Here is a 114482-nt window from a genome sequence, read left to right on the forward strand (position 1 = left end):
GCATATCACCCGCACGCAGGTATTTACCGACAGCCTGAACCCGGCGCCGCTGGAAGCGCTGGCCGCGCGGCTGCAGGGCTGTGCGTATCGCGCCGAGGCGCTGCAGCAGGCGTGCGAGGCGTTACGGGTCGATTTCCCCGAGCAGGAACAGGAGCTAGGCGAGCTGTCCGCATGGATAGCGGGTGCGGTACGCTAATGGCGGGAGGCGGCTATCCGGCCGCGGCGTTCGCGCCTTAGCCGGAAACTGCGGCCCTCCCCGCATCGGGGGAGAGCCGTTCAGCTTACTCTTGATCGCCCAGCAGAACGGATTCCAGCGCGATTTTGATCATATCGTTGAAGGTGGTCTGACGCTCGGCAGCGGTGGTCTGCTCGTGCGTACGGATATGGTCAGAGACGGTGCAGATGGTCAGCGCTTTTGCACCGAACTCCGCCGCCACGCCGTAGATACCGGCCGCTTCCATTTCCACGCCCAGAATGCCGTATTTTTCCATCACGTCAAACATCGACGGGTCCGGCGTATAGAACAGGTCGGCGGAGAAGATGTTGCCGACGCGCGCGTCAACGCCCAGCGCTTTTGCGGCATCAACGGCGTTGCGCACCATGCCGAAGTCGGCGATAGCGGCAAAGTCATGGTCTTTAAAACGCAGACGGTTCACTTTGGAATCGGTGCAGGCACCCATACCGATAACCACGTCACGCAGCTTCACGTCAGCGCGCACCGCGCCGCAGGAGCCGACGCGAATGATTTTCTTCACGCCGAAATCGGTGATCAGCTCTTTGGTATAGATGGAGCAGGATGGGATACCCATACCGTGGCCCATAACGGAGATTTTGCGACCTTTGTAGGTCCCGGTGAAGCCCAGCATGCCGCGCACGTTGTTCACTTCACGCACATCTTCAAGGAAAGTTTCCGCAATGTGCTTCGCGCGCAGCGGGTCGCCCGGCATCAGAACAACATCAGCGAAATCACCCATCTCGGCGTTAATATGTGGAGTTGCCATCGTTTTATCCTTTTATATTTGAATGCATGAAGGGCGGGAAATTCCCGCCCAAATCCATCAGAACATGGCTTTGCCGTAGTCCATCGCGGAAGTCCCGAAGTAGCTCGCCAGCGTTTGGCCGATGTCCGCGAAGGTTTCACGGTGGCCAAGCGAACCGGGTTTAACCTTCGGACCGTAGACCAGTACCGGAATATGTTCCCGGGTATGGTCGGTGCCCTGCCAGCTTGGGTCACAGCCGTGATCGGCGGTCAGGATCAGAATGTCATCTTCCCCGACCAGCGCCATCAGCTCAGGCAGGCGGCGGTCGAACAGCTCCAGACCCGCGGCGTAGCCGGCGATATCGCGACGGTGGCCCCATGAAGAGTCGAAATCGACGAAGTTGGTGAAGACGATAGTCTTGTCGCCAGCCTCTTTCATCTCTTTGATGGTCGCGTCAAACAGCGCGTCCAGGCCGGTCGCCTTCACTTTTTTGGTGATCCCGCAGTTCGCGTAGATATCGGCAATTTTACCCACCGACACCACGTGGCCGTCTTTCTCATCCACCAGCTTCTGCAGCACGGTGGCGGCAGGCGGCTCAACGGCGAGGTCATGGCGGTTACCGGTGCGCTGGAAGTTACCCGCCTTGTCGCCGATAAACGGACGCGCAATGACGCGGCCGATGTTGTAGCCGCCTTCGGTCAGCTCTTCGCGCGCGATTTCGCACAGCTCATACAGCTTATCGAGACCGTAGGTCTCTTCGTGACAGGCAATCTGGAACACCGAGTCAGCGGAGGTGTAGAAAATCGGCTTGCCGGTTTTCATATGCTCTTCGCCGAGCTGATCCAGAATGACGGTACCGGAAGAGTGGCAGTTGCCGAGGTAGCCCGGCAGATTTGCGCGCTTAACCAGCTTGTCCAGCAGCTCCTGCGGGAAGCTGTTCTCGTGTTCCGGGAAGTAGCCCCAGTCGAACAGCACCGGCACGCCGGCGATTTCCCAGTGGCCTGACGGCGTGTCTTTACCGGAAGAGAGTTCGTGTGCCCACGCATAGGCCCCGACAACTTCCGCATTTCCATCCATTCCAGCCGCGATGGAACCCGTAGAACCTTCATGCGCTTTTACCAGACCGAGACGGGTCAGGTTTGGCAAATTCAGCGGGCCTTTACGGCCGATGTCGGCTTCCCCTTTGGCACAGGCTTGCGCAATGTGTCCGAGGGTATCTGCGCCAACGTCGCCAAAGCGAGCAGCATCTTCAGTCGCACCGATGCCGAAGGAGTCCAGCACCATAATAAATGCACGTTTCATATTATTCTCCGTACCTTTTGCGCTGCAAAAAAGCGATCAGATCAGTATACAGCTATTCAGTTATGCGACGATAGACCGTCGGCGTTTCTTTCGGTGCGGTATCGTCCAGTTTTATTGCCGCCTTCACGGCTTTGGCGGCCTCCTGCCAGCTGGATTCATCTTTCGCGTGAATCACCGCCAGCGGCCGCTGCCCGTCAACGCTATCGCCCAGGCGGGCCATATCGGTAAAGCCGACGCTATAGTCAATCGGGTCGGATGCCTGACGACGACCGCCGCCCATCGACACCACCGCCATGCCCAGCGCGCGGGTGTCCATTTCAGCGACAAACCCTTCACCGTCGGCATAGACCGCCTTGCTCAGCATCGCGGTCGGCAGATATTTATCATAGTTTTCAACGAAATCGTTCGGACCTTTCTGCGCAGCCACCATTCGGCCAAAGACCTCGGCCGCTTTACCGTTATCCAGCACCGCCTGCAGCTTCGCGCGCGCGTCGGCATCGTTCTGGGCCAGCCTGCCGGAAATCAGCATTTCAACGCACAGCGCCATGGTCACGTCAAACAGACGAGGATTGCGATATTCGCCGGTCAGGAACTGCACCGCTTCGCGGACTTCGACGGCGTTACCGGCGCTGGAGGCCAGCACCTGATTCATATCGGTCAGCAGCGCGGTGGTGCGCACGCCTGCGCCGTTGGAGACGCCAACGATCGCTTCGGCCAGCGCAGCAGAGAGTTCGTAGGTCGGCATAAAGGCGCCGCTGCCCACCTTCACGTCCATCACCAGCGCATCCAGGCCTTCAGCCAGCTTTTTCGCCAGAATAGAGGCGGTGATCAGCGGAATCGAGTCCACCGTCGCGGTAATATCGCGGGTGGCGTAGAAGCGCTTGTCGGCAGGCGCCAGCGAGCTGGTCTGCCCGATGATAGCCACGCCAACATCCTTAATGATGTCGCGGAAACGGCCGTCGTCCGGGAAAATATCAAAACCGGGGATCGCTTCCAGCTTGTCGAGCGTTCCGCCGGTATGTCCCAGTCCACGACCGGAGATCATCGGCACGTAGCCGCCGCAGGCGGCAACCATCGGGCCAAGCATCAGCGACGTGACATCGCCCACGCCGCCGGTGGAGTGCTTATCCACGATCGGCCCGTTAAGATTGAGGCTTTTCCAGTTCAGTACGGTTCCTGAATCCCGCATCGCCATGGTCAGCGAAACGCGTTCTGGCATAGTCATATCGTGGAAAAAAATGGTCATCGCCAGCGCGGCTATCTGCCCTTCGGAGACGGTATTATCGCGTATCCCGTTGATGAAAAATCGAATTTCATCATCGCTCAGCGCGTGACCATCACGTTTTTTACGAATAATTTCTTGTGCGAGAAACAAGGTAACCCCCTGAGGAATAAGGTCAAACACGACGGGCGGCGTTATCTGCGCCCGTGCTAAAATCCTGAAGCCCGGCCGCACGTTGCGCCGCCGGGGATCTCCCGGCCTCGGCGCTAGCGCGCCTCGTCCGGGATACGGTTATGTCACCGTTACGCCTTAGTAGCTGCTGGCGCTCTTACCGTCGCCGTGGCCCAGCGCTTTCAGCAGGCTAGCCAGCAGGCTGGAGGCGCCGAAGCGGTAGTGGCGCGAGTCGGCCCACTCTGCGCCGAACAGCTCATCGGCAATCGCCAGGAACTGCTGCGCGTCTTCCGCGCTGCGTACGCCGCCCGCTGGCTTAAAGCCTACGGTTTCCTGAACGCCCATATCGCGGATAACTTCCAGCATGATGCGCGCGCTTTCCGGCGTGGCGTTTACCGGCACTTTACCGGTAGAGGTCTTGATGAAATCCGCGCCCGCTTTGATGGAAATTTCGGAAGCTTTGCGGATCAGCGCTTCTTCTTTCAGCTCGCCGGTTTCGATGATCACTTTGAGCAGAACGTTAGCCGCCGCGCAGGCCTCTTTACAGGCTTTAACCAGGTCGAATCCAACCTGCTCGTTGCCGGCAATCAGCGCGCGGTACGGGAATACCACGTCAACTTCATCGGCGCCGTAGGCGATCGCGGCACGGGTTTCCGCCAGGGCGATATCGATATCGTCATTACCGTGCGGGAAGTTGGTCACCGTGGCGATATGAATATCCGGCGTGCCCTGCTCATTCAAGGTCTTACGAGCAATCGGGATAAAGCGTGGGTAGATGCAGACTGCCGCTGTGTTACCGACCGGCGTTTTCGCCTGATGACACAGCGCGATCACCTTCTCATTGGTGTCGTCGTCATTCAGGGTGGTCAGGTCCATCAGCTTCAATGCGCGCAGGCTGCTTGCAGATAAATCAGTCATTTCATACTCCGACGGCGTATTGCCGGTTCAATAGTTTGTCACCTTGCGAGTCTGTTACTATTGTAACATCACCTCGCCGCTACACTTCGACATCCATCACAGTTAATGAAAACTAATTACTAACTTGCATAACCATAATGAGATGTAAATCACATAAAAATACCAGTACCCACCATCTCAGCGACAAGTTTTCTTTAAGCATAATCAGAATTCCTCATCGCGCGACAATGTTATTATTATAACATACAAGCAGCCTGAAACTCGACACCAGCGCGCACATATTGTGCTAAAGAAAGAGGATTTACGTGATTATAGATTGAAAAACAACGATTTTAATCAAAACCTGGAAATGATGGAATTCTAACAAACACAGGAACCGTAGCGTGAGTTTTGCCGCAGCGACGGCCGAGAGGGCGGGTTTCGCTTGTTAAGCGATGTGTTATAGCGTGCCGAACAGCGCTTCGGTGTTGCTCAGGAGGGCCTGGGCGATAACATCTGCCGGCTCCTGGCGCAGCTCGCACAGGGTGGTAAAGACCCGAGCCGCCTGCTCCGGGCGGTTTGGCTCTCCCTGAAAGCCGTTTAGCGGCATATCCGGCGCGTCCGTTTCCAGCAGCAGCGCCGACAGCGGCAGACGAGACATGACCTCGCGCGTTTTACTGGCGCGGGGATAGGTAATGGTGCCGCCAACGCCAATTTTGTATCCTGCCTGCACGAAACGCTCCGCCTGCTGCAGGCTGCCGGCAAAGCCATGCACCACCCCGGTACGCGCCAGAGCGTGCTTTTTCAGCAGCATCGCCAGCTTATCGTGGGTGCGTCGCGAATGAAGGATAACCGGCAAATCATAGCGCTTTGCCAGCCTCAGCTGCGCCTCAAGCACCGCCTGCTGGCGATCAAACTGCGGATCCTCGCGATAGAGATCGAGGCCAATTTCCCCAATCGCCACCACCTTTGCGCTGCGCTGCTGCAGGCACGCCTCAAGCCGCTGAAGGCTGCTCTCATCATGACGTTCAATCACTATCGGATGTAGGCCCAGCGCGGCATACAGCGCATCATGCTGCGCAGCCAGGGCCAGCACGCGGGGAAAATTGTCCGCCTCGGTGGCGGGAACAATAATCCGCATCACTCCTTCACGCGCGGCCCGGGCGATGCTGTCCGTTTCATCATCGGCAAACGGCGGGAAATCGAAATGACAGTGGGTATCGATAAATTGTCGCATCACGCCAGATCCTCATTATCGAAGCTGGCATCGTTGGCCTGCGCGGCGTCAATCAGGGTTGCCTGGTGCGCATCGTTGGCCACGGAAGCCGGCGGCACCACCACCGGCGCGGGCACCGCGAGACGCGGCATATGCCGCAGCAGCGGCGGACGGTCCGCCAGCAGCTTGCCCACCGTTGCCAGGAAATAGCGGCCGCACTGACGGCCGGTTTTATAGTCCTCAAGCAGCGCCGGCAGCCGGCTCCCCAGGGCCATACTTTTTAACGGCTTCTGCGGGTAGATTTCGAGGATCCGCAGCTTATCCGGCGGCTTGTCAATAAACTGCTGGGTGGCGCGGTAGGTGGCCTCATGGTGCTGGACCAGATTGACAAACGGCTGCAGGCTGCTTTCGCCGAGCCAGCGCTCCATACGTTTAAACCACTGCGGGGTATAGTACATCTGCGACGGAACCGTGCGGATCACCACAATCGTCTGCGCGCCGCGTTTTGCGGCCTCCTGCACCGGGATAGCGTCGCTGACGCCGCCGTCGAGATAGCTGATACCGTCAAGCATCACGCCGCTGCGATAAAAACCGGGGATCGCGCTGGAGGCGCGGATCTGATCGAGCCACGTGGACTGCGTCGGGGAAAAGTAGTTAGGGGTATAGTCATCACCGCGGCAGGCGCACATCCACAGCTCTTTGCCCTGCGCAAACCGATCTTCGGCGTAGCTCATCGCCAGAGGCATTTTTTGCGCCGTGGTCCCCACCAGCCAGTCGAGGTCGATAAGATTTCCGCCGCGCACGAAGCGCATCGGGTCAAAAAACTCGCGAGCGGTGGTGTAACGCGTGATGACCTTGCGCGCGTAGCCCTGCTGGTTGCACATATAGGCTGACAGATTTTGCGCCCCGGCAGAGGTGCCGAGCATAATGTCAAAAGGGTTGAATCCGGCGCGCATGAACTCATCCAGCACCCCGGCGGTAAAAATCCCCCGTTGCCCTCCCCCCTCACACACCAGGCCAAGCTTGCCCGGGTGAAAAGGTTTAACCGATAATGGCGCAATGTTGCCAAGCGTGACGGGAATTCGATGCCCCACTCTGTCTTCCTGTTTGCTTATTCTATCGACTCAAGGTAACGCAATTTTTAACCCCCTGATACAGCAAAAGCCAGTCATATAGACTGGCTTTATGTAAAACACTATTTCATCAATACGCTTAATGCCACTCTGGCCTTAGCATCTACGGGCGCCGGCGCCCGGTAAACAGGCTGACCAGGAACAGAATAATACCGACGACAAAGACAATTTTTGCCGCCCAGGCTGCCGTACCCGCCAGGCTACCGAATCCTAAAGCGGCGGCAATTAAGGCGATGACCAGAAAAATAATGCCCCATCGAAACATAATGCTCTCCTTACCATAGTGGATAACGGTCGCTTTTCTACGCGCTCAGGTCGCGCAGGCACCAACCCTGTCGTGCTCTGATTAAACGGCAGTCGCCGAAAAATTTATTTAGTGAACGGTGTTATTGGACGCTGAGGTCATTTTTCACGGTTTTTACGCCGGTGACGGCTTTAGCTATCTCAACGGCGCGTTCTGCCTGCTCACGAGACGCCACCGTCCCTGACAGACGCACAGTGCCAGCGCTGGTTTCAACCGTCACCTTCCGCGAAGGGACAATATCGTCGGCCAGCAGCTTCGCTTTGATTTCACTGGTAATCGCCGTATCGCCCGCGTAGCCCTTCAGGCTTGCAGGCTGCTCGTTGGCGACGCTCAGCTTGTCGTTGACCGTCGAGACGCCCTTAACCTCTTTCGCTATTTTGACCGCCTGCTCTTTCTGCTCGGTACTCTCTACCGAGCCGCTCAGGGTGACCGCTTTATTCTCGGTTTTCACCGAGATATCCGTGCTGCGGATGCTTTTATCATCGATCAGCGCCGCCTTAACTCTGGCGGTAATGGTGCTGTCGTCCATAAAGTCGCCGACTTTATTCATCGAGCTATCGACAGCCTGCCCGGCGCTGTTGGCAACGGACTTTGCGCTGTCCGTCGTTGAGTTGTCCGCATATGCCGAGGCGCTGATCATAGCCGAGCCCAAGAAGAGCGCCAGCATCTTGCTGGTATTCTTTCGTCTTGTCATGATGATCTCCTCGTTATTTCTATATCGGTAAAGCTGAATAAGTAGTTTATTAAGCCAGCATTTTGAAAATTGCTTATTAAATATAGTAGAAGGTCGCAAGGAAGGAGGGAAATATGCATAAAAAAATGGGCGAACGGAAAAAATTAAGAACTTTCTTTAGCGGCGGGGACGGCGGGAAAATCGAGCAGAGCGCGGCACAGGCCGCGCTCCAGAAGGGATTAGTGCTCGCGCGTTTTGCGGAACATCACTTCAGGGTAACGCTCCTGAGTCAGGTTAAGGTTCACCATCGTCGGCGCAATATAGGTCAAATTATCGCCGCCATCGAGAGCCAGCTGAATTTCGTTTTTACGTTTAAACTCTTCGAATTTCTTCACGTCGGTCGATTCGACCCAGCGGGCGGTCGCCACGTTGACCGATTCGTAAATCGCTTCCACGTTATATTCGCTCTTCAGGCGCGCAACTACCACGTCAAACTGCAGCACCCCGACGGCCCCGACGATCAGATCGTTATTGGCGATCGGACGGAAGACCTGTACCGCCCCCTCTTCAGAGAGCTGCACCAGCCCTTTGAGCAGCTGTTTCTGCTTCAGCGGATCCTTCAGACGAATACGACGGAACAGCTCCGGCGCGAAGTTCGGAATGCCGGTGAACTTCATCATCTCGCCCTGGGTGAAGGTATCGCCAATCTGAATGGTGCCGTGGTTATGTAAGCCGATAATATCGCCAGGGTAGGCTTCTTCAACGTGCGAGCGATCGCCGGCCATAAAGGTTAGCGCGTCGGAAATCACCACGTCTTTGCCAATACGCACCTGACGCAGCTTCATGCCCTTTTCGTACTGCCCGGAAACCACGCGCATAAAGGCGACGCGGTCGCGGTGTTTCGGGTCCATGTTGGCCTGAATTTTAAACACAAAGCCGGTGAACTTCTCTTCTTCCGCGCGGACTTCGCGCGTATCGGTCTTACGCGGCATCGGCGCGGGCGCCCAATCCACCAGGCCATCCAGCATATGATCGACGCCGAAGTTACCTAAAGCCGTCCCGAAGAAGACCGGGGTGATTTCCCCTGCCAGGAACAGCTCTTTATCAAATTCGTTGGAAGCGCCCTGCACCAGCTCCAGCTCATCGCGCAGCTGCTGCGCGAGGTCTTCACCGACCGCGCTGTCGAGATCCGGGTTATTCAGGCCCTTAATAATGCGGACTTCCTGAATAGTGTGGCCCTTACCGGTCTGATAAAGATACGTTTCATCTTTATAGAGATGGTACACGCCCTTAAACAGCTTCCCGCAGCCAATCGGCCAGGTGATCGGCGCGCAGGCGATGCGCAGCTCGTTTTCAACTTCGTCCAGCAGCTCCATCGGATCGCGGATATCGCGATCGAGCTTGTTCATGAACGTCAGGATCGGCGTGTCGCGCAGACGGGTCACTTCCATCAGCTTACGGGTACGATCTTCGACGCCTTTGGCCGCATCGATAACCATCAGGCAGCAGTCCACCGCCGTCAGCGTACGATAGGTATCTTCAGAGAAGTCTTCGTGGCCCGGGGTATCCAGCAGGTTAACCAGGCTACCGTGATACGGGAACTGCATCACCGACGTGGTAATAGAGATACCACGCTGCTTTTCCATCTCCATCCAGTCCGACTTCGCGTGCTGGTTGGAGCCGCGGCCTTTAACGGTACCGGCGGTTTGAATCGCCTGTCCGAACAGCAGCACCTTTTCGGTGATGGTAGTTTTACCGGCATCCGGGTGAGAAATAATGGCAAAAGTGCGGCGCTTGGCCACCTCCTGCAGATAAGGAGACAACGTCATAATTGAATCTTCTTAGTAAACGCGGCAACCGGCCACGCATGTTAAATACGAAAAATTGCGGCTATTTTACCCATCAACGGGGGGGAGGCAATCAGTGTTTACACAGGAGCTGCTCCAGTTCGCTTAACGAGGTTACCGTCCAGTCCGGGCGGAGATCCTCAGGCAGCTCGCGCTGATGGGCGTTGAGCCAGCAGGTCGCGAGGCCGGCGTTGACGCCGCCGCGAATATCAGACTCTGCGGTATCCCCTACCATCAGCACGCGGGAACGATCCGGGAGGCCCGCCTGCGCCAGGGCGTAGTCAAAGATCCGCGCATCCGGCTTTGCGACGCCGACTTGTTCAGAAATAATCAATAAATCAAAGTGATCGCGCAAACCGGTTCGTTCCAGACGGATCTGCTGCAGCGAGGTGAAGCCGTTGGTAATAATCCCCATTTTCACCTTACCCTGCAGCGCGTTCAGCAGCGATACCGCCCCGGGAAGCGGCGAGCAAATCTCGGCCATGGCGTTCATAAACGCGTCGTTAAGCTCGCCCGGCGGCACGCTCAGGCGACTGGCCCAGCTATCAAAACGCTGGTGCTGCAGCTGAAGCGAAGTGATGGCGCCGTTTTGATAGTCCACCCACAGCGGCTTATTCACGGCCTGATAGTCCTGAAAATCTTCAGCGGTAAACGTCACGCTATAGTCGAGGAACATCCGCTGTAAACCGGTGAAGGAGTCAAACGTAAACAGCGTTTCATCGGCATCAAAGAAAATCCAGTCCCACTTCATCGTATCACCTTGTCTTACATGCTTAGCGGTAGAGCCATAATGAGTGCATCCTCACGGCCGTCGGCGGTGGGGTAGTAGTTGCGGCGGATGGTCGCCTCGTTAAAGCCCAGGCTTTCATACAGCGCAATGGCCGCAGCGTTAGAGGCGCGAACCTCCAGCCACAGCGTGGCGACGCCGCGTTTTTCGACCTCATCAATCACCCGCTCCAGCAGCTCTCGGCCGAGGCCGCGCCGCTGGAAGGCCGGATCGACGGCGATGTTAAACAGGGTCGCCTCGTCCAGCACAATTTGCGTAATGGCAAAGGCCGCCATTTCACCATCGACCGCCAGCTGGAGATTCAGGTAGCGTTCTCCCTGATTGCTGGCGAAGGTTTGCTCGCTCCACGGAAAAGCATGGGCGCGGGATTCTATTTGCCAGGCTCGGGGCAAATCAGCCGTGTTGAGGGTAGAAATCGTGTTCATGTGCGCAGATTTGTTGCCAGAGCGCCATACGGGCAGGCGCGCTGGTCTGGAGTTCATCAAAAGCGGGCGAGGTTACCTGTGCGCCCGCCAGCAGCAACGGTGCGTCCGTGCCTAACCGCCAGCTGTTACAGCGGCCGTTCTGTGGCAGCATGGCCACGCGGTCTGGCGTCAACTGCAGCACCTGATCCGGCGTCAGCGCCAGCGCCCGTAGAACATCACCGATTAGCGGTTCGCTGAGCGACGGCGGATTTTCCGCCACCATCACCAGACGAATATGCCCAGCCAGTGAGATAGCGATTTCGCCCTGCAACGCCCCGGGGCGACGCAGCGACCACTGGGTAATGCCCAGCTGCTGTAATTGCCAGTCTCGTCGGGATGTCATAGCGAAACACTCCTGTTAATCAAGCGCGCAATATAGCAAATCCGTCGTATTTGCGCCAACAAACTCCGCCCCTGTCGGCGGCAGAATACGGCGATGCTCGCAGGGACAGCCAACAAAGAGGCAGCGCTAAGGATAACGTGTATAATCGGCGCCAGTCTTAATGAAGGAGTGTTTCATGTCTGCTTTTACCCCGGCAAGTGAAGTCTTGCTGCGCCACAGTGATGATTTCGAGTCCGCCCGCGTTCTGTTTGCCGGTGACCTGCAGGATGACCTGCCCGCACGTCTGGACACCGCCGCCAGCCGCGTTCACACCCAGCAGTTTCACCACTGGCAGGTGCTGAGCCGCCAGATGGGCGAGAGCGCCAGCTTTGGCCTGGTGGCGCAGGCCAGCGACGTCGCCGATTGCGATACGCTGATTTACTACTGGCCGAAGAACAAGCCGGAAGCCCAGTTCCAGCTGATGAACCTGCTGTCGCTGCTGCCGACCGGTATCGATATTTTCGTGGTCGGTGAAAACCGCAGCGGCGTGCGCAGCGCCGAGCAGATGCTGGCCGACTACGCGCCGCTGACCAAAATTGACAGCGCCCGCCGCTGTGGGCTGTATCACGGTCGTCTGGAAAAACAGCCAACCTTCGATCCTGAGCAGTACTGGGGCGAATATCCGCTCGACAACCTGACGATTAAAACCCTGCCGGGCGTATTCAGCCGCGACGGGCTGGACGTCGGTAGCCAGCTGCTGCTCTCAACGCTGACGCCGCATACCAAGGGCAAAGTGCTCGACGTCGGCTGCGGCGCGGGCGTGCTGGCGACCGTACTGGCAAGCCATTCGCCGAAGGTCCGTTTAACCCTTTGTGACGTCAGCGCGCCAGCGGTAGAAGCCAGCCGCGCCACCCTCGCCGCCAATGGCATTGAAGGTGAAGTCTTCGCCAGCAACGTCTTCTCCGAAGTTAACGGCCGGTTTGACATGATCATTTCCAACCCGCCGTTCCATGACGGCCTGCAGACCAGCCAGGAAGCGGCGCAAACCCTGATTCGCGGGGCGGTACGCCACCTCGGCAGCGGCGGCGAGCTGCGCATTGTCGCTAACGCCTTCCTGCCTTATCCGGACGTGCTTGATGAAATCTTCGGCTTCCACGAAGTTCTCGCGCAGACCGGCCGCTTTAAGGTCTACCGCACCGTGATGACCCGCCAGGCGAAGAAATAACGCCTCGCTACCGTCCGGCGACGTCACCGCGCGTCGCCGGTCTTTTACCGCCTCCCGCCGCGCCTTTTTGCAACAATCAATTCCGCCAGCACAATTAACTATTGACGAATAGCTGAAAACCACTAGAATGCGCCTCCGTGGTAACGATACTTTCATAGTATCGATGGTATGCGAAGGTGGCGGAATTGGTAGACGCGCTAGCTTCAGGTGTTAGTGTCCTTAGGATGTGGGGGTTCGAGTCCCCCCCCTCGCACCATCATCCACGTAGATATCGCTCGCACTGTGCGAAGGTGGCGGAATTGGTAGACGCGCTAGCTTCAGGTGTTAGTGTCCTTAGGATGTGGGGGTTCGAGTCCCCCCCCTCGCACCAACGAGGCGATATCGAAATTAAGAATACTGTGCGAAGGTGGCGGAATTGGTAGACGCGCTAGCTTCAGGTGTTAGTGTCCTTAGGATGTGGGGGTTCGAGTCCCCCCCCTCGCACCAATATTCTTACTCTCCTCCTGAATTACCCCATCAGCCTTAAATTCAACGTCATCAGCATAATCCCGCTGACCAACGCCACGCATGACGGCAGCAACACGAAATGACGCAGCTGTCGGTGCCAGATCATCACGGCAGACATCAGCAGTCCCAGGGTTACCAACCCGCGCCAGGCATCCAGCGACAAATCAGCAAATCCAAGAGCAGCAATGACTGCGCCCGGAAGCAGCACGCCCCACCCGCTGCCTAAAGTCCGCTGCAACATGTTTTCACCTCTCACAACGATAATGATAACCAATATCATATGATAGCTTTTATCATTTGTCATGTTAACCAGAACGGATACTTTATTCTTTACGTTTGCGGTAATGACATACATTCATGAAGGTGATAAATTAAGCGCAAAACGCTTATATATTAAAACATTTGATTATTTCGCAAAAACCTTATATTGCGCATTGCTTTTTATTGTTCATTTTTGGCAGCCATCATTTTGAAATTTAACGACTAATAATGATATCCCCCATATGACTGCACAATCCTGGCGAGCTCATTACGAAAAAAAATATCAGTATTCCTTACGGCTTTTTTTAGTCCTTAATTTGATTTCAGCTTTCTTATCCCTGGCCAGCCCGCTCTTTACCGTCGTGAGCTTTACCCTGCCCTGCACCCTGATTTTCGCCTGCAGCGCCGGTTTATTGTTATGGCACTGGAAATTCGCCCGGCGCAGAATAAATATTTCCTTTATTTCTCTGATATTTGGTCTGCTGTGGGCCTGGCACGTTTGCGAAAAATCATCAATGATGCCGCCGCCGCATTTTAACTTTCTGGTGATCGCTCTGTTAAGCGTCCTGTTTATTGGCGCAATCGCTTTTTCCAATAATATCATTGCGTTTACCCTGCACTCCTTCCCCACTTTTATTGCCTGTCTGATCCTTGCGGAAGGCGAGCAGTGGCTGCGCATGCTCTACTGCTTTATGCTGCCCATTGCCGGCATCACGATGCAAAACCTGATTCAGAAACGCAGCGATACCTTTACCCAGGGGCTAATGGATAAGCTGCTGAAGGAACGTAATACGCTGAATGACCTGAGCATGCTCGACCCGCTTACCGGGCTGTACAATCGCCGCGGTTTGCAAAACCGGCTGGATACCCTCCTGGCCCTGGATGGGAATAGCCATCATGTGCTGCTGCTGGATATCGATCACTTTAAAGCCTACAACGATCACTACGGGCATATGATGGGCGACCAGGCGCTGATTCAGGTCTCCGCCGCGATCCGTAACGCCGTTCGTTCACGGGATATTGTGGCCCGTTTCGGCGGGGAGGAGTTTATGGTGCTGCTGACCAACAGCACGGCGGAAACCGCTCAGCAGGCAGCGGAACGGATCCGCCAGCGAGTCTACGATTTGAAAATCGCCCACATGTTTAATGAAAGCGTCGCCACCAACGTTACCATCAGCATCGGGTTGACGCCGCTCGTCGATGCCGATATCGACGGCGCCCTGAAGCGAGCGGACAGCGCGCTCTACGAAGCCAAAAAATTGGGCCGTAATATTATTCTCGCCAGCTAACCCCACCTCCGCGCCGCCAGGGAAGCGCCGCGCGGACAAAGATCTTGCCATCCTTTACGCAAGCAACTAGTATCAGCAATCATTATCATTTAGATTTGTATCTGGCGATCTGATGGCTTACCGTTCAATTCCATTCAGCAACGACATTATCTGGCAGGCCCCGTTTCAGCCGGCTGAGCATGCGCTGGCGGACGCCATCCGGGAAAAAATCACCGCCTTGCGCCCGCATCTGCTGGATTTTCTCCGTCTGGATGAAGAGGCCCCGTCCTGCGCGCTGACGCTTGCAGAGTGGTCCTCACCGGTTACCCTGAACTCCCTGCTGGCCACCTACTCCGATCATATCTATCGCCATCAGCCAACGCTGCCGCGGGAGCAAAAACCGCTGCTCTCGCTGTGGGCGCAATGGTATATCGGCCTGCTGGTGCCGCCGCTGATGCTGGCCGTGTTAAGCGAAGAGCAAACCATCAGCCTGGCGCCGGAACATTTCCGCGTCGAGTTCCATGAAACCGGCCGGGCGGCCTGCTTTTGGATCGACGTCCACTCCGCAACCACCGGTAGCGGGCAGTCGCCGCAGTCGCGGATGGAAACGCTGGTCAATGACGCCCTGCAGCCGGTGATTCAGGCGCTGGAAGCGACCGGAGATATCAACGCGAAGCTTATCTGGAGCAATACCGGCTATTTGATTAACTGGTATCTGGGTGAGATGAAGACGCTGCTGGGAGAGGAGCGGGTAGCGGCTCTGCGCCAGCACTGCTTCTTTGAAAAGCAGTTTGCCGATGGCCGGGATAACCCGCTATGGCGTACGGTCGTTATCCGTGAAGGCGCGCTGGTACGGCGTACCTGCTGCCAGCGCTACCGCCTGCCGGACGTCCAGCAGTGCGGAGACTGTACGCTAAAATAATCCGCTTTTTCACGCGGGCGGCCTTAGTGCCGCCCGCCTGCTTTTATGCCGTTTGCTGGCTCTCTTCCGCCACGCGCTGGGCCTCTTCCGCCTCCTGCTCTAACAGCTGTTTCTCGTATACCTTAAAGAACGGGAAGTAGATGATGGCTGAAACGCAGGCCAGAAGAATCACCAGGATCGCCGCGCGGAAATCCCAGCCCAGCGCCCATGCTGCGCCAATCGGCGCCGGAGCAGTCCAGGGGACAACCGAAATAACCCGGCCAATCAGATCCAGCTTCATTGCCGCCCAGGCGAGCACGGCGTTCACCATCGGCGACAGCAGGAACGGAATAAAGAATACCGGGTTCATGACGATTGGCGTGCCGAAAATAACCGGTTCGTTAATGTTAAACAGGCTCGGTACCACGCTCAGACGGCCAATAGACCGCAGATGGGCCGAGCGGCTGCGCAGATAGCAGATAACCAGCCCCATGGTGGCGCCAGAGCCGCCTATCACAATGAAGAACGTCCAGAACGCCTCCATAAAGATGTGCGGTAACGGCGCGCCCTGTGCCAGAGCCTGCTGGTTCATACCCAGGTTGGTCAGCCAGAACATCTGCAGCATACCGGAGACAATTGCCGCCCCGTGGATCCCTGCAAACCACAGCAGATGACCGATCAGCACCGCCAGTAAAATTGCCGGCAATGAATCCGCAGCGGAAACCAGCGGTTTAAAGACGGACATAATGGCCTGCGGAATAAGCATGTCAAACTGATGCTGAATAAACAGGCTGAGCGGATAGAGCGTCAGCACCACCACCAGCACCGGGATCAGCAGGTCAAACGAGTTTTTAATCATCGGTGGAACCTGATCCGGCAGGCGGATCCCGATGTTATGCGCCTTCAGAAAGCGCATCATCTCAACGCAATAGATCGCGACCAGGATCGCGGTAAAGATCCCCGTTCCGCCGAGGCTATCCACCGGTAAAGTGCCGCTGGTTTTCGGTGCCGCGACCAGCAGGAATGCCATAATTGACAGCATGCTGCACATAAAGGGATCGAGCTGGTGAGATTTTACGTAATGCTTGCCGAGGTTATAAGAAATCGCCGCGCAGATGTAGATAGACATAATGCCCATCGTCATATCGAACGGCGTCAGAATTCGTCCTTCAAACTCTTTTGCCAAATCCAGCCAGGCGCGCGCGAAGCCCCAGGTGGTATCCGGGGAAAACGGCGGATAGGCAAACACCAGCAGAAATGAGCCGACTATCATAAACGGCATGGCCGAGATGAAGCCGTCACGAATAGCCATCACGTGGCGCTGCGACGAGATTCGCCCGGCGACAGGGCTAATATAATTTTCTACAAAGCGGAATATCAGATTAAACGCAGCATGGTTAGCAGACATAGCAGCCCTCCTGACAGGCTATAGAAACAGGCCCAACAACGATTATCCTGCCGTTGTGATGAAACATGTTCTGTGAGCGAAAAAGCACATTAGCCATTCGCCCAGCTATACTGCTCAAGTCAGTACGATTCATACACGGCTCTTTGTTATAAGTGACGCAGGGAAGTTACCCATTCAGTATTCATCTGAGCGACCATAACCGCAACCGGTTACAGTAACCGGTTGCGGTGATTGTGAAGAAGATCCAGAAATTGGAAAAATTCTCGATTATCAGCCGGCAATATTTACACTCCGCGAGGCTTATGCCAGATTAAAACGGGCATTAATCAGGAGATCCTAATGAGTCTGCAGTCCGTACGGCAGTTTTTTGCCGAACACGCCCCCGATATCGAAATCATCGAGCTCACGCAAAGTACCGCGACCGTGGCCCTCGCCGCCGCCGCGCATCACGTTGAGCCGGGACAAATCGCCAGGACCCTGTCGTTAAAGGTGAAAGACCGGGTGATACTCGTCGTCTCTCGCGGCGACGTGCGTCTGGATAATAAAAAGCTGAAGGATGCGTTTGGGGCGAAGGCCCGCATGCTGAGCAGCGATGAGGTCGTCACGCTAACCGGGCATCCCGTTGGCGGCGTATGCCCTTTCGGCCTGGAAAATCCGCTGACGGTCTATTGCGATATTTCGCTCAAGCAGTATCAGGAAGTCCTGCCCGCGGCCGGCGCCATCCACAGCGCGGTACGCATTTCTCCTGACCGGATGGCCCAGCTCACCGGCGCGACCTGGGTTGACGTTTGCCTGTAAAAACGGGCGGAGGCTTACCCGAGGCACTCCTCCGCAGCGTCCTCGTCGAGGGCCGATAAATGCATCAGGATATCGGCCGCGCTCAGCAGGCCGAGATCTGAACTGACGCCGAGCTTATTCATGGCGTTGAACTTATGGGCGCGGATGGTTTTGATATTACGATCCAGCCGGGCCGCTATTTCTGGTAACGAATAGCCGTAGGTCATATAGCGAAGAATATGCTGTTCCGTTGGGCTCAGAATTTGGCTGCCGAGGCCCGGTCCTGGGCTAATCAGCGCCTCGTCCGCCTGCGGCGTCGGGTTAATCAGCTGAATAAGCTGCTCCTGCAAGCGCAGGCGGCAGATCGATTTATTCAGCACGCCGTGCAGCATGGAGGGCGTCAGCTGGCAGACTAAACGCGCTTCAGCGCTATCATGCGCTAAAACGATGCGCCGTATTTCAGGACTGGAACAGGCGATTTCATGAAGAAAAAGCAGGCTCTCCATGCGGAAGAGGCGATTGCTGAAAAGTGAAAAAATAACGGCGATAGCGTTTGTCGACTGCAGCGTCCGGCGCAGCGATTGGGTATCTTTAAAAAACCGCACAATATAATTACCCGACCCCGCGCCGGTTAATATATGGCGCAGCGCCAGTTCGGTCAGCATGCATTTTTCTACGACAGCAACATATCGAGGTGAGGTGTTTTTTTCCATTGCTTTTGTTCTCCAAAAGCGGCGTAAATATTCAGCTCCTTCATTCCCTGAGCGCTATTAATCCAGGCATACATCTGCGCATTGCTGCGCAAAGAGAGGCGGCGCATAGCGCTATTTTTCTGCGCGCTAATCGTTTTATTACTCTTTTTCAACAGCGCGGCAATTTGGTTAATTCCCCAGCCTTTCGCCAGCAAACGTAAAACCTTACGTTCAGAAAGCGTCAGAAAAATTGCCGTTGGCCGATTTTCTTCACTATTTCCTGACGCGGCGGATAAGAGCGTCTGGCTGATTCTCTCCCGCGTCGTGCCATCCGCGTGAATAACCTCAAGCAGATGTTTTACGGAGTCGTGGCTGGAAACGAGGGTGCTTTGCGCGCAGACTAATATCTCCATGGCCTGGAGATCGCAGGCATGGCCAATCATATAGACCCAATGAATATCGTTATATTGGGTCATCAATGAGTGATACTCCCCGCACACCTCGCGGAGCTGATGGCTTTCACCTGATAAATCAGCGATAACCAGCACTGCCTGCCGTAGCTGAAGCAGAGTCAGCTCCTCCGGAGAGCCGCAAACGCCAAAGGCGTATTCGGGAAGGTGCTCCCCGGCAATTGCCTTCAGCCCACGCTGCATAACCGGTATTTTACTGATAATAATGCCGTATTTACCTTTTCCCGGTAACATAAACCCTCCGCTTCCCATCGAAGACTCGCGCCTTTAACAATAAAGATAAATAATTTGGCGGCCGTTATATTACTGTGCCAGATAGATCTTTATTAGTCTGGCGAGGAATTGAGTCTGACCTTGCCAACCATCAACGCTAACACAGGCAATAACGCTCAATAAGTTAGAAAAATTTAAAATCAAAGTTAGAAAAAATAATTTATTACGGGGGCAGAATAACGCTATTTCATTTGATGCTATTTCTGAAGGCCTTTGGCGACACGCCGCTGTAGCGTCGGAAAAAACGAGAGAAGTAGGTGGAGTCGGAAAATCCTAAGTAATCAGACAGTTGAGCTATCGTCATCCCGGTATACTGCAGATTACGCCGCGCTTCAAGCATCAGCCGATGATGCAAAACCTCCAGCGCGCTGCGGCCATGAAATTCACGGCACAAATAATTAAGGTGCGTCGCCGATATACCCACCCGCCTGGCATACTCTGCCAGCGGGAGATGTTCGCGATAGTGGCTCTCAATCAGACGAGAAAAGTGACGCATGGCGCTGCGTTTCCTCTCCGCTCTGTCTGCCGTTACCGGAGCCGGGAGGCAGCGTCGGTTCAGCCACACCAGCAGCGCGCCGAGCAGCGAATGGAGCATCATTTCACGCGCATCAAGCTCTTCACAGTACTCCTCGCGCAGCGCCGTAAACAGCGCCCGCACGTGGCCTCGGGAGCGCCTGACCGGCACGCACTGCGGCTGGCTAAGCACATCGAGCTGGCGGCCAAATTGGTTTTCAAAACGGCTGAGCAGCGGCAGCGCCAGCGAGAGCACAAATCCCTGGGTGCCCGGTGAAAAGCGAAATCCGTGAACGCACAGCGCCGGTACCACCTGGATGCAGGCTTCCGTCATCACCGTGGTCACGCCCTCAATCTCGATCTCAGCGCTTCCCTTATGGAGATACAGCAGTTGCACCAGCTCGGCGTGCTGATGCATGCGGATGTGCCATTCGTACAGGCTGCTGCGCTGCAAAATAGACTCGCAGTGCAGCAGATCCGGCGTCGGCCAGTCTCGTTCTTCCCCATACAGCTTAAACACGGGAACGCTATTCGCTGCCTGCATCACGACTCCTGCCCTTTTCAACGCTATGCCACGTGCTCCATTGGCAGACCGACATAGTTTTCCGCAATGGTGGTCAGTCCGGCACGTGAGCCAAAATAGTAGCGGCGATCGGCCGCCTGCATTTTTTTATCAAACTCGCTCTGCTGCGGGAAATCATGCAGCAGGCGGGTCATAAACCAGCTGAATCGCTCGCCTTTCCACACGCGATCCAGCGCAAAACGCGAGTAGCTCGCCAGCAGGTCGTCACGACCATGGTGATAGTATTCGCGCAGGATCCGCCACAAATAGTTGACGTCTGAGGCGGCGAGATTCAGCCCTTTCGCCCCGGTTGGCGGCACGATATGCGCCGCATCCCCGACGAGGAAAAGCCTGCCGTACTGCATCGGCTCCACCACGTAGCTGCGCAACGGCGCGATGCTCTTCTCAAGTGAGTGACCAGTCACTAACTTTGTAGAGAGCTCGTCCGGCAGGCGGTTCTTCAGCTCTTCCCAGAAGCGTGCGTCCGACCACTGCTCTACCTTATCGCTGAGCGGTACCTGTAAATAGTAGCGGCTACGAGTTAGTGAGCGCTGACTACATAGTACAAATCCGCGTTCATGATGGGCATAAATCAGCTCGGGGTTCACCGGCGGCGTATCGGCCAGCATCCCCAGCCAGCCAAACGGCCAGACGCTTTCATACTCTTTAAGGAGCTCACGCGGAATGCTTTGCCGCGACACGCCGTGAAAACCATCGCAGCCGGCGATGAAATCACAGCTCAGCCGGTGCGTTTCCCCGCCGCTGACGAAGGTGATGGCCGGCCGATCGCTTTTCGCATCCTGAATCACCACGTCGCTGACGCCATAAACGATCGGCGCCCCGCAGTCGGCACGGGCCGCCATTAAATCCCGGGTCACCTCGGTCTGGCCGTACACCATCACGCTTTTCCCGCCGCTGAGCGCCGTCAGGTCGAGCGGAACGCGCTGCCCCTCAAACAAAAACTCAACCCCGTGATGCACCAGCCCTTCCGCGTCCATCCGCTGCGCCACGCCTGCTTCACGGAGCAGATCGACGGTGCCGCTTTCGAGGATACCTGCCCGGATCCGCCCGAGGACGTATTCAGGCGTCTGCCGTTCGAGGATAACAGTTCGAATCCCCGCATTATGCAACAACTGCCCCAGCAGCAGCCCGGAGGGGCCGGCACCGATTATCGCGACCTGAGTTTTCATAGGGTGTCTCGCTCTCGAATGGTTAATTATTTGTTTGTTTTTTGTTTATTAAAAGTTCTCATGTGCATTTTTGATAAGTCAGGTGGGAAAAAGAAGGCAATAACGGCGGTAAAAACTGCACTTTTCAACAGTTTTAGCAAAGTGTGGTGCAGTTCAAAATTTATCCATACCGCCGGGAGCCGGCTTTTTGCACATTGTTTGATCCCGACCCCCTCAGGCAAAGCGAGAGTTCAGGTTAAAGTAGCGACGGACACTACGGCATCGGGCGTTACTGACGGCAGGTATTTATGCAAGCAGATCGGACAGTTCAGCGCACAATTACGCGATTGTGCATTCAGTGTGGTCTTTTCTTACTGCAACACGGGGCGGAGAGCGCGCTGGTTGAGGAGCTTTCTACTCGCCTGGGGCGGGCGTTAGGCATGGACAGCGTCGAGAGCGCCATTTCCTCGAATGCAATTGTCCTCACCACCATCAAAGACGGCGAATGCCTGACCTCAACGCGCAAGAATGTCGATCGCGGTATTAATATGCACGTAGTGACCGAAGTGCAGCATATTGTGATCCTTGCCGAGCATAAGCTGCTGGATTATAAAGATGTGGAAAAGCGCTTCACCCAGATAAAACCGCTGCGCTACCCGCGCTGGCTGCTGGTGCTGATGGTCGGGCTCTCCTGCGCGTGCTTCTGCAAATTAAACAACGGCGGCTGGGACGGCGCGCTGGTCACCTTCTGCGCCAGCACTATCGCCATGTATATCCGCCAGCTGCTGACTCACCGCTCGATGCATCCGCAGATTAACTTTTGTATTACCGCCTTTGTGGCCACCACTATCTCCGGGCTGATGCTGCGCTTGCCGACCTTTGCCAGCACGTCCACCGTGGCGATGGCCGCCAGCGTGCTGCTGCTGGTGCCTGGCTTTCCGCTGATCAACGCCGTGGCGGATATGTTCAAAGGGCATATCAACACCGGCCTTGCGCGCTGGGCGCTCGCCAGCCTGCTGACCCTTGCCACCTGCATTGGCGTGGTGATGGCGATGACCATGTGGGGGCTGCGCGGATGGGCATAATCACATATCTGTTTGCACTGGCCCAGGACATGGCGCTGGCCGCCATCCCTGCCGTTGGCTTCGCGATGGTCTTTAACGTCCCGCAGCGGGCGCTGCGCTGGTGCGCGCTGCTGGGCGCCATTGGTCACGGTTCACGAATGGTGATGATGACGGCGGGCTTTAACATCGAGTGGGCCACCTTCCTTGCCGCCCTGCTGATTGGCTGTATCGGCATTCAGTGGTCGCGCTGGTACCTGGCCCACCCGAAGATCTTTACCGTTGCCGCGGTGATCCCGATGTTCCCCGGCATATCCGCCTATACGGCGATGATCTCAGCGGTCAAAATCAGTCATTTTGGTTATTCTGAAGAGATGATGATTATGCTGTTAAGCAACTTTTTAAAGGCGTCGTCTATCGTTGGTGCGCTCTCTATCGGCCTTTCTATTCCTGGCCTGTGGCTGTACCGCAAGCGTCCGCGGGTATAGCAAGCGGCGCCGCCGGGATGGCTCAGCCGCTCCATCCCGGCCGGGCGCTGTGCTACTATGTGTGCTATTCCCCCTCTCTATCGTTGTTCAGAGTTGAGATAGTGTTATGTCTTCGCGAATTTTAACTACCGATTTTAGCGGCCTGGATGATTTCATTCAGGATCCTGCGGCCATTCTCGCAAAATCGGCCGGCGGTGCCGTTGCCGTTTTTGCCAACAATACTCCCGCCTTCTACGCGCTGACGCCGGAACGCCTGGCCCAGCTGCTTGAACTGGAGAGTAAGCTGGCACGCCCCGGCAGCGATATCGCGCTTGATACGCAGTTCTTTGACGAGCCGACCGCCGCGCCGGCCGCGATCCCTATGGGGAAATTCGCCATGTACGCCGACTGGCAGCCGGACGCCGATTTTCAGCGCCTCGCGGCGCTGTGGGGTATCGCCCTCAGCCAGCCGGTGACGCCGGAAGAGCTGGCGGCATTCGTTACCTACTGGCAGGCGGAAGGCAAAGTTTTTCATCACGTGCAGTGGCAGCAGAAGCTGGCGCGTAGCGTGCAAATCGGTCGTGCCGGCAACGGCGGCCAGCCGCGTCGTGATGTGAATACGGTCAGCGAGCCGGATAACCATATTCCACGAGGGTTCCGAGGATGAGCATGAAAAACGTTGGCGAACTGATGAAGCGCCTGCAAAAAATGATGCCTGCTCATGTCGAACCGGCGTTTAAAACCGGCGAAGAGCTGCTGGCGTGGCAGAAAGAGCAGGGCAAGCTGCGTTCCGAAGCCCTCGAGCGGGAGAACCGGGCGATGAAAATGCAGCGGACGTTTAACCGCTCCGGCATCCGCCCGCTGCATCAAAACTGTTCGTTTGAGAACTACCGGGTCGAATGCGAAGGCCAGATGAACGCGCTCTCCAGAGCGCGCCAGTACGTTGAAGAGTTCGACGGCAACATCGCCAGCTTTATCTTTTCCGGCAAGCCCGGCACCGGTAAAAACCACCTTGCGGCCGCCATTTGTAACGAGCTGCTGCTGCGCGGCAAATCGGTGCTCATCATTACCGTCGCTGACATCATGTCGGCAATGAAGGACACCTTCGGCAACCGGGAGATCAGCGAGGAGCAGCTGCTGAACGATCTCAGCCGGGTCGATCTGCTGGTGATCGATGAGATCGGCATGCAAACCGAATCGCGCTATGAAAAGGTGATCATCAATCAGATCGTCGATCGCCGCTCCTCATCAAAGCGCCCGACCGGGATGCTAACCAACAGCAACATGGACGAGATGAACAAGCTGCTCGGCGAGCGCGTGATGGACCGCATGCGCCTCGGCAACAGCCTGTGGGTGATTTTCAACTGGGATAGCTATCGTCACCGGGTCACCGGCAAAGAGTATTAAGACATTTCCGATCTCAGGCGGCGTTATACTCAAGAAATTCTTATATAACGACGAAGAGTACCGTTTATGAAATCTGCTAAATCCTTGCTCCGCTGCAGCGTCGCTGCCGCGGCATTTCTTGTCACCGGCGCGCAGGCTGCCTCGTGGCAGGACTCTCTCTCCAGCGCCGCCAGCGAGCTCAGCAGCCAAAGCGGCTCGCAGCAAAGCGGCGCGCTGTCGATGTCCTCGCTGACCAGCCTGCTGAACGGCGGGAGCCAGTCGCTGACCGCCAGCAGCATGAATAATGCCGCCGGCATTATGTCGTACTGTGCGAAGCAGAAGCTCTCCTCGGTGACCAATACCGAAAACGTCAAAAACCAGGTGCTGGATAAGCTCGGCCTCGGCACCCCGGAAAAACAGAAAGAGGACACCGGCTATCTTGAAGGTTTGCAGGGTCTGCTGAACAGCAATAACGGCCAGCAGCTGAACCTGAGCACCCTCGGCAGCAGCCCGCTGGCGGAAAAAGTCAAAACGCAGGCCTGCGATCTGGTTCTCAAACAGGGCGCGAAATTCCTCTCCTGATCTTCTCCCCAGATGCCGCGTTTGGCGCCTTTGCCTGGCCAACGCGGCCGCAGCCCCATTTTTTAACATTGATGGTCTCATTTTCCCCCGTAGGGAAGGATGAGACGTCGCTCAAAAATACCAATTTATAAACCAATTCTGAACCACAGCACAGTTTCATGACTCTACAATTGCAGCAGTATGGCGCTGCCATTACAGTATATCGTGGAAAGTGATCTATTCGGCTAGCGGTCAGCTGGCGCTAATGAGGGTAAGCTGTGTCAGAGTTGTTATCCATCGCCCTGTTTCTCACCTCGGTGGTGATTTATGCCTTGAAGGCCGGTCGCAATACCTGGTGGTTTGCCGCTACGCTAACGGTGCTGGGCCTGTTTGTGGTTCTCAACATCACTCTCTACGCCAGCGATTATTTCACCGGCGACGGCATTAATGACGCGGTGCTTTATACCCTGACCAACAGCCTGACCGGCGCGGGCGTCGGCAAATATATCCTTCCCGGCGCCGGGATTGTCGTGGCGCTGGTGAGCGTTTTCAGCGCCCTGGGCTGGATACTCCGCCGACGCCGTCATCATCCTCACCACTTTGGCTATAGCCTGCTGGCGCTGGTTCTCGCGCTGGCCTCCGTTGACGCCAGTCCGGCGTTCCGCCAGATTAGCGAGCTGGTGAAATCCCAGTCCCGCGACGGCGATCCGGATTTTGTTACCTACTATAAAGAGCCGTCGAAAAGCATCGCCAACCCCCAGCTCAACCTGGTCTATATCTACGGCGAAAGCCTTGAGCGCACCTATTTTGATAACGAGGCGTTTCCCGACCTGACGCCCGAGCTTGGCAAACTGAAAAGCGAAGGCCTCGATTTCAGCAACACCGCCCAGCTGCCTGGCACCGACTACACTATCGCCGGGATGGTCGCCTCGCAGTGCGGCATCCCGCTGTTTGCGCCGTTTGAAGGCAACGCCTCGGCCTCGGTCTCCAGCTTCTTCCCGCAGAATATCTGCCTCGGCGACATTCTGAAAAACTCCGGCTACGAAAACTATTTTGTGCAGGGCGCCAACCTGCGTTTCGCCGGAAAAGACGTGTTCCTCAAGTCCCACGGCTTCGATCATCTGTACGGCGCTGAAGAGCTGAAAACCACGGTTGCCGACCCCGCCTACCGCAACGACTGGGGCTTCTACGACGACACCGTGCTGGATGAAACCTGGAAAAAATTCGAGCAGCTTTCGCAGTCCGGTAAACGCTTCTCGCTCTTTGCGCTAACGGTGGACACCCACCATCCTGACGGTTTTATTTCCCGCACCTGCCAGCGAAAAAGCTATGAAATGGGCGGTAAAAAGAACCTCTCCTTCAGCGCGGTAAGCTGCAGCCAGGAACACATCGCGGCGCTTATCGAGAAGATCAAAGCCTCGCCCTATTTCAAAAACACGGTGATTGTGGTCTCTTCCGATCACCTGGCGATGAAAAACAGCGCCTGGGAATACCTGAACAAGCAGGATCGCAGCAACCTGTTCTTCGTACTGCGCGGCGACCAGCCGCAGCAGGATACGCTGGCGGTGAAGCGTAATACCATGGACAACGGCGCCACGGTGCTGGATATCCTCGGCGGCGATAACTATATCGGCCTTGGGCGCAGCAGCCTCTCCGGGCAGTCGCTTTCTGGCATCTTCCTCAATATGAAAGATAAGGTGCTGGCCTGGAAGCCGGACGTCATCCGCCTGTGGAACTTCCCGAAAGAGATGAAAAACTTCACCGTGGACCCGCAGAAAAGCATGGTTTCCTTCTCCGGCAGCCACTTCCGTCTGCCGCTGCTGCTGCGGGTATCCGATAAACGCGTCGAGCCGCTGCCAGAGAGCGAATACTCCGCGCCGCTGCGCTATCAGCTGGCTGATTTTGCCCCGCGCGATAACTTTGTCTGGATCGACCGCTGCTACAAGATGGGCCAGCTGTGGTCCAGCGAGCTGGCGCTCTCGACCGACTGGTGCGTATCGCAGGGCCAGCTCGGCGGCGAGCAGACCGTACAGCGCGTCGATAAAGCCCAGTGGCAGGGGAAAACGGCGTTTAAAGATACCCTTATCGATATGGAGCGCTACAAAGGCAACGTCGATACGCTGAAAATTGTCGATAACGATATTCGCTATAAGGCCGATAGCTTCGTGTTTAACGTCGCCGGCGCACCGGAAGAGGTGAGGCAGTTTAGCGGCATCTCCCGGCCGGAATCCTGGGGCCGCTGGTCCAACGCGCAGCTCGGCGGCGAAGTCAAAATCGAGTTTAAGAACCCGCTGCCGGAGAAATTCGATCTGGTGATCACCGCCAAAGCCTACGGACCCAACGCCAATAAGCCGATCCCGGTTCGCGTCGGGGATAGCGAACAAACGCTGACGCTGGCTAATGACGTCTCCACCACCACGCTGCATTTCGACAACCCGTCGCGCAGCGATACGCTGATCATCGTCCCGCCGGACCCGCAGTCCACCAACGAAGGCAATATTCTCGGCCACGCGCCGCGCCAGCTGGGCATCGGCATGGTGGATATAAAAATCGTCAAGCGCGAAGGCTAAGCCCGCCCGTCCGGCTCTCTGAGGGCCGGACGGCGCGGTGTAAAACCGCCGCCGACCCCATCTTATTACCGCCCGGCAGAAGCCTCGCCGGGGAACTCCACGCTCATCTCATACTGCTGCAGCGCCATGGTGGCATATCCCGCCGCGCTGAACAGCGGCGTAAACGACTGCGGAACGCTGACCGAGGTGCCAAGGCCGGGGAACTGCCGGGCAAGGGCAATAAGCAGCTCGCGCGCCAGGCCGCGGCCGCGGGCGGCAGGTTCGACCCACAGCAGCTGGAGCTGCGGCTTAGCGGTGAGCGTCGCCAGCACCGCGAATGCCTGCTGATTAAGCGTCAACGCGCGGCACGGCAGCGTATTGAAGGTCATCGGGTCCATCAGCCACGGCAGCCGGCCGTTGATTTCCGCCCCCGCCCTGCGCGTCAGCGCCAGCACATCGTACGGCTGCAGCAGCGGCGCGCCCTCGCCCTCCGGCTGCGCGCTCAGATAGCCGCAAAGCCCGTGACGAACGCGAAAGCCCAGCGATTGATACAGCGCAACCGCGGCGTGATTATTACGGATCACCTCCAGCCACATCCGCCGCACGCCCCGGGCCTGTAACGAGGCCATCAGCGACACCATCAGCGCGCGGCCGGTTCCTTTTCCCCGCCAGGCCGGCCGCACGGCAAAGGCCGCCAGCCTGGCCGCATCGCCACGGCGGGTGATAATGGCGATTGCCGCCGGCGTATCTCCCGCCAGCCAGACGCAGGAATCCAGCAGGCTCAGCCCTTCAGCGCTGAAGCGCTGCACAAACACCTCGACCGACAGCGAAACGGGCACCAGATAATCTTCAAAACAGTCGCTGAGGATCGTCGTCAGCTGTTCGCTGCTAAAGCAGGTGGCGGGAACGGCGGTCAACTCCATACGTTTCTCCCAAAGGTGCTATGCTGAGGCAATGAAAACTAACACTATAACTGCCGAAGTGACATTGCGCCTGACCGGGGAGAGCGATATTCCCCGGCTGCCCGCTATTGAGCGCTCGGCAGCGCAGGCTTTTCGTCAGATCCCCGCTCTCGCCTGGCTGGCAGACAGCGCGGTCATCAGCGCCCGGGAGCATTATCAGTATCTCGAAACGGACCACAGCCTGCTGGCCATCGGCGGCGGCGAGCCCGTTGGCTTTCTGCTGAGCGAGCCGCTCGATGATGCGCTGTTTATCGTGGAGATCGCCGTCCATCAGCAGTGGCAGGGGCGCGGCATTGGCCGGATGATGCTGACGCGGGTCGCCGACACCGCCCGCGCTATGGGCTATCCGGCGCTGACGCTGACCACCTTCCGCGAGGTCCCGTGGAACGCCCCATTCTACACCCGCCTGGGATTCTGCATGCTCGATGAGCAGCACCTGCCGTCCGGGCTGGCGGCCAAAAGGGAGCGGGAAACGGACCACGGCCTGCTGCCGGAGACCCGCTGCACCATGCGCCTGGCGCTGTAGCCCACATTGCCGCTCCGGCGCTGCTTTTTCCACCCTGAATATGGTACAAAGTATCATTACACATTTAGCGACTGATACCCGTATGGCCTACTCGATCGATATCATCTCCTGCATCACCGATCGCTTTCTCGAGCTGACCGTTACCGAAAAGCGGATTGCCCAGTTTATTCTCGACGACGTCGCCGCCGCGGCCGAGCTGCCGATTGCCGAAATTGCCCGCCTGACCAGCACCAGCCAGGCCTCCGTCACCCGCTTTGCGCGGGCGCTGGGGTGCAAGGACGTCCGCGAGCTGAAAATGAAGCTCGCGCAGTCGCTGGCGGTCGGGCAGCGCTTTATTCTGGATGTCCCGGATCTGGAGGGCGTACAGGGGATCTACGAGTCAATTATTGGCGTCCTCGAGACCAACCGCCGGGCGCTGGATATTAACGCGCTGAAGCGCGCCGTCACCTGGCTTAGCGACGCCCGGCAAATACTGGCGCTCGGGATGGGCGGCGGCTCGACCATCTGCGCGCAGGAGATCCAGTATCGCCTGTTCCGCCTTGGCCTGCCGGTCGTCAGCCAGAACGATGGCCTGCTGGTGCGCATGATGAGCTCGGCGGTAACGCCGAAGGACGTGGTTATCGTGCTGTCGCTGGGGGGCTATACCAAAGAGATTATTGAAAGCGCGGCTATCGCCAGGCAGTACGGGGCGAAGGTGATTGCCATCACTCCGGCGGATACGCCGCTGGCGGAGCAGGCCGATCTGCTGCTGCCGCTGCTGGTGCGCGAAAACGACTATATTTTCAAACCCAGCACCTCGCGCTACGCCATGCTGGCGATGGTCGACGTGCTGGCTACCGAGCTGGCGATGGCCAACAAGCCGCAGGCAAAAGACCGCCTGCGGCGCATCAAGCTGGCGCTCGACAGCCACCGCGGCGGCGTCGACCGTCAGCCGCTAGGCGACTAGCTCCCGGCCAGCGGCAATAAAGCGCTGCGCCTGCTCGCGGGTGCGCGCTGCCGGCTGACCGGCGCGGTAGAGATCGCTCCCCAGCCCCGCGCCGGCGCACCCGGCCTGCACCCAGGTCGCGAGGTTATCCGGCGTCACGCCCCCCACCGCCAGCACCGGCACCTCCGGGGGCAGCACCGCCTTCAGCGCCCGAATATAGTCGGGGCCAAACGCGGAGGAGGGAAAGATTTTCAGCCACTGCGCGCCGGCGTCCAGGGCGTTAAACGCCTCCGTCGCGGTAGCGCACCCGGCGCAGACCAGCATCCCCTGCGCCACCGCCCGGCGGATCACCGCCGGCTGCGTATTCGGCGTCACCACCAGCTTCGCCCCCGCTGCGGCAAGAAAGTCCACCTGCTCGACGTTAAGTACCGTCCCCGCGCCAATCACCGCCTGCTCGGCAAAGCGGCCGACCATCTGCGGAATACTCTGCTGCCAGTCCGGTGAATTCAGCGGGATTTCAATATAGCGAAAACCGGCATCCACCAGCGTCTCAACGTGTTCCGCCGCCTCTGCGGGGCCTATACCGCGCAAAATCGCGACCAGCTTAACTGCGTTCATCCATTATCCTCGCCATACCGTTCAAGAATGCCTCATCGCCGCTACAGCTCTGTACCACCCGACCTTGCGCCGACATTGCCCGCTGGTAGCGGGCAGTCAGCGCCGGATCGCCCACCAGGGTGACGGCGGCGCTGCGGTAGCGCTCGCCAAAGGCCGCCACCTCGGCGCCAATCAGCAGCCCGGAGAGATAGTCGCTGACCGAAGCCGGCGCCAGCGCCCCCAGCAGCCGGGCGGCGCGAGCGGTGAACAGCTCGCCCGCCAGCGCCGAGGTCATGCCTTTTTCCAGCCCCTGCTCAAAAGCGGCGTCGTCCAGCCGCTGCTCGGGAAGCTGCCTGCCAATCAGCGACTGGCTCAGCAGCAGATGATGCAGCTCCCCGGTCATAGCGGTGGAGAAATGCTGCACGACTCCGCGATCTACCTGCACCCACTTACTGTGGGTGCCCGGCATAATGTAGCAATCGGCGGGGGCGATTTGCCCGGCGCCCAGCAGCTGGGTCTCTTCACCGCGCATCACGCCGTAGTCCCCGGCCAGCTCGACCTTGAGACCGGGCACAATCCACACCTTTTCGGCGACGCTGAACAGCCGGCGTCCCGGCGCATCGATGGCTGCCGGACAGGCCAGGTACGGGACCGGGCACCAGCCGGCATCGCTGCCGACCATCCCGGCCATTAATACCGGCAGCGTCCGTTCGCCGCGCCAGGGCGCCAGATGCTGGCGGAATATCTCCGCCGGCGCCTCGCCGTTAAGCCGGGAGATCCCCAACGGCAGCTGTTTCGTTGCCACGCATTTCCCGTCGCGTATCAGCCAGCCGCGCAGCTGCGTTGAGCCCCAGTCGACGGCAATATAGTCCTGCATCTGCGTCCCCTTAGCCCTGCGACGTATTGCGTTTGCCGATCGCCAGCGGCGGTGCCGCCGGGGTGCTTTCCCGCTCGCGGGTAATCATCTCCAGCGCCTCTTCACGGCTCATGCTGCTCGCCGGCGTCAGCAGCGTAACGACCACCGAAGCCACCAGGCTGGTGAGCACCGACGGAATACACGGGTTGCCCCAGAACGCCAGCCAGTCGCTGTCCATCAGCACGGCGACCGATGCGCCGGCGCCGCCGGCCAGCGCGGCAACCGCTCCCTGCCAGTTAAAGCGCGTCCAGAAGCGGCCGAGCATGGTGCAGATGAACATCCCGGACATAATCATCGAGATCATTTTGGTGATGTAGCTAATGATGTCGTTGGAGGTCAGGGCGAATACCAGCGCCAGGGCGATAACCAGCACGAGGAACATCCGCGACAGGCGAATCGCCCTCTCCGGTGCGGGCATATGGCCGGTCACCAGGGTGTAAAGGTCGCGCAGCATAATCGAGACGGCGGCGATGGCGTCAGAGCTGCCGGAGGACATGTTGGCCGACATCCCGGCGATCAGAATCGCCATCGCCAGCACCGGCGGCAGGACCTGGGTGGCGAACAGGAAGGCAAAGCCGCTGTTTTCGAGATTGGCGTTCATCGTCCACACCGCCATGCCGATAATCGCCGGCAGGAACGAAAAGCCGAGATAGAGCAGACCGGTGATGGTGAACGACTGGCGCACGGAGGAGACGGTTTTTGCCGAGTAGATACGCTGGCGGTAGGACGGCGTTGCCAGAACCCCCACGCCAATCACCACCGCCAGAGAGAGCGCGGGAAGCACGCCGAGCTTATCGACGGCAAACAGGCTCTGGGCAGCCGGGTCAACCGCCTGCTGAATATGGCTCCAGCCGCCGACGTGATGGACCGCGAGGATCGCCATTAAAATAAAGCCGACGAACAGGACAATCGATTGAATGGTGTCGATCCACACCACCGCCGAGTAGCCGCCGATACCGACGTAAACCACAAAGGCCAGCGCAATAATAATTTTGGCGACGTTGATATCAATTCCGCTGGCCCACGCGAGGTACAGACCACCGCCCAATATATGGGCGCCGAGCCAGCCTATCGAGGCAATAAAAATAAGGATCGCCACCAGGTTTTTAATAATTTTACTGCCGCCGGTGTAATACGACATCTCTTCGCTCATGGTCATAAAGCGAAATTTACGCACCGGGGCGAAGAGCCACGCCACCAGCAAAATACCGACCGCACCGCCGAGGCCGTACAGCATCCCCGCCCAGCCGTTGCTGTAGCCAAAGCCCACGGCGCCTACGCTGGAGCCGGTACCGACCATGGTGCCGACCGTCGACCCCAGCGTCAGGAACATCGGCAGGGAGCGCCCGCCCAGCAGAAAGTCGTCGCCGTTCTTTTGCTTGCGCGAAACGTACCAGCCTAAGGCGATCATCGCGCAGGCATAAACGGAAAACCAAATCAGGAATGACATATTATTCATTGCTCACATCCAGGCGTAATAAATAATATTCGTACCGCTGAATATTATGAGTTAATAGTAACGATGCCGAAAAAAGGCAAAGCAATCCTGGTCGCGCCGGGCGATTTATTCGACCTGGCGCTACTCTCACATTGTTATGGGCTGCTCCCCGGCCAGCGGCGGGGAGCTATTATTTAAACGCGGGCAGCGTTATAGCAGGTCACATCCACTTCAACTTTGCAGTCCACCACCAGATCGGCCACGCAGCAGATCCGCGCCGGCGGGTTATCGCCAAAGAACTCGCGGAACACTTTGTTGAAAGACTGGAAATAGCGCGAGTCGGTGAGGATCACCTTCACGTGCACCACGTCGGCAAGGGTATAGCCCGCTTCGCTCATGATATCGACGCAGTTCTGAATCGCCAGCCGGGACTGATCGACAATGCCGCCCTCCACCACTTCGCCGTTTTTCATCGGCGTCTGGCCGGAAACATACAGCCAGCCGCCCGCTTCCACCGCGCGGGCAAACGGCAGATGCTGCCCGCCGGTGCCGGTTCCACCTTCCACGCCGTAACGTTTAATGCTCATATTCAACTCCTTAGTCCATCCGGCGGCGCAGGAAACGCCCCGCGCGCCCGGTAATTTTTTTATCGCTGCCGTAGCTCATGATGCCGTTGACCATCACCGCTTCAATGCCGTCCGCCGGCTGCTTGGGGTCGGCAAAGCTGGCTACATCGCGCACCGTCTGTGGGTCAAACAATACCAGATCGGCAAAGTAACCGATTTTAACCAGCCCACGTTCCGGCAGCTGGAAGCGCGCTGCCGACAGCCCGGTCATTTTGTGAATGGCGGTGGTCAGCGGGAACAGCTGCTCGTCGCGGCTGTAGTGTCCCAGCACCCGCGGGAAAGCGCCCCACAGCCGCGGATGCGGCATCGGATCGTTCGGCAAGCCGTCGGATCCGATCATGGTAACCGGATAGCGCATCACCCGCCGCACGTCCTGTTCGTCCATGTTGTAGTAGATAGCGCCCGCCGGCATCAGCTGCGCCGCGGCGTCGTGCAGGCTCACCTGCCACTCGTCGGCAATCTGCCGGAGCGTTTTTCCCGCCTGCTCCGGCCGGGACTCGGACCAGGTGATCACGATGTCGAATTCATCGGTCACCTGCTTCATATCCAGCGTCGACGAGCTGGCGGAATAGGGATAGCAGTCGCAGGCGATCTCCTGGTGCTGGCGCATCTCATCGAAGAAGGCCAGCGTCTCGCGCGTGCGCCCCCAGTTCTTCGCTCCGGCGCACTTGTGATGAGACACCACGACCGGAACGTTGCCGTGACGGCCGATGCGAAACGCTTCGTCGAGAGCCTCGAGGATAGGCTCAAACTCAGAGCGCAAATGGGTGGTGTAGATCCCCTTCTCTGCCGCCAGCTCTTCCGCCAGCGCCATCACCTCTTCGGTGGTGGAGTGGAACGCGCTGGCGTAGGCCAGGCCGGTGCTCAGGCCCAGCGCCCCTTCACGTAGCGCGTCGCGCAGCTGGACGCGCATGCCGGCAATCTCCGTCTGCGTCGCCGGGCGGAACAGATCGTCCATATGGTTATTACGCAGCGCGGTATGACCAATCAGCGTGCCGACGTTGAGCGAAGGCCTGGCCACCTCCACCGCGTGGGCATAGGCCTGCACGGTGGGATAGATAAACTGCGCCTGCTCGCCCAGCAGGTTCATCGGGTCAGGCACCGCGCCGCGCATGGTCGCCATTGCCGCGCTGATCCCGCAGTTGCCGACGATCACCGTCGTCACGCCCTGGCTGAGCTTGGGTAGATATTCCGGCATCCGGATGACGTTGATATCGTCATGGGTATGCACATCGATAAAGCCGGGCGCCAGCACGCGCCCCTGGCCTTCGATTTCGCGCTCTGCCGCCACCTGCAGCGCCGGAGCGATAGCCACAATACGATCGCCCTTCACCGCCACGTCGCCGCGATACTGCGGCCCGCCGCTGCCGTCAATGACCGTGACGTTCTTAAAAAGCCAGTCAACCTTCATAGCAATTACTCCCTTTCGACTATGCCGACAAGTTAACCATTTACACGGCGTAAAAACAGTGGAAAACTACGCAAAACCCAGATCATTTTGTGATACTTTTATTCACAACGAATAATTATTAAGTATTAAAGTAATATTTATCAATAAGTTATAACTGATACCCATTCCAAATCCGAACGTAAAACCTGAAAGGATAGTGTTATGAAATACCACCACACAACGCTTGTCCCGCATAAATCAGCGCCGATGACATTGCCGGCAAACCTGCTGGCGGAAGAGGTCTGCCTTCCCGCCGCGCTGCTGAAAAAAAGCGCGCTGGAAAACAATATTGCCTGGATGCAGCGCTACGCCGACGCCCGCGGCGTCTCGCTGGCGCCGCACGGCAAAACGACGATGACGCCGTGGATTTTTCAGGCCCAGCAGCGGGCCGGCGCCTGGGGTATCGGGGTCGGCAGCGCCTGGCAGGCCGCCGCGGCGATGGCCAGCGGCATCCAGCGCGTGTTGATGGTTAATCAGCTGGTCGGCAAGGCCAACATGCAGACCGTTTCGCAGCTGAAAACCCACTACCGCAGCGTCGATTTCATCTGCTGCATCGATAGCCTCGCTAACGCCCGCGCGCTGTCGGCCTTTTTTGCCGAACGCCGGCAAACCCTGGACGTGCTGATTGAGCTTGGGGTGCCCGGCGGGCGCTGCGGCTGTCGCAGCGTAGAGGACGCGCTGGCGCTGGCACAGGCCGCGGCCGATCTGCCGGGCCTGAAGCTGCGCGGGCTGGAGCTGTATGAAGGGGTGCTGCACGGGGACGATCCGCAGCCGCAGGTTGAAGCGCTGCTGCGCCAGGCCGCGGACCTCGCCTGCCGGATGGAGCCGCTGGTTAACGGCGAGTTTATCCTCACCGGCGCGGGCACCGTGTGGTATGACGTGGTGTGCAACATCTGGCTGGCGGCCAAAAAGCCGGCGCGCTGCCGGATTGCGATCCGCCCCGGCTGCTACATCACGCACGACAGGGGGATCTACGATGATGCCCAGCAGGCGCTGATCGCCCGGGATCCGATCGCCTGCGATCTGGCCGGCGATCTGACCTCAGCCCTCGAGCTGATGGCGATGGTGCAGTCGGTTCCGGAAGCGGATCGCGCGGTGGTTAACTTCGGCAAGCGCGACTGCGCTTTCGATGCCGGGCTGCCGCAGCCCATCGCCCACTATCGCGACGGCGAGCCGCTGGCGCTGCGCGCGGAGGAGATCGTCAGCGTCGGGATCATGGATCAGCACTGCATGCTGCGCCTGGCGCCGGGCAGCGACGTGCAGGTTGGCGATATCCTGGTCTTCGGCACCTCGCATCCGTGTCTGACCTTCGACAAATGGAAGACGCTGCTGCTGGTCGACGACGACTACAACCTGCTGGAAGAGCTGGATACGCTGTTCTGATTCAGCCCGAATGACGGCCCGCGCCGTCTCCGGGAAACCGGCCCCCTGCGAGCGCATGGCGCTAAACAGCCTCTCCGCCCGCGCCAGGTGCTCGTCCGCCAGCGGCCCGAGAAAGCGCTGCGGCGAGCGCTGATTTACTCCTCTTGCCGATCGTCGCGCGCGGCGCCGTTACGGTTGCCGAGCGCGATAAACTCCTCCAGCAGCGCGGTCAGCTGCTGCATTTTTTCGCTGGTAAACTCTTCTTCGATCAGCCGATAGGCCTCTTCAACCTGGGCCTGGGCGCTTTGATACAGCCGGGTCCCTTCCGCCGTCAGCGAAACGTACAGCTTGCGCTGGTCGCTGACCGGCTTTAAGCGCAGCACCAGGCCGTCGCGCTCCATGCGGGTCAAAATACCGGTCAGGCTCGGGCGCAGAATGCAGGCGCGGAAGGCGAGGTCGTGGAAATCCATCGACGGGCTTTCGGCAAGGATGCGCACAATACGCCACTGCTGCTCGGTGAGATTATGGCGTTTGACGATCGGCCGGAAATGGCCCATCGCCGCTTCTCGCGCCTGCAACAGCGCAATGGTTAACGAATCATGCATCACATACCCTCTACATCATATTTCAGAATCTATTAACAAGTTAATAATTAGCGCTTATTTGCCGATGGCGCAACCGGTTTCTGCTGCTGAAAAGTACCAGTCCTTTTATGATTTAAAACTAATAGATTGATTATAAACAATTAAATATTACAAGTGTAAATTTATTGTTAATCCGATCACAAAACATTCACTTCTGTTTGCCAAACCCGTTCGCAAGGAATAAAAGGTAATCATTAACATATTAATGAAATCCCTTAAGCTTCAGAAATCAGTACCAGAGGAGTGGTGAATGAAAGGTACCATCTTCGCCGTTGCGCTTAACCACGGCAGCCAGCTCGACGCCTGGCGCGAAGCGTTCCAACAGGCCCCGTACAAAACGCCGCCGAAAACTGCGGTATGGTTTATCAAACCGCGCAACACCGCGATCGGCAGCGGCGACGCAATCCCTCATCCGCAGGGCGAAACCGTGCAGAGCGGCGCCACCGTAGCGCTGATCGTCGGTAAAACCGCCCGTGGCGTCTCCGTCGAAGAGGCTGCCTCCTGCATCGCCGGCTACGCGCTGGCCAACGACGTCAGCCTGCCGGAAGAGAGCTTTTACCGCCCGGCGATCAAGGCGAAATGCCGCGACGGTTTCTGCCCGCTGGGTGACCTCGTCCCGCTACGGAGCGTCGATAACCTGACCATCATCACCGAGATCAACGGTCGCGAAGCGGATAGCTGGAACACCGCCGATCTGCAGCGCGGCGCCGCCGAGCTGCTGAGCGCCCTGAGCGAGTTCGCCACCCTCAGCCCCGGCGACGCCATTCTGATCGGCACTCCGCACGCCCGCGTCACGCTGCGCCCCGGCGATCGCGTACGCATTCTCGCCGAGGGTTTCCCGGCGCTGGAAAACCCGGTCGTCGCAGAAGGAGAGCCGGCATGAAACAGGCACGTATTGAGTGGCAGGGCCAGGTACGCAGCGCGCAGGTCGACGATCGCGAGCAGGTCATTCTCGATGACGGCACCCGGCTGCAGGAGGGCGAATTCCGCTGGCTGCCGCCCGCCGACGGCACCCTGTTCGCCCTGGGTCTGAACTACGCCGACCACGCCAGCGAGCTGGAATTCAAGCCGCCGGAAGAGCCGCTGGTGTTTATCAAAGCGCCGAACACCTTCCTCGGCCACCGCCAGGAGTCGGTGCGTCCGGATAACGTCGAATATATGCACTACGAAGCCGAGCTGGTGGTGGTGATTGGCAAAACCGCGCGCAGGGTCAGCGAGGCCGATGCCCTGGACTACGTCGCCGGCTATACCGTTTGCAACGACTACGCCATTCGCGACTATCTCGAGAACTACTACCGGCCGAATCTGCGGGTCAAAAGCCGCGACACCCTGACCCCCATCGGCCCGTGGATCGTCAGCAAAGAGACGGTTCCGGACCCGCACAACCTGACCCTGAGCACCTGGGTCAACGGCGAACTGCGCCAGCAGGGCACCACTGCCGATCTGATCTTCAGCATCCCGTTCCTGATCGCGTATTTGAGCGAGTTTATGACCCTGCAGCCCGGCGACATGATCGCCACCGGCACGCCTAAGGGGCTGTCTGACGTGGTGCCGGGTGACGAAGTGATCGTCGAAGTCGAGGGCGTGGGCCGCCTGGTCAACCGCATCATCAGCCAGCAGGCGTATGAGGAGAAGCTGTCATGAAAAAAATTAACCACTGGATCAACGGCGAAAGCGTGGCAAGCGCGGAGTACTTCCACACCACCAACCCGGCCACCGGCGAAGTGCTGGCAGAGGTCGCCTCCGGCGGTGAAGCCGAGGTGAATCAGGCGGTCGCGGCAGCCAAAGCGGCGTTCCCGAAATGGGCCAACCTGCCGATGAAGGAGCGCGCGCGCCTGATGCGCCGGCTGGGGGATCTGATCGACCAGAACGTTCCAGAGATCGCAGCGATGGAGACCGCCGATACCGGCCTGCCGATCCACCAGACCAAAAATGTGCTGATCCCACGCGCCTCGCACAACTTCGAGTTCTTCGCCGAAGTGTGCCAGCAGATGAACGGCAAGACCTATCCGGTTGACGACAAGATGCTCAACTACACCCTCGTGCAGCCGGTCGGCGTCTGCGCGCTGGTGTCGCCGTGGAACGTGCCGTTTATGACCGCCACCTGGAAGGTGGCGCCGTGCCTGGCGCTGGGCAACACCGCGGTGCTGAAAATGTCCGAGCTGTCGCCGCTCACCGCCGATCGCCTCGGCGAGCTGGCGCTGGAAGCCGGTATTCCGCCGGGCGTGCTGAACGTGGTGCAGGGCTACGGCGCGAACGCCGGCGACGCGCTGGTGCGTCATCACGACGTGCGCGCGGTCTCGTTTACCGGCGGCACCGCCACCGGGCGCAACATCATGAAAAACGCCGGGCTGAAGAAGTATTCGATGGAGCTGGGCGGCAAATCGCCGGTGCTGATTTTTGAAGATGCCGATATCGAGCGCGCGCTGGATGCCGCCCTGTTCACCATCTTCTCAATCAACGGCGAACGCTGCACCGCCGGCTCGCGCATCTTCATTCAGCAGAGCATTTACCCGGAGTTCGTTAAGCGCTTCGCTGAACGCGCCAACCGCCTGCGCGTCGGCGACCCGACAGACCCCAACACCCAGGTCGGGGCGCTGATAAGCCAGCAGCACTGGGAAAAAGTCTCCGGCTATATCCGCCTCGGCATCGAAGAAGGCGCCACGCTGCTGGCCGGCGGCCCGGATAAGCCCGCCGACCTGCCCGCGCATCTTCGCGGCGGCAACTTCCTGCGCCCGACGGTGCTGGCGGACGTTGATAACCGCATGCGGGTTGCCCAGGAAGAGATTTTTGGCCCGGTGGCCTGCCTGCTGCCGTTTAAAGACGAAGCCGAAGGCCTGCGCCTTGCCAACGATATCGAATACGGCCTGGCCTCCTATATCTGGACCCAGGACATCAGCAAGGTCCTGCGCCTCGCGCGCGGGATTGAAGCCGGCATGGTCTTCGTCAATACCCAGAACGTCCGCGACCTGCGCCAGCCGTTCGGCGGCGTGAAGGCCTCCGGTACCGGCCGCGAAGGCGGTGAGTACAGCTTCGAGGTGTTCGCCGAAATGAAAAACGTCTGTATTTCCATGGGTGACCATCCGATCCCGAAATGGGGCTTATAAGGAGCACAAAATGGGCAAATTAGCGTTAGCCGCCAAGATTACTCACGTACCGTCCATGTATCTCTCCGAGCTGCCGGGGAAAAACCACGGCTGCCGCCAGCCGGCGATCGACGGTCATAAGGAGATCGGTAAACGGTGCCGGGAGATGGGCGTCGATACGATTATCGTCTTTGATACCCACTGGCTGGTGAACAGCGCCTACCACATTAACTGCGCCGACCATTTTAAAGGGGTCTATACCAGCAATGAGCTGCCGCACTTTATTCGCGACATGACCTACGACTACGACGGCAACCCGGAGCTGGGCCACCTGATCGCCGACGAAGCGGTCAAGCTCGGCGTGCGCGCCAAAGCGCACAACATCCCGAGCCTCAAGCTGGAGTACGGCACCCTGGTGCCGATGCGCTATATGAACAGCGATAAGCATTTCAAAGTGGTGTCGATCTCCGCTTTTTGCACCGTTCACGACTTCGCCGACAGCCGCAGGCTGGGGGAAGCCATCGTCAAGGCCATTGAGAAATATGACGGCACCGTGGCGGTCTTCGCCAGCGGTTCCCTGTCGCACCGCTTTATCGACGATCAGCGCGCCGAAGAGGGGATGAACAGCTACACCCGCGAGTTTGACCATCAGATGGATGAGCGGGTGGTGAAGCTGTGGCGCGAAGGCAAATTCAAAGAGTTCTGCACCATGCTGCCGGAGTACGCCGACTACTGCTACGGCGAAGGCAATATGCACGACACGGTGATGCTGCTCGGGGTGCTCGGTTGGGATAAATACGACGGCAAGGTCGAGTTTATCACCGACCTGTTCGCCAGCTCCGGCACCGGCCAGGTCAACGCCGTCTTCCCGCTGCCGGCTCAGGCGTAAGGAGTCCGCGATGCCACATTTTATCGCCGAGTGTACCAGCAACATCCGCGAGCAGGCCGACCTGCCGGGCCTGTTCGCCGAGGTTAATCAGGCGCTGGCCGCCACCGGGATTTTCCCGATCGGCGGCATCCGCAGCCGCGCCATCTGGCTGGATACCTGGCAGATGGCCGACGGCAGGCACGATTATGCCTTCGTGCATATGACGCTGAAAATCGGCAGCGGGCGCAGCCTGGAAAGCCGCCAGCAAACGGGAGAGATGCTCTTTGCCCTGATCCAGGCGCATTTCGCCGCGCTGATGGAGAGCCGCTACCTCGCGCTGTCGTTCGAGATTGAGGAGCTGCACCCGACCCTGAACTACAAGCAGAACAACGTCCACGCGCTGTTTAAATAATTAACGTCATCCGGCAGGCGTAGCGCTGACGCGGGCTCCCCGACGTCGGCGCTCTCGTCCGGCGCCCGGGAGACCCGATGGTACCCATTTGCAGGCAATGTCACAGGAAGCCCTATGCTCGATAAACAGACCCGCACCCTGATCGCCCAGCGGCTGAACCAGGCCGAAAAGCAGCGTGAACAGATCCGTGCCATCTCGCTCGATTATCCCTCGATCACCATTGAGGATGCCTACGCCGTCCAGCGCGAGTGGGTCGAGCTGAAAATTGCCGAAGGCCGGGTGCTGAAGGGCCATAAAATTGGCCTGACCTCGAAGGCAATGCAGGCCAGCTCGCAGATTAGCGAGCCGGACTACGGCGCGCTGCTCGACGATATGTTTTTCCACGACGGCGGCGATATTCCCACCGACCGCTTTATCGTTCCGCGCATCGAGGTCGAGCTGGCCTTCGTGCTGGCGAAACCGCTGCGCGGCCCGAACTGTACGCTGTTCGACGTCTATAACGCCACCGACTACGTGATCCCGGCGCTGGAGCTGATCGACGCCCGCTGCCACAACGTCGACCCTGAAACCCAGCGCCCGCGTAAGGTGTTCGACACCATCTCCGATAACGCCGCCAACGCCGGGGTGATCCTCGGCGGCCGGCCGGTTAAGCCTGACGAGCTGGATCTGCGCTGGATCTCCGCCCTGCTGTACCGCAACGGAGTCATCGAAGAGACCGGCGTCGCCGCCGGCGTGCTGAATCACCCGGCCAACGGCGTTGCCTGGCTGGCGAACAAGCTGGCAGCGCACGATGTGCAGCTGGAGGCCGGGCAAATTATCCTCGGCGGCTCGTTTACTCGTCCGGTGGCGGCGCGCAAAGGCGATACCTTCCACGTCGATTACGGCAACATGGGCGCGATTAGCTGCCGCTTTGTGTAGGGGAAAGAAGATGAATAATGCGTTTAAAGATGCGCTGCAGGCCGGGCGCCCGCAAATCGGCCTGTGGCTGGGACTCTGCAGCAGCTACAGCGCCGAGCTGCTGGCCGGCGCCGGATTCGACTGGCTGCTGATTGACGGCGAACACGCGCCAAACAACGTGCAGACGGTGCTGACCCAGCTGCAGGCGGTGGCACCCTACGCCAGCCAGCCGGTGGTTCGCCCTTCGTGGAATGACCCGGTGCAGATTAAGCAGCTACTGGACGTCGGGGCGCAAACCCTGCTGGTGCCGATGGTACAAAATGCCGACGAAGCGCGGCTGGCGGTGAAAGCCACGCGCTATCCGCCGGCCGGCATTCGCGGCGTCGGCAGCGCCCTGGCCCGCGCTTCGCGCTGGAACCGCATCCCGGATTATCTCCACCAGGCCAACGACACCATGTGCGTGCTGGTACAGATTGAAACCCGCGAGGCGCTGAAAAACCTGCCGCAGATCCTCGACGTTGAGGGGGTGGACGGCGTGTTTATCGGCCCGGCGGATCTCAGCGCCGATATGGGCTTCGGCGGCAATCCGCAGCACCCGCAAGTGCAGGCGGCTATCGAAAGCGCCATCGTTCAAATTCGGCAGGCGGGCAAAGCGCCGGGGATCCTGATGGCCAACGAGCAGCTGGCAAAACGCTATCTGGCGCTCGGCGCGCTGTTTGTCGCCGTCGGCGTCGATACCACCCTGCTCGCCCGCGCCGCCGAAGCCTTAGCCGAGCGCTTTGGCGCCAGCGGAACGGCAGCCCAGTCCGGCGTCTATTAATAACGCCACATCGCGACCCTACAAAAATTCCCATCAGAGGAAAGACCATGAGCGACACATCATCAGCTATTCCGGAGACGCGCGATCCCGCCAATCAGCACAAGCAGCTGACGGCGCAGCAGCAGTCGGTTATCAATAAGCTGTTTCGCCGCCTGATCGTATTTTTGTTCGTGCTGTTTATCTTTTCATTTCTCGACCGCATCAATATCGGCTTTGCCGGGCTGACGATGGGCCAGGATCTGGGGCTCAACGCCACCATGTTCGGCCTGGCTACTACGCTGTTCTACGCCACCTACGTCATCTTCGGTATTCCGAGCAATATTATGCTCAGCATCGTCGGCGCCCGCCGCTGGATAGCCACCATCATGGTGCTGTGGGGGATCGCCTCCACCGCCACGATGTTCGCCACCGGCCCTAATAGCCTGTACGTGCTGCGCATGCTGGTGGGGATCACCGAGGCCGGCTTTCTGCCCGGCATCCTGCTCTATTTAACCTATTGGTTTCCTGCATTTTTCCGCGCCCGCGCCAACGCCCTGTTTATGATTGCCATGCCGGTGACCACCGCCATCGGTTCGATTGTTTCCGGCTATATTCTGTCGATGGACGGCCTGTTCAATCTCCACGGCTGGCAATGGCTGTTTTTGCTCGAAGGGTTCCCGTCGGTACTGCTGGGCATCATGGTCTGGTACTGGCTGGATGACTCTCCGGCAAAAGCCAAATGGCTGACTGCGGAGGACAAAAAGTGCCTGCAGGAGATGATGGATAACGACCGGCTGACGCTGGTACAGCCGGAAGGCGCCATCAGCCACCACGCGATGCAGCAGCGCAGCCTGTGGCGTGAAGTCCTAACGCCGATCGTGCTGATGTACACCCTGGCCTATTTTTGCCTGACCAATACGCTCAGCGCGATCAGCATCTGGACGCCGCAGATCCTCAAAAGCTTTAACGAGGGAAGCAGCAATATCACCATCGGCCTGCTGGCGGCGATCCCGCAGATCTGTACCATTCTGGGGATGATTTACTGGAGCCGACACTCGGATAAATGCCAGGAGCGCAAGCACCATACCGCCCTGCCGTTCCTGTTTGCCGCCGCCGGCTGGCTGCTGGCCTCGGCGACCGATCACAACCTGATCCAGATGCTGGGGATCGTCATGGCCTCAACCGGATCGTTCAGCGCAATGGCCATCTTCTGGACCACGCCGGACCAGTCGATCAGCCTGCGCGCGCGGGCTATCGGGATCGCCGTGATCAACGCGACCGGCAATATCGGCTCGGCGCTCAGTCCGTTTATGATCGGCTGGCTGAAGGATCTGACCGGCAGCTTTAACAGCGGCCTGTGGTTCGTCGCCAGCCTGTTGGTGATTGGCGCCGTGATTATCTGGGCCATTCCGATGAAAGCCTCGCGCCCGCGCGCCACGCCTTAAGGAGCGGCTATGCCCCAGCGTTCGATCGCCAATATCGATATCAATAAAGAGTACGATGAAAGCCTGGGCACGGAAGACGTGCACTACCAGTCGTTCGCCCGCATGGCGGCCTTTTTTGGCCGCGACATGCAGGCCCATCGCCACGACCAGTACTTTCAGATGCACTTTCTCGATACCGGGCAGATTGAGCTGCAGCTCGACGACCACCGCTACTCGGTGCAGGCGCCGCTGTTCGTCCTGACGCCGCCGTCGGTGCCGCATGCGTTTATCACCGGCTCCGAGAGCGATGGCCACGTGCTAACCGTGCGGGAGGACCTGATCTGGCCGCTGCTGGAGGTGCTCTATCCCGGCACCCGGGAGGCCTTTGGCCTGCCGGGAATGTGCCTGTCGCTGGCCGATAAGCCGGACGAGCTCGCGGCGCTGGCCCACTACTGGCGGCTGATTGAGCGCGAATCGACCGCGCAGCTGGCGGGGCGCGAGCATACGCTGGTGCTGCTGGCGCAGGCGGTGTTCACCCTGCTGTTGCGTAACGCCAGGCTCGACGACCACGCCGCCAGCGGCATCCGCGGCGAGCTCAAGCTGTTCCAGCGCTTTAACCAGGCCATCGACAGCCACTACCACCAGCACCGGACGGTGCCGGATTACGCCAATGAGCTGCACATTACCGAATCAAGGCTGACCGACATCTGCCGGCGCTTTGCCAACCGGCCGCCGAAGCGCCTTATCTTCGACCGGCAGCTGCGCGAGGCCAAGCGGCTGCTGCTGTTTTCCGATAGCGCGGTCAACGAAATCGCCTGGCAGCTGGGGTTTAAGGACCCGGCCTATTTTGCCCGCTTTTTTCATCGCCTGGTCGGCTGCTCGCCCAGCGCCTTCAGAACGCAAAAAGTACCGGTCTCCTGAGCTTTCCCTGCCAGCGGCAGCCGGGCGATAAGCGCCAGGCCCCGGCAGGCGAAGCGCGGCCGGAGAACTCAGCTGCCGCAATCCCCGGCGCGCGACGGCAAAAAAGCGAAAAACCAACCCGGATCACAGAACGCCATCCCGCCTGAAAAGTACCTGCCGTTGACCTAAAAGTCTCTTCACGGAACCCACGTAAACCGCTTCAATTAAACAACAAAAAGAAAACATAAATTTAACCTTTGTACCCTGAATGCTTCGAGCCGCAGCCGAAAAGGCGCCGCCCGAAGCATGACGGGATATACCGCTTAATACTGAAGAGGTCCCGATGAAACCTGAAGATTTCCGCGCAGACGCTAAACGCCCGTTAACCGGGGAAGAGTACCTGAAGAGCCTGCAGGACGGCCGCGAAATTTATATCTACGGCGAGCGCGTCAAAGACGTCACCACGCACCCGGCGTTCCGCAACGCCGCCGCCTCCGTCGGCCAGCTGTACGATGCTCTGCACAAACCGGCGCTGCAGGACTCCCTGTGCTGGAACACCGATACCGGCAGCGGCGGCTATACGCATAAGTTCTTCCGCGTGGCGAAGAGCGCCGACGATCTGCGCCAGCAGCGCGACGCCATCGCCGAGTGGTCGCGCCTGAGCTACGGCTGGATGGGCCGCACTCCGGACTACAAAGCCGCCTTCGGCTGCGCGCTGGGCGCCAACCCGGCGTTTTACGGCCAGTTCGAACAGAACGCCCGCAACTGGTACACCCGCATTCAGGAAACCGGCCTGTACTTTAACCACGCCATCGTCAACCCGCCGATCGACCGCCATAAGCCGGCCGATGAGGTGAAAGATGTCTACATCAAGCTGGAAAAAGAGACCGATGCCGGGATCGTGGTCAGCGGGGCGAAAGTCGTCGCCACCAACTCGGCGCTGACCCACTACAACATGATTGGCTTCGGCTCCGCGCAGGTGATGGGGGAAAACCCGGACTTCGCGCTGATGTTCGTCGCCCCGATGGACGCCGAAGGGGTGAAGCTTATCTCCCGCGCCTCCTACGAAATGGTCGCCGGCGTCACCGGATCGCCGTATGACTACCCGCTCTCCAGCCGCTTCGACGAGAACGATGCGATCCTGGTGATGGATAAGGTGCTGATCCCGTGGGAGAACGTACTGATCTATCGCGATTTCGATCGCTGCCGCCGCTGGACCATGGAGGGCGGCTTCGCCCGCATGTACCCGCTGCAGGCCTGCGTACGTCTGGCGGTTAAGCTCGACTTTATCACCGCCCTGCTCAAGCGCTCGCTGGAGTGCACCGGCACCCTGGAGTTCCGCGGCGTGCAGGCGGATCTCGGCGAGGTGGTGGCCTGGCGCAATATGTTCTGGGCGCTGAGCGATTCGATGTGCTCCGAGGCGACGCCGTGGGTTAACGGCGCCTGGCTGCCGGATCACGCTGCGCTGCAAACCTACCGCGTGATGGCGCCGATGGCCTACGCCAAGATCAAAAACATCATCGAGCGTAACGTCACCAGCGGCCTGATCTATCTCCCGTCCAGCGCGCGCGACCTCAATAATCCGCAGATCGACCAGTATCTGGCGAAATACGTGCGCGGATCCAACGGCATGGATCACGTCGAACGCATCAAGATCCTCAAGCTGATGTGGGATGCGATCGGCAGCGAGTTCGGCGGCCGCCACGAGCTGTATGAAATCAACTACTCCGGTAGCCAGGATGAGATTCGCCTGCAGTGCCTGCGCCAGGCGCAGACCTCCGGCAACATGGACAAAATGATGGCGATGGTCGATCGCTGCCTTTCCGAGTATGACCAGCACGGCTGGACGGTGCCGCACCTGCACAATAACTCTGATATCAATATCCTGGATAAGCTGCTGAAGTAATTCACAGCGGGAGGTCACAATGCAATTAGATGAACAACGCCTGCGCTTTCGCGATGCCATGTCCAGCCTGTCGGCGGCGGTGAACGTGATCACCACCGAAGGCGATGCCGGCCGCTGCGGCATCACCGCCACCGCGGTGTGCTCGGTAACCGATACTCCGCCGTCGGTGATGGTGTGTATCAACGCCAACAGCGCAATGAATCCGGTGTTCCAGGGCAACGGCAGGCTGTGCATTAACGTCCTGAACCATGAGCAGGAGGTGATGGCGCGCCACTTTGCCGGAATGACCGGGGTGACGATGGAGGAGCGCTTCAGCCTCTCGTGCTGGCAGAAGGGCGTGCTCGGGCAGCCGGTGCTGAAGGATTCGCTGGCCAGTCTCGAAGGCGATATCAGCCAGGTGCAGACTATCGGCAGCCACCTGGTCTATCTGGTCGAGATCAAGAACATCACCCTAAGCCAGGAAGGCCACGGGCTGATTTACTTCAAGCGTCGTTTCCATCCGGTGATGATGGAGATGGCGGCCGCCGTCTAGCCAGGCCCGCTCTCCCCCCTGCTGCCAGGGGGGAGAAATTCTTGTGATCTCAATCACATATTATCCTGCTGTTCATTTCCTGCCCAACCGCTTACTCCCGCAAGTGACCGCTTAACCCGCCATACAACCACTCGTTGATTTACCCAACTTTACGCGCGCAAAGTTCTGGCAAGATCCTCCCCAGCATAGTGACTCAATACCTCCTCAAAATTACGTTCAGACGGCTTCGGCCAATTATTCAACTCATAACGCCAGGTTTTACTATGGATACTAAAAAACTATTCAAGCACATACCCTGGGTGATTCTTGGAATCATCGGGGCATTTTGCCTTTCGGTCGTCGCCCTGCGTCGCGGGGAGCACGTTAGCGCCCTGTGGATTGTCGTCGCATCGGTATCGGTCTATCTGGTGGCCTACCGCTACTACAGCCTGTACATCGCCCAAAAGGTGATGAAGCTCGACCCAACCCGCGCGACGCCGGCGGTCATTAACAACGATGGCCTGAACTACGTGCCGACCAACCGCTACGTGCTGTTCGGCCACCACTTTGCCGCTATCGCCGGCGCGGGCCCGCTGGTTGGTCCGGTACTGGCCGCGCAGATGGGCTACCTGCCCGGCACGCTGTGGCTGCTGGCCGGCGTGGTGCTGGCGGGGGCGGTGCAGGACTTTATGGTGCTGTTTATCTCCTCGCGCCGTAACGGTTCGTCGCTGGGTGAAATGATCAAAGAAGAGATGGGCCCGATTCCGGGGTCGATTGCCCTGTTCGGCTGCTTCCTGATTATGATAATCATCCTTGCGGTGCTGGCGCTGATCGTCGTGAAGGCGCTGGCGGAAAGCCCGTGGGGCGTCTTTACCGTCTGCTCAACCGTGCCGATCGCGCTGTTTATGGGGATCTACATGCGCTTCCTGCGTCCGGGACGCGTGGGCGAAATTTCGGTTATCGGTATCGTGCTGCTGGTGGCGTCTATTTACTTCGGCGGCGTGATTGCCCACGACCCGTACTGGGGCCCGGCGCTGACCTTTAAAGACACCACTATCACCTTCACCCTGATCGGCTACGCGTTTATCTCCGCGCTGCTGCCGGTATGGCTGATTCTGGCGCCGCGCGACTACCTGGCGACGTTCCTGAAAATCGGCGTTATCGTCGGCCTGGCGCTGGGTATCGTTATCCTTAACCCGGACCTGAAAATGCCGGCGGTCACTCAGTACATCGACGGTACCGGCCCGCTGTGGAAAGGTGCCCTGTTCCCGTTCCTGTTTATCACCATCGCCTGCGGCGCGGTCTCCGGCTTCCATGCGCTGATCGCTTCCGGTACCACGCCGAAGCTGCTGGCAAACGAAACCGACGCGCGCTTTATCGGCTATGGCGCAATGCTGATGGAGTCCTTCGTGGCGGTCATGGCGCTGGTGGCAGCGTCTATCATCGAACCGGGCCTCTATTTTGCGATGAACACCCCGCCGGCCGGCCTCGGTATCGTGATGCCGAACCTGCATGAGATGGGCGGCGAAAACGCCGCGATGATTGCCGCGCAGCTGAAAGAAGTCACCGTCCATGCGGCGGCCACCGTCAGCTCCTGGGGCTTTGTGATTTCGCCAGAGCAGATCCTGCAAACGGCGAAAGACATCGGTGAACCGTCGGTGCTGAACCGTGCGGGCGGCGCGCCAACCCTGGCCGTCGGTATCGCCCACGTGTTCCACAAAATCATCCCGATGGCGGACATGGGCTTCTGGTACCACTTCGGTATTCTGTTTGAGGCGCTGTTTATCCTGACTGCCCTTGATGCCGGTACCCGCGCAGGCCGCTTTATGCTCCAGGATCTGCTGGGCAACTTCGTGCCGTTCCTGAAGAAAACCGATTCACTGGTTGCCGGTATCGTAGGGACCGCGGGCTGCGTAGGCCTGTGGGGCTACCTGCTGTATCAGGGCGTGGTCGACCCGCTGGGCGGCGTGAAGAGCCTGTGGCCGCTGTTCGGTATCTCTAACCAGATGCTGGCCGCCGTGGCGCTGGTCCTTGGCACCGTGGTGCTGGTCAAAATGCAGCGCACCAAATACATCTGGGTCACCGTAGTTCCGGCCCTGTGGCTGCTGCTGTGCACCACCTGGGCGCTGGGTCTGAAACTGTTCAGCACCAACCCGCAGATGGAAGGCTTCTTCTTTATGGCCCAGCAGTACAAAGAGAAGATTGCCGCCGGCGGCGAGCTTAGCCCGCAGCAGATTGCCAACATGAACCATATCGTGGTGAACAACTACACCAACGCCGGTTTAAGCATCCTGTTCCTGGTGGTGGTCTACAGCATCATCTTCTACGGCATCAAAACGTGGATCAACGTGCGTAACAATAAGGTACGCACCGACAAAGAGACCCCGTACGTGCCGGTGCCGGAAGGCGGCGTGAAGACCTCTTCACACCACTAATCCAGCCCCGTTCAGCCCCGCTTCGGCGGGGCTTTTCAGTGAGCGACGCGGCATTATTGTCATCCCTGCGCAGCGGGCGCGCGCTACCTGAGAACGGCGGGCGCCGCCCGGATGCAAAATGGCAGGTCACATCGCCTGCATCAGCGAACTTTATGCCTGTAAGGATAATTTGATGTTTGGTAACTTAGGCGAAGCAAAGAAGTACCTCGGTCAGGCGGCGAAGATGCTGATTGGCATTCCGGACTACGACAACTACGTTGATCATATGAAAGCCAACCATCCGGATAAGCCGTATATGACCTACAACGAATTCTTCCGCGAGCGCCAGGAAGCGCGCTACGGCGGAAGCGGCGAAGGCGGCGTACGCTGCTGTTAATGGAGGCACGCATGACACCGATTGCAGTCACCCTGCTGACCGGATTTCTTGGCGCAGGCAAAACCACCCTGCTGCGGCATATTCTCAACGCGCAGCACGGCATTAAAATCGCGGTGATCGAAAACGAATTTGGTGAAGTCTCCGTTGATGACCAGCTGATTGGCGATCGCGCCACCCAGATCAAAACCCTGACCAACGGCTGCATTTGCTGCACCCGTTCCAACGAGCTGGAAGATGCCCTGCTCGACCTGCTCGACAGCCGCGATCGCGGTGAGATTGCCTTCGACCGACTGGTGATTGAGTGCACCGGCATGGCCGATTCTGGCCCGATCATTCAGACCTTTTTCTCCCATGAGATCCTCTGTGAACGCTACCTGCTGGATGGGGTGATTGCGCTGGTTGATGCGGTCCACGCCGACCAGCAGATGAATCAGTTCACCATCGCCCAGTCGCAGGTGGGCTACGCCGACCGTATTCTGCTGACCAAAACCGACGTCGCGGGCAGCAGCGAGGCGCTGTGCGAACGGCTGGCGCGTATCAACGCCCGGGCGCCAATTTACGCGGTCACCCACGGCGATATCGATCTGAGCCAGCTGTTTAATACCGGCGGCTTTATGCTGGAAGAGCGGGTGGTGAGCGCTAAGCCGCGCTTCCACTTTATTGCCGACCAGCAAAACGACGTGTCGTCGATCGTGGTGGAGCTGGACTACCCGGTGGATATCAGCGAGGTGTCGCGGGTCATGGAAAATCTGCTGCTCTCATTCGCCGAGCAGCTGATGCGCTACAAGGGGATGCTGTGGATTGACGGCGAGCCTAACCGCCTGCTGTTCCAGGGCGTCCAGCGCCTGTACAGCGCCGACTGGGACCGCCCCTGGGGCGACGACCAGCCGCACAGCACGCTGGTATTTATCGGCATTAACCTGCCGGAAGAGGAGATTCGGGCGGCATTTGCCGGATTGCGGAAGTAACGATTTACACGCTAGCCCTCTTACCCTGGAAGAGGGCTAGCGTGAAGGCATCAGGAAGTGCAGAACTCATTCCAGGTATCACGATAAATAACGTTTCCTTCGCTGTACTTCCAGGTTATGGCCTCATAGCGTAATTCGAGCGTTTCAAGATGGGTGCTGCTCAGGCCATTGGGGGAAAGGTACGGCGAAACCGTGGTGATTTTGACGTTTTCGAGGATGATATTGAAATATTCAGCCTCAATGCCTGATGCCATAATGCGGTACATTCTGATAATGGCTTTTTTCAGGGTCCGCCCCTCGCACACGGCGCGATAGAGAACGGGCGTCGTTCGGTCGAACTCTTTCACGACGACGATCGGCCGATGAATGCGCGTGCCGGTAAGCTTGCCCCGGTTCGTATCAACGGGAATGGTGACGCCGTGCGAGAATGATTTTAATTCGATGGAGCCTAAGCGCAGAGGCATTAAACAACCGCCAACAATTGGAGAACCGTTTTCATCCTCAAGCCACAGGTGTGCGGGAGTAGACATATTTCATTTCCTTATATACTCGTCATACTTCAAGCCGCATCCGCGCTGGCTTTGCTACTCGGCGCATCCATGAGCTTCGTCCTTACGGGCTGCCGCGGCGCCGCGTGTCTGCGGCTCGAAATAATTAGGGTATAAGTTAATTTGATAAAAATTTTATTTTTGGTGCTACCATTTCACGTAGCGTCCAAATATAATCATCATAAATACAAAGAATATACCTATTGGCCACACTGGACTGGAAGGAAACAAATACTCTTGAATCAATGCAAATATGATAGTTAGCCATGTAGGCCCATACATTGAAAATAAAATTCGACACTGCCATTTTAAAAACCTCTTTATATAATTCATCATAACAATCAACTAATGCTGACGATAACAAAGACAATGTAGATAATATGCTGATGAATAAGTGCTTACATATTCACCTGACTATTCTTACCATTTCACATAGCGCGCAAATATATAGATTATGAATATAGCGAACAAACCTACGGGCCAAATGGGGCCATCAGAAAAAAAAGGAACAAAGACAATTGCAAATACAAAAGTCAGTAACGCAGGGCCATGTAGAGAAACTAAGGAACGAAATAGTCGTCTGAAAAACCTTCTGATAATATTGATTATAATTATCTAATCATTCTGATGATTATATCTGCAATGTCGCCGTCCGATGCCCATTGGGCCTTAAGCGCCCCAGTTCGCTCAAACAATGGTTCTATCAGGAAATACATCATCTCCAGTTCTTTCACGTATAGTGCATCGTAGAATGCGGGATATATAATGTGGAGGCGATAAGCGCTGTCAGCTGCTTTCTGAACAATTCCATACGCGCCCATTGCTATGATTCCCCTGTTAGCCCAGCGGCCTGACAAAGCACTCATATCAAGACTTACATTCAAGCCCATAGCAACAGAGGCGGCAACTGCTAAAGCAAACCCAGCATTGGTAAGGGAACTGGCAGCAATATGAACATTAGCTGCCATTAGAATTTTTTTGATGTACTCTATTTGAGTGAATGTTTTGTACTTAAATATTTCATCATAGTATATATTTAGCATGTCATAAATAACCCCTCCCCTTTCAATAAGATGAAAAACACCTTGCTTGAATCTGAGATCTTCATTTTTCTGCCGCTGACATACGTCCTGATATTCATCTGTAAAGCAGGATGCGTAATACAGCGCGCGTTTAGCGCCCGCGCCCGTCAATTTAATCTGTTCTGATACCGTCCTTCCGACGCCCGTTAATGCATGGTCAAGCTTCAATGCGAGGATTCTGTTAGCCTGTAAATAACTGATAACTTCACTTCGATAGTACATAGCCGTTCCTTGCGATCGCTAACTCCATGAACAAAGTTTAAACACTCTATATTTTCGGGTAAACGTCAATTTAGAGATAGGCTTGCGATCGCGATCTGATATTAAGCAGATAAAAATGCAGTTTAAACAACGCAACAATTACAAGATTATTACATGGTTTGTTTTAGATTTCTCACGCACCAGCACAACAGGCAAGGATATATTCATACCATCAATTTAATAATTACCAGAACGTTAAATAATAAAGAGGTAAGATAAACTGTCTCGACAACAGTAAAAGCATTATCCGGATGCCGTTTCTCCACATCAATAAGGCTCATCACTATGCGCCATACCTCAATGGCGGAAACTGTTTAAAGGTATTGCTGAGTCATTTTTAATCACAAAAATGTAAATTTAAGTTTTTACTTGTTACTATGGAAACATTCTAGGGGATTATTAGAAAGCGAATTAGTTCAGCGCCAATCAATATCTCCCGCCTCGTTCAACTGATGTTTAGGAAAAAAATTAAACTTAATCTAAACGCCAAAACGTTAATCATTGACGCTGCGATAAATTAACTAATCAACAACATCAATAGAGAGCTTTAATAACAACCTCAGCATAAAATCTCAACCACCATCACATTTGCAGTCGTAAACGTCGCTTGTTAGGGTGTCCTCAGATTAATTTAATGACGAGGCATAAACCATGAGAAAGCTCAATATCCTTATCCTTTCTGCTCTGACCGCCGTTTCCGGCTCAGCAATGGCGATGGGCTTTACCGTCGAACAGGGGAAAAACTTTACCAACCTCAATATGGAACTGGGTAAATCCTCCTCCGGTGTTTATGCCGAAAGCAACTGGCTCAAAAATACCGACGACGGTACTCAGACCGGCGGCGTTGGCGCGGGTTATAACCTGGAAGTTGGCCCGGTGATGTTCAATGCCGGCGCAAAAGCCATCTACCTTGGGCCGAAAAAAGGCGATAACGGCGTGGCATTCCCAATCGGTGGCGGCGTTAACGTTGCGCTGACCGACAGTATCCACGTATTTGGTGAAGGCTATGCCGCACCGGAAGGCCTGAACAACAGCGTGAAAAACTACGTTGAAGCCAACGGCGGCGTGAGCTGGAGCCCAATTACCCCGGTGACGCTTAAAGTGGGCTACCGCCACGTGAGCGTCGACGGCAAAGACGGCCGTCCGAACCATACCCTGATCGATGGCGCCTATGTTGGCGGCGGTGTTACCTTCTAATAACCCCGATAGAAGCGCAAAAAAACCTGCCGGACGGCAGGTTTTTCTTTTTGCATCCTAACTTAGCGACGGATCACCACCAGCTTCTGGTTCACAAACTCTCGAATCCCCAGATCCGCCCGCTATTGATGCTGTATCTAAAGTGCGTCCTGCTGAGATATCCAGTTCAACTCTAAGAGATCAACAAGACCCGGAAGTTCGAGTCTATGATAGCCAGTATCCCGTTAGGCAGTGGCTCGCTCGTTCCAGCCATCTTTAAAGATGATGTTCCCATCCGTATACTTCCACTGGATGGTTTCATAACGCATTTCAATATTTTCCAGATGTGTTCCAGATGCAACTCCCGGATGCAGACCTGGAGTGAAGCCTGTTACCTTTACATTTTCTAAAAGCATGTTGAAATACTCGACCTCAAACCCTGCCTCGTTAGTACGATACATCTTTATCTCAGCCGACTTGAGCGTAACTCCTCTGCAGATAGCCCGAGCCAACAAAGGTGTAGTGCGGTCGAACTCTTTTTGTATCAGTATTGGGGTGTGAATACGCGTACCGGTTAACTTCCCCGTGTTACGGTCAGTCGGAATAGTCAGGTGATGAGAGAGCGATTTGACCTCAATTGAACCTTCACGCCCGAGTACCATGGAACCTCCAACAATTGGAGATCCATTTTCATCGATAAACCACAAATAGGCTGGATTTGACATGCGATATCCTTAATTTATATTTTTACCTTTTTTACGATACTCGTCTAAACGATCGACGAGCTTTGATATGGCCCAGGCAGTAATGAACCATACGGTCATATAGACAAATTTCATCGGCCACACCACTGGCAGCATGATGCAAACAATAAAGCCACCGATAAAAATTACTGACTGGACAACGTCCCAGATATTTACGATGGCAAACAGCAGCATGTCTAACAAGTCGCGTGATACCTTATTGAAGGACATGTAGTTTCTCTCCAACCATATTTATTATTTTTTCAAATTCTGGCTGTCCGCGGGTAACGGCAATGTGAATCGCATCCACGAAAGGTTTGACCGCAGGTTCAATGAGGAAATATATCAGGTCGTAATCGTGTGGACGCAGTATCTCGTACACTTCTGGGGCTTCATTGGCAAGATTTTCAGAAGTCCTAATCGAGCGCTCACTCATTCCACCAATGAGCAATAGCATAGCTATTTGACCGGAGGCTCTTGTCCCACTTTTAGCGCTGACAAATGAAAGGCGTGCGAGAACGGCACCAGCAATAGTAGAGGTAATTTTCGCTGCCAGGAATCGACCTGCAATGGATGAAACAACGGCTCGATACACGGCATCTTGTTGGTGAATAGTCAGGTATTTATTAAATTTTTCGAAGATAAGCTCTACGGCATTGATGATGTGGTCATAGTTAAGAATGTCATTATGAATAGCCTGTGCCATTCTGATCCGTTGTGTCTGGTAGGCAAATCGATTATCGGTATCAAAAAAACCGCGGGCAAGGTATGCAAGATCGAGAGGTACAGTTAAAGCGCCATTTATCAGTCCCGTTATGGTATCTGGAGACAGGAAAATATTCGCAATCCTGTCCGCTATTTTTTCACTACTTCCTGTTCCCATCATGTCTCCCTCATATTTTCAATATGTTCTGACCATCCCGACCCCCTGCCTTTACCGCACATGCTCAGTAATAGAAATATTATCCTCCACACCAGACTCATCATTTAATACTGAACTATTTAAAGGGTTACATTTTTCGCTCCGATGAATACACAGTTTGGCATTGACCAAATGATATAAGATCATCCATTCCAGTTTCATCAGCTATAGTTACCTGTAATATTAACTGGAGCATGATACATACCATAAAATATATTGAAGTAGACACAATTATTCTTTCTAAGAATAACATCTTATGATGCCGACCATTTTTACATAGCCACAAGTATTTTTTAATATACAAAACCGCATCACGCCAACTTACACAATAAACTTTCACACTTGCAAATATCATTTTCACAGTGCTAACTTGACAGTTAATCGTTTATATTCCGCATGAAAATTTTCGTTTCGCATAACTCTTAATAGATCATTCTAAAAACATACAACCCGCATTAAATAAGATCTAAATTGATGTATATCAATTAATCAAATATCAATAAAACTCTAAACAAAGAGACTGATTGATGGCACCGGTGTTGGGGATGGAGTTACCTTCCGATCGTCCCAATAGGCGCAAAAAAAACCTGCCGGACGGCAGGTTTTTCTTTTTGCATCCTAAATTAGCGACGGATCACCACCAGCTTCTGGTTCACAAACTCTCGAATCCCCAGATCCGCCAGCTCGCGGCCAAAGCCGGAGCGCTTCACGCCGCCAAACGGCAGCTCCGGCGCGGTATCGGTCAGCCAGTTGATATAGACCATCCCGGTCTCAATTCGTGACGCCATCCGTTTCGCCCGCTCGGTATCCTGGCTGAATATCGCGCCGCCGAGCCCGTAGTGCGAATCGTTCGCCAGGCGGATCGCCTCATCGTCATCCTTCACCACATAAATTTGCGCCACCGGGCCGAAGAACTCTTCAAAGTACGCCGGATTATCGCGGGTGATGCCGGTCAGAATGGTCGGTGAAAAATAGTTGCCCTCGCACTGTGCCGGCTTGCCGCCAAGATGCAGCCTGGCACCATGCTTCACCGCCTCATCCACCTGTTTGGTCAGCGTCTCCAGGGCATCTTTGGAAGAAAGCGGCCCCAGCGTGGTACTCTCATCCAGCGGATCGCCGATCTTCACCTGACGGAACGCCTCGGTAAACTGGCTCAGGAAGCGCTCGGCGATTTTTTCGTGCAGGATAAAACGCTTCGCCGCGGTACAAACCTGACCGGCATTGTTGAGCCGCGCCTGTACGCCAGTCTTCACCGCCTTGTCGAGGCTGGCATCATCCAGCACCACAAAGACATCGTTGCCGCCCAGCTCGAGAGTCGATTTCTTAATGTGCTTCGCCGCCTGCGCCGCCACGACGCCACCCGCTTTTTCCGAGCCGGTTAACGCCACTCCCCGCACGCGATCGTCGGCAATAATCTTCGCCACCTGATCCTGGGAAATAAACAGGTTGGTCCACGCTCCCTCCGGCGCGCCGGCCTCTCGCACCAGATGAGCGAAAGTTTCGGCGCAGTGTGGAACGATGCTGGCGTGCTTGGCGAGAACCGGATTCCCCGCCGCCATGTTCGGTGCCAGCACGCGCATCAGCTGGTAATAGGGGAAGTTCCACGGCTCCACCGCCATCAGCACGCCGATAGGATGGTGTTCAACCCACGCCTCGCCGAGCTCAGAGGGATACTTCACCGGGGCGAGAAAGCGCTCGGCGTTATCGGCGTAATAGCGGGCGATCTGCGCGCAGAGCTTCACCTCGCCGCGGCTTTGGCCGATGAGCTTGCCCATCTCCTGGCTGGCAATTTTCGCCAGCTCCTCAACCCGGCTATCGATAAGGTCCGCCAGCCTGTGCAGGATAGGTAAGCGCTGGGCAATATCGCCCTTCGACCATGCGGAGTGGTAGAGCGCATCCGCTTTCTGCAGCGCCGCCTCCACGTCAGCATCGCTGTGCGGGGCGTACTCTTTAATAAGCCGATTATTTGCAGGATTCACCGTCTGATAGGCCATGTCGTATGTCTCCTTAGTATCGTCATTAATGCAGTCATAAATACCGCTCAGGACATTAAGGTTAGTAGAGATAGCTGGACATAAAGGTAAAGTTAGGTATTTACGGAGGATTCCGGCCGGAGATCGTCAGGTGATATCCGGCGCAGAGCGGGATTAAGAGAAATGAATCATCGCGGCTATGACACCTAATACAGCCATGCCGCGACACAATCAATGCTTCGCGGCGGTAACCTCCTCTTCTGATAGACCGGTGATGCGCAGCACCGTCTCCAGAGCGATGCCGTTCGCCAGCATGGTACGGGCAATGCGCAGCCCTTCGGCTCGCCGCCCTTCAAGCCGACCTTTTCTACGCCAGACTTCCCTTATTCTTTCCGCAATCGTCATCAGCCTCTCCTTATGATGTTGCGGTGCCCGCCGGGCAAGCTCACGAATAAACCTGCCAAAACGGGGGGCATCGCCGGAATATACCAGGTAATTAAACAGCGTTTTTAGCTGGCTGTCATTAGTGTATTCCTTAACCAAAATGGCGATAATCTGTTCGACCAGCTTCGTCAAATCGCGCTGGCGGACATGCTTTTGCATGAACTCCAGCAACGCTACGCGTCGGTGCTGGACGATTTCGTCATCCGGGATCACCGTAATATCCACCAGCGGAAAAGCGGTCGCATATAACCCGCGGGCATGCGCCGGATGGGTAAAGCCATCCAGCCAGCACAGCGAGTAAGGGTAAGGCGTGGCGATACCGTGATAGAACAGCATGGGCACTACCAGCGGCAGGCGCTTGTGGCCAGCATCCAGATGGCGCTGCATCGCCGCAATGGCATAGCGCATCAGCCTGAAGGCCATATGGGCATCCGGCGAACTTTGGTGCTCAATAACGACGTAAATATAGCCTTCACCGGCGGTGGTTTTCAGCGACCAAAGCACATCGGAATAGCAGGCACGCAGGTCATCCTCAATAAAACTTGCTGATTCCAGCCGCAGCGTCTCCAGGTCGCAGAGCGGGCGTAGCGAGGACGGCAGGTGGATGTCCAGGAAATCCCGCGCGGTATCCGCGTGCCGGAGAAACTTTTTGAAAACCGCATCATGCGGCGTCGACGTCGGGCTTTTTTCCATTGCAATCAGCCTGCGCGGAGGAGTACTAAAGCGACTCTACCTGCCGGTCACCCAGCCCGCACGCCGCCGTTTATCTCTTTGCGTGCCGGGACGGAGGATATTTTTATCCAGAGATAATAACGACATTTTTTCGCCTGCCCGCTCGCAAAACTCCCTCCGGAGACAGCCGCCGGTGGGCGTGCTATAAATCCATAATCATTTCGCTACAGGAGCTTTTGTGAACCACACTCGCGATATCCCGCAAACCTTCTGGCGCGACGCCGCGCTTCCCTGGCTGGAGCTGCGCAGCACCTGGGGCAGCCGCCGGGCGTATAAACGCCACAGCCACCCACAGCTTTCGCTGGGAGCTATTATTGAGGGGGAAACGCGCTGTATCTGCGAGGGACGAGAGTACCTGCTGCAACCCGGTGACCTGATAGCGATCCCGCCCGGCGCGCCGCACAGCTGTAATCCCCTTGCGGGACGGCCGCGCAGCTACCACATGCTCTATCTCGACGTTGACTGGTGCCTGGCGCAGCTTCCTGCCCTGTCCGGCGCCGTGCGGCTTGCCGCACCGCAGCCGATGCTGCGCGGCGCCGATCTTTTTCTTCAGTATCAGCATATCGTTCAGCTGACGCTGCAGCAGCGGACTGCCGAGCTACCCGCCGCCATCGGGCGGCTGCTGCGGGAGCTGCCGCTATACCCGATGCCGCCGGAACGCCTTCACGGCAGCAGCGAACGGCTGCTCGACAGGGTGACCGCAAGCCTGCCGGAACCGCTTTCGCTGGATGCGCTGGCCGACGAATTTGCGCTGCGCAAAGAGACCCTGATCCGCACCTTTAAGCAGGATACCGGCCTGACGCCAGCCAGCTTTATCAATATGGCGCGGATCGAGTACGCCAGGCGCCGCCTGCGCGCCGGGGATGAGATAGCCGACGTCGGCTATCAGGCCGGATTTGCCGATCAGAGCCACTTCCATAAAACCTTCGTCAGCTACACCGCCGCCACGCCGCGCCAGTACGCGCTTGGCCGATCAATATCAGACAATAATTAGCGCCGAGCCTTGCGTAGGGTGATCTCAGATTTATTCCGAGGTCACTATGGACATGCTTACTTCGCTTTTCCCACCCGCGTTTCCGGCGCTGGCGCTCTCCCACTTCGTTGCCCTGCTGAGCCCCGGGCCAGATTTCTTTCTCCTGATGGGCTACGCCATCCGCTATCGCCTGCGCGGTAGCGCCGGCCTGTGCATCGGCATCGCGCTGGGTAACGGGCTGTATATTGCCGTCGCCATCGTCGGCTGGAGCATGGTGCGTCACGCCCCGCTGCTGTTTAGCGCAATCGCGCTGCTGGGGGCGGCCTGGCTGCTGTGGCTCGGCGGCCAGCTGTGGCGGAGCCGGCCCGGCGCATTCACCCTGGAAGCGGCGGCAGCCCTCCGCCCTTCGCTTGCCAGACAGCTGCTGCTCGGGCTGGCCTCGGCGCTGCTTAACCCCAAAAATGCCCTGTTTTATCTCGCGCTGATGACCTCCCTGCTTGGCCCGCAGGTGACCCTCGCCCAGCAGATAACCAGCGGTGTCTGGATGACCAGCGTCGTGCTGCTGTGGGATTTACTGCTGGTCTCGCTGATCGCCCTGCCGCAGGTTCAGCGCCGCCTTGGCGCCGTCATCTGGCGGGTTGAACGGGCGGCGGGCGCGGTACTGATGGGCTTTGGCGGCTGGATTATCTGGCAGTTTTTGCATGAGTTAGCCGTCAGGTTATATGCTTAAGACTATGGAAAAACTTGCTGAACTAAAACGGGCCAAACTGCTGGCCCTGTCGCTGCTGCTCGTGGCGGCCGCGATTTTTGTCGCTACCCTACTGCTGCCGCCGACGCCGTGGGTCAGCGCGCTGAAGGCTATCTCCGAAGCGGCGATGGTCGGCGCGCTGGCGGACTGGTTTGCGGTAGTGGCGCTGTTTCGCCGCATTCCGCTGCCGTTCGTCTCCCGACATACGGCGATTATCCCGCGTAATAAGGACCGAATTGCCGATAATCTCGGCTTTTTCGTGCAGGAAAAATTCCTCGACACCCCCTCGCTGGTGGCGCTGATCCGCCGCTACGAGCCGGCGCTGATGCTCGGCAACTGGTTTAGCCAGCCGGAGAACGCCCGGCGGGTGGGCCAGCATCTGCTGCAGGTGATGAGCGGCTTCCTCGAGCTCACCGACGATGCGCGCATTCAGCGCCTGCTGCGCCGCGCGGTGCACAAGGCCATCGATAAGGTCGACCTGACGCAAACCAGCGCTATGATGCTTGAAGGGCTAACCCGCGATAACCGACACCAGAAGCTGCTGGATTCCCTTATCAGCCAGCTTATCGCCCTGCTGCAGCGCGACAGCTCCCGCGCCTTTATTGCCCGCGGCATCATCCGCTGGCTGGAGACCGAACATCCGCTCAAGGCCAAAATTCTCCCCACCGAATGGCTGGGCGAGCACAGCGCCGAAATGGTCACCGATGCGGTGAATACGCTCCTTGACGAGGTGAGCCAGGATCGCACCCATCAGATCCGCCAGGCCTTCGATCGCGCGGCACAGAAGCTGATCGATAGCCTGAAAACCGATCCGCTGATGGCGGAAAAAGCGGACAACATGAAGGCCTATCTGAAAAACGACGAGACGTTTAACCGCTATCTCGGCGAGGTGTGGGCCGACCTGCGCGGATGGATTAAAAATGACGTTAATAGCGACGATTCGCGGATCAAGCAGCGGATCGCCGAGGCCGGGCAGTGGTTTGGGGAAACGCTGCTCCACGATGACGCCCTTCGCGAGTCGCTGAATGAGCACCTGGAGCAGGCGGCACACCGGGTGGCGCCGGAGTTTGCCACCTTCCTGACTCGTCATATTAGCGATACGGTGAAGAGCTGGGACTCCCGCGATATGTCGCGGCAGATCGAGCTGAATATCGGTAAGGATCTGCAGTTTATCCGCATTAACGGTACCCTGGTCGGGGGCACTATCGGCCTGCTGCTGTGGCTGCTCTCGCAGGTCCCGTCGCTGTTTTTACGCTAAGCGGCCCGCGCTTAGCCGATACGGATAAAGTCGGCAGCGCGAATGCTGCCTGAGACGAATTGCCAGTGAAACGCATGCGCTCTATTTTCCCGGCAAATACGGCAATCCTAAGGTAGGATCGTTTATCGACTTTCTGGCGGCAGAGCCAGGCCCGCTACCGGCGTCGGATCGTGGGATCCCCCGCCGAGCTTGCCGCGGATCCAGAGCACTTTTTAAGGAGTAAAAATGGCTGAAATCAACCTGAGCCCCGGCGAGCGCGAGCAGCTTCGCGAAAAGCTATGTACCTACTGCGAAAGACATTTTGACCTTGAGCTTGAGCAGTTTGATGCCGAGTTCTTCGTGGATTTTATCGCCGAACAGCTGGGCCCCCTGTTTTATAACGCCGGGATTGAGGAAGCCATTCGCACCCACGTGGCCTACAGCGAGCGGATCCAGGAAGAGATGGACGCAAAGAAAGTGTTCTGATGTTGCCCCGCAATAGGCCGACATCGGCGGGAGATCAATAAACACACACTATTGACATGGTTATAATGCGACTCTTTCATTATCTCCCGTGTACGGGGAAGGAAAACCATGTCGCTAATTACCGATCTACCCGCCATTTTTGACCAGTTCTCCGAGGCCCGCCAGAAGGGCTTTCTCACGGTGATGGACCTGAAAGAGCAAAATATCCCCCTGGTCGGAACCTACTGCACGTTTATGCCCCAGGAGATCCCGATGGCGGCAGGCGCCGTCGTCGTCTCGCTGTGCTCAACCTCGGATGAAACCATCGAAGAGGCGGAAAAAGATCTGCCGCGTAATCTCTGCCCGCTGATTAAAAGCAGCTACGGGTTTGGCAAAACGGATAAATGCCCCTACTTCTATTTTTCCGACCTGGTAGTGGGTGAAACCACCTGCGACGGCAAAAAGAAAATGTATGAGTACATGGCCGAATTCAAGCCGGTTCACGTAATGCAGCTGCCGAACAGCGCCAACGACGATGCCTCCCGCGCGCTGTGGAAAGCCGAGATCCTGCGCCTGCAGCGGGCGGTCGAGGAGCGCTTTGGCCGCACCATCAGCGAAGCCGCGCTGCGCGACGCCGTGCGCCTTAAGAACCGCGAGCGGCGGGCGCTGGCCAACTTCTATCGCGTCGGGCAGCTCAATCCTCCCGCCCTCAGCGGCAGCGATATTCTGAAAGTGGTGTACGGCGCGACCTTCCGCTTTGATAAAGCCGCGCTAAGCGACGAGCTCGACGATATGGCCGATCGCGTGCGCCAGCAGTGGCAGGGTGGTCAGCGGCTGGCGGCTCGTCCGCGCATTCTGATCACCGGCTGTCCGATTGGCGGCGCGGCGGAAAAAGTCGTGCGCGCCATTGAAGAGAACGGCGGCTGGGTGGTGGGCTTTGAAAACTGCACCGGCGCCAAGGCCACCGAGCGCTGCGTGGAGGAGACGGGCGACGTTTACGATGCGCTGACCGATAAGTATCTCGCCATCGGCTGCTCGTGCATCTCGCCAAACGACCAGCGCTTAACCCTGCTTAGCCAGATGGTTGACGAGTATCAGGCCGACGGTGTGGTGGACGTCATCCTGCAGGCCTGTCATACCTATGCAGTTGAATCGATGGCGATTAAGCGCCACGTTCGCCAGCGGCACAACCTCCCCTACATCGCGATTGAGACCGACTATTCGACGGCGGACATCGGCCAGCTCAGCACCCGCGTCGCGGCCTTCATTGAGATGCTGTAAGGAGCGCGCGTGACTTTTACGGTAGGTATTGATTCCGGATCCACCGCCACGAAGGGCATCCTGCTGAAAGAGGGCGTTATCCAGGGACGCTTTCTCTGCCCGACGCCTTTTCGCCCGGCCGACGCCATCAACGAGGCGTGGCAAACCCTTAGCGCCGGACTTAGCGAGCGGCCATTTTTAACCTTAACCGGCTACGGCCGCCAGCTGGTGGATTTTGCCGATAAGCAGGTAACGGAGATCTCCTGCCACGGCCTCGGCGCGCGTCTTCTGGCACCCGCCACCCGCATGGTTATCGATATTGGCGGCCAGGATAGCAAGGTCATCCAGCTCGACGAAGACGGCAATCTCACCGACTTCCTGATGAACGATAAATGCGCGGCGGGCACCGGGCGCTTTCTGGAGGTTATCTCGCGCACCCTTGGTGCCAGCGTCGGGCAGCTGGATAGCATCACCGAAGGCGTCGAGCCACACGCGATCACCAGCATGTGCACGGTATTTGCCGAATCCGAAGTGATTAGCCTGCGCTCGGCGGGCGTCGCGCCGGAAGCGATTCTGGCCGGCGTGATCAACGCCATGGCCCGCCGCAGCGCCAACTTTATCGCCCGGCTTTCAGCCCAGGGACCGCTGCTGTTTACCGGCGGCGTCAGCCGCTGCGCGGCCTTTGCGCGCATGCTCGAAGGCCACGCCGGGCTCGCGGTGCACAGCCATCCCGATGCCCAGTTTGCCGGCGCGGTTGGCGCGGCGCTGATAGGCCTGCGCCAGAGGCGCCGCGGATGATGGAGTATCTGTTTTTATTTCACTCGACGCCGGGGGTCGTACGCACCCGCAAGGCCCTGCAGGCGGCGGGGATCGCCTTCCAGGTGAAGGATATCCCGCGCCAGCTGCGCGGCGGCTGCGGCCTGTGCATCTCTCTTCGCTGCCTGCCGGGAGAGGAGCAGCGGTGGGTCATTCCCGGCGCCACGGAGGCGATTTATCGCTACGTCGCCGAAGAGTGGCGCTGTATCGCCACCTTCCCTGCCTGATCCTATTCGCTAATAATGAACCGCGTCGGCGCAAAGCAGTTCAGGATGCGGTGGACGAGAAACACCAGCGTCAGGGTGACGATAAGCGAGATAGTGACCGAGCTTATCCGGTACAGATCGCTGAAGATCAGGTCCTGATCCGGGTGCAGGTTCTGACCAAACATGATGCCGATGGTGGTGATGCTGGCGAAGCCCACGCCGGCCCCGACTTTCTCCATCACGTGGAGGCGCGCGCTGAAGGCCAGGCCGAGCGCGATCAGCGGCATCATCAGCACCATATGGTTGCTGAAATCATAAATAAGCAGCTGCACCACCAGAATGTAGAGACAGGCCAGCACCACGCCCACCACGCGCCAGATGGAGCTGATCACCGCGCCGCGGTAGTGCATCGGGAAGAGGATCAGGATCCCGGCCATCAGCGCTGACAGCGAATCGCTGAGATCGCAGATCTGGAAAACGACGAAAATCATTGTCGCAACGCTGCCGGAAAGCAGCGATTCATGGCGAATACGGGCGGCATCCTTCTCAATCCGCGGCGGCGGCTGGCGCGGCTCAACGTCCGGGATCAGATAGTTCAGCAGCGCGCTGAGGGCCACCGCCATCACGCAGGCTTCGATATTGGAAAACATCAGCGTATGCCAGTTGCTGGTGGGATAGCTCATAAAGTTGAGCATCGTGCTTTGACAGACCACGCCCATCGAGCCCAGCAGAAACAGCGGCCCCTGGCTCATAAAACGAAAGCGCATCACGTAGAGGCCGAAGACCACCAGCGTCATAATCACCGGCCACTGCGACAGATAGCCGACGATCAGCACCATTTCCACGCAGTTTACCGCGGCGCTGAAGATAAACTGCCGCGCGACGTGGCGGTTAAACACCGGCACCAGCGACAGCAGCATCAGCGGATAGACCACGAAGAAAACCCCGTACTGCACGTCATAGAAGGTTGAAATGCTCAGGGCGACGGTCCCGGCGACGGCGATGCGCAGCGTCTGGCGAAAATCATTCGCCGTATAGACGATATTGCCGTGCGGCGTAAAAACCCGGGCCAGCGTATTAATAGACATAGTGCAGCAGGCTCACCAGATGAATCTGCACGCCGGCAAAGGTGCGGGCAAACGGACCGTCGCTGTTGTAAAGCTGTACGGTCGCGCGGGCGCCGGTCGGCAGCGGTTTGTCGAGCGGCTCGTCAAGCTCGACGTGAATGCGCATCCGCTGGGCGTCACGTACCCAGCGCGTGGACTGCTCCGGCTGCGACAGCTGGCCGTTAACCTGCTCCTGGCCGGCCAAAATCCCGGCGTCGCTGCTGGTGACGTGCGCCGGGTAAACTTTGCCCGGCAGCGCATCAAAGACCACCGCGGCGTCGGTATTCACGCCGGTATGGCGCAGGCTCTTCTCGCGAAAATCGGCGACGATATCCGTATGGTTGCTCACCAGCGCCAGCAGTGGCGTGGCGGCGGTGGCATACAGGCCGGGGCTAAGCTGAAGGTTGCTGACCATGCCGTCGGTTTCGGCGTAGATCCTGCTCCACGCAAGGTTCAGCTGCGCCTCCTCCAGCGCGTTGCGGTATTTTTGCAGCGTCACGTTGTGCGCATCGTCGCGTTCGCCGCGCTGGATCAGCAGATTCTGGATGCTGGCGTTGAGCGCGCTGACCGACTGCTCGCTGGTCTGCCAGGTGGTGCGCACCTTATCCAGATCCGACTGCGAGACGTTCTGCATTGTGCTCAGGCGCTGATAGCGATCGAGCGTAACTTTGTCGTTACGGGCGGTGAACTGCGCGGTACGCAGGTTGGCGCGCGCGGCGGCGATCTGCGCGTCCAGCTGCTGGTTGCTCAGCTTCGCCTGCTCAAAGGCGATTTGCGCAGCCTGCACTTTATTGCTAAACGGCGTTGGGTCCAGCTCGTAGAGCAGATCCCCTTTCTTCACCTGGCTGTTGTTGTGCACGTGGACCTGTGCGACATAGCCGGAAACCCGCGGCGATACCGGCGTCACCACGCGCATCACCGTGGAGTCCGGCGTGAGCGGGATCCAGATATCGGCAACGATAAACCAGGCGAAGATCGCCAGGAAAGCGGCAATACTCACCCTTACCCAGCGGGCAAATTTTTGTTCTGGCGTCATCATAGTTTTTTAGATCTTGTTATCTTCTTCGCGGATTATCCGCAAATTGCAGGCGATTTGATTTAAGGTGGTGCTGAAGGTGGCGAGGTCTGCTTCCGGGATGGTCCGGGTGACGCGGGATTGATAAGTTTCAATCACGCGATTCAGATCCTCCAGTTTCGTCAGGCCTTCCGCCGTCAGCGTCAGCAGGCGTATACGTTTGTCATAGGGCGATGTGGAACGCAGCAGATAGCCCTGCTTTTCCAGCTGAGTAAGGGTGCGCATCAGCGGCGGCAGTTCAATGCCCTGCACCTCCGCCAGTTCGCTAACCGAGACGTTGCACCCCAGCTGATGCAGCTGCATCAGCACCGTCCAGCTTGACTGGGTCATACCGGTATCGTTGAGAGCGGCGTCGATAGTCGCACGCCACTGGCGTACCACCATTGCCATGCGCATCCCCATCGGACGGCGGGCAAACAGTTCGTCTTCGGTCATCTTTCTTTCCTCATTTAGCGCCAATCCCACCAGGCGTTGTTGGCGCGGGCAGTTTGAACGCGGACAGCGCGGAGAAACCGGAACGTACAGTTAGTACGTAAGGAGTGACTCGCTACGCTCACCCTCCGGGCCGCCCTGAAGGGCGTGCAAAATACTTTCGTATTTTGTCGAGCACAGCCCGGGTTCAAAATGACAAGCAGAATAGCCCTGGTGGCCAGGCTTGTCGCTGTGAGGAAAATAATACTTATCAGGGTAAGTATCAAGAAACGAAGGGAGAAGAAGCATTAATTGATAAATACGGTGAATGTAACCATCCCGAGTGACGCCAGCTTCCCGCCCACGCCGGGCCAGGCCAGGCAGACTGCTGGCCTCGACGGGGACAGCTCGCAGCCTGCGGGGAGCAGGCCGGTCGCCCGGACAGCACGCTTGCGCCGCAGTCCGGGGACAAGCGCATTTTTTAATTGAGCTGATCCCGCCGCAGCCCGACGTCTTTCAGCTGTTCGTCGCTCATTCGCTGCAAAACCCGGCGCGTTTGCCGGCGCAGCCACCATTTTTTGATCGCTCTGCCCGCCAGGACAAACCCAATAAACGGCTGTCTTACGCGGTTCTCATGAAATTCCATACTCCACCTCCTCACCTTGCCAGAGGCTTTATCTTCGCGGATCCGAGGGTAAACAATACAGATTCAAAAAACTCTTTTCTTTAACATACAGATTGGCTAAAACAGTATCTGCGTGGGATTTTCACCGCCCATCTGTACTGGTTTATCAATCTGTATGGCGACAATAAGGGATACAGCATGACGCGTTACCAACATCTGGCCAGCCTGCTGGCGGAGCGTATTGAGCAAGGGCTGTATCGCCACGGAGAGAAGCTGCCTTCGGTTCGCAGCCTGAGTCAGGAGCACGGGGTGAGCATCAGCACCGTGCAGCAGGCCTATCAGACGCTTGAACAGCAGCAGATGATCGTCCCCCAGCCGCGTTCCGGCTACTTTGTCGCCCCGCGTAAAGCCCAGCCGCCGGTACCGCCAATGTCGCGCCCGGTCCAGCGCCCGGTGGAAATCACCCAGTGGGATCAGGTGCTGACCATGCTCGACGCGCGCAATGATAAAAGCATTATTCCCTTCGGCGGCGGCTCGCCTGACGTCACCCAGCCGAGCCTGAAGCCCATCTGGCGCGAGCTGAGCCGGGTTATCCAGCATAATCTCAGCGAGGTGCTGAACTACGACGAGCTGGCCGGACGCCGCGAGCTGCGCGAACAAATCGCCCGCCTGATGCTCGACGGTGGCTCGGTGCTCACCGCCGACGATCTGATCATCACCAGCGGCTGCCACAGCGCGCTATCGCTGGCGCTGCTCTCGGTATGCCAGCCCGGCGATATCGTCGCCGTCGAATCTCCGTCCTATTACGGCACCATGCAGCTGCTGCGCGGTTTGGGGCTCAAGGCCATTGAGATCCCCACCGATCCGGACAGCGGGATCAGCGTCGAAGCCCTGGAGCTGGCGCTGGAGCAGTGGCCGATCAAGGGCGTTATCCTGGTGCCGAACTGCAATAACCCGCAGGGCTTTATCATGCCTGACGCCCGCAAGCGCGCGGTGCTGACTCTTGCCCAGCGCCACGATATCGTCATTTTCGAAGATGATATTTATGGCGAGCTGGCCACCGACTACCCGCGCCCGCGCACCATTCATTCATGGGATATCGACGGCCGGGTGATGCTCTGCAGCTCGTTTACCAAAACTATCGCACCGGGTCTGCGCATCGGCTGGATCGCGCCGGGCCGCTACTACGATCGCCTGCTGCAGATGAAATACGCCGCCAGCGGCACCAACGTGCCCTCAACCCAGCTGGCTGCCTGTAACTTTATCCGTGAAGGCCACTACCACCGCCACCTGCGGCGGATGCGGCAGATCTACCAGCGCAATATGGAAATTTACACCTGCTGGCTGCGGGAATACTTCCCGTGCGGCATCTGCGTTACCCGGCCGAAGGGCGGCTATATGCTGTGGGTCGAACTGCCGGAGCACGTCGATATGGTCTGCGTCGCGAAGCAGCTGTGCCAGCTGAAAATCCAGGTCGCGCCGGGCTCGCTGTTTTCAGCCTCAGGTAAATACCGCAACTGCTTAAGGATCAACTGCGCCCTGCCGCCAATCGATAAGCACCGGGAGGTGATGGTGAAGCTGGGGGACGCGGTGAAGGCGGCGATGGAGTGAGTATCTGCCCCGTCGGCGCTATCCTTCGGGGTGCGGGCCGGTAGTCCGAACAAGGCATGGCAAGCACCTCGGCCGGGATCTTATCATTCACCGGTAGCGATATGGATGCACGTCTTATTTCTCGCTCAGATCGCGAATCATCGCTTCTCTTAGAATCGCGTTCAGCCGGGTTTGATAGCCTTTTCCCGGGCGCTTAAGCCACTCCATCACATCAGCGTCGATGCGGACAGAGGCCTGGGTTTTCAACGGTCGGTAGAATTTACCGCGCACCGCGTCCGGCCACTGTTCATCACCTGAAGCGGGGATATCGCTGTAATCAATTTCGCCATCCGCTTTCTTCGCCAGCGCTCTGAGTTCGTCTTCACGCTGAGCGCTAAGCCCGGCCGGATTGTCGCGCTTGTATTTAACTGTGCTCATAACGACTCCTCTCTTTGCCGTCCGCCTTCCGGGCGCTGATGATACGAATCACTTCAGCCCCGCTTTCAAAGCGGACCGAATGCACCACAAGAATAACGATAATTCCATGAACGAGGCCGATGGTTTGCCATCGATGCTCACCGTTTTCATAACGATCCTGGTGGGAAAGATGCTGCGGATCGTCAAAAACCAGTACCGCCTCCTCGAACCGAATTCCATGTTTTCTTAGATTGCTTGCTGCCTTGTTTGCATCCCATTCAAACTCCACTGGCATAGCATTTATCCCGATTGTATATACAAAAACGTATAGACAATTATCAGGCAAGTATACGATCAATGTTGGAAAAAGCCTCACATTTCCAGGGGCTGTTTTGTAAAGGTTATGCCCTATTCACTCGTCGAAAAATACCATCCCTTTATACGGCTGTTCGCGACACGCCGCCAGGCGCTGGGCGAGGCTGCCGACGTGCAGCTCCAGCTTGTGCCCGTCGGGGTCGAGAAAGTAGTGCGACGCCCCTTCGCTGCGGTTCACTTTCCACACCGCCACGCCGGCCGTTTCCAGCCGCGCGCTGAGCCCGGCGAAATCGGCTTCGGCGACGCTAAACGCGTAGTGGGTGTAGTCGCTCTCCTCCGGTGGAGTAATGCGCCGCTGCGGATCGAGGGACAGGCACAGCCACAGGTCGCCGCAGGAGAGATAGGCGCCGCTATCCCATCGCGCGTGCAGCCTCATTCCCAGCAGCTGCTGATAAAACGCCACGCTCGGCGCCAGGCTGCTGACCGCCAGGGTCAGGTGATTCAATCCGCTTAACATGGCTTAATCCTCCAGTGAACTCACAATTTGCTGGCGCAGCCAGCGGTGCGCCGGGTCGCGATGCCAGCGCTCGTGCCACAGCATCAGCATATCAAACCCGGCAATTGCCAGCGGCGGTTCGATAACCGTCAGCCCGTTTATCCCGCGCAGCAGCCGCTCCGGCAGCATGGCGACCAGATCGCTGCTGCGCAGCGTTTCCAGCATAAACAGGAAATGTGGCACCGAGAGGACAACCCGCCGCGAAAGCCCAAGGTTGGCCAGCGCGATATCGGTCGCGGCGCTGAAGCCGCCGCCGTCCGGAGAGACCATAACCTGATCCAGCAGGCAAAACTGCGCCAGGTTCAACGACGCCGTTAGCGCCGGATGCCCCGCCCTGCCCGCCAGCACGTAGCGCTCGCTGAACAGCAGCCGCTGATGCAGCTCCGCCGGGGCGCCGTCGCGGGTATGAAAGAAGAGATCGACCTCGTCGCGCTCCGCCTGCTGTACCAGGCGCGAAGGCTGGAGATCGAAGACCGCCATCCGGCTCGACGGAGACGCGCGACGCAGGATATTCAGCGCCGGCAGCAGGATTGCCGAGGCCATATAGTCCGTCGCCGCTATTCGCCAGGTCTGCGCCGCCGTCAGCGGGTCGAAGCTGTCGGCGGGAGCGACAGCCAGCTCCAGCGCCTGCAGGGCATCACGCAATGGCCCGCGTAGCGCATCGGCGCGGGCGGTGGGCAGCATCCCGCGCGGACCGGGCAGCAGCAGCGGGTCGGCAAAAATTTCCCGCAGGCGCGCCAGCTGGATGCTGACCGACGGCTGCGACAGGTTCAGCCGCTGCGCCGCTCGGGTGACGTTATTCTCGCTCAGCAGCACGTCGAGGGTGCGCAGCAGGTTGAGATCCAGACGATGTAAATTAATCACGGCTATACCTGGGATTTAAGTAATTAATTTCTACTATAGCGGCCAGCCGCCTACTCTGCAGCTCTCCATGACTCAGAGGTGATTCTCATGAAAGTACTGCTGATTTACGCCCATCCGCAACCGCGCTCCCTGAACGGCACGCTAAAAGATTTTGCCGTCCAGCATCTGCACAATGCCGGCCACGAGGTGCAGGTTTCCGATCTCTACGCCATGCGCTGGAAAGCGGGCTTTGATGCTGACGACAGCAGCGCCCCGCCGGTCGGCGAGTTCTGGCGCTCGACCCTCGATTCAAAGCAGGCCTTTGAACAGGGAACCCAAAGCGCGGATATTGTTGCAGAACAGGAGAAGCTGCTGTGGGCGGATACGGTGATTTTCCAGTTTCCGCTGTGGTGGTTCTCGATGCCCGCCATTATGAAAGGCTGGATTGACCGGGTTTACGCCAATGGTTTTGCCTACGGCATCGGGGAGCAAAGCGACCGCCACTGGGGCGACCGCTACGGCGAAGGCACCCTGGCAGGCAAACGGGCGATGCTGGTTGTCACCACCGGCGGCTGGGAGGAGCACTACGCCCCGCGCGGCATTAACGGACCGATTAACGATATCCTGTTTCCGATCCAGCACGGGATGCTGTTTTATCCCGGCTTTGAGGTGCTGCCACCGCTGGTGTTCTACCGCACCGAGAAAACGGACGAGCAGCGCTTTATGCAGCAGTGCCGCGAACTGGGGCAGCGGCTGGATACGCTGGCGAGCACCGCGCCAATCCCGTTCCGCCGGCAAAATTACGGCGACTATCTGATCCCCTCCCTGACGCTGCGCCCGGAGCTGTCACCGGGACAGAGTGGCTTTGCGGTACACCAGCACGACGCGTAATCTGCGGTGGTGATATCTCTGGCAAAGAGTATATCGCCATCATTTATATGACGAATTGTGAGCCTCCGCGCAATAACGGCATTCCACCGCCGCCCACTCCCCCGCACATTGATAGCGATCAAGAATAATCATACCGTCTGGTCGGTATGATTCAGGCCATGAACATGGAAGCCCAACACCGAAAAAAAGACCCCGTCCGCCTGCATCAGCAGCTGCTGGAATCCGCGGCGATGATTGCCGGCAGAGACGGTATCGCCTCGCTGTCGCTAAACGCCGTGGCGCGCGAAGCCGGGGTGAGCAAAGGCGGTCTTTTGCACCACTTCCCCAACAAGCAGGCGCTGATTTTTGCCCTCTTCGCCCGCCTGCTGGCGATTATGGAAGAAGCGATTTCGGCACTGATGGCCGCCGACAATATCTCTTATGGCCGCTTTACCCGCGCCTATCTGCACTATTTATCCGACCTGACCGATACCCATGAAAGTCGGCAGCTGATGGTGCTGTCGCTGGCGATGCCGGATGAGCCGGTGCTGCGAAAATGCTGGCGCGACTGGATGCTGGATCACCTCGCGCAGGGCGATGCGCTGGACAACGGCCACACCGGCACCCTGGTACGCTACGCGGCGGACGGCATCTGGCTATCGGAGTTAACCGAGGGGCGCACCATGAGCGCCGAACACCGGCGGTCGCTGGTCAGCGATCTGACGAGGATGACGCTTCCCGCGTGAAGCACGTTGAGCCTGATAAGTCAGGCGATTAGATTGAGGCCGCGATGCGCTACAACATCAATGGCCGTCTCATTTATGATGCAACGGACGGCACACTAATCCTACCGGGAAGCGATGAGGCGGACAGCCAGCTGTCGATCACCGCCAGCGCGCTGCTGTGGTTTTTCCTGCGTCATCCGGAGATTGTTAGCCGCGATGAGGTGCTCAAAAAGGTCTGGGACGACAACGGATTAACCTCCTCGAACAGCAACCTCAATCAGTACCTGAGCATGCTGCGTAAAACCTTCCGCCACTATGAGATAGACAATATCATCGTCACCGTCTCGCGCGGGCTGCTGCAGCTGAACCCGGAAATCACCGTTCATCCGCTGGACGCCCCCGTGCCGCCGGAGCCGCAGGTGGAACCGCCGCCGTCGTCTCCGTCCGAGGAGCCGGACGCCGAATCCCCGGCGACGCGGCAGAGCCCGAAACCAACCCGGCACGCGCGCGGCACCTGCTGGTATATCGCCGGCGTCTGCCTGCTGACCATCGCCCTGCTGCTGGTGCTTTTCAGCTTCTTCGGCAGCAGTGAATCACGCCCCATTACCCTGACGCAGATGACCCACAGCCAGTGCGAACTGCTGGCCAGCGATGAGATGCTGCGCTCCGTGGCCGGCACCGCCTACGGCAAAAACTTTGACGCCGTGCGCCAGCGGCTGAAGCTGGAGTGCAAACCCGGCGAACGTTTTGTCTTCTTCTACGGCGATCGGCTGGAGACCAACGGTCTCGGCCGCGTCTTCCTCGCCCACTGCGCGATGCATGAAGACAACCCCTTCAGCTATTGCGACAACTATTTCTACTACTCCTGGAAACCGCAATGAGACTCGCACCCCGGCCTTTTTTCGCCCTCTCAGCCCTGGCGTTTATCACCGCTGCCGGGCTCAGCGCCTGGAAGCTGCTGCCGGCGGAAAACGACGGGGTGATGAGCTGCTCGACCAAAGCCATCATGCGCTTTGAAAACATGGATAAAGAGAACGTTAACGGCAATATTCACTTCAATTTTGCCGCCCACGGCAAAGGCTCAATGGTCGTTGAAGGCTATACCGATTCCGCCGCCGGCTGGCTCTACCTGCAGCGCTACGTTAAATTCAGCTACACCAGTAAACGCATCTCCTCAACCGAGCGCCACTACCGCATCAGCCGGTGGGAATCCAGCGCCTCATCGATCGACGAATCCCCTGACGTCATCTTCGCCTACTTTATGCGCGAGATGTCCGACAGCCACGACGGGCTGTTTCTCAACGCCCAGAAGCTCAACGAGAAGGCGATTCTGCTCAGCTCGATCAATTCGCCGCTCTACGTTTGTACCCTCAAGTCCGGCAGCAAGCTCGACTGACGGCCTGCCACGCCCGTGCCAGCCCCATCCCATTTTTTTCCCGCGCCGTCTCATGCTGTAAAACCGCACTTTTTGCGTTTAGCTCCCGGCGGAAAACATGACCATAACCACACTTAAGCGATGGGTATATTACCCGACCCCAGCATTAAATTAGCAACCCGTTAACATTTACCGCGGCCCGCCAGGATGGCGAAAAACGCGCCGCATCCGCAGCCAATTCCATCGCCCCACCTCAGCATAAAGAGATAAATGCAGGCCCTTCAAACGCTAAATCACAGAGTAAAAAACTAAAAACGTAACTCTCACGGATTTAAATTTCACTTAACCCGCCATTCCCTATAGTGAACCTCGAACGCCGCTACCGCGTGTTGACGCCGTTACGCGGACGGTTTTCCCGAATCACAAACCTGTCTGGAGGAACAACCATGGGTGATGCATTGGGGCTTATTGAAACCAAAGGCCTGGTGGCCTGCATTGAAGCAGCGGATGCGATGTGCAAATCCGCCAACGTCGAGCTGATTAGCTATGAAAACATCGGCTCCGGGCTGGTCACCGTGATGGTGAAGGGCGACGTCGGCGCGGTGAAAGCGGCGGTGGATTCCGGCGTGGAATCGGCGCAGCGCATCGGCGAGGTAGTGACCTCGCTGGTTATCGCGCGTCCGCATAACGACATCAACAAAATTGTTATTAAACACAAGGCTTAAGGCCAGGAGAACGCAAATGGGTGATGCATTAGGTCTGATTGAAACCAAAGGTCTGGTGGCCTGTATCGAGGCGGCGGACGCAATGTGTAAAGCCGCCAACGTCGAGCTGATTGGCTATGAAAACGTCGGCTCCGGGCTGGTCACCGCGATGGTGAAAGGCGACGTCGGCGCGGTGAAAGCGGCGGTGGATTCCGGCGTGGAATCGGCGCAGCGCATCGGGGAAGTGGTGACCTCGCTGGTTATCGCGCGTCCACATAACGACATCAACAAAATCGTCGCACATTACAAAGTCGCGGAATAACGGGAGACAACATGATGAAAGAAGCGCTTGGTCTGATCGAAACCAAAGGTCTGGTGGCCTGTATTGAAGCCGCCGATGCGATGTGTAAAGCCGCCAACGTCGAACTGATTGGCTATGAAAACGTCGGCTCCGGGCTGGTCACCGCGATGGTGAAAGGCGACGTCGGCGCGGTGAACGCGGCGGTGGACTCCGGTGTGGAAGCGGCGAAACGCATCGGCGAAGTCGTCACCTCTCGCGTCATTGCGCGACCGCATAACGATATCGAGAAAATCGCGTCGCAGCACAAAGCATGACCTGACAGGGCGCGCCCCGTCTCCACTCTTTTCGTCTGATGAAGGATAGACTCATGATTGAACTGGATAACGATTTGCAGTCCCGCCAGAACGCGCGGGAACTGGTGCGCAGCGCCAAAAAGGCCCAGGCGATTCTGGCCACCTTTTCGCAGCAGCAAATCGACGCCATCGTGAAAAACGTGGCCCAGGAAGCGGCGCACCACGCCGAAGTGCTGGCGAAAATGGCCTCGGAAGAGACCGGATTTGGCAACTGGCAGGATAAGGTGCTGAAGAACCGTTTTGCCTCGCTGCGCGTCTACGACGCCATCAAAGATATGAAGACCGTCGGCATCATTCATGACGATCCGCTAAAAAAAGTGATGGACGTGGGCGTGCCGCTGGGGGTGATTTGTGCGCTGGTCCCCTCAACCAACCCGACCTCAACCGTAATCTATAAAACGCTGATTGCCCTCAAAGCTGGCAACGCGATTATCTTTTCCCCGCATCCCGGCGCGCGCGAGTGCAGCTGGAAAGCGATAGAGATCGTTAAGCGCGCCGCCGAAGCCGCAGGCGCCCCGGCGGGAAGCGTCAGCGCTATCACCCAGTTGACCCTCGAAGCCACCTCCGAACTGATGCACAGCAAAGAGGTCTCGCTGATCCTCGCCACCGGCGGCGAAGGCATGGTGCGCGCGGCCTATGCTTCCGGCACCCCGACCATCAGCGGCGGCCCGGGTAACGGCCCGGCGTTTATCGAACGCAGCGCCGATATCCACCACGCGGTGAAAGATATCATCACCAGCAAAACCTTCGATAACGGAGTGATTTGCGCCTCCGAGCAGTCGATCATCGTCGAACGCTGCATTTACGACGAAGTACATCGCGAGCTGGAAGCCCAGGGCGCGTACTTTATGAACGAGGGCGAAGCGGCAAAAATGGCGGCCCTGCTGCTGCGCGCCAACGGCACCATCAACCCGAAAGTGGTCGGCAAAACCGCGCTCTATCTGAGCCAGATGGCCGGTTTCAGCGTTCCGGCCAGCACCCGGGTGCTGATCGCCGAGCAAACCACCGTCTCGCACAAAAACCCCTATTCTCGCGAAAAGCTGTGTCCGGTACTCGGCCTGTACGTGGAAGAGGACTGGAAGGCGGCCTGCAATCGGGTGGTGGAGTTGCTGACCAACGAAGGCCTCGGCCACACCCTGGTGATCCACACCCGTAACCAGGACGTCATCCGCCAGTTCTGCCTCGAAAAACCGGTTAACCGCATTCTGATCAACACCCCGGCGGCGCTGGGCGGCATCGGGGCAACCACCAATATCACCCCGGCATTAACCCTCGGCTGCGGCGCCGTAGGCGGCGGTTCCAGCTCCGATAACGTCGGGCCAATGAACCTGCTCAACATCCGCAGGGTCGGCTACGGCGTGCGCTCCATTGATGAACTGCGCGCCCCGGGCAGCCGCCCTGAACCGCAGCCCACCCTCGTTGCCCCGGTCGATAACCCGCATCGCAGCATTGTTGACGACCAGCGCTTCACCGCCCCTGCCGCCGCCGCGACCCTTAGCGCAACGGCAGACGATCGTTTTGCGGTCCGCGCCGCCGTCGAGGCGGAAGGTGACATCAGCGAGCAAAACGTGGAGCGCGTTATCCGCCAGGTGCTGGAGCGCCTCGGTAAGTAATGCATTGAGATAAGGCGATAAAAACAATGATTCTCGCAAAGGTAGTCGGACATGTCGTCGCCACGCAGAAATGCGCTGAGCTACGCGGCAGCAACCTGCTGTTAATCGCCAGGTTAGACGATGAACAGCGGCCAATGAAGGACCAGACCTGGGTCGCCGTCGATAGCGTCGGCGCAGGCATGCACGACATCGTGCTGGCTGAAGAGTATTTCGCGCTCAACCGGGACCGCTATAAGGCCATGTCGGTGGTTGCCATTGTCGAGAACGTGTTTCGGGACGCTTAAGGAGTGAATAGTCCAATGAGTGAATTTTTGCTGAAACCCCGGATCCGCTTTGGTCAGGACGCGCTTGCGGTCCTGAGCGAGCTTCCCGCCCGCAGCGTCCTGCTGGTCACCGATAAGGCGATGGTGAAATTTGGCCTCGCCGATCGCGTGACCCGAGTCCTGCAGCAGCGCGGCATCACCTTCCAGGTCTGGGACGACGTGGTGGCTGACCCGGATATCGCCACCGTCGTGCGCGGTATGAAGCTGATGGACAGCCGCTATCCGGATCTGGTTATCGCCCTCGGCGGCGGTTCGGTGATTGATGCCGCCAAAGCGGTTATCTTCGCCCTGGCGCAAACCCGTCCGGACGCCCGCCGCGAGCGCCCCTGCTTCGTGGCGATCCCCACCACCAGCGGTACCGGCTCGGAAGTGACCGCTTTTTCGGTGGTGAAAGCCGGCGCCGAAAAGCTGGTGCTGGTGGACCCGTCGCTGCTGCCGGATATCGCCATTCTCGATCCGGCGCTGGTGGCCTCGGTGCCGCCGGCGATCACCGCCGATACCGGGATGGACGTGCTTTGCCACGCGCTGGAAGCCTACGTCTCTCTCAATGCCAGCGACTTTTCCGACGCGCTGGCGGAAAAAGTGGTGCAGCAGGTGTTTCGCTACCTGCCGACCTGCTGGCGCAGCGGCGACAACCTGCTGGCACGGGAAAAGATGCATAACGCCTCCTGCATGGCGGGAATGGCCTTCACTAACGCCTCGCTCGGCGTGACCCATAGCCTCGCCCACGCGCTTGGCGGCGTCTTCCGCGTCCCGCACGGCCGCGCCAACGCGCTGCTGATGGCGGAAGTCGTGGCGTGGAACGCCGATTATCAGGGGCGGTGCGATACCGACGCCGCGCGCAAATACGCTCGCCTGGCTCATCTGCTGGATCTGCCGGCCGCCTGCCCCCGCGAGGGCGTCGCCAGCCTGCTGATCGCCATTCAGGCATTAAAAGATGAAATGACCATGCCGGCCGGCATCCGCGATACCGGCGTCGACGCCGCTGATTTTGACCGGCGGCTGGCGGAAATGGTCGGCCAGGCGCTGCGCGATGGCTGTACCCCAACCAACCCGCGCGTACCGGATGCCCACGCTTTAACCGAACTCTATCGCCGGGCGTGGACCGGCGGCGCCGTTCAGGGCCACTGATAACAAGAACTGGAGAACCTTACCCATGGCACACTACAGCTTAACGCCGCGCGTCAACGTGCTGGCAAAACGTTTACTCTCACAAAAAAGCACCCTGTGCACCGAACATGCCACGACGCTCAACGCCCTTGATGGCGATATCGCGGGCGTCCCTGCCGCCGTTAAACCGGCGCGCCGCTTCTACGAACTGATGCGCCAGCTGCCGGTGTGCATCAGCGCCGACGAGCTGATCGTCGGCAACCAGACCCGCAAACCGCACGGCGCCATCTTTCACGATGAAAGCGCGGCCCATCGCCCGTCGGCGTTCCAGTTTCTCAATCTGAACGGCGACCTCGATTCCCCGGACTATAAGCTGGTCATCGAGAAAGGCGTGCTGGCGATAAAACACCAGCTCGAAGAGAAAACCCGCAGTCTGGGCAGCGCCGTCAGCCGCAGCGGCATGGATGAAGTCAACGGCTGCCGCGCGGCGATTTACGCCTGCGACGGGCTGCTGACGCTGGCACAAAATCTGGCTAACAGCGCGGAGACCCTGGCCGCCGGCGAAGGCAACGCTTATCGCCAGAGCGAGCTGCGCGACAGCGCCGCCATCCTGCACCAGGTTCCGGCCCACCCGGCGCGCAATTTTAAAGAAGCCTGCCAGGCCTTTTATCTGTTCCAGCTCGCGCTGCAGCTCGATAACGGCAGCTATGCGGTGAACCCGGAAGGCGCCGATAAGGCCCTGCTGCCGTGGTACCAGCGCGATATCGATAGCGGCGCCCTGACGCCCCAGCAGGCCTATGAGATCGTCGAATGCCTGTGGTTCAAGCTGGCGGAGCTGAGCGAAGTCCGCGCCGCCTGCGCCATTGACGGCTACCCGATGTTTGACGCCCTGCTGCACGGCGCGAGCCTTGAGAACGCCAATATCAATGCGCTCTCTGCGATGTTCCTCAGCGCCCAGCACAACCTCAGCGCGCTGAACCTGCCGGTGCGCCTGTTCCGCGGCGCGCAGCAGATCTCCGCCGCCCCGTTCGCCGCCTGCGCCGATACCCCGGCGATGGAAGGCCTGACCCCGCGCATGCAGCGCCTGCGTAACCACTACCTGACCGTGCGCCCGAGCGTCTCCATCTACCGCGCGCTGGCCTTTACCGAAGTGGTCAAAGCCAACCCGGGCATGCCGACCATTCTGCTGCGCGCCAAAGCGTTCCGCCACGCCTGCGAAACCGCGCCGATCCTGATTCAGGATGACGAGCTGATCGTCGGCCATCCGTGCGGCAAGCCGCGCGCGGGCGCCTTCTCGCCGGATATCGCCTGGCGCTGGGTGCGCGACGAGCTCGACACCATGAGCACCCGCCCGCAGGATCCGTTTGAGATCAGCGAAGAAGATAAAAAAACCATCCGCGAGGAGATCGTCCCGTTCTGGGAAGGCCGTTCGCTGGATGAGATTTGCGAAGCGCAATATCGCGAAGCCGGCGTCTGGGCGTTCAGCGGTGAGACCTTCGTCAGCGACCTCTCCTATCACCAGATCAACGGCGGGGGCGATACCTGTCCGGGCTACGACGTTCTGCTGTTCACCAAAGGGATGAACGGCATTAAGGCCGATGCCCAGGCCCGCCTCGAGCAGCTGAGCATGGAGAACCCGGAAGATATCGACCGCATTTACTACTACAAGGCGGCGATCGAAACCTGTGAAGGCGTCATTAACTACTCCCACCGCATCGCCGCCCACGCCCGGGAGCTGGCGGCAAGGGAGCAAAACGCCCAGCGTCGCGCCGAGCTGCTGACCATCGCCGAGGTTAACCAGAACGTGCCGGCCAACCCGCCGAAAACCCTGCAGGAAGCGCTGCAGAGCATCTGGACCGTGGAGTCGCTGTTCGAAGTCGAAGAGAACCAGACCGGCCTCTCCCTCGGCCGCGTTGACCAGTACTGCTACCCGATGTTTGAGGCCGATATTCGCGAAGGGCGCCTGACCCACGACGCTGCGCTGGAGATGATGCAGGCCTTTATTATCAAGTGCGCCGAGCTGATGTGGATGTCCAGCGAGCTGGGGGCGAAATATTTCGCCGGCTATCAGCCGTTTATCAACCTGACCGTCGGCGGCCAGAAGCGTACCGGCGGCGACGCCTGCAACGATCTTACCTATCTGATTATGGACGCCGTGCGCTTCGTGAAGGTTTACCAACCGTCGCTGGCCTGCCGCATTCACAACCAGTCGCCGCAGAAGTACATGGAAAAAATCGTCGACGTGGTGAAGGCGGGTATGGGCTTCCCGGCCTGCCACTTCGATGACTCCCATATCAAGATGATGCTGCGTAAAGGCTTCGATTTTGAAGACGCCCGCGACTACTGCCTGATGGGCTGCGTCGAGCCGCAGAAATCGGGCCGCATCTACCAGTGGACCTCCACCGGCTACACCCAGTGGCCCATCGCCATCGAGTTCGTGCTGAACCGCGGCCGGATGGTGCTGTTCGATAGCTATCAGGGGCTGGATACCGGCGACCTGCGCGACCTACACACCTTCGAAGCCTTCGACGCGGCGGTGAAAAAACAGATTGCCCATATCGTGCGCCTGTCGGCAATCGGCACGGTGATCAGCCAGCGCGTGCACCGCGACGTGGCGCCGAAGCCGCTGATGTCGCTGCTGGTGGAAGGCTGCATGGAGAGCGGTAAAGACGTGGCGGCCGGCGGCGCGATGGTCAACCACGGGCCGGGGCTGATCTTCTCGGGCCTGGCGACCTACGTCGACTCCCTCGCCGCGATCCGCAAGCTGGTATATGAAGATAAAAAATATACCCTCGAGCAGATCCGCGATGCGATGCTGGCGAACTTTGTAGGCTTCGAAGGGCTGCGCCGCGACTGCCTGAACGCGCCGAAGTACGGCAACGACGATAACTACGTTGACCAGTACGCGCTGGATATCACCGAATGGACCGAGCGCGAGTGCCGTAAATACCAGATGCTCTACTCCACCCTCAGCCACGGCACCCTGTCGATCTCCAACAACACGCCGATCGGCGAGCTGACCAACGCCACGCCGAACGGTCGCCTGGCGTGGATGCCGCTCTCGGACGGTATCAGCCCGACGCAGGGCGCCGATAAGCAGGGTCCGACGGCGATAATCAAGTCGGTCAGCAAGATGAACGTGGAGACCATGAACATCGGTATGGTGCACAACTTCAAATTCCTCAAAGGGTTGCTGGATACGCCGGAAGGACGCCATGGCCTGATCACGCTGCTGCGTACCGCATCGATTCTCGGCAACGGCCAGATGCAGTTCAGCTACGTCGATAACGAAGTGCTGAAAAAAGCGCAGCAGGAGCCGGAAAAATACCGCGACCTGATCGTCCGCGTGGCGGGCTACAGCGCCTACTTCGTCGAGCTGTGCAAAGAAGTTCAGGACGAAATCATCAGCCGTACGGTGATTGAAAAGTTCTAATTTAAAGACATTTTCCCCCAGCAATGTCGAGTTGTAGAAAAGCGGTACGCCCGTACATCCCAGGCGCATAGATAGCGATGTGACTGGGGTGAACAGGCGCGACCAACGCATTTACGGCTCGAAAGAGGACGGGGAGGAGGCAAGCGTGATCGCAACACAAGAATTAACCGGGCGCATCTTCAATATACAGAAGTATTCGATCTACGACGGGGACGGTATTCGCACGCTGGTTTTTTTCAAAGGCTGCAATATCCGCTGCCCGTGGTGCGCGAACCCGGAAGGGCTTACCAGCCAGTTTCAGGTGATGTTCTCGCAGGATAAATGCGTTAACTGCGGCGACTGCGTCAGCGTCTGTCCGGCGGGAATTCACTACCGGGCGGAAGAAAACGGCGCCATGAAGCACTTCGTCGACCGCAATAAGGACTGCATCGGCTGTCGTAAATGCGAAGAGATTTGCACCCAGAACGCGCTGGATATTATGGGTAAAGACGTCACCGTCAGCGAGCTGATGGAGATAATCATGCAGGATTACGATTTTTATATCGCCTCCGGCGGCGGCGTGACCATCGGCGGTGGCGAAATGAGCCTGCAGACCGATTTTGCCGTCGCCTTATTTAGCGAATGCAAAAAAATGATGCTCAATACCGCTGTCGAAACCCAGGGCACCACCCCGCTGGCTAATTATCAGAAGCTTGCGCCGGTCACCGACACCTTCTTATTCGATATTAAGCAGATCAATAGCGCGCACCATAAAGCGTTATTCGGCATTGGCAACGAAGGGATCCGCCGCAACCTGGAGTGGCTGGTGGATTCCGGCGCCAACGTGATTGTCAGGATGCCGCTGGTGCGCGGATATAACGACTCCTGGGAAGCCATTACCGGCGCCATTGATTACGTACAGAACCTGGCGAAGCGCGGAAATATCCGCCGCATCGATATGCTGCCGTACCACCAGCTGGGGCGTAAAAAATATGAACGCCTGGATATGCCGTACCCGATTACTCAGGACCCGTCTTATTCGCCCGAAGAGTTAGATCAGCTGGAAACGTTCTTCGCGCAGTTTGATTTTGATATTCGTTTAGTCCGCCATTAACAGGAGCTGACAATGAAAAGTTTAGGCGTAATTGAAACGCGAGGGCTGGTCGCCGCCATTCAGGCCGTCGACGCCGCCTGCAAAGCCGCAGGCGTAAGCTGCATCGGCTACCGTAAAATCGGCTCGGGGCTGGTCAGCGTCTGCTTTGAAGGCGAAATCAGCGCCATCCACACCGCGATTGAGCGCGGCGTCGAGGTCGTCGCCGCGGGCCAGGTCGTCGGCTCGCTGGTCATCGCCCGTCCGGAACGCAGCGTGGTCGATGCGCTGGGTAAATTAAAAGGCCGCCCGTCGCGTCCTGCCGCTCAGGCCGAGGCACCGGCGGCTAAAGCCGACGCCTCGCTCCCGCCACAAGAAAAAGAGCCGGCCGCGCCCTACGCCGCACAGCCGGCAGCGGACCAGGCGGAAGATAAAAACGCCGCGCAGAGGAGAGGGAAGAAGGCATGATCGACGCTCTGCTCCATGAAAAAATTGCCGCCCGCCTGAGCCGCGTCGCCCCGGAGATCCCGGTCGGCATCTCTAACCGCCACGTTCATCTGGCACAGCAGGATGTCGAGGCGCTGTTCGGCAAGGGCTACGCGCTAACCCCGCTGAAGCCGCTGCGTCAGCCGGGGCAGTTCGCCGCCGAAGAGTGCGTCACCGTGGTCGGGCCGAAGGGCTCGCTGACCCAGGTGCGCGTCCTCGGCCCCACCCGGCCCTGCAGCCAGCTGGAAATTTCCCGCGCCGACTGCTTCACTCTCGGTATCAGGGCGCCGGTGCGCGAGTCCGGCCAGTTGGAGAACGCCGGCAGCGCGCTGCTGATCGGCCCGGCGGGCCATGTTGAGCTTCGTTCGCAGGTGATCTGCGCCTGGCGGCATATTCATATGTCGCCGCAGGACGCCCGCCGGCTGAACGTCAGCAACGGGCAGAAGGTCAGCGTCCGCAGCAATGGCGAGCGCCGGCTGACGTTTGATGAGGTGGTGGTTCGGGTGCGCGATGATTTTGCGCTTGAGTTCCACATCGATACCGAAGAGGCCAACGCCGCCGGACTGAAAAACGGCGCCCAGGTCGTCATCACCCAGCCCGCTTAACGGAGACCGGCCATGACCGACGAAGAGATCGAACGCCTGGTAACGCGGATTATCCACCGGCTGCAGCCGCCGGTTCTGGTGATGGTCACCGCCGCCGACGGCTACCGGCAGGCGATCCGTCGCCGCCTGGCGGCCTGCGGGCTGCCGCTGCATATCGCTCTGGACGAAGGTATCCCGGACGCCGCATGCTGGCAGGAAACCGGCGCAATCATCCCGCCGTCAGCCTGGCAGGAGGCGCTGCCGGCAATGGCCTGGCGCGCGGCGATCGTGCCGTTTCTCGACTATCCGCTGGCGGCCGATCTGGCGAACGGCAGCCTGCACAGCCCGTTCGCCAGACGCCTGCACGAGGCGCTGCTTAGCGGCCTGCCGGTGCTGGCGCTGCGCTACCACTGCGATCCCGATAGCGAGCTCAATCAGCTGTACGGCGCGGCGACCCGCTCGGCCTACGCCGGGCAGATGCGTGCGACGCTGGCCCGCCTGACGGAGTGCGGCGTCACCCTGTGCGATATGAACGAGCTGCTGGAGCGGCTGACGTCGGGTAGCGCAGCGCCGCCGCCGGTGAACGCGACGCGGCGTTATCTTACCGTCACGGACGTCGTGAATAATCCAGCGCTAGCCGCCGCGCCCGATGCCGAGCTGACCGATGCCGCCATCGATTTTTTGAAAAACAGAAAAAAAGAACCTTACCTTAATAAATAGACCCGGAGTTTATTATGTCTTCTAAAACAAAATGTTGGCTATGGATGCTGCTGGTTATCCTCTCCGAAACCTCAGCCACTTCGACGCTTAAAATGTTCGGCAGCAGCGAAGGCTCAACCAAAATGATGCTGCTCGCGCTGCTGATTGTTCTCTACTGCACCTGCTACTACTCGCTCTCCCGCGCGGTGAAAGATATCCCCGTCGGCCTGGCGTACGCCACCTGGTCCGGCACCGGCATCCTCGTCGTTTCCACCCTGGGCATGGCCTTTTACGGCCAGCATCCGGATACCGCGGCCATTATCGGCATGGCGGTTATCGCCAGCGGCATCGTCATCATGAACCTGTTCTCGAAAATGGGCAGCGAGGAGAGCACCGCCGCGCCCGCCGAGCCGGTTACGCCTCTCGACAAAAAAATCGCCAACTAACTGAAAGGAATAGCATATGTTTAATCTCGGATTTTTATGGCTGGCGCTGTCAATCGGCTCCGAAATCACCGGCACCTCGATGATCAAAAAGACCAACGGCTTTAGCAAACTGGCGCCGTCGGTGCTGGTGGTCTGCGCCTACGGGCTGTGCTATTTCGCCCTCACCCGCGCGATGAGCACCATCCCGGTGGGCGTGGCCTACTCGCTGTGGTGCGGCTTTGGTATCGTCGGCGTCACCATCTGCTCCATGATCCTCTACAAGCAGAAGCCGGATCTGCCGGCCATCTTTGCGATGGTGCTGATTATCTCCGGCGGCATCATCATGAACGTCTTCTCTACGATGTAACGCTCGCGGGGCGCGGGTTTACCCGACGCCCGTTTCGTGGCAGGATAGTCCGATGAACAGAAACGTTGTCGTTACCCGCTCCCTTCGCTGGTGGCTGCCTTCATAAAGGCGGCACGATTCACGTTTCCATTTCAAAGCCGCCGGAAGGCGGCTTTGTCATTTCTCAGCAGCGCCTTTCGGCTTAACCGCATCGTAAGGAGTTTCTGATGAACGCAAACCACACCATTCTTACCGGCGATCGCCCGACCGGCCAGCTGCACCTCGGCCATTACGTGGGGTCGCTGCGCCAGCGCGTGCAGCTGCAGCATGACCACCAGCAGTTTATTCTGGTCGCCGACCTGCAGGGATTAACGGACAACGGCAGCAACCCGCAAAAGATAAGCAGCAATATCTTTGAAGTGATGGCCGACTATCTGGCCGTCGGCATCGATCCGCAGAAAACCACGATTTGCCTGCAGTCGGCCCTCCCGGCGCTGTCGGAGCTGAGCGCCCTGTACATGAATATCGTCACCGTTGCCCGCGTCGAGCGCAATCCCACCGTCAAGCATGAAATTGCGCAGAAAGGCTTCGCCCGCTCGCTGCCGGTGGGGTTTCTGGCCTACCCCATCAGCCAGGCCGCCGATATCACCGCCTTTAAGGCGGGGCTGGTGCCGGTCGGCGACGATCAGCTGCCGATGATCGAACAGACCAACGAAATCGTACATAAGATGAATAGCCTGACGACGGCGCCGGTGCTGCAGCACTGCAGGGCGCTGCTCAGCGAGGTCGGTCGCCTGCCGGGCGTTGACGGCAGCGCAAAAATGTCAAAATCGCTGGGCAATACGCTGACGCTTTCGGCCAGCGAAGAGGAGATCCATCGCGCGGTCAGCGCCATGTATACCGACCCGGACCACCTGCGCGTTGCCGACCCGGGTCGGGTGGAAGGTAACGTTGTCTTTACCTATCTCGATGCCTTCCACCCCGATAAGCCGCTGGTTGCCGAAATGAAGGCGCACTATCAGCGTGGCGGACTGGGCGACCGGCAGTGTAAAGACGCGCTGGAGGCGTGTTTGCAGACGCTGCTGGCGCCGATCCGCGAACGACGGGCGCGGTTTATTGCCGATAAAGGTATGCTGCTGGAACTGCTGCGTCAGGGCAGCGAGCGGGCGAACGGCCTCACGCAGCAGACGCTGCATGAGGTGAAACGGGGTCTGGGACTGCCGATACTGTTCTGAGCGAAGAGGCTTCGGGCTTGCGCCATCGCGCTTCGCCGGCAAACGGCTTAGCCGCCGCTGCCGCCTTCATGCATCTTCACGCAGTTGCGTCCGTCGCGCTTGGCGGCATAGAGCGCGCTATCGGCGTCGCGCAGCAGCAGGTTGTAATCAGGGTGGCCGGTATGGATGGCGTAACCGATGCTGGCGGTAATGGCGATTTCGGTCTCGCCGCCCACGTTGAAGGCGAGCTGGCTGATATTTTTGCGCAGGCGCTCAAGGAGCACGTGGGCCTCGTGGGCACCGGTTTCCACCAGCACCAGCAGAAACTCTTCGCCACCGTAGCGGAAGATATAGTCGCTGGAGCGGATATTATCGCTGAGCAGATCGGCAACGTGCTTAATCGCCCGGTCGCCCACCTGGTGGCCCCAGCTATCGTTAATCTCTTTAAAATGGTCGATATCGACGATCGCCACCGTCATCGGCCGCTCATACTCGATGGCGAGCGTGACCTCATGCTTGAGGACCACCGGCAGATAGCGACGGTTGAGCAGGCTGGTGAGGGCGTCTTTGCCGTTTTGCATTTGCGTCAGGCTGCTAAAAATCACCCCCAGCTGGCTGTCGATCTGCTGGCAATGAATATGAATGCCCTGCAGCAGGTTTTGCGTCTCTTTATATCCCGTATGGCTATCCGTTGCTTTCCAGCCGCTAATTAGGTTATCGACCTCAGCGATTAATCCGCCAATCTCTTCCATCTGCGCGTTCTTATTAAAATAGCGCACGCATTTATGACGGAACCACAGGCCAAATTCGGATTCAGATAATAACGTGGCGTTAATATCGTTTTTATTTTCGCTAACGATATTAAAAATAACGGTATTTTCCCAGCCGGAGAGCGCGGCCTGCTGTTTACCGTACTCCATCGGTACGTTATCCATCAGACTGTACAGGCGATAGGCCTCTTCGTTTTTGGTGGCCCGATAGTGCGACAGAGTGTAGGCATGGCACATCATCTCGATCGCCATATTAAACGCCATAATCGCATAGTAGATCGCGGCCACGCCGGTTTGGCGGTCTATCGCGCTGTCGCGAATATATTCGATAACCCCGGCCTTGAGCTGCCTGGCACCGCGCAGCACGGCCTCGGCAGGAATGCCGATCCGCGAGTGAATGCTGCCAATATGGTATTGCCGTTCCGCCAGCGCCTGCAGGCCGTCCCTCTCGCAGGTCAAAATGTCTTTGACCCAGCCGGCCAGCGAGCGGCTCAGACGCTCCTGAACCAGGTCATAGGTAAGGTGCCTGGCAATATCCGGGTCCTGAAAAATAAAGTCATAAAAGCGGGCCGCCAGCGCTTCAGCCTGCTCGGCGGCAATATTATTAAGCACCGCCTTTACTTCCGGCGTCAGGCTGTCGTGCAGCGGCAGCCATTCCTTAAAAATAACCGCGATATATTTTTTGCTTTCATCTTTCATTGAATAAAGCACTCGCTGACGTTTGTCTCTTTTCAGGGCCGCAAATCATACAACAGTTAGCTATGACCAACCAGATTGAAAATGCAGCAATCTGCTTTACGCCAGGCCGCCGGCGGACGGTTGGCGACGCGGCGTCAACATCCCACACTTATCGTATGGACATACTCAATACAAATGCTAGTATCCCATAGACAGTAGCTATATTTATGCGTGTTTCATTTAAGGCCAGGATTGCTGATGATGACCACATTCGTAGCACATCTTTCTCACCGGTTAGCCGCGCAGCTGGATCCGCGCGCCGGTCGGCCTTGCCCCTCCACTCCCCTGTCTTTCAAAGAGAGAATGCTCCGTATGGCGGAGGACAGAAGCGCGCATCACTCAGCAATATGGAACAGAGCGAGTAGCGTATGGACAAAATCAAACAGCACTGGGCCTGGTGCCTTGTCGGCCTGCTGGCGGTAATCGCCGCCCTGATAGTATGGGCGCTGCGTCCGCCGGGACTTCCGCAGGGTTTTGCCGGCAGCAACGGCAGGATCGAAGCCACCGAGGTGGATATCGCCAGCAAAACCGCCGGGCGTATCGACGCCATTCTGGTCAAAGAGGGGCAGTTCGTTCGCAAGGGCGAGGTGCTGGCGCGGATGGATATTCGGGTGCTTAACGAACAGCGCCTTGAGGCGGCCGCTCAGATCAAAGAGGCTGAAAGCGCGGTCGCCGCTGCGAAAGCGCTGCTGGATCAGCGGCAAAGCGAAATGCGCGCCACCGAGGCGGTGGTCAAACAGCGGCAGGCGGAGCTCAACTCCACCGCCAAACGGCACGTGCGCTCCAGCGCGCTGTCGCAGCGCGGCGCGGTTTCGGCCCAGCAGCTCGACGATGACCAGGCGGCAGCGGAAAGCGCCAGGGCGGCGCTCGAATCCGCCAGAGCCCAGGTGTCTGCGGCGAAGGCGGCAATTGAAGCCGCCCGCACCAGCATTATTCAGGCACAAACTCGCGTCGATGCCGCGCAGGCGACGGAGCGACGCATCCTCGCCGATATCGACGATAGCGAGCTCAAAGCACCGCGCGACGGCCGAATTCAGTATCGCGTCGCCGAGCCGGGCGAAGTCCTGGCCGCCGGCGGCCGGGTACTGAATATGGTCGACCTCTCCGATGTCTATATGACCTTCTTCCTGCCCACCGAACAGGCTGGCCTGCTGGCGCTGGGCAGCGAGGCGCGCATCGTGCTGGACGCAGCGCCAAACATGGTCGTTCCCGCCCATATCAGCTTTGTCGCCAGCGTCGCGCAGTTTACGCCGAAAACGGTAGAAACCAGCGATGAGCGCCTGAAGCTGATGTTCCGCGTGAAGGCCCGCATTCCGCCGGAGCTGCTGGAGCAGCACCTGGAGTATGTCAAAACCGGCCTGCCCGGCATGGCATACGTTCGCCTGGATAGCCAGCAGGCCTGGCCCGATACGCTCACGGTGAGGTTGCCGCAATGAGAGGCTCTCAGCAGGATACTTACCCACCGGTCGCCCTGCTGGAACACGTTGGCCAGCGCTTTGGCGCCACCGTCGCGCTGCGGGATATCACGCTAAGCATTCCCGCTCGTCGGATGGTGGGCCTGATTGGCCCTGACGGCGTCGGCAAATCCAGCCTGCTGTCGCTGATTTCCGGGGCGCGGGCGATTGAACAGGGCAACGTGATGGTCCTCGGCGGCGATATGCGCGACCCCCGGCATCGGCGGGATGTCTGCCCCAAAATCGCCTGGATGCCGCAGGGGCTGGGCAAAAACCTCTATCACACCCTGTCGGTGTATGAAAACGTCGATTTCTTTGCCCGGCTATTCGGTCACAACAAGGCCGAGCGCGAGAACCGCATCGATGAGCTCCTGCACAGCACCGGGCTGGCCCCTTTCCGCGACCGTCCTGCCGGGAAGCTGTCCGGCGGGATGAAGCAGAAGCTCGGCCTGTGCTGCGCCCTGATCCACGATCCGCAGCTGCTGATCCTTGATGAGCCCACCACCGGCGTCGATCCGCTTTCGCGCGCCCAGTTCTGGGAGCTGATTGACAGCATTCGCCGGCGCCAGCCGGAGATGAGCGTGCTGGTGGCAACGGCCTATATGGAAGAAGCGGAGCGCTTCGACTGGCTGGTGGCGATGAACGCCGGGGAAGTGCTGGCGACCGGCAGCGCCGAAGAGCTCAAAGCGCAAACCCGCAGCCAGACGCTGGAGCAGGCGTTTATCGCCCTGCTGCCGGAAGCCCAGCGCGAGGCGCACAAAGAGGTGATCATCCCGCCGCGCAGCGCGCAGGATGATGACATCGCGATTGAGGCCCGCGACCTGACCATGCGCTTTGGCAGCTTCGTGGCGGTCGATCGCGTGAATCTCCGTATCGCCCGCGGCGAGATTTTTGGTTTCCTCGGCTCAAACGGCTGCGGTAAATCAACCACCATGAAGATGCTTACCGGCCTGCTGCCCGCCAGCGAAGGCGAGGCCTGGCTATTCGGTCAGCCGGTCGATCCGAAGGATATCGAAACCCGCCGCCGCGTCGGCTACATGTCGCAGGCCTTCTCCCTCTACAGCGAGCTGACCGTCAGGCAGAACCTCGAGCTGCACGCCCGCTTATTCCACATCCCGGATGGCGAGATCCCCGCTCGGGTGGCGGAAATGAGCCAGCGCTTTATGTTAACGGAGGTCGAAGATACCCTGCCCGCCGCTCTGCCGCTGGGTATTCGTCAGCGGCTCTCTCTCGCCGTGGCGGTGATCCATCGCCCGGAAATGTTGATCCTCGATGAGCCAACTTCCGGCGTCGATCCGGTCGCCAGGGATATGTTCTGGCAGCTGATGGTCGATCTCGCTCGTCAGGATCGGGTGACCATTTTTATCTCGACCCACTTTATGAACGAAGCCGAGCGCTGCGATCGTATTTCGCTGATGCATGCCGGGAAGGTGCTGGCCAGCGATAGCCCACAGGCGCTGGTGGCCCAGCGCGGTGCGGCAACGCTTGAAGAGGCGTTTATCGGCTGGCTGCAGGATGCTCAGCAGCCCGTTGCTGAAACAGCGCCCGCTCCGCCGGCTAGCGCTTCGTCCGTGACGACGGCGGCACAGCAGGCGTTCAGCCCTGGACGGCTCTTTAGCTACAGCCGGCGCGAGGCGCTGGAGCTGCGGCGCGATCCGGTACGATCGACCCTGGCCCTGCTGGGTACCGTTATTCTGATGTTCATCATGGGATACGGCATCAGCATGGACGTGGAAGATCTGCGCTTCGCGGTGCTCGATCGCGACCAGACCCTCAGCAGCCAGGGCTGGTCGCAGAATATTGCCGGCTCGCGCTACTTTATTGAGCAGCCGCCGCTGCAGAGCTATGACGAACTGGACCGGCGGATGCGCAGCGGCGAGCTGGCGGTGGCCGTTGAAATCCCGCCTCATTTTGGCCGCGATATTGCCCGCGGCACGCCGGTGAAAATTGGCGTCTGGGTGGACGGCGCCATGCCTAATCGTGCCGAGACGGTGCGCGGCTACGTTCAGGCCATGCATCTGGCATGGCTACAGGAGATGGCCGGGCGGCAGGCCTCTCCCGCCCGCGATACGTCGCTGATATCCATCGAGACGCGCTATCGCTATAACCCGGACGTGAAAAGCCTGCCGGCTATCGTTCCGGCGGTGATCCCGCTGCTGCTGATGATGATCCCGGCGATGCTCAGCGCGCTGAGCGTGGTACGTGAAAAAGAGCTTGGCTCAATCATTAATCTGTACGTCACCCCGACCACCCGCAGCGAGTTTCTGCTCGGCAAGCAGCTGCCCTATATCGTGCTGGGAATGTTTAACTTTTTCCTGCTGTGCGCGCTGTCGGTGTTGGTGTTTGGCGTGGCGCATAAGGGCAGCTTTCTGACCCTGACCCTGGCGGCGCTGCTCTATGTCACCATCGCCACCGGGCTGGGGCTGCTGATCTCCACCTTTATGAAAAGCCAGATTGCGGCCATCTTCGGCACCGCCATTATTACGCTGATACCGGCCACCCAGTTTTCCGGCATGATTGACCCGGTCGCGTCGCTGGAGGGGCCCGGCCGCTGGATTGGTCAGATCTACCCGACCAGCCATTTTCTGACCATCGCCCGCGGCACCTTCTCAAAAGCCCTGAGCCTGACGGATCTGTGGGCGTCCTTTATACCGCTGCTGATTGCCGTTCCGCTGGTGCTCGGCCTCAGCGTGTGGCTGCTGAAAAAACAGGAGGGATGATGCGCGGATTACGCAATATTTATCATCTCGGCGTCAAGGAGCTGCGCAGCCTGCTCGGCGATAAGGCGATGCTGACCTTAATCCTCTTCGCCTTTACCGTGTCGGTCTATTCCTCTGCGACCGTGATGCCAGGCTCGCTGCATCTGGCGCCTGTGGCGATTGCCGACATGGATAAATCGCAGCTCTCTTCGCGTATTATCAACGGCTTTTATCGGCCGTGGTTTTTACCGCCGGAGCTGATTAACGAAGATGAGATGGATGCCGGTCTGGATGCCGGGAACTATACCTTTGCCATTAATATTCCCCCCAACTTTCAGCGCGACGTGCTCGCCGGGCGGCAGCCGGAAATACAGGTTAACGTCGACGCCACGCGGATGAGCCAGGCGTTTACCGGCAATGGCTATATCCAGAATATTATCAGCGGGGAGGTGAACGGCTTCGTTGCCCGCTATCGGGATAACGCCACTCTACCGGTCGAGCTGGCGGTGCGCATGCGCTTTAACCCCAATCTTGAGCAGGAGCGCTTTGGCGCGGTCATGGCCATCATCAACAACATCACCATGCTGGCGATCGTGCTGACCGGCTCGGCGCTGATCCGCGAGCGGGAGCACGGCACGGTCGAACACCTGCTGGTTATGCCGGTGACGCCGTTTGAAATTATGCTGGCAAAAATCTGGTCGATGGGGCTGGTGGTGCTGGTCGTTTCGGGGCTTTCGCTGCTGCTGATGGTTCAGGGGGTGCTGCAGGTACCGATTGAAGGCTCGATCCCGCTTTTTATACTGGGCGTGGCCCTGAGCCTGTTCGCAACCACCTCCATCGGGATCTTTATGGGAACGGTAGCGCGCTCGATGCCGCAGCTGGGGCTGCTGATGATCCTCGTACTGCTGCCGCTGCAGATGCTTTCAGGCGGCTCAACCCCGCGGGAAAGCATGCCCCAGGCGGTACAGGATATTATGTTAACCATGCCGACCACCCACTTCGTCAGCCTCGCGCAGGCGATTCTGTATCGCGGTGCCGGCTTTGCCATCGTCTGGCCGCAGTTTTTAACCCTGATGGCGATTGGCGCAGCGTTTTTTGCCATCGCCCTGCTGCGTTTTCGTAAGACCATCGGCGCGATGGCGTGAATGAGCCGTACCGGCCGTCACCTTAGGCGGCCGGTAGACTATTTTTTGCTGTTTATCACGCGGCGCAGCAGCCAGGTAAAGCCCATCGCCATGCTAAACAGAATGAACAGCAGCACGACCCAGCTCACCGAGATGCGGACCAGCGTGCCGAAGGTCATCAGCGGCTGCAGATAGACGGTAAACGAGTCGCTTAACGGCTTATCCATCAGCATATAGGCGCTATCGGCCAGCCAGACGCAGACGCGACACGCCAGCCAGATAATTGCCGGCCAGCAGAGCAGGACCAAAAAGGTAAGGCGTTCTTGTACGTAGCGAGTGAGCCGGCGCAAAGGGGGCCAGCCAAGCAGGATTTTCATTTATATTCTCATATTGCCACCCGGTGACAGGGGTTATTTAGCCCCGGGAGTGACCGAAACAGGCATTAATATCGGCAGTACGCTTGATATTTTATATCACAATTCGGTTAATCCGAACCCGATCAAGTTAACAAAGTGTTAAGGACAGTAAATCATTTTATTGGCAAAGTCCAGTTATTACGATTTTACGTCTGGAATAGCGAAGCGTTATTTTGTAAATAATTGATAATATTAATTAAATATAATTCAGGAGTGAATTAAAGATATTCAGAGAATTAATTAAAAACCGGGGTTTTATATTTAAAACATAGCTGGTTTATATTTTAAATATAGCATCAGGGGTGCGAAGGGACTGTTCTTATCAGAAGAGTACGGGGAGATCCGGGCGGCATTCGGCTCTTGTTAGTTTCAGCCGATGGTTTCAGGGAAGGCTTGATTGATGCCAGGCAGTTTATGGCGGGCATTCTGCGGCCTGTTGCTCCGAATCCGCCGATGTTTTAGCGGCTGAAGGGTCAGGGATCGCGGTACGCGGCCCCCGATCCGGGCGGCATCCGGTCACTTTTCATGAACCGCAGACAACAAAAAAACCCCATGCTTGCGCATGAGGTTTCTTTGTTTATTTGATGCCTGGCAGTTGATGGCGGGCGTCCTGCCCGCCCCCCTCCGGGCCGTTGCTGCGCAACGTTCAAATCCGCTCCCGGCGGATTTGTCCTCCTCAGGAGAGCGCTTACCGACAAACAACAGATAAAGCAAAAGGCCCAGTCTTTCGACTGAGCCTTTTGCTTTATTTGATGCCTGGCAGTTCCCTACTCTCACATGGGGAGACCCCACACTACCATCGGCGCTACGGCGTTTCACTTCTGAGTTCGGCATGGGGTCAGGTGGGACCACCGCGCTATTGCCGCCAGGCAAATTCTGTTACCAACACGCCATCAGGCCTGTCAGTTAATCTGTATCAGCTGAAAATCTCTCAAATTCATCACACCAAACAGCTTTGGCGTTGTAAGGTTAAGCCTCACGGTTCATTAGTATCGGTTAGCTCAACGTATCGCTACGCTTACACACCCGACCTATCAACGTCGTAGTCTTCAACGTTCCTTCAGGACTCTCAAGGAGTCAGGGAGAACTCATCTCGGGGCAAGTTTCGTGCTTAGATGCTTTCAGCACTTATCTTTTCCGCATTTAGCTACCGGGCAATGCCATTGGCATGACAACCCGAACACCAGTGATGCGTCCACTCCGGTCCTCTCGTACTAGGAGCAGCCCCCCTCAATTCTCCAGCGCCCACGGCAGATAGGGACCGAACTGTCTCACGACGTTCTAAACCCAGCTCGCGTACCACTTTAAACGGCGAACAGCCGTACCCTTGGGACCTACTTCAGCCCCAGGATGTGATGAGCCGACATCGAGGTGCCAAACACCGCCGTCGATATGAACTCTTGGGCGGTATCAGCCTGTTATCCCCGGAGTACCTTTTATCCGTTGAGCGATGGCCCTTCCATTCAGAACCACCGGATCACTATGACCTGCTTTCGCACCTGCTCGCGCCGTCACGCTCGCAGTCAAGCTAGCTTATGCCATTGCACTAACCTCCTGATGTCCGACCAGGATTAGCTAACCTTCGTGCTCCTCCGTTACTCTTTGGGAGGAGACCGCCCCAGTCAAACTACCCACCAGACACTGTCCGCAACCCGGATCACGGGTCTACGTTAGAACATCAAACATTAAAGGGTGGTATTTCAAGGTTGGCTCCACGCAGACTGGCGTCCACGCTTCAAAGCCTCCCACCTATCCTACACATCAAGGCTCAATGTTCAGTGTCAAGCTATAGTAAAGGTTCACGGGGTCTTTCCGTCTTGCCGCGGGTACACTGCATCTTCACAGCGAGTTCAATTTCACTGAGTCTCGGGTGGAGACAGCCTGGCCATCATTACGCCATTCGTGCAGGTCGGAACTTACCCGACAAGGAATTTCGCTACCTTAGGACCGTTATAGTTACGGCCGCCGTTTACCGGGGCTTCGATCAAGAGCTTCTCCTTGCGGATAACCCCATCAATTAACCTTCCGGCACCGGGCAGGCGTCACACCGTATACGTCCACTTTCGTGTTTGCACAGTGCTGTGTTTTTAATAAACAGTTGCAGCCAGCTGGTATCTTCGACTGATTTCAGCTCCGTGAGCAAGTCACTTCACTTACCATCAGCGTGCCTTCTCCCGAAGTTACGGCACCATTTTGCCTAGTTCCTTCACCCGAGTTCTCTCAAGCGCCTTGGTATTCTCTACCTGACCACCTGTGTCGGTTTGGGGTACGATTTGATGTTACCTGATGCTTAGAGGCTTTTCCTGGAAGCAGGGCATTTGTTACTTCAGCACCGTAGTGCCTCGTCATCACACCTCAGCGTTGAATAAGAGTCCGGATTTACCTAAACTCTCCGCCTACATGCTTAAACCGGGACAACCGTCGCCCGGCCAACATAGCCTTCTCCGTCCCCCCTTCGCAGTAACACCGAGTACAGGAATATTAACCTGTTTCCCATCGACTACGCCTTTCGGCCTCGCCTTAGGGGTCGACTCACCCTGCCCCGATTAACGTTGGACAGGAACCCTTGGTCTTCCGGCGAGCGGGCTTTTCACCCGCTTTATCGTTACTTATGTCAGCATTCGCACTTCTGATACCTCCAGCAACCCTCACAGGCCACCTTCAACGGCTTACAGAACGCTCCCCTACCCAACAACACCTGAGTGTCGCTGCCGCAGCTTCGGTGCATGGTTTAGCCCCGTTACATCTTCCGCGCAGGCCGACTCGACCAGTGAGCTATTACGCTTTCTTTAAATGATGGCTGCTTCTAAGCCAACATCCTGGCTGTCTGTGCCTTCCCACATCGTTTCCCACTTAACCATGACTTTGGGACCTTAGCTGGCGGTCTGGGTTGTTTCCCTCTTCACGACGGACGTTAGCACCCGCCGTGTGTCTCCCGTGATAACATTCTTCGGTATTCGTAGTTTGCATCGGGTTGGTAAGTCGGGATGACCCCCTAGCCGAAACAGTGCTCTACCCCCGAAGATGAGTTCACGAGGCGCTACCTAAATAGCTTTCGGGGAGAACCAGCTATCTCCCGGTTTGATTGGCCTTTCACCCCCAGCCACAAGTCATCCGCTAATTTTTCAACATTAGTCGGTTCGGTCCTCCAGTTAGTGTTACCCAACCTTCAACCTGCCCATGGCTAGATCACCGGGTTTCGGGTCTATACCCTGCAACTTAACGCCCAGTTAAGACTCGGTTTCCCTGCGGCTCCCCTATACGGTTAACCTTGCTACAGAATATAAGTCGCTGACCCATTATACAAAAGGTACGCAGTCACCCCATAAAAGAGGCTCCCACTGCTTGTACGTACACGGTTTCAGGTTCTGTTTCACTCCCCTCGCCGGGGTTCTTTTCGCCTTTCCCTCACGGTACTGGTTCACTATCGGTCAGTCAGGAGTATTTAGCCTTGGAGGATGGTCCCCCCATATTCAGACAGGATACCACGTGTCCCGCCCTACTCTTCGAACTCACAGAATGTGCATTTTAGTGTACGGGAGTATCACCCTGTACCCTGCGACTTTCCAGACGCTTCCACTAACACACAAACTGATTCAGGTTCTGGGCTGTTCCCCGTTCGCTCGCCGCTACTGGGGGAATCTCGGTTGATTTCTTTTCCTCGGGGTACTTAGATGTTTCAGTTCCCCCGGTTCGCTTCGTTAAGCTATGTATTCACTTAACGATAGTGTGACGAATCACACTGGGTTTCCCCATTCGGAAATCGCCGGTTATAACGGTTCATATCACCTTACCGACGCTTATCGCAGATTAGCACGTCCTTCATCGCCTCTGACTGCCAGGGCATCCACCGTGTACGCTTAGTCGCTTAACCTCACAACCCGAAGCTGTTTCGTAAAACAGGTCGTGTTGTGAAAATTTGAGAGACTCGAACACACCGCTTTTCCTTTCTTATTACGGAGAAAGGAAACAGTGCGTCGTTTCAATTTTCAGCTTGATCCAGATTTTTAAAGAGCAAATATCTCAAACGAGGTTCGAAAACCTGTTTTGAGATATTGAGGTCGGCGACTTTCACTCACAAACCAGCAAGTGGCGTCCCCTAGGGGATTCGAACCCCTGTTACCGCCGTGAAAGGGCGGTGTCCTGGGCCTCTAGACGAAGGGGACACTGAAGTCTCAATCGCAAGACGCCTTGCTATTTACTTTTCATCAGACAATCTGTGTGAGCACTACAAAGGCAGGTTCTTTAGGTAAGGAGGTGATCCAACCGCAGGTTCCCCTACGGTTACCTTGTTACGACTTCACCCCAGTCATGAATCACAAAGTGGTAAGCGCCCTCCCGAAGGTTAAGCTACCTACTTCTTTTGCAACCCACTCCCATGGTGTGACGGGCGGTGTGTACAAGGCCCGGGAACGTATTCACCGTGGCATTCTGATCCACGATTACTAGCGATTCCGACTTCACGGAGTCGAGTTGCAGACTCCGATCCGGACTACGACATACTTTATGAGGTCCGCTTGCTCTCGCGAGGTCGCTTCTCTTTGTATATGCCATTGTAGCACGTGTGTAGCCCTACTCGTAAGGGCCATGATGACTTGACGTCATCCCCACCTTCCTCCAGTTTATCACTGGCAGTCTCCTTTGAGTTCCCGGCCGAACCGCTGGCAACAAAGGATAAGGGTTGCGCTCGTTGCGGGACTTAACCCAACATTTCACAACACGAGCTGACGACAGCCATGCAGCACCTGTCTCAGAGTTCCCGAAGGCACCAAAGCATCTCTGCTAAGTTCTCTGGATGTCAAGAGTAGGTAAGGTTCTTCGCGTTGCATCGAATTAAACCACATGCTCCACCGCTTGTGCGGGCCCCCGTCAATTCATTTGAGTTTTAACCTTGCGGCCGTACTCCCCAGGCGGTCGACTTAACGCGTTAGCTCCGGAAGCCACTCCTCAAGGGAACAACCTCCAAGTCGACATCGTTTACAGCGTGGACTACCAGGGTATCTAATCCTGTTTGCTCCCCACGCTTTCGCACCTGAGCGTCAGTCTTTGTCCAGGGGGCCGCCTTCGCCACCGGTATTCCTCCAGATCTCTACGCATTTCACCGCTACACCTGGAATTCTACCCCCCTCTACAAGACTCTAGCCTGCCAGTTTCGGATGCAGTTCCCAGGTTGAGCCCGGGGATTTCACATCCGACTTGACAGACCGCCTGCGTGCGCTTTACGCCCAGTAATTCCGATTAACGCTTGCACCCTCCGTATTACCGCGGCTGCTGGCACGGAGTTAGCCGGTGCTTCTTCTGCGAGTAACGTCAATCACTAAGGTTATTAACCTTAATGCCTTCCTCCTCGCTGAAAGTACTTTACAACCCGAAGGCCTTCTTCATACACGCGGCATGGCTGCATCAGGCTTGCGCCCATTGTGCAATATTCCCCACTGCTGCCTCCCGTAGGAGTCTGGACCGTGTCTCAGTTCCAGTGTGGCTGGTCATCCTCTCAGACCAGCTAGGGATCGTCGCCTAGGTGAGCCATTACCTCACCTACTAGCTAATCCCATCTGGGCACATCTGATGGCATGAGGCCCGAAGGTCCCCCACTTTGGTCTTGCGACGTTATGCGGTATTAGCTACCGTTTCCAGTAGTTATCCCCCTCCATCAGGCAGTTTCCCAGACATTACTCACCCGTCCGCCGCTCGTCACCCAAAGAGCAAGCTCTTCTGTGCTACCGCTCGACTTGCATGTGTTAGGCCTGCCGCCAGCGTTCAATCTGAGCCATGATCAAACTCTTCAATTTAAGTTTGATGCTCGTGAATTAAACTTCGTAATGAATTACGTATGTTCACTCAGAGACTTGGTATTCATTTTTCGTCCGAGGACGTTAAGAATCCATGTCACTTTGAGTGCCCACACAGATTGTCTGATAAATTGTTAAAGAGCAGTGCAACGCGGCTTTCGCTCACCGTTGCGAGGTGGCGTATATTACGCTTTCCTCTTTCAGAGTCAACCCTTAATTTAGGATTTTTCTCTTCAACTGAACCGGCTTAATCTGTGAAGTTGTTCACATTTGCCGTGTCAGTGGGAGCGCATTATAGGGAGTTCTTTTGGTATGGCAAGCCTTAAAATACAAAAAACCTATCAAGCGCTCATTATTTGAACTTTCCCTTCCATCTCACGAATAGCTGATACCGCTGAAACCCAGGACTGGCGCGGCCTGCGGCCTATTCCCATCTCCAGGCAGTTTTTTCAAAAAATGTATGGCGTCCCGCACGCAGACGGCGGCCGCTGGCGTAGAGGAGCCATAAACGGCGGATTAAGCAGCCGCTTTGACTCACGACAAGGCGCCCTCGGTTCACACCTTTCTATAATCAGGACCGTTTCTCCTTACTGGTGTGAATCTATGGCTTATCAACTGAACATTAACTGGCCCGAGTTTTTAGAGAAGTACTGGCAAAAGCAGCCGGTAGTATTAAAGAATGCTTTCCCAAACTTCGTCGATCCGATCACCCCGGACGAGCTGGCGGGTCTGGCCATGGAACCGGAAGTCGACAGCCGGCTGGTCAGCCTGGTGAACGAGCAGTGGCAGGCCAGCAACGGGCCGTTCGAACATTTTGATGGCCTGGGCGAAACCGGCTGGTCGCTGCTGGCGCAGGCGGTCAACCACTGGCATATGCCTGCCGCCGAGCTGGTTCGCCCGTTCCGCGTGCTGCCTGACTGGCGTCTTGATGACCTGATGATCTCCTTCTCGGTCCCGGGCGGCGGCGTTGGCCCGCACATCGACCAGTACGATGTCTTCATTATTCAGGGTATGGGCAGCCGCCGCTGGCGCGTGGGCGACAAGCTACCGATGCGTCAGTTCTGCCCGCACCCGGCGCTGCTGCACGTCGATCCTTTCCCACCGATTATTGATGAAGACCTCGAGCCAGGCGATATCCTTTATATTCCACCGGGATTCCCGCACGACGGCATCACCCACGAAACGGCGCTCAACTACTCCGTTGGCTTCCGCGGGCCGAACGGTCGCGACCTGATCAGCAGCTTTGCCGACTACGCGCTGGAAAACGATCTCGGCGGCGAGCACTACAGCGATCCGGACCTGACCTGCCGCGAACATCCAGGCCGGGTTGAAGAGTATGAGCTCGACCGTCTGCGCGGGATGATGATCGACATGATTAGCCAGCCGGAGGACTTTACCCAGTGGTTCGGCCGCTTTGCCACCACCCCGCGTCACGATCTGGACATCGCGCCGGCCGAGCCGCCTTATGAAGAAGAAGAGATTGTTGATGCCCTCAACGGCGGCGAAACGCTGGCCCGCCTGAGCGGCCTGCGCGTGCTGCATATCGGCGACAGCTTCTTCGTGAACAGCGAAGCGCTGGCAATCACCGATGTCGACGCGCTGGACGCGCTGTGCCGCTACACCTCGCTGAGTAAAGATGAGCTGGGCAAGGGGCTGCATAACCCGGACTTTATCGCCGAGCTAACGCGCCTTATCAACCAGGGTTACTGGTACTTCGAAGAGTAAGCCTCCCAAAGCCTGGCACCGCCAGGCTTCTTTTTGTGGTCTGCTTTTATTACCTGCTTTTATTACGCCCGTTTTGGCAGCGTCAGAATAAAGCGGGTTGAGCGCGCGTCGGACTCTACCGCCACGCTACCGCGGTGCGCCGTGACGATCGATTTAACGATAGCCAGGCCAATGCCGCTCCCCTCGCCTTTACGCTGGCGGGAGGGATCGACGCGGTAGAAGCGGTCGAAAAGCCGCGACAGATGTTCTGCAGGTATCGGCGCTCCCGGATTCTCAACGATCAGCTGAACCCGGGCATCGGCCTCCGTCAGGTGAACGGTGACCGCCCGGCCGCCCGGCGTATAGCGAATGGCGTTAGAGAGCAAATTACTCATCGCCCGGCGCAGCATCAGCGGGTCGCCAACCACCCAGCAGGCGCTGCCGCTAAAGTGCAGGGTCACTTCCCGCTCCTCGGCCCAGGCCTCAAAGAAGTCGAAGACCTTGCTGACCTCATCGGCCAGATTCAGCGCTTTTAGCTCCGGGATCAGCTGATTGTTGTCGGCCTGCGCCAGAAACAGCATATCGCTGACCATCCGCGACATCCGCGAGAACTCTTCCAGATTGGAGTACAGCACATCCTCCAGCTCTTTTTGACTGCGGGTCTGACTGAGCGCGATCTCCGTCTGGGTCACCAGGTTAGTTATCGGCGTGCGGATCTCATGGGCAATATCCGCGGAGAAGTTGGACTGACGGGTAAACACATCCTCGATACGTTCCAGCATATGGTTAAACGACAGCACCAGCCGCTCCAGCTCAATCGGCACCGACTGCGGGTTTAAGCGCACATCGAGGTCGCGGGAGGTAATGTTTTGAATCTGTCGGCTGACCCGGCGAATCGGCTTATGCCCGTGATAGACCACGAACAGCACAATAAAGAAGATAAGGATGCTGATAATCGTCGCCGCCGAAATCAGCCTCGCCTTCAGCTCGTTAATATAGTGGAGATGAAAATCGATCGACAGGGCCATAAGCAGGCGGTAGGCCCGCCTGCCGTCCGCCGCGCGGCCAAGCGGCAGCATAATCAGCCGCCAGGAGCGGGTCTGCATCTGGTGGTTATCGTGAGTTAACGCCCGCGGATGCGGATCTACCCACGAGATAACGTTGCCATCCTGCAGCCTGGCGGCAATGCCCGGCGTGCTCATGATATGGCTGAGATCCGGGCCGTTCGGTGACTGGAAAAGGGTCTGGCCGCTGCCGTCATCGAGGCAAATAAAGACGTTGGCGTAGCCATCGATCACGTTCTTTAAGATCTCCAGCCGCCGCGCCTGAGGATAGTCGGCGTGGTTGAGCACCGTCTCAAGGGTGGTGGCCAGCTGCCTGAGGTCGTGGGCGTCGCGCTCTTCAAAGTGCGCCTTTACCGAGTGGATCATTATCCAGGTGAAGGCGAAAAAGGCCACTATCGTCGCCAGGCTGATAAAAAAGGTCAGCCGCGTCGCCAGCGAAAACGGGCGCCGCAGCAGCTTAATCGCCATCCGGCACCTCGAGCACGTAGCCGACGCCGCGCACGGTCTGGATAAGCTTAGGTTCAAAATCATTATCGATTTTGCCCCGCAGCCGCTTCACCGCCACGTCGATGGCGTTGGTGTCGCTGTCAAAATTCATGTCCCAAACCTGGGAGGCGATTAGCGAACGGGGCAGTACTTCCCCCTGATGGCGAATAAAGAACTCCAGCAGCGTAAACTCTTTGCTGGTCAGCGTGATGCGCGCGCCCGCGCGGGTCACCCTGCGGCTGACCAGGTCGAGCGTTAAATCCGCCACCTGGAACTGGCTCTCAACGATCGTCGCCGCCCCGCGGCGCAGGAGCGTCCTCACCCGCGCCAGCAGTTCGGCAAAGGCAAAGGGCTTGACCAGATAATCATCGGCCCCGAGCTCCAGCCCCTTCACCCGATGCTCAACGGTCCCCAGCGCGGTCAGCAGCAGGATCGGCATGCCTTTATCGGCGGATCGCAGCATTCTGACGATATCCCAGCCGTTCACATCCGGCAGCATGATGTCGAGGATCAGCAGGTCATAATCGCTGGTCATCGCCAGGTGATAGCCATTCAGACCGTTATCCGCCAGATCGACAACAAAACCGGCTTCCGTCAGCCCTTTCGTCAGGTACTCACCGGTTTTCATCTCATCTTCGACGATCAAAATCTTCATCACCTGCTCCTTCACGCGCCGATTGTGCGGGCTTTCAATTTTAGAGGAGCCCAACCGGATAGCAATGAATTCTCAGGAAAATGACAGCTTTGTCATTTTCCCGTCACGCGTCAAACAGACGCCGTTGCGTAAAGTACAGGGCATTCCCTGATAGCCGATAAACCTGCCACTATGCGCCAGTTAAAGCTTATTTCGCTCAGCGTTATTTTTATCCTGACGGGCTGTCTCTCCTTAGCCCCGGACTACCGCCAGCCGACCTCGCCGGTGCCGCAGCAGTTCTCCCTCAGCCAGAACCAACTGGTGACGCCGCCTGCGGACTATCAGGAGACCGGATGGCGCGCGTTTTTCGCCGACCTGCAGGTTAAATCGCTGATTGCTACCGCGCTTGGCAATAACCGGGACCTGCGCATGGCGACCCTGAAAGTGCAGGAAGCGCGGGCGCAGTACGGCGTGACCGATGCCGACCGCTATCCGCAGCTCGACGCCTCCGCCAGCACCACCTACGGCGGGAAGCTTAAAGGCGATACCACCACCAGCAGCGACTATCAGGCCGGGCTGAACCTCAGCTTCGATCTCGACTTCTTCGGCCGCCTGAAAAACATGAGTGAAGCGCAGCGGCAGACCTTTTTCGCCAGCGTAGAAGCCCAGCGCGCGGTACACATCTTATTGATTGCTAACGTTTCACAAAGCTACTTCAACCAACGGCTGGCCGCAGCGCAGCTCGCCGTGGCCCGCGAGACGTTACAAAACTACCGCCAGTCCTATGCTTTCGTAGAGAAACAGCTGCTGACCGGCAGCAGCAGCGTGCTGGCGCTGGAGCAGGCGCGCGGGGTGATTGAAAGTACCCGCGCCGATATCGCCAGGCGGGAAGGTGAGCTGGCGCAGGCCAACAACGCCCTGCAGCTGCTATTGGGCAGCTATCAGCGCCTGCCGGACGACGCGGCCGACGGCGCGGGGGATATTCACAGCCTCAGGCTGCCGCCCGCCCTCTCCTCGCAGATCCTGCTCCAGCGCCCCGATATTTTAGAGGCCGAGCACGGGCTGCGGGCGGCGAACGCCAATATCGGCGCCGCGCGGGCGGCTTTCTTCCCGTCGATTACGCTAACCAGTTCGCTTTCCGGCAGCAGCGCCGACCTCTCCAGCCTGTTTAATCCGGCCAGCGGGATGTGGAACTTCATCCCGAAAATCGAGCTGCCGATATTCAACGCAGGGCGAAATCAGGCCAACCTCGACGTCGCCGAAATCCGTCAGCAGCAGTCGGTGGTGAATTACGAACAGAAAATCCAGAACGCTTTTAAAGAGGTGGCCGATGCCCTGGCCCTGCGCCAGAGCCTGGCGGATCAAATCAGCGCCCAGCAGCGCTATCTTGCCTCCCTGCAAATCACCCGCCAGCGCGCCGGAACGCTCTATCAACACGGCGCGGTCAGCTATATCGAAGTGCTGGACGCCGAACGTTCGCTGTTCGCCACGCAGCAGACCCTGCTGGATCTCAACTACGCCCGCCAGGTGAACGAAATTCAGCTCTTTACCGCCCTCGGCGGCGGCTGGCTCGAATAACCCATTATTGAATATCAGGAGTGTTAATCATGAATCATGTCGCAAAAACGGTCATTTTTGGTCTTCTTCTGTCCGCAGCGGTCTCCGGCGCCCAGGCCGCCGGACACCAGCATGGCGAAATGATGCCCGCCGCGCCCGCCGCCGGGCAGGCGCAGGCCATCAGCGCCACCGGCGAAGTCAAAATCATTGATATGGAGAGTAAAAAAGTCACCATCGACCATGACGCCATCCCGGCGCTGAACTGGCCGCCGATGACCATGCGCTTCACCATCACTCCGCAAACCCAGCTTGGCGCGGTTAAGCCCGGCGATAAGGTCGCCTTCACCTTTATTCAACAGGGCAACCTCTCCTTATTACAGGATATCCACGTTAACTAATAAGGTGTTCACGGAGCGCATTACGATGGTCTCTCTAAAACTTAAAACCGCTGCGCTCATTATCAGCAGTATGTCTCTTGGCGGGATGATTGCGGCGGGCCTCTATAGCGGGCTTGCCCCCGCTCACCCTGCGGGCGACGCGGAGCCTGCCGCCGGACAGGCGCGTAAAGTCCTGTTCTGGTATGACCCGATGTACCCCAATACGCGCTTTGATAAGCCGGGGAAATCGCCGTTTATGGATATGGACCTGGTGGCCAAATACGCCGATGAAGAGGCGCCGCCTTCGGCCGCGCCGGGCGTACGCATCGACCCGACGCAAACCCAGAATCTGGGCGTTAAAACCGCCGCCGTCGTCCGCGGCCCGCTCAGCTACGCCCGGACCTTCCCGGCCAACGTCAGCTATAACGAATACCAGTTTGTCATCGTCCAGGCGCGCTCGGCGGGCTTTATTGACAGGGTCTACCCGCTGACCGTCGGGGATAAGATAAAGAAAGGCACCCCGCTTATCGACCTGACCATTCCCGACTGGGTCGAGGCGCAGAGTGAATATCTGCTGCTGCAGGAAACCGGCGGCACCGCCACCCAGGTGGAGGGGATCCTCGAGCGGCTGCGCCTCGCCGGAATGCCGGATGAGGATATCCGCCGCCTGAAGGCGACGCGCAAAATTCAGACCCGCTTCACCCTTAAAGCGCCGATTGACGGCGTGATTACCGCCTTTGATCTTCGCACCGGCATGAACATCGCCAAAGATAACGTGGTGGCCAAAATTCAGGGCATGGACCCGGTGTGGATTAGCGCCTCGGTGCCGGAATCTATCGCCTGGCTGATTAAAGACGCCTCGCAGTTTGCCCTTTCTGTTCCGGCATGGCCGGACAAAGCCTTCACCATCAGCAAATGGAGCATGCTGCCCGGCGTGGATGCGGCTACCCGCACGCTGCAGCTGCGTCTGCAGGTCGATAACCCGGACGAGGCGCTGAAGCCGGGAATGACCGCCTGGCTGAAGCTGAACGCGCAGAGTCAGCCGATGCTGCTAATCCCGTCGAAAGCGCTGATCGACAGCGGCGCGGAGCAGCGGGTTATCACCGTGGACGGCGACGGCCGCTTCGTGCCGAAACCGGTCGAGGTCTTCCAGCAGTCCGGCGATATGACGGCGATCCGCTCCGGCATTCATGAAGGAGAGAAGGTGGTCGCCAGCGGCCTGTTCCTGATTGATTCCGAGGCCAATATCTCCGGCGCGCTGGATCGGATGCGCGCAAAGCCGACCGCCGCGACGCCGAACGTACCGAATAGCGCGGCGCATGCGCACTGAGGAGATGACAAATGATTGAATGGATTATCCGTCGCTCGGTGGCCAACCGCTTTCTGGTGATCATGGGGGCGCTGTTCCTCAGCATCTGGGGGACGTGGACCATCGTCCATACGCCGGTGGATGCCCTGCCGGATCTCTCTGACGTGCAGGTGATCGTCAAGACCAGCTACCCTGGCCAGGCGCCGCAAATCGTCGAAAACCAGGTCACCTGGCCGCTGACCACCACCATGCTCTCGGTGCCGGGAGCCAAAACGGTGCGCGGCTTCTCGCAGTTCGGCGCCTCCTACGTCTACGTGATTTTTGCCGACGGCACCGATCCCTACTGGGCGCGCTCGCGGGTGCTGGAGTACCTCAACCAGGTGCAGGGCAAGCTTCCGGCCGGCGTCAGCGCCGAAATGGGTCCGGATGCCACCGGCGTCGGTTGGATCTACGAGTACGCGCTGGTCGACCGCAGCGGCAGGCACGACCTCGCCGAGCTGCGCTCGCTGCAGGACTGGTTTTTAAAATATGAGCTAAAAACGATTCCGGACGTCTCGGAAGTGGCCTCGGTGGGCGGCGTGGTCAAAGAGTATCAGGTCGTGGTCGACCCGCTGAAGCTGACCCAGTACGGCATTACCCTGGCGGCGGTGAAATCGGCGCTGGATGCCTCCAACCAGGAGGCCGGCGGCTCTTCCGTCGAGCTGGCGGAAGCCGAATATATGGTGCGCGCCAGCGGCTATCTGCAAAGCCTCGATGACTTTAACCACATCGTGCTGGCAACCGGCGACAGCGGCGTGCCGGTCTATCTGCGCGACGTCGCCAGGGTACAAATCGGCCCGGAAATGCGCCGCGGCATCGCCGAACTGAACGGCGAAGGCGAAGTGGCCGGCGGCGTGGTGATCCTGCGCTCCGGCAAGAACGCCCGCGAAGTGATTTCGGCCGTAAGGGCCAAACTGGCATCCCTGCAGAGCAGCCTGCCGGAAGGGGTTGAAGTGGTCACCACCTATGACCGCAGCCAGCTGATCGACCGGGCCATCGACAACCTCAGCATGAAGCTGCTGGAGGAGTTTATCGTCGTCGCGCTGGTCTGCGCCCTGTTCCTGTGGCACCTACGCTCGGCGCTGGTCGCCATCATCTCTCTCCCGCTCGGCCTGTGCTTCGCCTTTATCATGATGCATTTCCAGGGGCTGAACGCCAACATCATGTCGCTGGGCGGAATTGCGATTGCGGTGGGGGCGATGGTCGATGCCGCCATCGTGATGATAGAAAACGCCCACAAGCGGCTGGAGGAGTGGGATCATCAGCATCCCGGAGAGCGGCCCGATAACGACACGCGCTGGAAAATCATCACCGACGCCTCGGTGGAGGTCGGCCCGGCGCTGTTTATCAGCCTGCTGATTATCACCCTGTCGTTTATCCCAATTTTCACCCTCGAAGGGCAGGAAGGAAAGCTGTTCGGCCCGCTGGCGTTTACCAAAACCTGGTCGATGGCCGGGGCGGCGCTGCTGGCGATCGTGGCGATCCCGATCCTAATGGGGTTCTGGATCCGCGGCAGGATCCCGGCGGAGAGCAGCAACCCGCTCAACCGCTTCCTGATCCGCATTTATCATCCGCTGCTGCTGAAGGTGCTGCGCTGGCCGAAGGCGACCCTGCTGGTCGCGGCGCTAACGATCCTGACGGTCATCTGGCCGCTCAGCCGGGTGGGCGGCGAGTTCCTGCCGCAGATCAACGAAGGCGATCTGCTGTATATGCCGTCAACCCTGCCGGGAATTTCCGCCTCGCAGGCGGCGGATATGCTGCAGAAGACCGATAAGCTGATCATGACGGTGCCGGAAGTGGCCCGCGTGTTCGGCAAAACCGGTAAGGCCGAGACCGCCACCGATTCCGCCCCGCTGGAGATGGTCGAGACCACCATTCAGCTCAAGCCGCAGAATCAGTGGCGCCCGGGGATGACCATGGAGAAGATCGTCGAAGAGCTGGATAAAGCCGTGCGCCTGCCGGGACTCGCCAACCTGTGGGTGCCGCCGATCCGCAACCGGATCGATATGCTCTCCACCGGGATCAAGAGCCCGATCGGCATTAAGGTCTCCGGCACTAACCTCGCCGATATCGACGAGAGCGCCGAGCAGATTGAAGCGGTGGCCCGCACCGTGCCGGGCGTCACCTCAGCGCTGGCGGAGCGGCTGGTCGGCGGGCGCTATCTCAACATCGATATCAACCGCGAGCAGGCTGCCCGCTACGGCATGAGCGTCGGCGACGTGCAGCTGTTCGTCTCCTCGGCCATCGGCGGCGCGATGGTGGGCGAAACGGTAGAAGGCGTCGAGCGCTACCCGATCAACATCCGCTACCCGCAAAGCTACCGCGACAGCCCGGAGGCCCTGCGCCAGCTGCCGATCCTCACTCCGCTGAAGCAGCAAATCGTCCTCGGCGACGTGGCGCAGGTCAAGGTAGTAACCGGCCCGTCGATGCTGAAAACCGAGAACGCCCGCCCGACCAGCTGGATCTATATCGACGCCAGGGATCGCGACATGGTGTCGGTGGTGCACGATCTGCAGCAGGCCATCGCCCAGGGCGTGAAGCTGAAGCCGGGGACCAGCGTCTCCTACTCCGGCCAGTTTGAGCTGCTCGAACGCGCCAACCAGAAGCTGAAGCTGATGGTCCCCATGACGCTGATGATCATTTTCGTCCTGCTGTACCTCGCGTTCCGTCGCTTTGGCGAGGCGCTGCTGATCATCGCCAGCGTGCCGTTCGCGCTGGTCGGCGGCATCTGGTTCCTCTACTGGATGGGATTCCATCTGTCGGTGGCGACCGGTACCGGCTTTATCGCCCTTGCCGGGGTGGCGGCGGAATTTGGCGTGGTGATGCTGATGTACCTGCGCCACGCCATTGAAGCGGAGCCGTCGCTGGAAAACGCGGAAACCTTCAGCGCTGATAAGCTTGACGAGGCGCTGTACCGCGGCGCGGTGCTGCGCGTGCGGCCAAAGGCGATGACCGTGGCGGTCATTATCGCCGGCCTGCTGCCGATTTTATGGGGTACCGGCGCCGGTTCGGAGGTGATGAGCCGCATCGCCGCGCCGATGATTGGCGGGATGATCACCGCCCCGCTGCTGTCGCTGTTTATCATTCCGGCGGCCTATAAGCTGATGTGGCTGTACCGGCACCGACGCCCGGCGCAGCGGGCATAACCGGGCGGCGAGCGGGCCGGATCGCTATCCGCCCCGCTCGCCCTCGCTCGCTCGCGCACTCTGCCAGGAGGCGCTAGCACGTTGATGGCGACATCTGCGTGGTTCGATGCTGGATATGCGCCCGCAGCAGCTTCTCCAACTCCTCTTCTCTTATCTGGGGGTCGATCTTTTGACACTCAAAGGCCAGCGTTCGCTGCCGGTAGGGAGCCAGCAGCGGGTTATTATTTAATAATAATTCGCCGATCGCCTTAATCCGGCTCGCTTCAAGCCCCGGCAGCGCTTTAATGATGGCCCCGCACGGAATATCGCCATCGTCGCCGATCATAACCAGCGAATAAAAATCGCTGAAGGCGGAGAGTTTCCACGCCGGCACGTTAAATTTATTGTAGTTAATTCCGCTGCTGTCGATATTGGCAAAATTGACGGTATACAACGGAATAAAATCGTTTGCCTGCAGGGCCAGGGAAATAAACGCCGCGTCCCCGGTCTTATGTATCGTTGCCAGCAAAAGGTTGAGCAAAAACTCCATCTGCGTAACCGTCAGATCGACGGATATCACCTCATCATTTTGCAAAAAGAACAGAAAGGTGACCTTCTCCTGACCATCTTTCATCACGAAATCGGTCACCCGCAGCGCGACGTTGGGGTTCTGTATTTCATCAAGCGTGACGGTGAGCGTACGGTTGTTTAACCGCTCGGTATCGGCGATGGTGCGGGCTCTGATGCTCTCGGGGTCCTCGCGAAACAGCATTTGCAGCCTGCGGTAGCCGCTGAAAACCGCAAATACCAGGTCCTGAACCCGATCGGGCGGGAGATACACCAGCGCTTCTGCACTCACGACGCTTTGCATCTTCAGGGCTAACGCCAGCACCGCGTTGGGGGATTTAATTATTCCGCTATTAATACCCGTTAAGATGTTCATCAAATAGTCTCCGTAGTAAGCTGCTGTGGCAACGAGGTCAGTTTCGCTAAATCAATAATTCGATCGGCGCTGGCGATGGTTGAAGGACGGTGGGCGATAATAATTCGGGTGATGTTTAACGATTCAATCGCCGCGTTGACCATCTTTTCATTATTAATATCGAGATGGCTGGTAGCCTCATCCATAAATAAAATTTTCGGCTTTTGGTAGAGCGCCCGGGCAATGAGCAAGCGCTGCTTTTGACCGCCGGAGATCCCGGCGCCAAGCTCGCCGATAATCGTTTCATAGCCCATCGGCATGCGCTGGATCTCTTCATGGATATTGCATCTCATGGCGCAGTCAACGAGCAGCGCCCGATCCATCTCCTCATCAAAGCCCGAAATGTTATCGGCAATAGACCCGGAAAACAGGCGGTCCTCCTGTAATACGCAGGCGATATTGCTGCGGAAGTTATTAATGCCGATTTTGTTAATATCAAAACCGCCGATAAATATATCGCCGCGCTCCGGCGTCAGCAGGCCAGACATGACTTTGAGTAACGTTGTTTTACCGATGCCTGACGCGCCGATCAGCGCGACGGACTCTCCAGCGGCCACGCTAATATTGACGTTAGAAAATACGGGTTTTGACAGCAGGTCATACTGATAGGCCAAATTCTGCACGTCTAAAGAAACGCCAACGTCATCGGCAAAAATCTTTCTTACCGGCGACTCTGCCTCCGGTTCGCTGTAGACAATTTCAGAAATACGCTCGTTATGTAGCGACAGCATTTTCAGCTGCATCGTGAGGTCGATAAGCGACGCGGCGCGCTGGGCAAACTGGCCGCGATAGGCGTTAAACGCCATATACATACCGATGGTCATCGTGTTATCCATAACCATCTGCGCGCCCAGCCATAAAATGACAACCTGATCGGCCGAGTTAATGAAGGTATTAATCCCGCCAAACAGCATATCGAAACGCGTTTGCTTCAGACCGGCGTTGCTGACATCGATATTGGTATTCAGCCAGTGCTGGGAGCGCCTGTTTTTCAGGTTAAGCGATTTTATCGTCGCGATGCCGTACAGCGTCTCCATAAAATGCGAGCCCGAACGCGCGCGTTTGACGATCAGCTCTTCATTGATGGCGCGATAAAATTTATAGGTGATCGCGCGCATCGCGGCGTAGCAAAGAGTGAACCCCAGCACAACCCACACCAGCCAGCCGCCGTACAGGCTCAGCATCACAAGCAGGCCGATGGTCATGATGGAGTCAATAATTCCGCTAACGATGCTGTTGGTAAAGGTTGAGCGGATGGTATCCAGAGAAGCAAACCGCGACTGTATATCCCCCAACTGGCGCTTCTCAAAGAAAGCGAGCGGCAGGCCGATCAGATGATCGAAAAAGCTCGTTTTCCACTGCACGTCGGTCAGCGTATTCAGCTTTAGCGAAACCCACGCGCGCAGCATACTGACCCAGGTTTTAAAAATCGTAAAAAACATTAGCCCGACGCAGATGACCAGCAGCAGGTTTTCATCATGTGCGGTAATAACATGGTCGGTAACAACCTGCGTGCCCATTGGCAGCAGCAAATTCACCGTTTCAATGACTACCGACAGCATCAATATTTTCGTCAGCGCTGACTTCAGGCCAACAATGTTGTGCATTAACTCCCGCAGCTTTAGCCGCGAGCGCTGCTTTTCCTGAACGAAGCCGCTATCCGGCCACGCCTCAAGCGCGATGCCGCTGAAGTTTTCTGATAATTCCTTACGATGAACCACGCGTCGCCCAAGCGCCGGATCGTTAATAACAAAACGCTTACCCTTTACCGCAACCAGCACGACAAAGTGATTTAATGACCAGTGCAGTATGCAGGGCAGACGGAGCTCGCCGATCTCTGCAATATCCAGGGATAATGCCCGCGTTTTCAGGCCTGCCTTCTGCGCAATCGTCGCCAGGGCGTTTAACGTCGTTCCGTGGGATGAGGAGCCGTAGGTATTGCGAAAGTTGAACAGATCGATATCTTTGCCATAGAACCCACAAATCATTGCTAAGCAGGCATTACCGCACTCCGTTGATTCAGACTGTATAATTACCGGGACTTTGTTCCTGATTGAAAAGTTGATCCTTCTAAAAATTGAATCAAGCACATCTTTATTCATCTTTGGGTCCCTTAAGGCTCTGAACTACTTTATATACTGGTGAGAACAGCCACTGATACAGCGGCCTCTCCTCGGTAAAAACAATGCTCTTCGCCTTAAGGCCATTCGATAGCACAAGCGTTCTGTTCTTATAAATAAACTCTTTTTCTTTAACGTTGATAATTGCTTTGTAGAGCGTGGGTGTCGTATTGCTGTTGGCCTGGCTATTGCCATAGTCAGATAATTCCCGGCGGGTAACCGGCATTGATGAGATTGACATCACCTTGCCAGAAAATTGACCAAACTTATCTGAAGGAAACGCATCGTAGCGGATATTCACGGTATCGCCGATTTTGACATAGGGTAAACTGTTATCGGGTAGCCACAGCAGTAAATAATAGTTAATGCCGGTAAGCTGCTTAACCTGAGCCAGGCTGCTCCCGGCCTCGATCATTTGACCACGGGTAACGGCTATCGACTCCACCCGGCCATCAATCGTCGACTTCACTAAAATTCTTCCGCTCGCGCTGTTTTCAATCAGCTGAGTTTGCAGATCTCTCAGCTGGCTATATTGTGAAGTA

109 protein-coding genes, 4 tRNA genes, 3 rRNA genes and 1 pseudogene (2 of these 117 cut by a window edge) are annotated in these 114482 nt (G+C 57.8%); 67 read left to right on the top strand and 50 right to left on the bottom strand.

Features of this window, described 5'->3' with window-relative positions:
* Positions 1-196, top strand: partial view of a lipoate--protein ligase LplA gene (lplA, locus tag HCK03_RS22765; RefSeq protein WP_095103931.1) — the final stretch only. Its footprint begins 821 nt before the window's first position; only the last 196 of its 1017 coding nucleotides appear in the window; the start codon falls outside the window, past its left edge; it ends in the stop codon at positions 194-196.
* Positions 197-281: 85 nt separating this feature from the next.
* Here lplA and deoD read toward each other — a convergent pair whose 3' ends face one another.
* The 12 genes from deoD to HCK03_RS22825 form a co-directional block, all read right to left on the bottom strand.
* Entirely contained in the window at positions 282-1001 is a 720-nt protein-coding gene (gene deoD / locus HCK03_RS22770; protein ID WP_041143950.1) for a purine-nucleoside phosphorylase, read from the bottom strand.
* Positions 1002-1058: 57 nt separating this feature from the next.
* Positions 1059-2282 (bottom strand): phosphopentomutase, encoded by a 1224-nt coding sequence (gene deoB, locus HCK03_RS22775; RefSeq protein WP_076946445.1) that lies wholly within the window; start codon positions 2280-2282, stop codon positions 1059-1061.
* Positions 2283-2334: 52 nt separating this feature from the next.
* Positions 2335-3657: a thymidine phosphorylase gene (deoA, locus tag HCK03_RS22780; RefSeq protein ID WP_041143948.1), complete on the bottom strand. Its 1323-nt coding sequence runs from the start codon at positions 3655-3657 to the stop codon at positions 2335-2337.
* Between the two features lie 156 nt (positions 3658-3813).
* Positions 3814-4593 (bottom strand): deoxyribose-phosphate aldolase, encoded by a 780-nt coding sequence (deoC, locus tag HCK03_RS22785; protein WP_041143947.1) that lies wholly within the window; start codon positions 4591-4593, stop codon positions 3814-3816.
* A 439-nt stretch (positions 4594-5032) separates the two neighbouring features.
* Positions 5033-5812 carry a TatD family hydrolase gene (locus tag HCK03_RS22790; RefSeq protein ID WP_135185209.1) on the bottom strand — a complete coding sequence of 260 codons (780 nt, stop codon included), beginning with the start codon at positions 5810-5812 and terminating at the stop codon, positions 5033-5035.
* Positions 5809-6882 carry a patatin-like phospholipase family protein gene (locus tag HCK03_RS22795; protein WP_041143945.1) on the bottom strand — a complete coding sequence of 358 codons (1074 nt, stop codon included), beginning with the start codon at positions 6880-6882 and terminating at the stop codon, positions 5809-5811. The genes HCK03_RS22790 and HCK03_RS22795 overlap by 4 nt, the downstream gene beginning before the upstream one ends.
* 142 nt (positions 6883-7024) lie before the next feature.
* Positions 7025-7186 carry a DUF1328 domain-containing protein gene (locus tag HCK03_RS22800; RefSeq protein WP_004857650.1) on the bottom strand — a complete coding sequence of 54 codons (162 nt, stop codon included), beginning with the start codon at positions 7184-7186 and terminating at the stop codon, positions 7025-7027.
* Between the two features lie 121 nt (positions 7187-7307).
* Positions 7308-7919, bottom strand: coding sequence for a molecular chaperone OsmY (gene osmY / locus HCK03_RS22805; RefSeq protein WP_041143944.1), 612 nt, complete (start codon positions 7917-7919; stop codon positions 7308-7310).
* 218 nt (positions 7920-8137) lie between these two features.
* Complete coding sequence (gene prfC / locus HCK03_RS22810; protein ID WP_041143943.1) at positions 8138-9727, bottom strand: peptide chain release factor 3; 1590 nt, start codon at positions 9725-9727, stop codon at positions 8138-8140.
* 91 nt (positions 9728-9818) lie between these two features.
* Positions 9819-10496 (bottom strand): pyrimidine 5'-nucleotidase, encoded by a 678-nt coding sequence (gene yjjG / locus HCK03_RS22815; RefSeq protein WP_076946448.1) that lies wholly within the window; start codon positions 10494-10496, stop codon positions 9819-9821.
* Positions 10497-10510: 14 nt separating this feature from the next.
* Positions 10511-10957 carry a ribosomal protein S18-alanine N-acetyltransferase gene (rimI, locus tag HCK03_RS22820; protein ID WP_041143941.1) on the bottom strand — a complete coding sequence of 149 codons (447 nt, stop codon included), beginning with the start codon at positions 10955-10957 and terminating at the stop codon, positions 10511-10513.
* Positions 10926-11339, bottom strand: coding sequence for a DNA polymerase III subunit psi (locus HCK03_RS22825; protein WP_041143940.1), 414 nt, complete (start codon positions 11337-11339; stop codon positions 10926-10928). Before HCK03_RS22825 ends, rimI begins: the two co-directional genes overlap by 32 nt.
* A 175-nt stretch (positions 11340-11514) precedes the next feature.
* Between HCK03_RS22825 and rsmC the strand changes: the two genes are divergently transcribed.
* The 4 genes from rsmC (at position 11515) to HCK03_RS22845 (ending at position 13029) form a co-directional block, all read left to right on the top strand.
* Positions 11515-12543 carry a 16S rRNA (guanine(1207)-N(2))-methyltransferase RsmC gene (rsmC, locus tag HCK03_RS22830; protein ID WP_041143939.1) on the top strand — a complete coding sequence of 343 codons (1029 nt, stop codon included), beginning with the start codon at positions 11515-11517 and terminating at the stop codon, positions 12541-12543.
* 170 nt (positions 12544-12713) lie between these two features.
* Positions 12714-12799 (top strand) — tRNA-Leu (locus HCK03_RS22835).
* A 28-nt stretch (positions 12800-12827) separates the two neighbouring features.
* Positions 12828-12913 (top strand) — tRNA-Leu (locus tag HCK03_RS22840).
* A gap of 30 nt (positions 12914-12943) precedes the next feature.
* A tRNA-Leu gene (locus tag HCK03_RS22845) sits at positions 12944-13029 on the top strand.
* Between the two features lie 22 nt (positions 13030-13051).
* On the opposite strand, the gene HCK03_RS22850 is transcribed toward HCK03_RS22845, so the two are convergent.
* Positions 13052-13291, bottom strand: a complete 240-nt coding sequence (locus HCK03_RS22850) for a DUF1435 domain-containing protein (protein WP_041147516.1) — start codon at positions 13289-13291, stop codon at positions 13052-13054.
* 262 nt (positions 13292-13553) lie between these two features.
* Between HCK03_RS22850 and HCK03_RS22855 the strand changes: the two genes are divergently transcribed.
* Together HCK03_RS22855 and fhuF are read left to right on the top strand one after the other, a co-directional pair.
* Positions 13554-14600 (top strand): GGDEF domain-containing protein, encoded by a 1047-nt coding sequence (locus tag HCK03_RS22855; protein WP_123552672.1) that lies wholly within the window; start codon positions 13554-13556, stop codon positions 14598-14600.
* A gap of 112 nt (positions 14601-14712) precedes the next feature.
* Positions 14713-15501 carry a siderophore-iron reductase FhuF gene (fhuF, locus tag HCK03_RS22860; RefSeq protein ID WP_167692223.1) on the top strand — a complete coding sequence of 263 codons (789 nt, stop codon included), beginning with the start codon at positions 14713-14715 and terminating at the stop codon, positions 15499-15501.
* A 43-nt stretch (positions 15502-15544) separates the two neighbouring features.
* Here the strand turns inward: fhuF and HCK03_RS22865 are convergent, their stop codons facing one another.
* Positions 15545-16888 (bottom strand): PTS sugar transporter subunit IIC, encoded by a 1344-nt coding sequence (locus HCK03_RS22865; RefSeq protein WP_041143936.1) that lies wholly within the window; start codon positions 16886-16888, stop codon positions 15545-15547.
* 339 nt (positions 16889-17227) lie between these two features.
* Here HCK03_RS22865 and HCK03_RS22870 point away from each other — a divergent pair, with 339 nt between their 5' ends.
* A complete protein-coding gene (locus HCK03_RS22870; RefSeq protein ID WP_041143935.1) occupies positions 17228-17686 on the top strand; it encodes a YbaK/EbsC family protein in 459 nt (152 codons plus the stop codon).
* A gap of 14 nt (positions 17687-17700) precedes the next feature.
* Here the strand turns inward: HCK03_RS22870 and bglJ are convergent, their stop codons facing one another.
* The 4 genes from bglJ to pobA form a co-directional block, all read right to left on the bottom strand.
* On the bottom strand, positions 17701-18378 hold the full coding sequence (gene bglJ, locus HCK03_RS22875) for a DNA-binding transcriptional activator BglJ (RefSeq protein ID WP_052474464.1): 678 nt from the start codon (positions 18376-18378) through the stop codon (positions 17701-17703).
* Positions 18339-19061 carry a helix-turn-helix domain-containing protein gene (locus tag HCK03_RS22880; RefSeq protein ID WP_167692224.1) on the bottom strand — a complete coding sequence of 241 codons (723 nt, stop codon included), beginning with the start codon at positions 19059-19061 and terminating at the stop codon, positions 18339-18341. Before HCK03_RS22880 ends, bglJ begins: the two co-directional genes overlap by 40 nt.
* A 226-nt stretch (positions 19062-19287) precedes the next feature.
* Positions 19288-20157, bottom strand: coding sequence for a helix-turn-helix domain-containing protein (locus HCK03_RS22885; RefSeq protein WP_041143933.1), 870 nt, complete (start codon positions 20155-20157; stop codon positions 19288-19290).
* A gap of 23 nt (positions 20158-20180) precedes the next feature.
* Complete coding sequence (gene pobA, locus HCK03_RS22890; RefSeq protein WP_143967748.1) at positions 20181-21365, bottom strand: 4-hydroxybenzoate 3-monooxygenase; 1185 nt, start codon at positions 21363-21365, stop codon at positions 20181-20183.
* Between the two features lie 287 nt (positions 21366-21652).
* Between pobA and HCK03_RS22895 the strand changes: the two genes are divergently transcribed.
* From HCK03_RS22895 to opgB, 6 genes are all read left to right on the top strand, one after another.
* Positions 21653-22429, top strand: a complete 777-nt coding sequence (locus HCK03_RS22895) for a threonine/serine exporter family protein (protein WP_115193613.1) — start codon at positions 21653-21655, stop codon at positions 22427-22429.
* Positions 22420-22893, top strand: coding sequence for a threonine/serine exporter (locus HCK03_RS22900; protein WP_041143930.1), 474 nt, complete (start codon positions 22420-22422; stop codon positions 22891-22893). The genes HCK03_RS22895 and HCK03_RS22900 overlap by 10 nt, the downstream gene beginning before the upstream one ends.
* Before the next feature lie 106 nt (positions 22894-22999).
* Positions 23000-23539 (top strand): primosomal protein DnaT, encoded by a 540-nt coding sequence (dnaT, locus tag HCK03_RS22905; RefSeq protein ID WP_167692225.1) that lies wholly within the window; start codon positions 23000-23002, stop codon positions 23537-23539.
* A gap of 2 nt (positions 23540-23541) precedes the next feature.
* Positions 23542-24279, top strand: coding sequence for a DNA replication protein DnaC (dnaC, locus tag HCK03_RS22910; protein WP_041143928.1), 738 nt, complete (start codon positions 23542-23544; stop codon positions 24277-24279).
* Between the two features lie 66 nt (positions 24280-24345).
* Positions 24346-24840: a YjjA family protein gene (locus HCK03_RS22915; protein WP_041143927.1), complete on the top strand. Its 495-nt coding sequence runs from the start codon at positions 24346-24348 to the stop codon at positions 24838-24840.
* Between the two features lie 257 nt (positions 24841-25097).
* Positions 25098-27389 carry a phosphatidylglycerol--membrane-oligosaccharide glycerophosphotransferase gene (gene opgB / locus HCK03_RS22920; RefSeq protein WP_115193614.1) on the top strand — a complete coding sequence of 764 codons (2292 nt, stop codon included), beginning with the start codon at positions 25098-25100 and terminating at the stop codon, positions 27387-27389.
* Between the two features lie 65 nt (positions 27390-27454).
* Here opgB and HCK03_RS22925 read toward each other — a convergent pair whose 3' ends face one another.
* Positions 27455-28291 carry a GNAT family N-acetyltransferase gene (locus tag HCK03_RS22925; protein WP_123552660.1) on the bottom strand — a complete coding sequence of 279 codons (837 nt, stop codon included), beginning with the start codon at positions 28289-28291 and terminating at the stop codon, positions 27455-27457.
* A gap of 31 nt (positions 28292-28322) precedes the next feature.
* Between HCK03_RS22925 and HCK03_RS22930 the strand changes: the two genes are divergently transcribed.
* Both HCK03_RS22930 and HCK03_RS22935 read left to right on the top strand, forming a co-directional pair.
* On the top strand, positions 28323-28856 hold the full coding sequence (locus HCK03_RS22930) for a GNAT family N-acetyltransferase (RefSeq protein WP_076946460.1): 534 nt from the start codon (positions 28323-28325) through the stop codon (positions 28854-28856).
* Positions 28857-28938: 82 nt separating this feature from the next.
* Positions 28939-29802, top strand: a complete 864-nt coding sequence (locus tag HCK03_RS22935) for a MurR/RpiR family transcriptional regulator (RefSeq protein ID WP_115193616.1) — start codon at positions 28939-28941, stop codon at positions 29800-29802.
* Here HCK03_RS22935 and HCK03_RS22940 read toward each other — a convergent pair.
* From HCK03_RS22940 to HCK03_RS22960, 5 genes are all read right to left on the bottom strand, one after another.
* Positions 29791-30399: a 2-dehydro-3-deoxy-6-phosphogalactonate aldolase gene (locus HCK03_RS22940; RefSeq protein ID WP_041143922.1), complete on the bottom strand. Its 609-nt coding sequence runs from the start codon at positions 30397-30399 to the stop codon at positions 29791-29793. The two genes, HCK03_RS22935 and HCK03_RS22940, sit on opposite strands and share 12 nt — an antisense overlap.
* On the bottom strand, positions 30386-31255 hold the full coding sequence (locus HCK03_RS22945) for a 2-dehydro-3-deoxygalactonokinase (RefSeq protein ID WP_167692226.1): 870 nt from the start codon (positions 31253-31255) through the stop codon (positions 30386-30388). Before HCK03_RS22945 ends, HCK03_RS22940 begins: the two co-directional genes overlap by 14 nt.
* 10 nt (positions 31256-31265) lie before the next feature.
* Entirely contained in the window at positions 31266-32753 is a 1488-nt protein-coding gene (locus tag HCK03_RS22950; RefSeq protein ID WP_045860124.1) for a sodium:solute symporter family protein, read from the bottom strand.
* Positions 32754-32926: 173 nt separating this feature from the next.
* Positions 32927-33319: a RidA family protein gene (locus HCK03_RS22955; protein WP_041143919.1), complete on the bottom strand. Its 393-nt coding sequence runs from the start codon at positions 33317-33319 to the stop codon at positions 32927-32929.
* A gap of 10 nt (positions 33320-33329) precedes the next feature.
* Positions 33330-34769, bottom strand: coding sequence for an N-acyl-D-amino-acid deacylase family protein (locus HCK03_RS22960; RefSeq protein ID WP_167692227.1), 1440 nt, complete (start codon positions 34767-34769; stop codon positions 33330-33332).
* On the opposite strand from HCK03_RS22960, the pseudogene HCK03_RS22965 reads away from it, so the two are divergent.
* A pseudogene (locus HCK03_RS22965) lies at positions 34732-34891 on the top strand (hypothetical protein). The gene HCK03_RS22960 and the pseudogene HCK03_RS22965 overlap by 38 nt on opposite strands.
* A gap of 79 nt (positions 34892-34970) precedes the next feature.
* Entirely contained in the window at positions 34971-36191 is a 1221-nt protein-coding gene (locus HCK03_RS22970; protein ID WP_167692228.1) for an amino acid deaminase, read from the top strand.
* 134 nt (positions 36192-36325) lie between these two features.
* Here the strand turns inward: HCK03_RS22970 and hpaR are convergent, their stop codons facing one another.
* Positions 36326-36775: a homoprotocatechuate degradation operon regulator HpaR gene (hpaR, locus tag HCK03_RS22975; protein WP_041143916.1), complete on the bottom strand. Its 450-nt coding sequence runs from the start codon at positions 36773-36775 to the stop codon at positions 36326-36328.
* 289 nt (positions 36776-37064) lie between these two features.
* Here hpaR and HCK03_RS22980 point away from each other — a divergent pair, with 289 nt between their 5' ends.
* The 14 genes from HCK03_RS22980 to yjiA all read left to right on the top strand — a co-directional run bounded on the left by HCK03_RS22980 (position 37065) and on the right by yjiA (position 51396).
* A complete protein-coding gene (locus HCK03_RS22980; protein WP_041143915.1) occupies positions 37065-37697 on the top strand; it encodes a fumarylacetoacetate hydrolase family protein in 633 nt (210 codons plus the stop codon).
* A complete protein-coding gene (locus HCK03_RS22985; RefSeq protein WP_041143914.1) occupies positions 37694-38458 on the top strand; it encodes a fumarylacetoacetate hydrolase family protein in 765 nt (254 codons plus the stop codon). Before HCK03_RS22980 ends, HCK03_RS22985 begins: the two co-directional genes overlap by 4 nt.
* Positions 38455-39921 carry a 5-carboxymethyl-2-hydroxymuconate semialdehyde dehydrogenase gene (gene hpaE, locus HCK03_RS22990; RefSeq protein ID WP_041143913.1) on the top strand — a complete coding sequence of 489 codons (1467 nt, stop codon included), beginning with the start codon at positions 38455-38457 and terminating at the stop codon, positions 39919-39921. Before HCK03_RS22985 ends, hpaE begins: the two co-directional genes overlap by 4 nt.
* A 10-nt stretch (positions 39922-39931) precedes the next feature.
* Entirely contained in the window at positions 39932-40789 is an 858-nt protein-coding gene (hpaD, locus tag HCK03_RS22995; protein ID WP_167692229.1) for a 3,4-dihydroxyphenylacetate 2,3-dioxygenase, read from the top strand.
* Between the two features lie 10 nt (positions 40790-40799).
* Complete coding sequence (locus HCK03_RS23000; protein WP_115193624.1) at positions 40800-41180, top strand: 5-carboxymethyl-2-hydroxymuconate Delta-isomerase; 381 nt, start codon at positions 40800-40802, stop codon at positions 41178-41180.
* A gap of 114 nt (positions 41181-41294) precedes the next feature.
* Complete coding sequence (gene hpaH / locus HCK03_RS23005; RefSeq protein WP_041143910.1) at positions 41295-42098, top strand: 2-oxo-hept-4-ene-1,7-dioate hydratase; 804 nt, start codon at positions 41295-41297, stop codon at positions 42096-42098.
* A gap of 10 nt (positions 42099-42108) precedes the next feature.
* Complete coding sequence (hpaI, locus tag HCK03_RS23010) at positions 42109-42897, top strand: 4-hydroxy-2-oxoheptanedioate aldolase (protein ID WP_167692230.1); 789 nt, start codon at positions 42109-42111, stop codon at positions 42895-42897.
* Positions 42898-42944: 47 nt separating this feature from the next.
* A complete protein-coding gene (hpaX, locus tag HCK03_RS23015) occupies positions 42945-44321 on the top strand; it encodes a 4-hydroxyphenylacetate permease (protein WP_041143908.1) in 1377 nt (458 codons plus the stop codon).
* A gap of 9 nt (positions 44322-44330) precedes the next feature.
* Positions 44331-45221, top strand: a complete 891-nt coding sequence (hpaA, locus tag HCK03_RS23020) for a 4-hydroxyphenylacetate catabolism regulatory protein HpaA (protein WP_167692231.1) — start codon at positions 44331-44333, stop codon at positions 45219-45221.
* A gap of 322 nt (positions 45222-45543) precedes the next feature.
* Positions 45544-47106 (top strand): 4-hydroxyphenylacetate 3-monooxygenase, oxygenase component, encoded by a 1563-nt coding sequence (gene hpaB / locus HCK03_RS23025; RefSeq protein ID WP_167692232.1) that lies wholly within the window; start codon positions 45544-45546, stop codon positions 47104-47106.
* A gap of 19 nt (positions 47107-47125) precedes the next feature.
* Positions 47126-47638: a 4-hydroxyphenylacetate 3-monooxygenase reductase subunit gene (locus tag HCK03_RS23030; RefSeq protein WP_041143905.1), complete on the top strand. Its 513-nt coding sequence runs from the start codon at positions 47126-47128 to the stop codon at positions 47636-47638.
* A 263-nt stretch (positions 47639-47901) separates the two neighbouring features.
* Positions 47902-50052, top strand: coding sequence for a carbon starvation CstA family protein (locus HCK03_RS23035; protein ID WP_041143904.1), 2151 nt, complete (start codon positions 47902-47904; stop codon positions 50050-50052).
* Between the two features lie 172 nt (positions 50053-50224).
* Entirely contained in the window at positions 50225-50428 is a 204-nt protein-coding gene (locus HCK03_RS23040) for a YbdD/YjiX family protein (protein WP_041143903.1), read from the top strand.
* Positions 50429-50439: 11 nt separating this feature from the next.
* Positions 50440-51396 carry a GTPase gene (yjiA, locus tag HCK03_RS23045; protein ID WP_167692233.1) on the top strand — a complete coding sequence of 319 codons (957 nt, stop codon included), beginning with the start codon at positions 50440-50442 and terminating at the stop codon, positions 51394-51396.
* Positions 51397-51446: 50 nt separating this feature from the next.
* Here the strand turns inward: yjiA and HCK03_RS23050 are convergent, their stop codons facing one another.
* Together HCK03_RS23050 and HCK03_RS23055 are read right to left on the bottom strand one after the other, a co-directional pair.
* Positions 51447-51926, bottom strand: coding sequence for an Hcp family type VI secretion system effector (locus HCK03_RS23050; protein ID WP_115193627.1), 480 nt, complete (start codon positions 51924-51926; stop codon positions 51447-51449).
* Between the two features lie 629 nt (positions 51927-52555).
* Positions 52556-53248: a hypothetical protein gene (locus tag HCK03_RS23055; protein WP_115193629.1), complete on the bottom strand. Its 693-nt coding sequence runs from the start codon at positions 53246-53248 to the stop codon at positions 52556-52558.
* Positions 53249-53938: 690 nt separating this feature from the next.
* Between HCK03_RS23055 and HCK03_RS23060 the strand changes: the two genes are divergently transcribed.
* On the top strand, positions 53939-54484 hold the full coding sequence (locus tag HCK03_RS23060) for a YfaZ family outer membrane protein (protein WP_167692234.1): 546 nt from the start codon (positions 53939-53941) through the stop codon (positions 54482-54484).
* A 224-nt stretch (positions 54485-54708) separates the two neighbouring features.
* Here HCK03_RS23060 and HCK03_RS23065 read toward each other — a convergent pair whose 3' ends face one another.
* The 4 genes from HCK03_RS23065 to HCK03_RS23085 form a co-directional block, all read right to left on the bottom strand.
* Positions 54709-55188, bottom strand: coding sequence for an Hcp family type VI secretion system effector (locus HCK03_RS23065; protein ID WP_143967753.1), 480 nt, complete (start codon positions 55186-55188; stop codon positions 54709-54711).
* A 235-nt stretch (positions 55189-55423) separates the two neighbouring features.
* A complete protein-coding gene (locus HCK03_RS23075) occupies positions 55424-56092 on the bottom strand; it encodes a hypothetical protein (protein WP_143967754.1) in 669 nt (222 codons plus the stop codon).
* A 659-nt stretch (positions 56093-56751) separates the two neighbouring features.
* Complete coding sequence (locus tag HCK03_RS23080) at positions 56752-58122, bottom strand: NAD-dependent succinate-semialdehyde dehydrogenase (RefSeq protein ID WP_167692236.1); 1371 nt, start codon at positions 58120-58122, stop codon at positions 56752-56754.
* A 210-nt stretch (positions 58123-58332) separates the two neighbouring features.
* Positions 58333-59238 carry an Rpn family recombination-promoting nuclease/putative transposase gene (locus tag HCK03_RS23085; protein WP_123552640.1) on the bottom strand — a complete coding sequence of 302 codons (906 nt, stop codon included), beginning with the start codon at positions 59236-59238 and terminating at the stop codon, positions 58333-58335.
* A 217-nt stretch (positions 59239-59455) separates the two neighbouring features.
* Between HCK03_RS23085 and HCK03_RS23090 the strand changes: the two genes are divergently transcribed.
* The 7 genes from HCK03_RS23090 to HCK03_RS23120 all read left to right on the top strand — a co-directional run bounded on the left by HCK03_RS23090 (position 59456) and on the right by HCK03_RS23120 (position 65003).
* Entirely contained in the window at positions 59456-60271 is an 816-nt protein-coding gene (locus tag HCK03_RS23090; RefSeq protein WP_167692237.1) for an AraC family transcriptional regulator, read from the top strand.
* Positions 60272-60317: 46 nt separating this feature from the next.
* On the top strand, positions 60318-60980 hold the full coding sequence (locus HCK03_RS23095) for a LysE family translocator (RefSeq protein ID WP_041143895.1): 663 nt from the start codon (positions 60318-60320) through the stop codon (positions 60978-60980).
* Positions 60973-62256, top strand: coding sequence for a DUF445 domain-containing protein (locus HCK03_RS23100; RefSeq protein ID WP_080773196.1), 1284 nt, complete (start codon positions 60973-60975; stop codon positions 62254-62256). The genes HCK03_RS23095 and HCK03_RS23100 overlap by 8 nt, the downstream gene beginning before the upstream one ends.
* A 225-nt stretch (positions 62257-62481) precedes the next feature.
* Positions 62482-62721: a DUF2164 domain-containing protein gene (locus HCK03_RS23105; RefSeq protein WP_167692238.1), complete on the top strand. Its 240-nt coding sequence runs from the start codon at positions 62482-62484 to the stop codon at positions 62719-62721.
* A 108-nt stretch (positions 62722-62829) separates the two neighbouring features.
* Positions 62830-63981, top strand: a complete 1152-nt coding sequence (locus HCK03_RS23110) for a double-cubane-cluster-containing anaerobic reductase (RefSeq protein WP_167692239.1) — start codon at positions 62830-62832, stop codon at positions 63979-63981.
* A gap of 9 nt (positions 63982-63990) precedes the next feature.
* Positions 63991-64758 carry a putative 2-hydroxyacyl-CoA dehydratase activator YjiL gene (gene yjiL, locus HCK03_RS23115; RefSeq protein ID WP_167692240.1) on the top strand — a complete coding sequence of 256 codons (768 nt, stop codon included), beginning with the start codon at positions 63991-63993 and terminating at the stop codon, positions 64756-64758.
* Positions 64755-65003 (top strand): putative Se/S carrier protein, encoded by a 249-nt coding sequence (locus HCK03_RS23120; RefSeq protein WP_167692241.1) that lies wholly within the window; start codon positions 64755-64757, stop codon positions 65001-65003. The genes yjiL and HCK03_RS23120 overlap by 4 nt, the downstream gene beginning before the upstream one ends.
* A gap of 2 nt (positions 65004-65005) precedes the next feature.
* On the opposite strand, the gene HCK03_RS23125 is transcribed toward HCK03_RS23120, so the two are convergent.
* The 4 genes from HCK03_RS23125 to HCK03_RS23140 all read right to left on the bottom strand — a co-directional run bounded on the left by HCK03_RS23125 (position 65006) and on the right by HCK03_RS23140 (position 68220).
* A complete protein-coding gene (locus HCK03_RS23125) occupies positions 65006-66070 on the bottom strand; it encodes a DUF2955 domain-containing protein (protein ID WP_041143889.1) in 1065 nt (354 codons plus the stop codon).
* Complete coding sequence (locus HCK03_RS23130) at positions 66060-67127, bottom strand: HlyD family secretion protein (protein WP_041143888.1); 1068 nt, start codon at positions 67125-67127, stop codon at positions 66060-66062. Before HCK03_RS23130 ends, HCK03_RS23125 begins: the two co-directional genes overlap by 11 nt.
* Before the next feature lie 6 nt (positions 67128-67133).
* Complete coding sequence (locus tag HCK03_RS23135) at positions 67134-67598, bottom strand: MarR family winged helix-turn-helix transcriptional regulator (protein WP_115193641.1); 465 nt, start codon at positions 67596-67598, stop codon at positions 67134-67136.
* Positions 67599-68055: 457 nt separating this feature from the next.
* Complete coding sequence (locus tag HCK03_RS23140) at positions 68056-68220, bottom strand: DUF1127 domain-containing protein (RefSeq protein WP_071844881.1); 165 nt, start codon at positions 68218-68220, stop codon at positions 68056-68058.
* 177 nt (positions 68221-68397) lie between these two features.
* On the opposite strand from HCK03_RS23140, the gene HCK03_RS23145 reads away from it, so the two are divergent.
* On the top strand, positions 68398-69810 hold the full coding sequence (locus tag HCK03_RS23145) for an aminotransferase-like domain-containing protein (protein WP_115193643.1): 1413 nt from the start codon (positions 68398-68400) through the stop codon (positions 69808-69810).
* A 114-nt stretch (positions 69811-69924) separates the two neighbouring features.
* On the opposite strand, the gene HCK03_RS23150 is transcribed toward HCK03_RS23145, so the two are convergent.
* From HCK03_RS23150 to HCK03_RS23165, 4 genes are all read right to left on the bottom strand, one after another.
* A complete protein-coding gene (locus HCK03_RS23150) occupies positions 69925-70227 on the bottom strand; it encodes a BrnA antitoxin family protein (RefSeq protein WP_148251187.1) in 303 nt (100 codons plus the stop codon).
* Positions 70214-70501 (bottom strand): BrnT family toxin, encoded by a 288-nt coding sequence (locus tag HCK03_RS23155; RefSeq protein WP_123552783.1) that lies wholly within the window; start codon positions 70499-70501, stop codon positions 70214-70216. Before HCK03_RS23155 ends, HCK03_RS23150 begins: the two co-directional genes overlap by 14 nt.
* A 117-nt stretch (positions 70502-70618) precedes the next feature.
* Positions 70619-71038 carry a FosA family fosfomycin resistance glutathione transferase gene (locus HCK03_RS23160; protein WP_115193646.1) on the bottom strand — a complete coding sequence of 140 codons (420 nt, stop codon included), beginning with the start codon at positions 71036-71038 and terminating at the stop codon, positions 70619-70621.
* A 3-nt stretch (positions 71039-71041) separates the two neighbouring features.
* The gene (locus tag HCK03_RS23165) at positions 71042-71941 is read right to left on the bottom strand and encodes a LysR family transcriptional regulator (protein ID WP_167692242.1); all 900 of its coding nucleotides are present in this window, start codon (positions 71939-71941) and stop codon (positions 71042-71044) included.
* A gap of 87 nt (positions 71942-72028) precedes the next feature.
* Between HCK03_RS23165 and HCK03_RS23170 the strand changes: the two genes are divergently transcribed.
* From HCK03_RS23170 to trpS, 18 genes are all read left to right on the top strand, one after another.
* Positions 72029-72811, top strand: a complete 783-nt coding sequence (locus HCK03_RS23170; RefSeq protein ID WP_167692243.1) for an NAD(P)H-dependent oxidoreductase — start codon at positions 72029-72031, stop codon at positions 72809-72811.
* 146 nt (positions 72812-72957) lie between these two features.
* Positions 72958-73536 (top strand): TetR/AcrR family transcriptional regulator, encoded by a 579-nt coding sequence (locus HCK03_RS23175; protein WP_041143880.1) that lies wholly within the window; start codon positions 72958-72960, stop codon positions 73534-73536.
* A 44-nt stretch (positions 73537-73580) separates the two neighbouring features.
* Positions 73581-74396 carry a winged helix-turn-helix domain-containing protein gene (locus tag HCK03_RS23180; protein ID WP_167692244.1) on the top strand — a complete coding sequence of 272 codons (816 nt, stop codon included), beginning with the start codon at positions 73581-73583 and terminating at the stop codon, positions 74394-74396.
* Entirely contained in the window at positions 74393-74911 is a 519-nt protein-coding gene (locus tag HCK03_RS23185; RefSeq protein ID WP_041143878.1) for a FidL-like protein, read from the top strand. Before HCK03_RS23180 ends, HCK03_RS23185 begins: the two co-directional genes overlap by 4 nt.
* Positions 74912-75336: 425 nt before the next feature.
* Entirely contained in the window at positions 75337-75615 is a 279-nt protein-coding gene (locus tag HCK03_RS23190) for a BMC domain-containing protein (protein ID WP_010634659.1), read from the top strand.
* A 16-nt stretch (positions 75616-75631) separates the two neighbouring features.
* A complete protein-coding gene (locus HCK03_RS23195; RefSeq protein ID WP_041143877.1) occupies positions 75632-75916 on the top strand; it encodes a BMC domain-containing protein in 285 nt (94 codons plus the stop codon).
* A 14-nt stretch (positions 75917-75930) separates the two neighbouring features.
* Positions 75931-76209 (top strand): BMC domain-containing protein, encoded by a 279-nt coding sequence (locus HCK03_RS23200; protein ID WP_015585230.1) that lies wholly within the window; start codon positions 75931-75933, stop codon positions 76207-76209.
* Between the two features lie 53 nt (positions 76210-76262).
* Complete coding sequence (locus HCK03_RS23205; protein ID WP_135185247.1) at positions 76263-77861, top strand: acetaldehyde dehydrogenase (acetylating); 1599 nt, start codon at positions 76263-76265, stop codon at positions 77859-77861.
* Between the two features lie 26 nt (positions 77862-77887).
* Positions 77888-78145 carry a EutN/CcmL family microcompartment protein gene (locus HCK03_RS23210; protein WP_041143876.1) on the top strand — a complete coding sequence of 86 codons (258 nt, stop codon included), beginning with the start codon at positions 77888-77890 and terminating at the stop codon, positions 78143-78145.
* A 15-nt stretch (positions 78146-78160) separates the two neighbouring features.
* Positions 78161-79315 (top strand): 1-propanol dehydrogenase PduQ, encoded by a 1155-nt coding sequence (locus tag HCK03_RS23215; protein ID WP_041143875.1) that lies wholly within the window; start codon positions 78161-78163, stop codon positions 79313-79315.
* Positions 79316-79340: 25 nt separating this feature from the next.
* Entirely contained in the window at positions 79341-82727 is a 3387-nt protein-coding gene (gene cutC, locus HCK03_RS23220) for a choline trimethylamine-lyase (RefSeq protein ID WP_115193652.1), read from the top strand.
* A gap of 145 nt (positions 82728-82872) precedes the next feature.
* The gene (gene cutD / locus HCK03_RS23225) at positions 82873-83820 is read left to right on the top strand and encodes a choline TMA-lyase-activating enzyme (RefSeq protein ID WP_076946508.1); all 948 of its coding nucleotides are present in this window, start codon (positions 82873-82875) and stop codon (positions 83818-83820) included.
* A gap of 12 nt (positions 83821-83832) precedes the next feature.
* A complete protein-coding gene (locus HCK03_RS23230) occupies positions 83833-84264 on the top strand; it encodes a BMC domain-containing protein (protein ID WP_041143873.1) in 432 nt (143 codons plus the stop codon).
* Positions 84261-84887, top strand: a complete 627-nt coding sequence (locus HCK03_RS23235) for a phosphate propanoyltransferase (RefSeq protein WP_041143872.1) — start codon at positions 84261-84263, stop codon at positions 84885-84887. The genes HCK03_RS23230 and HCK03_RS23235 overlap by 4 nt, the downstream gene beginning before the upstream one ends.
* A gap of 12 nt (positions 84888-84899) precedes the next feature.
* A complete protein-coding gene (locus HCK03_RS23240) occupies positions 84900-85586 on the top strand; it encodes a hypothetical protein (protein WP_041143871.1) in 687 nt (228 codons plus the stop codon).
* A gap of 14 nt (positions 85587-85600) precedes the next feature.
* Positions 85601-86011, top strand: a complete 411-nt coding sequence (locus HCK03_RS23245; protein WP_167692245.1) for a DMT family transporter — start codon at positions 85601-85603, stop codon at positions 86009-86011.
* A 16-nt stretch (positions 86012-86027) separates the two neighbouring features.
* A complete protein-coding gene (locus HCK03_RS23250) occupies positions 86028-86357 on the top strand; it encodes a DMT family transporter (protein ID WP_041143869.1) in 330 nt (109 codons plus the stop codon).
* Positions 86358-86563: 206 nt separating this feature from the next.
* Positions 86564-87571 carry a tryptophan--tRNA ligase gene (gene trpS / locus HCK03_RS23255; protein WP_167692246.1) on the top strand — a complete coding sequence of 336 codons (1008 nt, stop codon included), beginning with the start codon at positions 86564-86566 and terminating at the stop codon, positions 87569-87571.
* Positions 87572-87618: 47 nt separating this feature from the next.
* Here the strand turns inward: trpS and HCK03_RS23260 are convergent, their stop codons facing one another.
* Entirely contained in the window at positions 87619-89019 is a 1401-nt protein-coding gene (locus HCK03_RS23260; RefSeq protein WP_167692247.1) for a GGDEF domain-containing protein, read from the bottom strand.
* Between the two features lie 407 nt (positions 89020-89426).
* Between HCK03_RS23260 and HCK03_RS23265 the strand changes: the two genes are divergently transcribed.
* From HCK03_RS23265 to HCK03_RS23275, 3 genes are read left to right on the top strand one after another with little or no spacing between them, the layout of a single operon-like run.
* The gene (locus HCK03_RS23265) at positions 89427-90494 is read left to right on the top strand and encodes an HlyD family secretion protein (protein ID WP_041143866.1); all 1068 of its coding nucleotides are present in this window, start codon (positions 89427-89429) and stop codon (positions 90492-90494) included.
* Positions 90491-93232 carry a ribosome-associated ATPase/putative transporter RbbA gene (gene rbbA / locus HCK03_RS23270; RefSeq protein ID WP_167692248.1) on the top strand — a complete coding sequence of 914 codons (2742 nt, stop codon included), beginning with the start codon at positions 90491-90493 and terminating at the stop codon, positions 93230-93232. The genes HCK03_RS23265 and rbbA overlap by 4 nt, the downstream gene beginning before the upstream one ends.
* On the top strand, positions 93232-94356 hold the full coding sequence (locus tag HCK03_RS23275) for an ABC transporter permease (RefSeq protein WP_167692249.1): 1125 nt from the start codon (positions 93232-93234) through the stop codon (positions 94354-94356). The genes rbbA and HCK03_RS23275 overlap by 1 nt, the downstream gene beginning before the upstream one ends.
* 38 nt (positions 94357-94394) lie before the next feature.
* On the opposite strand, the gene HCK03_RS23280 is transcribed toward HCK03_RS23275, so the two are convergent.
* From HCK03_RS23280 to HCK03_RS23300, 5 genes are all read right to left on the bottom strand, one after another.
* Entirely contained in the window at positions 94395-94712 is a 318-nt protein-coding gene (locus tag HCK03_RS23280) for a hypothetical protein (RefSeq protein WP_041143863.1), read from the bottom strand.
* Between the two features lie 793 nt (positions 94713-95505).
* Positions 95506-95621 (bottom strand): 5S ribosomal RNA (gene rrf, locus HCK03_RS23285).
* A 95-nt stretch (positions 95622-95716) separates the two neighbouring features.
* Positions 95717-98625, bottom strand: a 23S ribosomal RNA gene (locus HCK03_RS23290).
* A gap of 216 nt (positions 98626-98841) precedes the next feature.
* Positions 98842-98917, bottom strand: a tRNA-Glu gene (locus tag HCK03_RS23295).
* An 84-nt stretch (positions 98918-99001) separates the two neighbouring features.
* Positions 99002-100543 (bottom strand): 16S ribosomal RNA (locus HCK03_RS23300).
* The 16S, 23S and 5S rRNA genes sit together here with 1 tRNA gene alongside, the layout of an rRNA operon.
* A gap of 603 nt (positions 100544-101146) precedes the next feature.
* Here HCK03_RS23300 and HCK03_RS23305 point away from each other — a divergent pair.
* Positions 101147-102268 carry a ribosomal protein uL16 3-hydroxylase gene (locus HCK03_RS23305; RefSeq protein WP_041143862.1) on the top strand — a complete coding sequence of 374 codons (1122 nt, stop codon included), beginning with the start codon at positions 101147-101149 and terminating at the stop codon, positions 102266-102268.
* A 62-nt stretch (positions 102269-102330) separates the two neighbouring features.
* Here HCK03_RS23305 and HCK03_RS23310 read toward each other — a convergent pair whose 3' ends face one another.
* Both HCK03_RS23310 and HCK03_RS23315 read right to left on the bottom strand, forming a co-directional pair.
* On the bottom strand, positions 102331-103779 hold the full coding sequence (locus HCK03_RS23310) for a Cu(+)/Ag(+) sensor histidine kinase (protein WP_167692250.1): 1449 nt from the start codon (positions 103777-103779) through the stop codon (positions 102331-102333).
* The gene (locus HCK03_RS23315; RefSeq protein ID WP_045853224.1) at positions 103769-104452 is read right to left on the bottom strand and encodes a copper/silver response regulator transcription factor; all 684 of its coding nucleotides are present in this window, start codon (positions 104450-104452) and stop codon (positions 103769-103771) included. The genes HCK03_RS23310 and HCK03_RS23315 overlap by 11 nt, the downstream gene beginning before the upstream one ends.
* A 171-nt stretch (positions 104453-104623) precedes the next feature.
* Here HCK03_RS23315 and HCK03_RS23320 point away from each other — a divergent pair, with 171 nt between their 5' ends.
* The 4 genes from HCK03_RS23320 to HCK03_RS23335 are packed head-to-tail and all read left to right on the top strand — an operon-like array spanning position 104624 to position 110859.
* Positions 104624-106009 carry a Cu(I)/Ag(I) efflux RND transporter outer membrane protein gene (locus HCK03_RS23320; RefSeq protein WP_167692251.1) on the top strand — a complete coding sequence of 462 codons (1386 nt, stop codon included), beginning with the start codon at positions 104624-104626 and terminating at the stop codon, positions 106007-106009.
* A 29-nt stretch (positions 106010-106038) separates the two neighbouring features.
* Positions 106039-106386 (top strand): cation efflux system protein CusF, encoded by a 348-nt coding sequence (gene cusF / locus HCK03_RS23325; RefSeq protein WP_041143858.1) that lies wholly within the window; start codon positions 106039-106041, stop codon positions 106384-106386.
* 25 nt (positions 106387-106411) lie between these two features.
* Positions 106412-107695 (top strand): efflux RND transporter periplasmic adaptor subunit, encoded by a 1284-nt coding sequence (locus tag HCK03_RS23330; protein ID WP_041143857.1) that lies wholly within the window; start codon positions 106412-106414, stop codon positions 107693-107695.
* Between the two features lie 11 nt (positions 107696-107706).
* On the top strand, positions 107707-110859 hold the full coding sequence (locus HCK03_RS23335) for a CusA/CzcA family heavy metal efflux RND transporter (RefSeq protein WP_041143856.1): 3153 nt from the start codon (positions 107707-107709) through the stop codon (positions 110857-110859).
* Between the two features lie 73 nt (positions 110860-110932).
* Here HCK03_RS23335 and yjeJ read toward each other — a convergent pair whose 3' ends face one another.
* The 3 genes in view from yjeJ to HCK03_RS23350 are tightly spaced (each overlapping or abutting the next) and all read right to left on the bottom strand, a layout consistent with a single transcriptional unit that may run on beyond the window.
* Positions 110933-111781 carry a YjeJ family protein gene (yjeJ, locus tag HCK03_RS23340; RefSeq protein ID WP_041143855.1) on the bottom strand — a complete coding sequence of 283 codons (849 nt, stop codon included), beginning with the start codon at positions 111779-111781 and terminating at the stop codon, positions 110933-110935.
* Entirely contained in the window at positions 111781-113922 is a 2142-nt protein-coding gene (locus HCK03_RS23345; RefSeq protein ID WP_167692252.1) for a peptidase domain-containing ABC transporter, read from the bottom strand. Before HCK03_RS23345 ends, yjeJ begins: the two co-directional genes overlap by 1 nt.
* A protein-coding gene (locus HCK03_RS23350; protein WP_134525193.1) for an HlyD family secretion protein crosses the window boundary here: on the bottom strand, positions 113915-114482 show its end. It continues 716 nt past the right edge of the window; the window shows 568 of its 1284 coding nt (coding positions 717-1284); its start codon lies off the right edge, out of view; it ends in the stop codon at positions 113915-113917. The genes HCK03_RS23345 and HCK03_RS23350 overlap by 8 nt, the downstream gene beginning before the upstream one ends.

Origin of the sequence: Klebsiella terrigena, from assembly GCF_012029655.1 — a bacterium.
Lineage (GTDB): Bacteria > Pseudomonadota > Gammaproteobacteria > Enterobacterales > Enterobacteriaceae > Klebsiella > Klebsiella terrigena.

Bases quoted from the DNA above. Each gene is read 5' to 3' on its own strand.
- deoD (WP_041143950.1), bottom strand. From the start codon at position 1,001: ATGGCAACTCCACATATTAACGCCGAGATGGGTGATTTCGCTGATGTT.
- deoB (WP_076946445.1), bottom strand. From the start codon at position 2,282: ATGAAACGTGCATTTATTATGGTGCTGGACTCCTTCGGCATCGGTGCG.
- deoC (WP_041143947.1), bottom strand. From the start codon at position 4,593: ATGACTGATTTATCTGCAAGCAGCCTGCGCGCATTGAAGCTGATGGAC.
- HCK03_RS22800 (WP_004857650.1), bottom strand. From the start codon at position 7,186: ATGTTTCGATGGGGCATTATTTTTCTGGTCATCGCCTTAATTGCCGCC.
- osmY (WP_041143944.1), bottom strand. From the start codon at position 7,919: ATGACAAGACGAAAGAATACCAGCAAGATGCTGGCGCTCTTCTTGGGC.
- prfC (WP_041143943.1), bottom strand. From the start codon at position 9,727: ATGACGTTGTCTCCTTATCTGCAGGAGGTGGCCAAGCGCCGCACTTTT.
- yjjG (WP_076946448.1), bottom strand. From the start codon at position 10,496: ATGAAGTGGGACTGGATTTTCTTTGATGCCGATGAAACGCTGTTTACG.
- rimI (WP_041143941.1), bottom strand. From the start codon at position 10,957: ATGAACACGATTTCTACCCTCAACACGGCTGATTTGCCCCGAGCCTGG.
- HCK03_RS22825 (WP_041143940.1), bottom strand. From the start codon at position 11,339: ATGACATCCCGACGAGACTGGCAATTACAGCAGCTGGGCATTACCCAG.
- rsmC (WP_041143939.1), top strand. From the start codon at position 11,515: ATGTCTGCTTTTACCCCGGCAAGTGAAGTCTTGCTGCGCCACAGTGAT.
- HCK03_RS22850 (WP_041147516.1), bottom strand. From the start codon at position 13,291: ATGTTGCAGCGGACTTTAGGCAGCGGGTGGGGCGTGCTGCTTCCGGGC.
- HCK03_RS22855 (WP_123552672.1), top strand. From the start codon at position 13,554: ATGACTGCACAATCCTGGCGAGCTCATTACGAAAAAAAATATCAGTAT.
- fhuF (WP_167692223.1), top strand. From the start codon at position 14,713: ATGGCTTACCGTTCAATTCCATTCAGCAACGACATTATCTGGCAGGCC.
- HCK03_RS22865 (WP_041143936.1), bottom strand. From the start codon at position 16,888: ATGTCTGCTAACCATGCTGCGTTTAATCTGATATTCCGCTTTGTAGAA.
- HCK03_RS22870 (WP_041143935.1), top strand. From the start codon at position 17,228: ATGAGTCTGCAGTCCGTACGGCAGTTTTTTGCCGAACACGCCCCCGAT.
- bglJ (WP_052474464.1), bottom strand. From the start codon at position 18,378: ATGGAAAAAAACACCTCACCTCGATATGTTGCTGTCGTAGAAAAATGC.
- HCK03_RS22880 (WP_167692224.1), bottom strand. From the start codon at position 19,061: ATGTTACCGGGAAAAGGTAAATACGGCATTATTATCAGTAAAATACCG.
- HCK03_RS22885 (WP_041143933.1), bottom strand. From the start codon at position 20,157: ATGCAGGCAGCGAATAGCGTTCCCGTGTTTAAGCTGTATGGGGAAGAA.
- pobA (WP_143967748.1), bottom strand. From the start codon at position 21,365: ATGAAAACTCAGGTCGCGATAATCGGTGCCGGCCCCTCCGGGCTGCTG.
- HCK03_RS22895 (WP_115193613.1), top strand. From the start codon at position 21,653: ATGCAAGCAGATCGGACAGTTCAGCGCACAATTACGCGATTGTGCATT.
- HCK03_RS22900 (WP_041143930.1), top strand. From the start codon at position 22,420: ATGGGCATAATCACATATCTGTTTGCACTGGCCCAGGACATGGCGCTG.
- dnaT (WP_167692225.1), top strand. From the start codon at position 23,000: ATGTCTTCGCGAATTTTAACTACCGATTTTAGCGGCCTGGATGATTTC.
- dnaC (WP_041143928.1), top strand. From the start codon at position 23,542: ATGAAAAACGTTGGCGAACTGATGAAGCGCCTGCAAAAAATGATGCCT.
- HCK03_RS22915 (WP_041143927.1), top strand. From the start codon at position 24,346: ATGAAATCTGCTAAATCCTTGCTCCGCTGCAGCGTCGCTGCCGCGGCA.
- HCK03_RS22925 (WP_123552660.1), bottom strand. From the start codon at position 28,291: ATGGAGTTGACCGCCGTTCCCGCCACCTGCTTTAGCAGCGAACAGCTG.
- HCK03_RS22930 (WP_076946460.1), top strand. From the start codon at position 28,323: ATGAAAACTAACACTATAACTGCCGAAGTGACATTGCGCCTGACCGGG.
- HCK03_RS22935 (WP_115193616.1), top strand. From the start codon at position 28,939: ATGGCCTACTCGATCGATATCATCTCCTGCATCACCGATCGCTTTCTC.
- HCK03_RS22940 (WP_041143922.1), bottom strand. From the start codon at position 30,399: ATGAACGCAGTTAAGCTGGTCGCGATTTTGCGCGGTATAGGCCCCGCA.
- HCK03_RS22945 (WP_167692226.1), bottom strand. From the start codon at position 31,255: ATGCAGGACTATATTGCCGTCGACTGGGGCTCAACGCAGCTGCGCGGC.
- HCK03_RS22950 (WP_045860124.1), bottom strand. From the start codon at position 32,753: ATGAATAATATGTCATTCCTGATTTGGTTTTCCGTTTATGCCTGCGCG.
- HCK03_RS22955 (WP_041143919.1), bottom strand. From the start codon at position 33,319: ATGAGCATTAAACGTTACGGCGTGGAAGGTGGAACCGGCACCGGCGGG.
- HCK03_RS22960 (WP_167692227.1), bottom strand. From the start codon at position 34,769: ATGAAGGTTGACTGGCTTTTTAAGAACGTCACGGTCATTGACGGCAGC.
- HCK03_RS22970 (WP_167692228.1), top strand. From the start codon at position 34,971: ATGAAATACCACCACACAACGCTTGTCCCGCATAAATCAGCGCCGATG.
- hpaR (WP_041143916.1), bottom strand. From the start codon at position 36,775: ATGCATGATTCGTTAACCATTGCGCTGTTGCAGGCGCGAGAAGCGGCG.
- HCK03_RS22980 (WP_041143915.1), top strand. From the start codon at position 37,065: ATGAAAGGTACCATCTTCGCCGTTGCGCTTAACCACGGCAGCCAGCTC.
- HCK03_RS22985 (WP_041143914.1), top strand. From the start codon at position 37,694: ATGAAACAGGCACGTATTGAGTGGCAGGGCCAGGTACGCAGCGCGCAG.
- hpaE (WP_041143913.1), top strand. From the start codon at position 38,455: ATGAAAAAAATTAACCACTGGATCAACGGCGAAAGCGTGGCAAGCGCG.
- hpaD (WP_167692229.1), top strand. From the start codon at position 39,932: ATGGGCAAATTAGCGTTAGCCGCCAAGATTACTCACGTACCGTCCATG.
- HCK03_RS23000 (WP_115193624.1), top strand. From the start codon at position 40,800: ATGCCACATTTTATCGCCGAGTGTACCAGCAACATCCGCGAGCAGGCC.
- hpaH (WP_041143910.1), top strand. From the start codon at position 41,295: ATGCTCGATAAACAGACCCGCACCCTGATCGCCCAGCGGCTGAACCAG.
- hpaI (WP_167692230.1), top strand. From the start codon at position 42,109: ATGAATAATGCGTTTAAAGATGCGCTGCAGGCCGGGCGCCCGCAAATC.
- hpaX (WP_041143908.1), top strand. From the start codon at position 42,945: ATGAGCGACACATCATCAGCTATTCCGGAGACGCGCGATCCCGCCAAT.
- hpaA (WP_167692231.1), top strand. From the start codon at position 44,331: ATGCCCCAGCGTTCGATCGCCAATATCGATATCAATAAAGAGTACGAT.
- hpaB (WP_167692232.1), top strand. From the start codon at position 45,544: ATGAAACCTGAAGATTTCCGCGCAGACGCTAAACGCCCGTTAACCGGG.
- HCK03_RS23030 (WP_041143905.1), top strand. From the start codon at position 47,126: ATGCAATTAGATGAACAACGCCTGCGCTTTCGCGATGCCATGTCCAGC.
- HCK03_RS23035 (WP_041143904.1), top strand. From the start codon at position 47,902: ATGGATACTAAAAAACTATTCAAGCACATACCCTGGGTGATTCTTGGA.
- HCK03_RS23040 (WP_041143903.1), top strand. From the start codon at position 50,225: ATGTTTGGTAACTTAGGCGAAGCAAAGAAGTACCTCGGTCAGGCGGCG.
- yjiA (WP_167692233.1), top strand. From the start codon at position 50,440: ATGACACCGATTGCAGTCACCCTGCTGACCGGATTTCTTGGCGCAGGC.
- HCK03_RS23050 (WP_115193627.1), bottom strand. From the start codon at position 51,926: ATGTCTACTCCCGCACACCTGTGGCTTGAGGATGAAAACGGTTCTCCA.
- HCK03_RS23055 (WP_115193629.1), bottom strand. From the start codon at position 53,248: ATGTACTATCGAAGTGAAGTTATCAGTTATTTACAGGCTAACAGAATC.
- HCK03_RS23060 (WP_167692234.1), top strand. From the start codon at position 53,939: ATGAGAAAGCTCAATATCCTTATCCTTTCTGCTCTGACCGCCGTTTCC.
- HCK03_RS23065 (WP_143967753.1), bottom strand. From the start codon at position 55,188: ATGTCAAATCCAGCCTATTTGTGGTTTATCGATGAAAATGGATCTCCA.
- HCK03_RS23075 (WP_143967754.1), bottom strand. From the start codon at position 56,092: ATGATGGGAACAGGAAGTAGTGAAAAAATAGCGGACAGGATTGCGAAT.
- HCK03_RS23080 (WP_167692236.1), bottom strand. From the start codon at position 58,122: ATGGCCTATCAGACGGTGAATCCTGCAAATAATCGGCTTATTAAAGAG.
- HCK03_RS23085 (WP_123552640.1), bottom strand. From the start codon at position 59,238: ATGGAAAAAAGCCCGACGTCGACGCCGCATGATGCGGTTTTCAAAAAG.
- HCK03_RS23095 (WP_041143895.1), top strand. From the start codon at position 60,318: ATGGACATGCTTACTTCGCTTTTCCCACCCGCGTTTCCGGCGCTGGCG.
- HCK03_RS23100 (WP_080773196.1), top strand. From the start codon at position 60,973: ATGCTTAAGACTATGGAAAAACTTGCTGAACTAAAACGGGCCAAACTG.
- HCK03_RS23105 (WP_167692238.1), top strand. From the start codon at position 62,482: ATGGCTGAAATCAACCTGAGCCCCGGCGAGCGCGAGCAGCTTCGCGAA.
- HCK03_RS23110 (WP_167692239.1), top strand. From the start codon at position 62,830: ATGTCGCTAATTACCGATCTACCCGCCATTTTTGACCAGTTCTCCGAG.
- HCK03_RS23120 (WP_167692241.1), top strand. From the start codon at position 64,755: ATGATGGAGTATCTGTTTTTATTTCACTCGACGCCGGGGGTCGTACGC.
- HCK03_RS23125 (WP_041143889.1), bottom strand. From the start codon at position 66,070: ATGTCTATTAATACGCTGGCCCGGGTTTTTACGCCGCACGGCAATATC.
- HCK03_RS23130 (WP_041143888.1), bottom strand. From the start codon at position 67,127: ATGATGACGCCAGAACAAAAATTTGCCCGCTGGGTAAGGGTGAGTATT.
- HCK03_RS23135 (WP_115193641.1), bottom strand. From the start codon at position 67,598: ATGACCGAAGACGAACTGTTTGCCCGCCGTCCGATGGGGATGCGCATG.
- HCK03_RS23140 (WP_071844881.1), bottom strand. From the start codon at position 68,220: ATGGAATTTCATGAGAACCGCGTAAGACAGCCGTTTATTGGGTTTGTC.
- HCK03_RS23145 (WP_115193643.1), top strand. From the start codon at position 68,398: ATGACGCGTTACCAACATCTGGCCAGCCTGCTGGCGGAGCGTATTGAG.
- HCK03_RS23150 (WP_148251187.1), bottom strand. From the start codon at position 70,227: ATGAGCACAGTTAAATACAAGCGCGACAATCCGGCCGGGCTTAGCGCT.
- HCK03_RS23155 (WP_123552783.1), bottom strand. From the start codon at position 70,501: ATGCCAGTGGAGTTTGAATGGGATGCAAACAAGGCAGCAAGCAATCTA.
- HCK03_RS23160 (WP_115193646.1), bottom strand. From the start codon at position 71,038: ATGTTAAGCGGATTGAATCACCTGACCCTGGCGGTCAGCAGCCTGGCG.
- HCK03_RS23170 (WP_167692243.1), top strand. From the start codon at position 72,029: ATGAAAGTACTGCTGATTTACGCCCATCCGCAACCGCGCTCCCTGAAC.
- HCK03_RS23175 (WP_041143880.1), top strand. From the start codon at position 72,958: ATGATTCAGGCCATGAACATGGAAGCCCAACACCGAAAAAAAGACCCC.
- HCK03_RS23180 (WP_167692244.1), top strand. From the start codon at position 73,581: ATGCGCTACAACATCAATGGCCGTCTCATTTATGATGCAACGGACGGC.
- HCK03_RS23185 (WP_041143878.1), top strand. From the start codon at position 74,393: ATGAGACTCGCACCCCGGCCTTTTTTCGCCCTCTCAGCCCTGGCGTTT.
- HCK03_RS23190 (WP_010634659.1), top strand. From the start codon at position 75,337: ATGGGTGATGCATTGGGGCTTATTGAAACCAAAGGCCTGGTGGCCTGC.
- HCK03_RS23195 (WP_041143877.1), top strand. From the start codon at position 75,632: ATGGGTGATGCATTAGGTCTGATTGAAACCAAAGGTCTGGTGGCCTGT.
- HCK03_RS23200 (WP_015585230.1), top strand. From the start codon at position 75,931: ATGAAAGAAGCGCTTGGTCTGATCGAAACCAAAGGTCTGGTGGCCTGT.
- HCK03_RS23205 (WP_135185247.1), top strand. From the start codon at position 76,263: ATGATTGAACTGGATAACGATTTGCAGTCCCGCCAGAACGCGCGGGAA.
- HCK03_RS23210 (WP_041143876.1), top strand. From the start codon at position 77,888: ATGATTCTCGCAAAGGTAGTCGGACATGTCGTCGCCACGCAGAAATGC.
- HCK03_RS23215 (WP_041143875.1), top strand. From the start codon at position 78,161: ATGAGTGAATTTTTGCTGAAACCCCGGATCCGCTTTGGTCAGGACGCG.
- cutC (WP_115193652.1), top strand. From the start codon at position 79,341: ATGGCACACTACAGCTTAACGCCGCGCGTCAACGTGCTGGCAAAACGT.
- HCK03_RS23230 (WP_041143873.1), top strand. From the start codon at position 83,833: ATGAAAAGTTTAGGCGTAATTGAAACGCGAGGGCTGGTCGCCGCCATT.
- HCK03_RS23235 (WP_041143872.1), top strand. From the start codon at position 84,261: ATGATCGACGCTCTGCTCCATGAAAAAATTGCCGCCCGCCTGAGCCGC.
- HCK03_RS23240 (WP_041143871.1), top strand. From the start codon at position 84,900: ATGACCGACGAAGAGATCGAACGCCTGGTAACGCGGATTATCCACCGG.
- HCK03_RS23245 (WP_167692245.1), top strand. From the start codon at position 85,601: ATGTCTTCTAAAACAAAATGTTGGCTATGGATGCTGCTGGTTATCCTC.
- HCK03_RS23250 (WP_041143869.1), top strand. From the start codon at position 86,028: ATGTTTAATCTCGGATTTTTATGGCTGGCGCTGTCAATCGGCTCCGAA.
- trpS (WP_167692246.1), top strand. From the start codon at position 86,564: ATGAACGCAAACCACACCATTCTTACCGGCGATCGCCCGACCGGCCAG.
- HCK03_RS23260 (WP_167692247.1), bottom strand. From the start codon at position 89,019: ATGAAAGATGAAAGCAAAAAATATATCGCGGTTATTTTTAAGGAATGG.
- HCK03_RS23265 (WP_041143866.1), top strand. From the start codon at position 89,427: ATGGACAAAATCAAACAGCACTGGGCCTGGTGCCTTGTCGGCCTGCTG.
- rbbA (WP_167692248.1), top strand. From the start codon at position 90,491: ATGAGAGGCTCTCAGCAGGATACTTACCCACCGGTCGCCCTGCTGGAA.
- HCK03_RS23275 (WP_167692249.1), top strand. From the start codon at position 93,232: ATGCGCGGATTACGCAATATTTATCATCTCGGCGTCAAGGAGCTGCGC.
- HCK03_RS23280 (WP_041143863.1), bottom strand. From the start codon at position 94,712: ATGAAAATCCTGCTTGGCTGGCCCCCTTTGCGCCGGCTCACTCGCTAC.
- HCK03_RS23305 (WP_041143862.1), top strand. From the start codon at position 101,147: ATGGCTTATCAACTGAACATTAACTGGCCCGAGTTTTTAGAGAAGTAC.
- HCK03_RS23310 (WP_167692250.1), bottom strand. From the start codon at position 103,779: ATGGCGATTAAGCTGCTGCGGCGCCCGTTTTCGCTGGCGACGCGGCTG.
- HCK03_RS23315 (WP_045853224.1), bottom strand. From the start codon at position 104,452: ATGAAGATTTTGATCGTCGAAGATGAGATGAAAACCGGTGAGTACCTG.
- HCK03_RS23320 (WP_167692251.1), top strand. From the start codon at position 104,624: ATGCGCCAGTTAAAGCTTATTTCGCTCAGCGTTATTTTTATCCTGACG.
- cusF (WP_041143858.1), top strand. From the start codon at position 106,039: ATGAATCATGTCGCAAAAACGGTCATTTTTGGTCTTCTTCTGTCCGCA.
- HCK03_RS23330 (WP_041143857.1), top strand. From the start codon at position 106,412: ATGGTCTCTCTAAAACTTAAAACCGCTGCGCTCATTATCAGCAGTATG.
- HCK03_RS23335 (WP_041143856.1), top strand. From the start codon at position 107,707: ATGATTGAATGGATTATCCGTCGCTCGGTGGCCAACCGCTTTCTGGTG.
- yjeJ (WP_041143855.1), bottom strand. From the start codon at position 111,781: ATGAACATCTTAACGGGTATTAATAGCGGAATAATTAAATCCCCCAAC.
- HCK03_RS23345 (WP_167692252.1), bottom strand. From the start codon at position 113,922: ATGAATAAAGATGTGCTTGATTCAATTTTTAGAAGGATCAACTTTTCA.